This window comes from Pseudomonas citronellolis (genome assembly GCF_900112375.1).
Lineage (GTDB): Bacteria > Pseudomonadota > Gammaproteobacteria > Pseudomonadales > Pseudomonadaceae > Pseudomonas > Pseudomonas citronellolis.
On sequence record NZ_FOLS01000013.1, the window covers coordinates 1 to 113,499 of the forward strand.

General features: G+C 67.0%; 106 protein-coding genes and 1 tRNA gene (1 of these 107 only partly in view). 53 read left to right on the forward strand and 54 right to left on the reverse strand.

Annotated elements, in window-relative coordinates; all coding sequences use genetic code 11:
- Positions 1-61 precede the first annotated feature (61 nt).
- The 8 genes from BM060_RS13800 to BM060_RS13835 form a co-directional block, all read right to left on the reverse strand.
- Complete coding sequence (locus BM060_RS13800) at positions 62-1,414, reverse strand: outer membrane beta-barrel protein (protein ID WP_074980601.1); 1,353 nt, start codon at positions 1,412-1,414, stop codon at positions 62-64.
- A gap of 90 nt (positions 1,415-1,504) precedes the next feature.
- Complete coding sequence (locus BM060_RS13805) at positions 1,505-1,882, reverse strand: nuclear transport factor 2 family protein (RefSeq protein ID WP_074980602.1); 378 nt, start codon at positions 1,880-1,882, stop codon at positions 1,505-1,507.
- Positions 1,872-2,756, reverse strand: coding sequence for a fumarylacetoacetate hydrolase family protein (locus BM060_RS13810; RefSeq protein ID WP_074980603.1), 885 nt, complete (start codon positions 2,754-2,756; stop codon positions 1,872-1,874). Before BM060_RS13810 ends, BM060_RS13805 begins: the two co-directional genes overlap by 11 nt.
- 10 nt (positions 2,757-2,766) lie before the next feature.
- On the reverse strand, positions 2,767-3,345 hold the full coding sequence (locus tag BM060_RS13815; protein ID WP_074980604.1) for a VOC family protein: 579 nt from the start codon (positions 3,343-3,345) through the stop codon (positions 2,767-2,769).
- A 23-nt stretch (positions 3,346-3,368) separates the two neighbouring features.
- A complete protein-coding gene (aceF, locus tag BM060_RS13820) occupies positions 3,369-4,637 on the reverse strand; it encodes a dihydrolipoyllysine-residue acetyltransferase (protein WP_074980605.1) in 1,269 nt (422 codons plus the stop codon).
- Between the two features lie 12 nt (positions 4,638-4,649).
- Entirely contained in the window at positions 4,650-7,310 is a 2,661-nt protein-coding gene (mdeB, locus tag BM060_RS13825) for an alpha-ketoglutarate dehydrogenase (RefSeq protein ID WP_074980606.1), read from the reverse strand.
- A 100-nt stretch (positions 7,311-7,410) separates the two neighbouring features.
- Positions 7,411-7,917: a flavin reductase family protein gene (locus tag BM060_RS13830; protein WP_074980607.1), complete on the reverse strand. Its 507-nt coding sequence runs from the start codon at positions 7,915-7,917 to the stop codon at positions 7,411-7,413.
- A 16-nt stretch (positions 7,918-7,933) separates the two neighbouring features.
- Complete coding sequence (locus tag BM060_RS13835) at positions 7,934-9,148, reverse strand: acyl-CoA dehydrogenase family protein (RefSeq protein WP_245323044.1); 1,215 nt, start codon at positions 9,146-9,148, stop codon at positions 7,934-7,936.
- A gap of 481 nt (positions 9,149-9,629) precedes the next feature.
- Between BM060_RS13835 and BM060_RS13840 the strand changes: the two genes are divergently transcribed.
- Entirely contained in the window at positions 9,630-10,391 is a 762-nt protein-coding gene (locus tag BM060_RS13840; RefSeq protein WP_074980608.1) for a TetR/AcrR family transcriptional regulator, read from the forward strand.
- Here the strand turns inward: BM060_RS13840 and BM060_RS13845 are convergent.
- Positions 10,388-10,786 (reverse strand): ArsR/SmtB family transcription factor, encoded by a 399-nt coding sequence (locus BM060_RS13845; RefSeq protein ID WP_074980609.1) that lies wholly within the window; start codon positions 10,784-10,786, stop codon positions 10,388-10,390. The genes BM060_RS13840 and BM060_RS13845 overlap by 4 nt on opposite strands.
- On the reverse strand, positions 10,783-11,433 hold the full coding sequence (locus tag BM060_RS13850) for a peroxiredoxin (protein WP_245323042.1): 651 nt from the start codon (positions 11,431-11,433) through the stop codon (positions 10,783-10,785). Before BM060_RS13850 ends, BM060_RS13845 begins: the two co-directional genes overlap by 4 nt.
- A gap of 148 nt (positions 11,434-11,581) precedes the next feature.
- On the opposite strand from BM060_RS13850, the gene BM060_RS13855 reads away from it, so the two are divergent.
- The 3 genes from BM060_RS13855 (at position 11,582) to BM060_RS13865 (ending at position 15,091) form a co-directional block, all read left to right on the forward strand.
- Positions 11,582-12,520 carry an MBL fold metallo-hydrolase gene (locus BM060_RS13855; RefSeq protein WP_074980611.1) on the forward strand — a complete coding sequence of 313 codons (939 nt, stop codon included), beginning with the start codon at positions 11,582-11,584 and terminating at the stop codon, positions 12,518-12,520.
- Between the two features lie 83 nt (positions 12,521-12,603).
- Positions 12,604-14,286 (forward strand): bifunctional protein tyrosine phosphatase family protein/NAD(P)/FAD-dependent oxidoreductase, encoded by a 1,683-nt coding sequence (locus BM060_RS13860; protein WP_074980612.1) that lies wholly within the window; start codon positions 12,604-12,606, stop codon positions 14,284-14,286.
- 10 nt (positions 14,287-14,296) lie between these two features.
- On the forward strand, positions 14,297-15,091 hold the full coding sequence (locus tag BM060_RS13865) for a sulfite exporter TauE/SafE family protein (protein ID WP_074980613.1): 795 nt from the start codon (positions 14,297-14,299) through the stop codon (positions 15,089-15,091).
- Positions 15,092-15,111: 20 nt separating this feature from the next.
- Here the strand turns inward: BM060_RS13865 and BM060_RS13870 are convergent, their stop codons facing one another.
- Together BM060_RS13870 and BM060_RS13875 are read right to left on the reverse strand one after the other, a co-directional pair.
- Positions 15,112-15,345 (reverse strand): metal-sensing transcriptional repressor, encoded by a 234-nt coding sequence (locus tag BM060_RS13870; protein WP_009623131.1) that lies wholly within the window; start codon positions 15,343-15,345, stop codon positions 15,112-15,114.
- A 184-nt stretch (positions 15,346-15,529) separates the two neighbouring features.
- Complete coding sequence (locus tag BM060_RS13875; protein WP_074980614.1) at positions 15,530-15,727, reverse strand: YgaP family membrane protein; 198 nt, start codon at positions 15,725-15,727, stop codon at positions 15,530-15,532.
- A gap of 183 nt (positions 15,728-15,910) precedes the next feature.
- Here BM060_RS13875 and cydP point away from each other — a divergent pair, with 183 nt between their 5' ends.
- The 6 genes from cydP to BM060_RS32965 all read left to right on the forward strand — a co-directional run bounded on the left by cydP (position 15,911) and on the right by BM060_RS32965 (position 19,584).
- A complete protein-coding gene (gene cydP / locus BM060_RS13880) occupies positions 15,911-16,120 on the forward strand; it encodes a cytochrome oxidase putative small subunit CydP (protein WP_043272039.1) in 210 nt (69 codons plus the stop codon).
- Positions 16,120-17,694: a cytochrome ubiquinol oxidase subunit I gene (locus tag BM060_RS13885; RefSeq protein WP_074980615.1), complete on the forward strand. Its 1,575-nt coding sequence runs from the start codon at positions 16,120-16,122 to the stop codon at positions 17,692-17,694. Before cydP ends, BM060_RS13885 begins: the two co-directional genes overlap by 1 nt.
- Before the next feature lie 10 nt (positions 17,695-17,704).
- Positions 17,705-18,841: a cytochrome d ubiquinol oxidase subunit II gene (cydB, locus tag BM060_RS13890; RefSeq protein ID WP_074980616.1), complete on the forward strand. Its 1,137-nt coding sequence runs from the start codon at positions 17,705-17,707 to the stop codon at positions 18,839-18,841.
- 12 nt (positions 18,842-18,853) lie between these two features.
- Positions 18,854-18,970: a cytochrome bd-I oxidase subunit CydX gene (gene cydX, locus BM060_RS13895; RefSeq protein WP_009623142.1), complete on the forward strand. Its 117-nt coding sequence runs from the start codon at positions 18,854-18,856 to the stop codon at positions 18,968-18,970.
- Complete coding sequence (locus tag BM060_RS13900) at positions 18,951-19,250, forward strand: cyd operon YbgE family protein (RefSeq protein WP_043318342.1); 300 nt, start codon at positions 18,951-18,953, stop codon at positions 19,248-19,250. Before cydX ends, BM060_RS13900 begins: the two co-directional genes overlap by 20 nt.
- Positions 19,251-19,410: 160 nt before the next feature.
- The gene (locus tag BM060_RS32965) at positions 19,411-19,584 is read left to right on the forward strand and encodes a hypothetical protein (protein ID WP_159458817.1); all 174 of its coding nucleotides are present in this window, start codon (positions 19,411-19,413) and stop codon (positions 19,582-19,584) included.
- A gap of 766 nt (positions 19,585-20,350) precedes the next feature.
- Here the strand turns inward: BM060_RS32965 and BM060_RS13905 are convergent.
- Together BM060_RS13905 and BM060_RS13910 are read right to left on the reverse strand one after the other, a co-directional pair.
- Complete coding sequence (locus tag BM060_RS13905; RefSeq protein ID WP_074980617.1) at positions 20,351-21,628, reverse strand: putative porin; 1,278 nt, start codon at positions 21,626-21,628, stop codon at positions 20,351-20,353.
- Positions 21,629-22,025: 397 nt separating this feature from the next.
- Positions 22,026-23,657 carry a sigma-54-dependent Fis family transcriptional regulator gene (locus BM060_RS13910; protein WP_058071776.1) on the reverse strand — a complete coding sequence of 544 codons (1,632 nt, stop codon included), beginning with the start codon at positions 23,655-23,657 and terminating at the stop codon, positions 22,026-22,028.
- A 295-nt stretch (positions 23,658-23,952) separates the two neighbouring features.
- Here BM060_RS13910 and mhpA point away from each other — a divergent pair, with 295 nt between their 5' ends.
- From mhpA to BM060_RS13940, 6 genes are all read left to right on the forward strand, one after another.
- Positions 23,953-25,581 (forward strand): bifunctional 3-(3-hydroxy-phenyl)propionate/3-hydroxycinnamic acid hydroxylase MhpA, encoded by a 1,629-nt coding sequence (gene mhpA / locus BM060_RS13915; protein WP_074980708.1) that lies wholly within the window; start codon positions 23,953-23,955, stop codon positions 25,579-25,581.
- A gap of 25 nt (positions 25,582-25,606) precedes the next feature.
- Complete coding sequence (locus BM060_RS13920; RefSeq protein ID WP_074980618.1) at positions 25,607-26,662, forward strand: maleylacetate reductase; 1,056 nt, start codon at positions 25,607-25,609, stop codon at positions 26,660-26,662.
- Between the two features lie 44 nt (positions 26,663-26,706).
- Positions 26,707-27,546, forward strand: coding sequence for an intradiol ring-cleavage dioxygenase (locus tag BM060_RS13925; protein ID WP_074980619.1), 840 nt, complete (start codon positions 26,707-26,709; stop codon positions 27,544-27,546).
- A 92-nt stretch (positions 27,547-27,638) separates the two neighbouring features.
- Complete coding sequence (locus tag BM060_RS13930; protein ID WP_074980709.1) at positions 27,639-28,883, forward strand: MFS transporter; 1,245 nt, start codon at positions 27,639-27,641, stop codon at positions 28,881-28,883.
- A gap of 113 nt (positions 28,884-28,996) precedes the next feature.
- Positions 28,997-29,191 carry a 2-hydroxymuconate tautomerase gene (thmT, locus tag BM060_RS13935; protein ID WP_009623158.1) on the forward strand — a complete coding sequence of 65 codons (195 nt, stop codon included), beginning with the start codon at positions 28,997-28,999 and terminating at the stop codon, positions 29,189-29,191.
- A gap of 69 nt (positions 29,192-29,260) precedes the next feature.
- Positions 29,261-30,085, forward strand: coding sequence for a SphA family protein (locus tag BM060_RS13940; protein WP_074980620.1), 825 nt, complete (start codon positions 29,261-29,263; stop codon positions 30,083-30,085).
- A 118-nt stretch (positions 30,086-30,203) separates the two neighbouring features.
- Here the strand turns inward: BM060_RS13940 and BM060_RS13945 are convergent, their stop codons facing one another.
- From BM060_RS13945 to BM060_RS13980, 9 genes are all read right to left on the reverse strand, one after another.
- Complete coding sequence (locus BM060_RS13945) at positions 30,204-31,592, reverse strand: 4Fe-4S binding protein (protein WP_074980621.1); 1,389 nt, start codon at positions 31,590-31,592, stop codon at positions 30,204-30,206.
- Positions 31,589-32,440, reverse strand: a complete 852-nt coding sequence (locus tag BM060_RS13950; RefSeq protein ID WP_069864331.1) for an FTR1 family iron permease — start codon at positions 32,438-32,440, stop codon at positions 31,589-31,591. The genes BM060_RS13945 and BM060_RS13950 overlap by 4 nt, the downstream gene beginning before the upstream one ends.
- 13 nt (positions 32,441-32,453) lie before the next feature.
- Positions 32,454-32,780 carry a cupredoxin domain-containing protein gene (locus BM060_RS13955; RefSeq protein WP_074980622.1) on the reverse strand — a complete coding sequence of 109 codons (327 nt, stop codon included), beginning with the start codon at positions 32,778-32,780 and terminating at the stop codon, positions 32,454-32,456.
- Positions 32,781-32,840: 60 nt separating this feature from the next.
- Positions 32,841-33,371 (reverse strand): iron transporter, encoded by a 531-nt coding sequence (locus BM060_RS13960; RefSeq protein WP_074980623.1) that lies wholly within the window; start codon positions 33,369-33,371, stop codon positions 32,841-32,843.
- Positions 33,372-33,607: 236 nt separating this feature from the next.
- A complete protein-coding gene (locus BM060_RS32465) occupies positions 33,608-33,775 on the reverse strand; it encodes an OprD family porin (protein ID WP_143096590.1) in 168 nt (55 codons plus the stop codon).
- A gap of 144 nt (positions 33,776-33,919) precedes the next feature.
- Positions 33,920-35,236: an alginate export family protein gene (locus tag BM060_RS13965; protein ID WP_074980624.1), complete on the reverse strand. Its 1,317-nt coding sequence runs from the start codon at positions 35,234-35,236 to the stop codon at positions 33,920-33,922.
- Positions 35,237-35,286: 50 nt separating this feature from the next.
- Positions 35,287-35,676: a DUF4440 domain-containing protein gene (locus BM060_RS13970; RefSeq protein WP_074980625.1), complete on the reverse strand. Its 390-nt coding sequence runs from the start codon at positions 35,674-35,676 to the stop codon at positions 35,287-35,289.
- Between the two features lie 74 nt (positions 35,677-35,750).
- Positions 35,751-37,052, reverse strand: a complete 1,302-nt coding sequence (locus tag BM060_RS13975) for an NAD(P)/FAD-dependent oxidoreductase (protein ID WP_074980626.1) — start codon at positions 37,050-37,052, stop codon at positions 35,751-35,753.
- 33 nt (positions 37,053-37,085) lie between these two features.
- Positions 37,086-38,504, reverse strand: a complete 1,419-nt coding sequence (locus BM060_RS13980) for an APC family permease (protein ID WP_083426775.1) — start codon at positions 38,502-38,504, stop codon at positions 37,086-37,088.
- Positions 38,505-38,721: 217 nt separating this feature from the next.
- Here BM060_RS13980 and feaR point away from each other — a divergent pair, with 217 nt between their 5' ends.
- A complete protein-coding gene (gene feaR, locus BM060_RS13985) occupies positions 38,722-39,660 on the forward strand; it encodes a transcriptional regulator FeaR (protein ID WP_074980628.1) in 939 nt (312 codons plus the stop codon).
- Positions 39,661-39,757: 97 nt separating this feature from the next.
- Here feaR and BM060_RS13990 read toward each other — a convergent pair whose 3' ends face one another.
- The 21 genes from BM060_RS13990 to BM060_RS14090 form a co-directional block, all read right to left on the reverse strand.
- Positions 39,758-40,972 carry a multidrug effflux MFS transporter gene (locus BM060_RS13990; RefSeq protein ID WP_074980629.1) on the reverse strand — a complete coding sequence of 405 codons (1,215 nt, stop codon included), beginning with the start codon at positions 40,970-40,972 and terminating at the stop codon, positions 39,758-39,760.
- A gap of 88 nt (positions 40,973-41,060) precedes the next feature.
- Positions 41,061-41,837: an SDR family NAD(P)-dependent oxidoreductase gene (locus BM060_RS32470; RefSeq protein ID WP_074980630.1), complete on the reverse strand. Its 777-nt coding sequence runs from the start codon at positions 41,835-41,837 to the stop codon at positions 41,061-41,063.
- The gene (locus BM060_RS32475) at positions 41,838-43,082 is read right to left on the reverse strand and encodes an MFS transporter (RefSeq protein WP_074980631.1); all 1,245 of its coding nucleotides are present in this window, start codon (positions 43,080-43,082) and stop codon (positions 41,838-41,840) included.
- A 96-nt stretch (positions 43,083-43,178) separates the two neighbouring features.
- Complete coding sequence (locus tag BM060_RS14005) at positions 43,179-43,709, reverse strand: nuclear transport factor 2 family protein (protein WP_074980632.1); 531 nt, start codon at positions 43,707-43,709, stop codon at positions 43,179-43,181.
- Between the two features lie 38 nt (positions 43,710-43,747).
- Positions 43,748-44,710 (reverse strand): NAD-dependent epimerase/dehydratase family protein, encoded by a 963-nt coding sequence (locus tag BM060_RS14010; RefSeq protein ID WP_074980633.1) that lies wholly within the window; start codon positions 44,708-44,710, stop codon positions 43,748-43,750.
- Positions 44,707-45,693, reverse strand: coding sequence for a fumarylacetoacetate hydrolase family protein (locus BM060_RS14015; RefSeq protein ID WP_074980634.1), 987 nt, complete (start codon positions 45,691-45,693; stop codon positions 44,707-44,709). The genes BM060_RS14010 and BM060_RS14015 overlap by 4 nt, the downstream gene beginning before the upstream one ends.
- A complete protein-coding gene (locus BM060_RS14020; protein ID WP_245323041.1) occupies positions 45,690-46,148 on the reverse strand; it encodes a VOC family protein in 459 nt (152 codons plus the stop codon). Before BM060_RS14020 ends, BM060_RS14015 begins: the two co-directional genes overlap by 4 nt.
- A gap of 17 nt (positions 46,149-46,165) precedes the next feature.
- Positions 46,166-46,921 carry an SDR family NAD(P)-dependent oxidoreductase gene (locus tag BM060_RS14025; protein WP_074980635.1) on the reverse strand — a complete coding sequence of 252 codons (756 nt, stop codon included), beginning with the start codon at positions 46,919-46,921 and terminating at the stop codon, positions 46,166-46,168.
- A gap of 3 nt (positions 46,922-46,924) precedes the next feature.
- Positions 46,925-48,208: a histidinol dehydrogenase gene (gene hisD / locus BM060_RS14030; protein ID WP_074980636.1), complete on the reverse strand. Its 1,284-nt coding sequence runs from the start codon at positions 48,206-48,208 to the stop codon at positions 46,925-46,927.
- Between the two features lie 56 nt (positions 48,209-48,264).
- The gene (locus tag BM060_RS14035; protein WP_074980637.1) at positions 48,265-48,813 is read right to left on the reverse strand and encodes a carboxymuconolactone decarboxylase family protein; all 549 of its coding nucleotides are present in this window, start codon (positions 48,811-48,813) and stop codon (positions 48,265-48,267) included.
- A gap of 64 nt (positions 48,814-48,877) precedes the next feature.
- The gene (locus tag BM060_RS14040) at positions 48,878-51,280 is read right to left on the reverse strand and encodes an efflux RND transporter permease subunit (RefSeq protein ID WP_074980638.1); all 2,403 of its coding nucleotides are present in this window, start codon (positions 51,278-51,280) and stop codon (positions 48,878-48,880) included.
- A 15-nt stretch (positions 51,281-51,295) separates the two neighbouring features.
- Positions 51,296-52,414, reverse strand: coding sequence for a WD40/YVTN/BNR-like repeat-containing protein (locus BM060_RS14045; RefSeq protein ID WP_074980639.1), 1,119 nt, complete (start codon positions 52,412-52,414; stop codon positions 51,296-51,298).
- Positions 52,415-52,462: 48 nt separating this feature from the next.
- On the reverse strand, positions 52,463-53,206 hold the full coding sequence (locus tag BM060_RS14050) for an SDR family NAD(P)-dependent oxidoreductase (protein WP_074980640.1): 744 nt from the start codon (positions 53,204-53,206) through the stop codon (positions 52,463-52,465).
- A gap of 228 nt (positions 53,207-53,434) precedes the next feature.
- On the reverse strand, positions 53,435-54,568 hold the full coding sequence (locus tag BM060_RS14055; RefSeq protein ID WP_074980641.1) for an FAD-dependent oxidoreductase: 1,134 nt from the start codon (positions 54,566-54,568) through the stop codon (positions 53,435-53,437).
- A gap of 34 nt (positions 54,569-54,602) precedes the next feature.
- Positions 54,603-55,766 carry an alpha/beta hydrolase family protein gene (locus BM060_RS14060; RefSeq protein ID WP_074980642.1) on the reverse strand — a complete coding sequence of 388 codons (1,164 nt, stop codon included), beginning with the start codon at positions 55,764-55,766 and terminating at the stop codon, positions 54,603-54,605.
- Between the two features lie 22 nt (positions 55,767-55,788).
- Complete coding sequence (locus BM060_RS14065; protein WP_074980643.1) at positions 55,789-56,172, reverse strand: Rieske (2Fe-2S) protein; 384 nt, start codon at positions 56,170-56,172, stop codon at positions 55,789-55,791.
- A gap of 10 nt (positions 56,173-56,182) precedes the next feature.
- Positions 56,183-57,115 carry a VOC family protein gene (locus BM060_RS14070; protein ID WP_074980644.1) on the reverse strand — a complete coding sequence of 311 codons (933 nt, stop codon included), beginning with the start codon at positions 57,113-57,115 and terminating at the stop codon, positions 56,183-56,185.
- A gap of 26 nt (positions 57,116-57,141) precedes the next feature.
- The gene (locus tag BM060_RS14075) at positions 57,142-59,004 is read right to left on the reverse strand and encodes a phytoene desaturase family protein (RefSeq protein WP_074980645.1); all 1,863 of its coding nucleotides are present in this window, start codon (positions 59,002-59,004) and stop codon (positions 57,142-57,144) included.
- An 81-nt stretch (positions 59,005-59,085) separates the two neighbouring features.
- Entirely contained in the window at positions 59,086-60,456 is a 1,371-nt protein-coding gene (locus BM060_RS14080; RefSeq protein WP_074980646.1) for a DUF1329 domain-containing protein, read from the reverse strand.
- Between the two features lie 18 nt (positions 60,457-60,474).
- The gene (locus BM060_RS14085; protein WP_245323040.1) at positions 60,475-62,151 is read right to left on the reverse strand and encodes a DUF1302 domain-containing protein; all 1,677 of its coding nucleotides are present in this window, start codon (positions 62,149-62,151) and stop codon (positions 60,475-60,477) included.
- A 59-nt stretch (positions 62,152-62,210) separates the two neighbouring features.
- A complete protein-coding gene (locus tag BM060_RS14090) occupies positions 62,211-63,197 on the reverse strand; it encodes an SMP-30/gluconolactonase/LRE family protein (RefSeq protein WP_245323039.1) in 987 nt (328 codons plus the stop codon).
- Positions 63,198-63,798: 601 nt separating this feature from the next.
- Here BM060_RS14090 and BM060_RS14095 point away from each other — a divergent pair.
- The 6 genes from BM060_RS14095 to BM060_RS14120 all read left to right on the forward strand — a co-directional run bounded on the left by BM060_RS14095 (position 63,799) and on the right by BM060_RS14120 (position 71,832).
- Complete coding sequence (locus BM060_RS14095) at positions 63,799-64,704, forward strand: LysR family transcriptional regulator (RefSeq protein WP_074980648.1); 906 nt, start codon at positions 63,799-63,801, stop codon at positions 64,702-64,704.
- A 129-nt stretch (positions 64,705-64,833) separates the two neighbouring features.
- A complete protein-coding gene (locus BM060_RS14100; protein WP_074980649.1) occupies positions 64,834-66,123 on the forward strand; it encodes an HD-GYP domain-containing protein in 1,290 nt (429 codons plus the stop codon).
- A 158-nt stretch (positions 66,124-66,281) separates the two neighbouring features.
- Positions 66,282-66,767, forward strand: a complete 486-nt coding sequence (locus BM060_RS14105; RefSeq protein WP_236695232.1) for a sigma-70 family RNA polymerase sigma factor — start codon at positions 66,282-66,284, stop codon at positions 66,765-66,767.
- Between the two features lie 31 nt (positions 66,768-66,798).
- The gene (locus tag BM060_RS14110; protein WP_159458816.1) at positions 66,799-67,809 is read left to right on the forward strand and encodes a FecR family protein; all 1,011 of its coding nucleotides are present in this window, start codon (positions 66,799-66,801) and stop codon (positions 67,807-67,809) included.
- Between the two features lie 119 nt (positions 67,810-67,928).
- Positions 67,929-70,760 carry a secretin and TonB N-terminal domain-containing protein gene (locus tag BM060_RS14115; protein ID WP_169720926.1) on the forward strand — a complete coding sequence of 944 codons (2,832 nt, stop codon included), beginning with the start codon at positions 67,929-67,931 and terminating at the stop codon, positions 70,758-70,760.
- A 19-nt stretch (positions 70,761-70,779) separates the two neighbouring features.
- Positions 70,780-71,832: a cytochrome-c peroxidase gene (locus BM060_RS14120; RefSeq protein ID WP_245323038.1), complete on the forward strand. Its 1,053-nt coding sequence runs from the start codon at positions 70,780-70,782 to the stop codon at positions 71,830-71,832.
- A gap of 203 nt (positions 71,833-72,035) precedes the next feature.
- Here BM060_RS14120 and BM060_RS14125 read toward each other — a convergent pair.
- Positions 72,036-72,123 (reverse strand) — tRNA-Ser (locus BM060_RS14125).
- Between the two features lie 129 nt (positions 72,124-72,252).
- On the opposite strand from BM060_RS14125, the gene BM060_RS14130 reads away from it, so the two are divergent.
- The 7 genes from BM060_RS14130 to BM060_RS14160 all read left to right on the forward strand — a co-directional run bounded on the left by BM060_RS14130 (position 72,253) and on the right by BM060_RS14160 (position 76,499).
- Complete coding sequence (locus BM060_RS14130; protein WP_009623200.1) at positions 72,253-72,918, forward strand: Bax inhibitor-1/YccA family protein; 666 nt, start codon at positions 72,253-72,255, stop codon at positions 72,916-72,918.
- 115 nt (positions 72,919-73,033) lie between these two features.
- Positions 73,034-73,426 carry a sulfurtransferase complex subunit TusD gene (tusD, locus tag BM060_RS14135; protein ID WP_061562079.1) on the forward strand — a complete coding sequence of 131 codons (393 nt, stop codon included), beginning with the start codon at positions 73,034-73,036 and terminating at the stop codon, positions 73,424-73,426.
- Positions 73,426-73,785, forward strand: a complete 360-nt coding sequence (gene tusC, locus BM060_RS14140) for a sulfurtransferase complex subunit TusC (protein ID WP_074980650.1) — start codon at positions 73,426-73,428, stop codon at positions 73,783-73,785. Before tusD ends, tusC begins: the two co-directional genes overlap by 1 nt.
- Positions 73,785-74,084: a sulfurtransferase complex subunit TusB gene (gene tusB / locus BM060_RS14145; RefSeq protein ID WP_074980651.1), complete on the forward strand. Its 300-nt coding sequence runs from the start codon at positions 73,785-73,787 to the stop codon at positions 74,082-74,084. Before tusC ends, tusB begins: the two co-directional genes overlap by 1 nt.
- Positions 74,081-74,416, forward strand: coding sequence for a TusE/DsrC/DsvC family sulfur relay protein (locus BM060_RS14150; protein WP_009623204.1), 336 nt, complete (start codon positions 74,081-74,083; stop codon positions 74,414-74,416). Before tusB ends, BM060_RS14150 begins: the two co-directional genes overlap by 4 nt.
- Positions 74,413-75,414: a glycosyl transferase family protein gene (locus BM060_RS14155; protein WP_074980652.1), complete on the forward strand. Its 1,002-nt coding sequence runs from the start codon at positions 74,413-74,415 to the stop codon at positions 75,412-75,414. The genes BM060_RS14150 and BM060_RS14155 overlap by 4 nt, the downstream gene beginning before the upstream one ends.
- 83 nt (positions 75,415-75,497) lie before the next feature.
- Complete coding sequence (locus tag BM060_RS14160; protein WP_074980653.1) at positions 75,498-76,499, forward strand: glutathione S-transferase family protein; 1,002 nt, start codon at positions 75,498-75,500, stop codon at positions 76,497-76,499.
- Between the two features lie 325 nt (positions 76,500-76,824).
- Here the strand turns inward: BM060_RS14160 and BM060_RS14165 are convergent, their stop codons facing one another.
- The 6 genes from BM060_RS14165 to ftsK are packed head-to-tail and all read right to left on the reverse strand — an operon-like array spanning position 76,825 to position 84,320.
- Positions 76,825-77,154: a lysozyme inhibitor LprI family protein gene (locus BM060_RS14165; protein ID WP_043318304.1), complete on the reverse strand. Its 330-nt coding sequence runs from the start codon at positions 77,152-77,154 to the stop codon at positions 76,825-76,827.
- Positions 77,155-77,171: 17 nt separating this feature from the next.
- On the reverse strand, positions 77,172-78,557 hold the full coding sequence (gene cysG / locus BM060_RS14170) for a siroheme synthase CysG (RefSeq protein WP_074980654.1): 1,386 nt from the start codon (positions 78,555-78,557) through the stop codon (positions 77,172-77,174).
- Position 78,558: 1 nt separating this feature from the next.
- Positions 78,559-79,839: a serine--tRNA ligase gene (serS, locus tag BM060_RS14175; protein ID WP_074980655.1), complete on the reverse strand. Its 1,281-nt coding sequence runs from the start codon at positions 79,837-79,839 to the stop codon at positions 78,559-78,561.
- 42 nt (positions 79,840-79,881) lie between these two features.
- Positions 79,882-81,207, reverse strand: a complete 1,326-nt coding sequence (locus BM060_RS14180) for a replication-associated recombination protein A (protein ID WP_074980656.1) — start codon at positions 81,205-81,207, stop codon at positions 79,882-79,884.
- 38 nt (positions 81,208-81,245) lie between these two features.
- Positions 81,246-81,869, reverse strand: a complete 624-nt coding sequence (gene lolA / locus BM060_RS14185; protein ID WP_009623215.1) for an outer membrane lipoprotein periplasmic chaperone LolA — start codon at positions 81,867-81,869, stop codon at positions 81,246-81,248.
- Between the two features lie 12 nt (positions 81,870-81,881).
- The gene (gene ftsK, locus BM060_RS14190) at positions 81,882-84,320 is read right to left on the reverse strand and encodes a DNA translocase FtsK (protein ID WP_174672437.1); all 2,439 of its coding nucleotides are present in this window, start codon (positions 84,318-84,320) and stop codon (positions 81,882-81,884) included.
- A gap of 193 nt (positions 84,321-84,513) precedes the next feature.
- Between ftsK and trxB the strand changes: the two genes are divergently transcribed.
- The 4 genes from trxB (at position 84,514) to infA (ending at position 87,267) form a co-directional block, all read left to right on the forward strand.
- Entirely contained in the window at positions 84,514-85,467 is a 954-nt protein-coding gene (gene trxB / locus BM060_RS14195; protein ID WP_074980658.1) for a thioredoxin-disulfide reductase, read from the forward strand.
- A gap of 36 nt (positions 85,468-85,503) precedes the next feature.
- The gene (gene aat / locus BM060_RS14200) at positions 85,504-86,208 is read left to right on the forward strand and encodes a leucyl/phenylalanyl-tRNA--protein transferase (RefSeq protein ID WP_074980659.1); all 705 of its coding nucleotides are present in this window, start codon (positions 85,504-85,506) and stop codon (positions 86,206-86,208) included.
- Between the two features lie 31 nt (positions 86,209-86,239).
- Entirely contained in the window at positions 86,240-86,947 is a 708-nt protein-coding gene (locus tag BM060_RS14205) for an arginyltransferase (RefSeq protein ID WP_074980660.1), read from the forward strand.
- 101 nt (positions 86,948-87,048) lie between these two features.
- On the forward strand, positions 87,049-87,267 hold the full coding sequence (infA, locus tag BM060_RS14210) for a translation initiation factor IF-1 (protein ID WP_002553999.1): 219 nt from the start codon (positions 87,049-87,051) through the stop codon (positions 87,265-87,267).
- An 88-nt stretch (positions 87,268-87,355) separates the two neighbouring features.
- Here the strand turns inward: infA and clpA are convergent, their stop codons facing one another.
- Together clpA and clpS are read right to left on the reverse strand one after the other, a co-directional pair.
- Positions 87,356-89,629 (reverse strand): ATP-dependent Clp protease ATP-binding subunit ClpA, encoded by a 2,274-nt coding sequence (gene clpA, locus BM060_RS14215; RefSeq protein WP_043272069.1) that lies wholly within the window; start codon positions 89,627-89,629, stop codon positions 87,356-87,358.
- 27 nt (positions 89,630-89,656) lie between these two features.
- Entirely contained in the window at positions 89,657-90,019 is a 363-nt protein-coding gene (clpS, locus tag BM060_RS14220; protein ID WP_024128657.1) for an ATP-dependent Clp protease adapter ClpS, read from the reverse strand.
- 227 nt (positions 90,020-90,246) lie between these two features.
- Between clpS and cspD the strand changes: the two genes are divergently transcribed.
- Entirely contained in the window at positions 90,247-90,522 is a 276-nt protein-coding gene (gene cspD, locus BM060_RS14225) for a cold shock domain-containing protein CspD (RefSeq protein WP_058490152.1), read from the forward strand.
- A gap of 80 nt (positions 90,523-90,602) precedes the next feature.
- Here the strand turns inward: cspD and icd are convergent, their stop codons facing one another.
- Positions 90,603-91,859 carry an NADP-dependent isocitrate dehydrogenase gene (gene icd / locus BM060_RS14230; protein ID WP_074980661.1) on the reverse strand — a complete coding sequence of 419 codons (1,257 nt, stop codon included), beginning with the start codon at positions 91,857-91,859 and terminating at the stop codon, positions 90,603-90,605.
- 396 nt (positions 91,860-92,255) lie between these two features.
- Here icd and BM060_RS14235 point away from each other — a divergent pair, with 396 nt between their 5' ends.
- The 18 genes from BM060_RS14235 to nuoI form a co-directional block, all read left to right on the forward strand.
- Positions 92,256-94,478 carry an NADP-dependent isocitrate dehydrogenase gene (locus BM060_RS14235; RefSeq protein WP_074980662.1) on the forward strand — a complete coding sequence of 741 codons (2,223 nt, stop codon included), beginning with the start codon at positions 92,256-92,258 and terminating at the stop codon, positions 94,476-94,478.
- Between the two features lie 131 nt (positions 94,479-94,609).
- Entirely contained in the window at positions 94,610-95,077 is a 468-nt protein-coding gene (locus BM060_RS14240) for an NUDIX hydrolase (RefSeq protein ID WP_074980663.1), read from the forward strand.
- 40 nt (positions 95,078-95,117) lie between these two features.
- Positions 95,118-96,257: a tRNA 2-thiouridine(34) synthase MnmA gene (gene mnmA / locus BM060_RS14245; protein WP_074980664.1), complete on the forward strand. Its 1,140-nt coding sequence runs from the start codon at positions 95,118-95,120 to the stop codon at positions 96,255-96,257.
- Positions 96,254-96,880, forward strand: a complete 627-nt coding sequence (gene hflD, locus BM060_RS14250) for a high frequency lysogenization protein HflD (protein ID WP_074980665.1) — start codon at positions 96,254-96,256, stop codon at positions 96,878-96,880. The genes mnmA and hflD overlap by 4 nt, the downstream gene beginning before the upstream one ends.
- A gap of 116 nt (positions 96,881-96,996) precedes the next feature.
- On the forward strand, positions 96,997-98,367 hold the full coding sequence (gene purB, locus BM060_RS14255; protein WP_074980666.1) for an adenylosuccinate lyase: 1,371 nt from the start codon (positions 96,997-96,999) through the stop codon (positions 98,365-98,367).
- Between the two features lie 60 nt (positions 98,368-98,427).
- Positions 98,428-99,603: a ribosomal protein uL16 3-hydroxylase gene (locus BM060_RS14260; RefSeq protein ID WP_074980667.1), complete on the forward strand. Its 1,176-nt coding sequence runs from the start codon at positions 98,428-98,430 to the stop codon at positions 99,601-99,603.
- On the forward strand, positions 99,596-100,024 hold the full coding sequence (locus BM060_RS14265; RefSeq protein ID WP_009623246.1) for a GNAT family N-acetyltransferase: 429 nt from the start codon (positions 99,596-99,598) through the stop codon (positions 100,022-100,024). Before BM060_RS14260 ends, BM060_RS14265 begins: the two co-directional genes overlap by 8 nt.
- Before the next feature lie 10 nt (positions 100,025-100,034).
- Positions 100,035-100,652 (forward strand): DUF7931 domain-containing protein, encoded by a 618-nt coding sequence (locus BM060_RS14270; RefSeq protein WP_074980668.1) that lies wholly within the window; start codon positions 100,035-100,037, stop codon positions 100,650-100,652.
- Entirely contained in the window at positions 100,649-101,464 is an 816-nt protein-coding gene (locus tag BM060_RS14275) for a secretin N-terminal domain-containing protein (RefSeq protein WP_074980669.1), read from the forward strand. The genes BM060_RS14270 and BM060_RS14275 overlap by 4 nt, the downstream gene beginning before the upstream one ends.
- 490 nt (positions 101,465-101,954) lie before the next feature.
- Complete coding sequence (locus tag BM060_RS14280; RefSeq protein WP_074980670.1) at positions 101,955-103,550, forward strand: isocitrate lyase; 1,596 nt, start codon at positions 101,955-101,957, stop codon at positions 103,548-103,550.
- Positions 103,551-104,634: 1,084 nt separating this feature from the next.
- Positions 104,635-105,048, forward strand: coding sequence for an NADH-quinone oxidoreductase subunit A (locus BM060_RS14285; RefSeq protein ID WP_009623254.1), 414 nt, complete (start codon positions 104,635-104,637; stop codon positions 105,046-105,048).
- A 10-nt stretch (positions 105,049-105,058) separates the two neighbouring features.
- Positions 105,059-105,736, forward strand: coding sequence for a NuoB/complex I 20 kDa subunit family protein (locus BM060_RS14290; protein WP_009623256.1), 678 nt, complete (start codon positions 105,059-105,061; stop codon positions 105,734-105,736).
- Between the two features lie 60 nt (positions 105,737-105,796).
- Positions 105,797-107,578 (forward strand): NADH-quinone oxidoreductase subunit C/D, encoded by a 1,782-nt coding sequence (nuoC, locus tag BM060_RS14295; RefSeq protein WP_074980671.1) that lies wholly within the window; start codon positions 105,797-105,799, stop codon positions 107,576-107,578.
- Between the two features lie 2 nt (positions 107,579-107,580).
- Positions 107,581-108,075 carry an NADH-quinone oxidoreductase subunit NuoE gene (gene nuoE, locus BM060_RS14300; RefSeq protein ID WP_116424017.1) on the forward strand — a complete coding sequence of 165 codons (495 nt, stop codon included), beginning with the start codon at positions 107,581-107,583 and terminating at the stop codon, positions 108,073-108,075.
- Positions 108,072-109,421 (forward strand): NADH-quinone oxidoreductase subunit NuoF, encoded by a 1,350-nt coding sequence (gene nuoF / locus BM060_RS14305; RefSeq protein ID WP_043318276.1) that lies wholly within the window; start codon positions 108,072-108,074, stop codon positions 109,419-109,421. The genes nuoE and nuoF overlap by 4 nt, the downstream gene beginning before the upstream one ends.
- Before the next feature lie 129 nt (positions 109,422-109,550).
- Complete coding sequence (gene nuoG, locus BM060_RS14310) at positions 109,551-112,265, forward strand: NADH-quinone oxidoreductase subunit NuoG (protein ID WP_074980673.1); 2,715 nt, start codon at positions 109,551-109,553, stop codon at positions 112,263-112,265.
- 11 nt (positions 112,266-112,276) lie between these two features.
- The gene (gene nuoH, locus BM060_RS14315; RefSeq protein WP_074980715.1) at positions 112,277-113,269 is read left to right on the forward strand and encodes an NADH-quinone oxidoreductase subunit NuoH; all 993 of its coding nucleotides are present in this window, start codon (positions 112,277-112,279) and stop codon (positions 113,267-113,269) included.
- An 11-nt stretch (positions 113,270-113,280) separates the two neighbouring features.
- On the forward strand, positions 113,281-113,499 hold the 5' end (the start) of the coding sequence (gene nuoI / locus BM060_RS14320; RefSeq protein WP_074980674.1) for an NADH-quinone oxidoreductase subunit NuoI. It continues 330 nt past the right edge of the window; the window shows 219 of its 549 coding nt (coding positions 1-219); it begins with the start codon at positions 113,281-113,283; its stop codon lies off the right edge, out of view.

Genomic DNA, 113,499 nt, shown 5'->3' on the forward strand with positions numbered 1-113,499 from the left:
CCGCATGGGTTTCGCAGGCTCAACCCATCCTACGAAAAGCACTTCGAGGCAACGGAACGCGTCAGAAGTAATACAGCGCTTCGACCATCGTCCCCAGCCGCGTGCGATCACGGCCGTTGCCGTAGGGGCGGTCGTGGTCCCGCGCGTCGAACCAGTCGTAGCGCAGCTCCGGGCGCAGCACCAGGCTCCTGGTCACGTCCCAGCGCAGGCCGGTGGTGAGCGCGTTGTAGTTGCCGCGGGCGGTGCTGGTGGGGAACAGCGCGTAGCCGTCCGGGTCCTCGAAGTGTTCGCCACGCACGGACAGCGACACCTGTGGGTGGAACTGCCAGGTGACCACGGCGTTGGCGCCCCACCAGTGCGCGCCGTCGAAGCCCGGGCCGGTGACCACGTCGACGGTGCTGGCCTTGCCGTCGCCGGCCTGGTGGCCGTAGACCAGTTCGGCGCCCATGGACCATTGGTCGTTGAACTTGTGCCAGCCGTTGAGCGAGTGCTGCTGCTTGAGCTGGCCGCTGTCGGCGATCACCCGCGAGGGCGGCGCCTGGACGTCGGAATAGCCGTCGTTCTGTTCGTCGCCGACGAGGAATTCGTAGTCCACCCAGGTGTTCATGTCCGCCGTGCGCCAGCGCAACGCGCCCATCAGCGACTTGCTGTCGTTGTTGTCGCGCAGGTTGTTCCAGCCCTGCACCACGCCCAGTTCCAGGCCGAGGATGCCGCTGTCGTCGTTCTTCACCCGCACGCTGCCGAGCACGCCGGCCACGGTGCCCGGCTCGCTGACGAAGGCGTAGGTCTTGCTGGCGAAGGGGTTGCGGGCGAAGCGCACGTTGGGCGGGATCTCGTAGCCCTGGGCCGGGCCGAACACCCCGGCCATCAGGCTGATGCCGGGGCCGTAGGGCAGGTAGGCGGTGGCGGCGAAGTTGGGCAGCGCCAGGAACAGGTCCTCGTCCTTCTGCGCCTTGGCGGCGTCCTTCTGGTTCAGCTGCAGGCCCATGTCCCAGCCGTAGGTGCGGGCGAACTGGGCGTTGCGCCCGTAGTTGGCCTCGAAGGTGAAACCGAAGGAGAAGGCCTCGGGCCTGGGCCCGGACAAGGGGGTGATGCGCGGGATGAAGGTGCCCTGCAGGGCCTTGTCGACGAACAGGTGCAGGCTGCCCAGTTCCAGGCCTTCGTCGGACATGCCGGTGATGGGGAAGTTGCTCAGGCCGTCGCGGCGCTCGTCGTGGGTCGAGCGGTTGTTGCGCGAGTAGCCGATGTCGAGCAGGTTGGAGACGCTGATGCCGTAGTCGCGTTGCAGGCTGTCGCCGAACAGGCTGCGGAACAGCGTGCCTTCGGCGGGTTCGTCGGCCGGCTCGGCATGGCAGTCGATTATCGCGAAGGCGGCCAGCACCGCACCCAGCGCTTTCACCCGGATGTTGTTCATGGAAGTGGACTCTTGTTGTTGTTCTGTCAGTGGGGTGAGGCCCGGCGTCCCTGCCGGCGCGGGCCGTTGCCGGCCCGCGGATTCACGCAGTCAGAGGTGGGTGGCCTGGAACGCGCACTGCCGCCAGCCGCCCTCCCCGCGCAGCCACACCTGGGTGGCGTAGGCCTTCATCAGCCGCTCCTCGCCGCTCTCGCGCAGGACGATGGCCTGCTCCAGGCGGCCGCTGGCGATGGCGGTGTCGCCGAGCACGCGCACGCGCATGTCGCTGCGCTCGACGCGGAGGAAGTCGATGTGCCTGGCGACCATTTCCAGGTACTGCGCCTTGTCGTCCACCTTGCCGGTGGCGTGGACGTGCACCAGGGCGTCGTCCATCAGCGCCGCCAGGGTTTGCAGGTCGCGCTGCACCAGGGCGCGGCAGCGTTCGCTTTCCAGACGCAGGATTTCCTCGCGGATGGCTTCAGCGTGCATGGCCGTCTCCCACCGCGCGCTCGGCGCGGACGACGTTCTCGATGGCGCCCAGGCCGTCGATCTCCACCCGTACCCGGTCGCCCTCGCGCAGCCAGCGCGGCGGCTTGAAGCCCGCGCCGACGCCGCCGGGGGTGCCGCTGAAGATCACGTCGCCCGGCTCCAGGGTCATCACCTTGGACAGGTGCTCGACCTGCTGGTAGCAGTCGAAGATCAGCTCGCGGGTGTTGGACTCCTGGCGCTGCTCGTCGTTGACGAAGCAGCGGATACCCAGCTCGTGCGGGTTGCCCACCTCGTCCGGGGTGACCAGCCAGGGGCCGAAGGGCGCGTGGCCGTCGAACGACTTGCCGAGCACGAACTGCGAAGTGCGCAGCTGCCAGTCGCGCACGCTCACGTCGTTGCCCACGCAGTAGCCGAAGATCGCGTCCCGAGCCTGCTCGCGGCTGACGTGGCGGCAGCGCTTGCCGATCACGAAGACCATCTCGGCCTCGTAGTCCAGCTGCTCCGACACCAGCGGCAGGTCGATGGGCGCATAGGGGCCGTTGGCCGCGGTGTTCATCATGGCGAACCACAGCTGGTCGGCCGGCGTGGCCATGCCCGACTCGGCGACGTGGTCGGCGTAGTTCAGGCCGATGCCGAGGATCTTGCCCGGGCGCGGCAGCGGGGCCAGGAGGGTCACTTCGTCGAGGACGAAGTCGGCCTTCTGGATCTGCGCCAGGCGCTGCAGCGGCTCCTGCCAGAACTGCCATTCGCCGATCAGCCCGGCCATGTCGCGCGGCGCGGCGGACAGGTGGTCGGCGACGCGGATGATGCCGTCGCCGTTGACGATGCCGACGCCCACCAGGCCGCCGGGGGTCTTGAAGGTGCAGAGTTTCATGGTCGTTTCCTTATCCCAGTACGGTGCGGGTGCCGGTGGCAGCGGTGCCCAGCCGGCAGAGTTCGGCGTCGCTGGCGCCGCTGCGCCACAGCGCGACCATGGCGTCGGGGTCGAACTCCAGGCCGATGGGGTCGTTGGCGAAGGTTTCGCTGTGGAAGAAGGCCGCGGCGTCGGCGGCCTCGACGAAGTTGTCCACCTGCAGCTCGATGTCGTTGTGCTCCGGGTCGCGGAAGTACAGCGAGGTGGTCGGCCCGTGGTTGATGCACCAGTAGGGGCGGATGCCCTCCTGTTTCAGGCGCAGGTAGGTGTTGAGCAGGTCGGCGATGCTGGCGTAGCTGTAGGCGATGTGGTGCATGCCGGTGGTTTCCTCCGCCTTGGGCGGCAGGTGCGGCATGTTGAAGAAGGCCAGGCGGTGGTGCTCGTCGTCGTAGGTGATGAAGGTGAGGATGTCGTCCTCGAACACCAGCTCGGCCTGGAACAGCTTGCGGTACCAGTCGACCATGGCCTTGCGGTCGGCGCAGCGGAACACCAGGTGGGCCATTTTCATCGGCACGATGCGCTCGGCGGGCGTGGCTTGGGAAGCAGTCATATCCGTTCTCCTTGTTGTCGTACTCAGACCAGCACCCGGCGGAAGTCGCCGAGCAGGGTCGCCAGGTAGGCCAGGAAGCGCCCGGCCTCGGCGCCGTCCACCGCGCGGTGGTCCCAGGACAGCGACAGCGGCAGCTGCAGGCGCGGTTCGAAGGCGCTGCCGTTCCAGCGCGGTTGCAGCTCGGCGCGGCCGACGCCGAGGATCGCCACTTCCGGCGCGTTGATGATCGGCGTGAAGTGGCCGCCGCCGATGCCGCCCAGGGACGAGATCGAGAAGCAGCCGCCCTGCATCTGCGCCGGGCTCAGCTTGCCGTTGCGGGCCAGTTGCGAGAGCTCGGCCATCTCCTGCGCCAGCGCGGCGATGCCCTTGCGCTCGGCATCGCGGATCACCGGCACCACCAGGCCGTTGGGGGTGTCGGCGGCGAAGCCGATGTGGAAGTAGTGCTTCTGCACCACTTCGTCGCCCTCCAGGCTCACGTTGAACTGCGGGAAGCGTTGCAGCGCCGCCACGCAGGCCTTGATCAGGAAGGCCAGCAGGGTGACCTTGGCCTGCCCTTCGCGCGCCTCGTGGTTGAGCTGCACGCGCAGCGCCTCCAGCTCGGTGACGTCGGCCTGGCTGTGGTTGGTGACGTGGGGGATGCTCACCCAGTTGCGGTGCAGGTTGGCCGCCGAGATGCGCTTGATGCGCGACAGCGTGCGGCGCTCGACGTGGCCAAACTGGGCGAAGTCCACCTGCGGCCAGGGCAGCAGGTCGAGCCCGCCGCCGAGTTTGGCCGCAGCCGGTTGTTCACGCTGGGCCTTGACGTAGGCCAGCACGTCCTCGCGCAGCACCCGGCCGTTGGGGCCGCTGGCCGGCACCTGGTCGAGGTCCACGGCCAGTTCGCGGGCCAGCTTGCGCACCGCCGGGCCGGCCAGGGCCAGTTGTGGCTTGCGGATTTCTTCGGTGCTGGGTGCCGGGGCGGGGGCGACAGGCGCAGGAGCGGCGGCCACCGGCTCGGCTTTCGCCACGACGGGCGCAACCTCGGGAGCCACAGGTGCAGCGGGAGTAGCAGCACCCTCCCCGGCCGGCTCGATATGGGCGATCACGCTGCCGCGCGACACCTTGTCGCCCGGCTTGATCAGCACTTCGCGAATGGTGCAGGACAGGGTGCTGGGCACGTCCATCACCGCCTTGTCGGATTCGAGCACGATCAGCGGCTGTTCCACGGCGACCACGTCGCCGGCCTTGATCAGCACCTCGACCACCGGCAGGTCCTTGAAGTCGCCGATATCCGGAACCATCAGTTGTTGCATGGCATTCACTCCTCAACGGTTCCAGGGGGCGCCGGCGGCGCCGTCGATGGCGTAGCGCGCGCGGGCCTGGGCATGCTTGTCGCGGTCGATGCCGGCCAGCGCCGCCAGGGCGATGTGCTGGCGGTCCAGCTCGAAGAAGCGGCGCAACGCCGGGCGGGTGTCGCTGCGGCCGAAGCCGTCGGTGCCCAGGGCGGTGTATGGCGCCTGCAGGTAGGGCGCGATCAGCTGCGCATAGCCGCGCACGTAGTCGCTGGCGGCCACCACCGGCACCTCGCCCGGCAGGCAGGTTTGCAGGTGGCTGCGCGCCTCGCTGTCATCGCCGAACAGTTGCTCGCGCTCGACCTCGCGGGCCTCGCGGGCCAGTTCGGAGAAGCTGGTGACGCTCCAGATCTCGCTGGCCACGCCCCACTCTTCGGCGAGCAGTTCGGCGGCGCCGATGACCTCGCGCAGGATGGCCCCGGAGCCGAGCAGGCGGACCGCCGGCTTGCCCTCGCCACGGGTGCCGAACAGGCGCATGCCCTTGATCACGTCGGCGTGCTGCGCGGCGTCCAGCGGCGCCTGCACGTAGTTCTCGTTGGTCACCGTCAGGTAGTAGAACTCGTCGTGCTGCTCCTGGAGCATGCGCCGGCCGCCGTGATCGATGATCACCGCCGCCTCGCTGGCGAAGGCCGGGTCGTAGGCGCGGCAGTTGGGCACGGTGGAGGCGATCAGCTGGCTGGTGCCGTCCTGGTGCTGCAGGCCCTCGCCGGCCAGGGTGGTGCGCCCGGCCGTGGCGCCGATCAGGAAGCCGCGGGCGCGCTGGTCGGCGGCGGCCCAGATGAGGTCGCCGATGCGCTGGAAGCCGAACATCGAGTAGTAGATGTAGAACGGCAGCATGGCCACGCCGTTGACGCTGTAGGAGGTGGCCGCCGCGACCCAGGAGGAAATCGCCCCGGCCTCGGTGATGCCCTCTTCCAGCAGTTGGCCGTCGCGCGCCTCCTTGTAGTAGAGCATCGCCCCGGCGTCTTCCGGCTCGTAGAGCTGGCCGGCCGGCGAGTAGATGCCGATCTGCCGGAACAGGTTGGCCATGCCGAAGGTGCGCGCCTCGTCGGCGACGATCGGCACGATGCGCGGGCCCAGCTGCTTGTCCTTGAGTAGGTTGGAGAACAGCCGCACCACCGCGGTGGTGGTCGAGCTTTCGCGTTCGTCCGGTTGCAGGGCGAACTGCGCATAGCTCTCCAGCGCCGGCAGCGCCAAGGGTTCGGCCTGGCCGACGCGGCACGGCAGGTAGCCGCCCAGGGTTTCGCGGCGCTCGCGCAGGTAGCGCAGCTCGGCGCTGTCCTCGGCCGGCTTGTAGAAGCGCATTTCTTCCAGGGCGGCGTCGTCCAGCGGCAGGGCGAAGCGGTCGCGGAAGGCCTTGAGCGCGTCGATGTCGAGTTTCTTCTGCTGGTGCGAGGTGTTGCGCGACTCGCCGGCCTGGCCCATGCCGAAGCCTTTCTTGGTCTTGGCCAGGATCACTGTCGGCCGGCCGTCGTGCGCCTTGGCCGCGGCGAAGGCGGCGTGCAGCTTACGGAAGTCGTGGCCGCCGCGGCGCAGCCCGTCGATCTCCTCGGGGCTCATGTGCGAGACCAGCGCCTGCAGTTCCGGGTCGAGGTCGAAGAAGTGCGCGCGGTTGTAGTTGCCGTCGTTGGCGCCGAGGGTCTGGTACTGCCCATCGACGGTGTGGGCGAAGCGGCGCAGCAGCACGTGGTTGCGGTCGCGGGCGAACAGCGCGTCCCAGTCCGAGCCCCAGATCACCTTGATCACGTTCCAGCCGGCGCCGCTGAACAGCGCTTCCAGCTCCTGGATGATCTGCCCGTTGCCGCGCACCGGGCCGTCCAGGCGCTGCAGGTTGCAGTTGATCACGAAGGTCAGGTTGTCGAGCTTCTCGCGGGCGGCCAGGGACAGCGCGGCGAGGGATTCCGGCTCGTCCATCTCGCCGTCGCCGAACACGCCCCAGACGTGGCGCCGGGCGGTGTCGGCGATGCCGCGGTGCTCCAGGTAGCGGAGGAAGCGCGCCTGGTAGATGGCGCTGATCGGGCCGATGCCCATGGAGCCGGTGGGGAACTGCCAGAAGTCCGGCATCAGCCAGGGGTGCGGGTAGGAGCACAGGCCGCCGCCGTCCACTTCCTGGCGGTAGCGCTGCAGTTGTTCCTCGCCCAGGCGCCCTTCGAGGAAGGCGCGGGCGTAGACGCCGGGCGCCGAGTGCGGCTGGAAGTACACCAGGTCGCCCTTGCCGGCGGCGCTGTCGGCGCGGAAGAAGTGGTTGAAGCCGACCTCGAAGATTTCCGCCGCCGAGGCGTAGCTGGCGATGTGGCCGCCCAGCTCGCCATAGGCCTTGTTGGCCCGCGCCACCATGGCCAGGGCATTCCAGCGGATGATCGAGGTGATGCGTTCCTCCATGGCCAGGTCGCCGGGGAAGGCCGGCTGCCGCTCCAGGGGGATGCTGTTCTGGTACAGCGAATAGGGGTGCGCCGAGGGCCGCACGCCCAGGTGGCTGGCGTGCTCGGCCAGGCGTTGCAGGAGGAAGTCGACGCGCTCGCCGCCGGCGCTGCGCGCCACGGCCTCCAGGGCGTCGAGCCATTCGTGGGTTTCCTGGCGGTCGCTGTCCTGTTCGGCGCGCTCGCGGGATGATTCGGTGATCCTGGCTGTCATGGTTCTTCGCTCGATCAGGGTTTCGCAGACGCGAGCCGCCCTCCGGCGCCCCCTGCGGGGGCGCCGTGGCGTTCGCGCGGTCAATCGTCGGTGCGCGGGCCTACCAGCCTTCGCGGCTACCGTTCCATTCGGCGCCCGGCGAGCGGGCGTGCATCTGGTGGTAGCGGCCGCTGTAGAACAGCAGCGGCTTGCGCTGCTCGCCGATGCGCAGGTGTTCCACCTCGCCGATGTACAGCTGGTGGTCGCCGGCCGGGTGCACGTCCACCGTGCGCGCCACCAGTTGCACTAGGCTGCCGTCCAGCAGCGGGGTGTCCTGGTGCTGGCAGAACGGCAGCTCCAGCCCCTCCTCCGGGCGCCCGCCGAAGTGCGCGCTCAGCGGGCGCTGGGTCTCGGCGAGGAAGTTCACGCCGTAGCGCACGCCCTCCTTCACCCACTGGTTGAAGCGCGAGGCGTTGCGCACCGAGACGAGGATCAGCGGCGGCTCCAGCGACACCGACATGAAGGCGTTGGCGGTCATGCCGGCCGGCTCGCCGTCGGCGAGGTAGGTGATCACGGTGACGCCGGTGGCGAACTGGCCCATCACCGAACGCAGGAGTTTAGGGTCCATGGGGTTGCCCTCCCGGTCAGATCAGCGGGGTGACGGTGTTTTCCACGCCCAGCAGCGCCTTGCCGTACAGCTCCAGGCCGATGCTCGGCAGGGCCACGGCGTGCCGCGCGGCGGTGTTGGAGTCGCGCCACCAGCGCTGCATCGGGCTGGTCTCGGCGAAGCTACCGGCGCCGTGGGCGGTGAGCAGGATGTTGATGGCCTCGGTGATGTGGGTGTTGACCAGGCCGACGTCGGCGCGGATGCGCGCGCGGGTGGTGGCGTCGAGCTTGCGCCCCTCGCGCGCGGCGGCGTCGATCTCGTCGACGGCGCGGAAGGCGCGCAGCTCGGCGCTGTCGACCTTCAGCGCGGCCTCGGCGACCTGGGCCTGGAACAGCACCGAGTCGGTCTGCTTTTCGAACGAGGTGTAGGCGATGGCCCGGCGCGGCGCGTTGTCGATCACGTACTTCAGCGCGGCGCGGCCCAGGCCCAGTTGCGGGCCGTTGAGGATCAGCGCGGCGAAGGGCACGAACAGCGGGCGGTAGCTGGCCTCGTCCTTGAACTCGGTGGGGTATTCGCCCTCGATGGCCGCGCCCATGTTCAGCAGGCGGTGGTCGGGCACGAACACTTCCTCGGCGACGATGCAGTTGCTGCCCGAGGCGCGCATGCCGGTGGTGAACCAGGTGTCTTCGATGCAGAACTGCTCGCGCGGGATCAGCGCCAGGTACTGGGCCACCAGCGCGCCGTTGGCGTCGCGCTCCTCGGCGCCCACGGCGGCCCAGTCGGCGTGCAGGCTGCCGGAGGAGAAGTACCACTTGCCGGAGACGATCAGGCCACCCTCGACGCGGCGGGTGTTGGGGGATGCGTTGAACACGCCGGACACGCGGGCGTCGGGGTTGGCGCCGAACACCTCGTTCTGCGCGCGCTCGCTGAACAGGCCGGTGAACCAGGCGCAGACGTTGGTCAGCGCGGCCACCCAGGCGGTGCCGCCGCAGCCTTCGGCGAGCGCCGCGGACACTTCCAGGTGCGAGCGCAGGGTGCCTTCGTGGCCGCCGAAGCGCTTGGGCACCATCAGCCGGAACAGCCCGGCGTCGCGGATGGCCTGGATGTTCTCCTCGGCGGCGCGGCGATTCTTCTCCGAGTCCGCGGCGTTCTTGCGCAGCAGCGGCTGCAGCGCTTCGGCGCGCTTGACCAGTTCCTGCAGGGACGGACGCTGCTCGGCCAGCGGCAGCACGCTTACGTCGGACACTTTCATCGCTTCTTTCATGGCTTCGACCTTGTATGTCACAATGACTAAAATGTCATTCATTTGTTCTGGGCGAACGAATCCCGCCGGCCGTGGCGCCAGGGCGCACTGGATGGCAATGGATTCCTCGCGGGCAGGCGTCGGCGCTCAGGACCTTGATGGCCCCGAAGGCATACGGTTACCCGAGTGGCTAGGGATTCGGGGAAATATCAGGCGCGCGGGCGCTTGCGGCGCGGCGGCGGAGGAAGCGGGCGGGACAGGCGGGGCGGCAAGGCGTTACGGATCATTTTTCGTCTCCTGTTGTTTTTATGACGAAAGCGCCGGACCGACGAATACGCTACAGATAGAACATACTTGTCATTCCGACATTGAGCAGCAATGTAGGACAGACGCCCCGCTCGTACAAGGGGTGCGATCAAATAAATTTATCCACCCGACAATCGGCATAGTTTTTAACAATGACATTTTGTCACTCAAGGAGATAAAGCCCGTGCCAGACAGCGAGCAGCCCTCCCCCCGCGGACGGGCCAGCCCCGACCACCGCCCGAAGATGGCGGAGAAGAAACGCCTGCTGATGCGCACGCGCCTGCTCGACGCGGCGATGCGGGTATTCGCCGAGCCCGGCTCGGCCGCGCCGGTGATCGACGACGTGATCCGCGAGGCCAAGGTTTCGCGCGGCACCTTCTACCGCTACTTCGATTCCCTGGACCAGGTGCTGGTCGCCCTCGGCCAGGACCTGAGCAACCAGATGACCACCGACATCCTGCCGCTCTACGACATCCTCGAGGAGCCGTGGAAGCGCATCTCGGTGGGCTTCCGGGTATTCCTGGTGCGCGCCCTGCTGGACCGCAAGTGGGCCGGCTTCGTCACCCGCGTCGACGTCTGGCCGCACCACGCCCTGGTGGCCGAGTACATGGGCCGCGACCTGGAAAGCGGGCGCGCCGCCGGCGAACTCCACTTCGAACGCCTCGACGCCGCCACCGACTTCCTCATGGGCGCCTCGGCCCTGAGCATCCAGACCATCCTGCAGGGCGTGGAACAGCCCAACGAATACATCGACGCCTGCGTGCACATGGCCATGGCCAGCCTCGGCTACGACGCGGCCACCTGCCGGCGCGGCGTGGACTTCTCGCTCACCTACCTGCAGGACTGGGGCTCGGGCGCGCTGGAGCTGCCGCGCCCGGTGTGGTCGCTGAACCTCAACTCGCGCGAGGGCCGCGAGTTCCTCGCCTACCGCCGGCAGCAGGCCTAGCGCTCGATACGGGCGAAGCGCGCGCTCTCCCCGGGCGCCGGCGTCGCCCTGGCGGGGAGCCTGGCAACCTGCTGCAGCTGCGGATCGCCGCACAGCGCCTCGTGCAACGCTTCCAGCAGCACCTGCACGCGGGCGTCGGCCAGGCTGTAGTAGATCGAGCGGGATTCGCGGCGGGTCTTCACCAGCTGGTTCTGCCGCAGTTCGGCCAGTTGCTGCGACAGGCCGGGCTGGCGCAGGCCGAGGTCGCGTTCCAGTTCCGCCACGGAGCATTCGCCACGGGCGATCTGGCAGAGCAGCAGCAGGCGCGTCGGGTTGGCCAGCAGGCGCAGCAGTTCGGCGGCGTCGTTGGCGCGTTCCTTCAGGGCTTCCAGGCCCTCGTCGGCCGGCGCCTTCATGGTTTCTTCCAGCGGTAGTACCAGGTTTCGTCCGGGCCGGGCTCGACCTGCAACGCCTCATGGGCATCCAGGGCCACCGGCTCCAGCAGCGCGCCGCCGGGCTGCCAGCCCTCCGGCGTGGAAGCGGCGTGCCGGTCGGTGGCCTGCAGCGCGGCGACCAGGCGCAACAGCTCCTCCACCGAACGGCCGACGTTCATCGGGTACCAGCTCAGGGCACGGATGATGCCCTCCGGATCGATCACGTAACTGACCCGGGTGGTCGAGCTGTCCACCGCGTCGGGGCCGACCATGCCGTAGCCGCGGGCGATGGCCATGGAGGGGTCCTCGATGATCGGGAAGTCGATGGCCACGCCGAAGCGCTCGTGGATGTCGCGTATCCACGCCAGGTGCGAGTAGAGGCCGTCCACCGACAGCGCCAGCAGCTCGCAGCCCAGTGCGTCGAAGCGCGGCTTGGCGCGGGCGAAGGCGATGAACTCGCTGGTGCACACCGGGGTGAAGTCCGCCGGGTGGGAGAACAGCAGCAGCCAGCGGCCACGGTAGTCGCTCAGGGCGACGTCGCCGCGGGTGGTGCGGGCGCGGAACTCCGGCGCACGGTCGTTCTGGCGCAGCGGCGGCATGGAGGGAGCGGAACAGGCATTGGCTTCCACGGTGATCCAGATCCTCGGCTGAACAGGCCCGTCATGCTACCGCCCCGGCCCGGTAGCGTCGACGGCGACACTTCGACGTTTTCATAATTGCACTATTAAAGAAATAGTGTAAGCATGATTCAGGTCAATGTCGCAGGAGACGTCCCCCATGTCCGCCCTCCACGCCGATGCCGCCCTGGCCGCCGCCAGCGCACTGGTCGACGACGCCACCAGCGGCCGCGCCCCCGCCCCGCAGGTCACCTCGTTCTTCGACGAAGCCACCTTCACCGTCAGCCATGTGGTGCGCGATCCCACCAGCAACGCCTGCGCCATCATCGACAGCGTGCTCGACTTCGACCAGGCCAGCGGCCGTACCCACCAGGAGTCGGCCCTGGCCCTGGTGGAGTTCGTCCGGACCAACGACCTGCGGGTGTCCTGGCTGCTGGAAACCCACGCCCATGCCGACCACCTGTCCGCCGCGCCGCTGTTGCAGGAACGCCTGGGCGGGCGCCTGGCGATCGGCGAGCGGATCACTCGGGTGCAGCAGACCTTCGGCAAGATCTTCAACGCCGGCAGCGCCTTCGCCCGCGACGGCAGCCAGTTCGACCATCTTTTCGCGGATGGCGAAAGTTTCCGCATCGGCAACCTGCAGGCCATCGCCCTGCACGTGCCCGGGCATACCCCGGCCTGTATGGCCTACGTGATCGGCGATGCGGTGTTCCCCGGCGACACCCTGTTCATGCCCGACTACGGCACCGCGCGCTGCGACTTCCCCGGCGGCGACAGCGCCACGCTGTTCCGCTCCATCCGCCGGCTGCTCGGCCTGCCGCAGCCGGCGCGGGTGTTCCTCTGCCACGACTACAAGGCCCCCGGCCGCGACCACTACGCCTGGGAAACCAGCATCGGCGCGCAGCGCGCCGGCAACATCCACGTCCACGACGGCGTGAGCGAGGCCGCGTTCGTCGCCATGCGCGACGCCCGCGACGCCACCCTGCCGATGCCGCGCCTGATGCTGCCCTCGGTGCAGGTGAACATGCGCGGCGGCCACCTGCCGGAGCCGGAAGACAACGGCGTGCGCTACCTCAAGCTGCCGCTGAACCTGCTCTGAGCCGCCGACGGCGGGCCATGACGGCCGCTGTCCCGCCGCCCTCCCCTTGCCTTGCGCCGCCGAAAGAAGAAGAGGAATCCGCCATGCAACGTCTGCCCCTGGACGATGGCTTTTGCGTCGCCCCGCAACTGAACCCCGAAGACCTTTCCGCCCTGGCCGCCGCCGGCATCCGCAGCCTGGTCTGCAACCGCCCCGACGGCGAGGCCGACGACCAGCCGGGCAGCCAGGCCATGGCCGCGGCCGCCACCGCCCAGGGCCTGGAGTTCGCCTACCTGCCGGTGATCAGCGGCGCCATCGGCGACGCCGACGTCCACGCCTTCGCCGCCGCCCTGGAGCAGCTGCCCGGCCCGGTGCTCGCCTACTGCCGCACCGGCACCCGCTCGGCCACCCTCTGGGCGCTGTCCCAGGCCGGGCAACGGCCCCTGGACGACATACTCGCCCGCGCCGCCCGGGCCGGCTTCGACCTCGGCCAGCTGCGCCCGCGCCTGCAGGCCGCCGCCAGCCCCCGCCCGGGGCGTGGCGAGCCCACCTACGACGTGGTGGTGATCGGCGCCGGCGCCGCCGGCCTGGCTACCTGCGCCAGCCTGCTCAAGCGCCGCCAGAACCTGAGCATCTGCATGGTCGAGCCGGCCACGGAGCACTACTACCAGCCGGGCTGGACCATGGTCGGCGCCGGCGTCTTCACCCAGGACCGCACGGTGCGCCCGATGGCGGCGCTGATCCCCGACTGCGTGGCCTGGGAACGCTCCGCCGCGGCGGCCTTCGCGCCCCAGGACGACCGCGTGATCCTGGCCAACGGCGCCAGCCTGAAGTACCGCGTGCTGGTCCTGGCGCCCGGCCTGAAGCTGGACTGGAACGCCATCCCCGGCCTGGCCGACACCCTGGGGCGCAACGGCGTGACCTCCAACTACCGCTTCGACCTGGCGCCCTACACCTGGCAGCTGGTGCGCGGCCTGCACCGCGGCCGCGCGCTCTTCACCCAGCCGCCGATGCCGATCAAGTGCGCCGGCGCGCCGCAGAAGGCCATGTACCTGTCCGCCGACCACTGGCTGCGCGGTGGCCGCCTGGAGGGCATCGATATCCAGTTCCACACCGCCGGCGCCGCGCTGTTCGGCGTGGCGGACTACGTGCCGGCATTGATGGAGTACGTCGAGCGCTACCGCGCCCAGCTCAACTTCGGCTCGACCCTGGCGGCCGTCGACGGCCCGGCGCGCACCGCCACCTTCGCCCGCACCGATGCCGACGGCCAGCGCCACGAGGAAGTGCGCGAGTTCGACATGCTCCACGTGTGCCCGCCGCAGACCGCTCCAGACTTCATCCGCAGCAGCCCGCTGGCCGGCGACGGCGGCTGGATCGACGTCGACCCGGTGACCTTGCGCCATGCGCGCTTCGCCAACGTCTTCGCCCTCGGCGACGCCAGCGCCGCGCCCAACGCCAAGACCGCCGCGGCGGCGCGCAAGCAGGCGCCGGTGGTGGCGCACAACGCCCTCGCCTGCCTCGACGGCCAGCCCCTGACGGCGGCCTACGACGGCTACGGCTCCTGCCCGCTGACCGTGGAGCGCGGCAAGATCGTGCTCGCCGAGTTCGGCTACGGCGGCAAGCTGCTGCCCACCTTCCCGCGCTGGCTGCTCGATGGCCGCAAGCCGTCGCGCCTGGCCTGGCACCTGAAGTCCGAGGCGCTGCCGGGCATCTACTGGAACGCCATGCTCAAGGGCCGCGAGTGGCTCTGCGCGCCCGGCCGGCGCCGCGCCGAACAGTCCGCCTGAGGAAGCCGCGATGCCGACCCTCAGCCTGTTGCAGTACCTGCTCGGCGCCGCCGCCGGTTCGCTGGTGGGCTTCACCCTCGGCCTGGTCGGCGGGGGCGGCTCGATCCTCGCCGTGCCACTGATGGTCTACCTGGTCGGCGTCGACAACCCCCACGTCGCCATCGGCACCAGCGCCCTGGCGGTGGCCGCCAACGCCGCCGCCAACCTGCTCAACCATGCCCGCCGCGGCAACGTGAAGTGGCCCTGCGCCTCGGTGTTCGCGCTGGTCGGGGTGGTCGGCGCCTTCTTCGGCTCGTCCCTGGGCAAGGCCTTCGACGGCCAGAAGCTGCTGGTGCTGTTCGCCCTGCTGATGCTGGTGGTGGCGGCGCTGATGCTGCGCGGGCGCGCCAGCGAAGGCGACGCCGCGGTGGCCCTGGGCCGCGGCAACGCCCCGCGGCTGGCGGCATTCGGCGGCCTGGCCGGCGCCCTGTCGGGATTCTTCGGCATCGGCGGCGGCTTCCTCATCGTCCCCGGCCTGATGGCCGCCACGCGCATGCCGATCCTCTTCGCCGTGGGCAGCTCGCTGGTGGCAGTGACCGCCTTCGGCCTGACCACCGCGCTCAACTACGCGCGCTCGGGCCTGGTGGACTGGCCGCTGGCGGTGGTGTTCATCGGCGGCGGGGTGGCCGGCGGGCTGTGCGGCGCCTGGCTGGCGACGCGCCTGTCGCGCAGCCAGGGCACCCTGAACCTGGTGTCGGCGGCGATGATCGGCGCCACCGCGCTGTACATGCTCTACCGCAGCCTGGGGGCGCTGGGCGTCATATGAACGACAGGGCAACGCACCGCTCAGGTGTATTTCGTGAAGATCGCCCGGACCCGCTGCAGCGTCTGCGCCGCGTCCTGCTCCTGGTCCTCGAACGCCTCTTCCAGCAGGCAGGCGAGCAGCTCCTGGTAGGCCTTTTCCAGGGCCTTGCGCGCCGCGCGGAACTGCAGCGCGATGGTCTCGCACTCCTCGCCCCGGCGGATCATGGCCTGCAACCCGCGTATCTGGCCCTCGACCCGGGCCAGGCGGTTGAGCATCGCTTCCTGGGGGGTGATATCGCTTTTTCTGCTCACGTGTACCTTCCAACGCGCATCCCGAGGTGAAGGCTCCATGGGGTTCCCATCCACGGCAACCCGGCGCCCGGGCGTGAGGGTAGCGTTGTTCGGCGGGCACAGCCAGCCCGGCGGCGGGGCAGCCGCCGGGCATGGCCCGCGCCCGGCCTCAGGAGTGCTTGCAGCTCCCGCAGGTGCTGATGCCCAGCAGCGGATAAACCGGGCAGAAACGGAAGATGCCGGTGGCCAGCGGCACTACGCCGATCCACCCCCACCAGCCGATCACGCCGGCGAGGCTCAGCCCGATCAGCAGCAGCCCCACGACGATGCGCACAACGCGATCGATGGTCCCGACATTCGCTTTCATGACGATCTCCTTGGTCAGGTCCCGCGCTGGCCATCCAGCGCGGTGAACATGAGCGGCGCGGCTTGCCGGGCCGGGCGCCGGACGAGGGTCCAGGCGCCTGCTGCGTCAATCTGCCATCTCATTGGAAGGGCATTTCCAGCATACCCTATGGGGTATTACAGCAGTCGCTCCGGAGGTGCACAAGTGAGTGCGTCAATCCGCTACCCGAAGCTGGTGAAGGAACTGGCGGCCATCCTGCTGATCAAGCTGGTGCTGCTCCTGGCCATCAAGGCCATCTGGTTCGACCACCCCACCCTTCCCGCCGAGGGCGAACGGCAGGTCAGCGCGCACCTGCTGGGCACCCCCGACCCCGTATCCACCCCCACCTCATCCCCCGCCAAGGAGTCCCCGTGATGATTTCCGAAGCCGTAGTCGACCTGTCACGCCTGCAGTTCGCCATGACGGCGATGTACCACTTCCTGTTCGTGCCGCTGACCCTGGGCATGGCCTTCCTGCTGGCGATCATGGAGTCGGTCTACGTGATGACCGGCAAGCAGGTGTACAAGGACATGACGCAGTTCTGGGGCAAGCTGTTCGGCATCAACTTCGCCCTCGGCGTCACCACCGGGCTGACCATGGAGTTCCAGTTCGGCACCAACTGGGCCTACTACTCCCACTACGTCGGCGACATCTTCGGCGCGCCCCTGGCCATCGAGGGGCTGATGGCGTTCTTCCTCGAATCCACCTTCATCGGCCTGTTCTTCTTCGGCTGGGATCGCCTGTCCAAGGTCCAGCACCTGAGCGTCACCTGGCTGGTGGCGCTGGGCTCGAACCTCTCGGCGCTGTGGATCCTGATCGCCAACGGCTGGATGCAGAACCCGGTGGGCGCGGAATTCAACTTCCAGACCATGCGCATGGAGCTGACCGACTTCGGCGCGCTGCTGTTCAACCCGGTGGCCCAGGTCAAGTTCGTGCACACCGTGGCCGCCGGCTACGTCACCGGGGCGATCTTCGTCCTGGCCATCTCCAGTTATTACCTGCTCAAGGGCCGTGACCAGGGCTTCGCCCGCCGCTCCTTCGCCATCGCCTCGGCCTTCGGCCTGGCCTCGATCCTCTCGGTGATCATCCTCGGCGACGAGTCCGGCTACGAGATCGGCGACGTGCAGAAGACCAAGCTGGCCGCCATCGAGGCCGAGTGGAGCACCGAGCAGGCGCCGGCCGGCTTCACCCTGTTCGGCATCCCCGACCAGGAGCAGATGCGCACCCATTACGCGATCAAGATTCCCTACGCGCTGGGCATCATCGCCACCCGCTCGCTGGACAAGGAGGTCACCGGCATCAAGGACCTGCTGGTGCAGCACGAGGCGCGCATCCGCAACGGCATGCAGGCCTACGCGCTGCTGGAGCGGCTGCGCGGCGGCGACACGTCCGCGGCCACCCTCGCCGCCTTCGATGATGTGAAGCAGAACCTGGGCTACGGCCTGCTGCTGAAGAAGTACACCGACAAGGTGGTGGACGCCAGCGAAGAGCAGATCCGCCTGGCCACCCTGGACACCATCCCCGACGTGCTCACGCTGTTCTTCAGCTTCCGCATCATGGTCGCCTGCGGCTTCCTCATGCTCGCCCTGTTCGCCTGCGCCTTCTGGGCCTCGGCGCGCAAGAACGAGGAGCGCAAGCCCTGGCTGCTGAAGTGGGCGCTGCTGAGCCTGCCGCTGCCGTGGATCGCCGCGCAGACCGGCTGGTACGTCGCCGAGCACGGCCGCCAGCCCTGGTCCATCGGCGAGGTGCTGCCGGTGCACCTGTCCGCCTCCAGCCTGGGCACCCACGACCTGTGGGGCTCGCTGATCGCGCTGGTGGCCTTCTACAGCCTGCTGCTGGTGGTGGAGATGTACCTGATGATCAAGTTCGCCCGCCTCGGCCCGTCGAGCCTGCACACCGGCCGCTACCACTTCGAGCAGGGCGCCGCGCAGCGCCCGGCCACTGCCTGAGGAACCCGCCATGGACTACGAAACCCTGAAGATCACCTGGTGGGTGCTGATCGGCGTGCTGCTGATCGGCTTCGCCCTCACCGACGGCTTCGACATGGGCGCCATGGCGCTGCTGCCCTTCGTCGCCCGGGACGACCACGAGCGCCGCGTGGCGATCAACACCATCGCCCCGCACTGGGACGGCAACCAGGTGTGGTTCATCACCGCCGGCGGCGCGCTCTTCGCCGCCTGGCCGATGGTCTACGCCACCGCCTTCTCCGGGCTCTACTGGGCCATGCTGCTGGTGCTGTTCGCGCTGTTCTGCCGGCCGGTGGGCTTCGACTACCGCAGCAAGCTGGAGAACCCGCGCTGGCGCGCGGCCTGGGACTGGGCGCTGTTCGTCGGCGGCTGCGTCCCGGCGCTGGTGTTCGGCGTGGCCTTCGGCAACCTGTTCCTGGGCCTGCCGTTCAACCTCGACGAAATGATGCGGCCGACCTACAGCGGCTCGTTCTTCGCCCTGCTCAACCCCTTCGCCCTGCTCGCCGGGGTGGTCAGCCTGAGCATGCTCTGCCTGCACGGCGGCGCCTGGCTGATGCTGCGCACCGACGGCGAACTGGCCGAACGCTCGCGCCGCGCCGCGCAACTGTGCGCGCTGGTGTACCTGGCGGCCTTCATCGGCGCCGGGCTGTGGCTCAGCCTGGGCATGCACGGCTTCAGCCTGGCCTCGGCGGTGGACGGCAACGCCGTGCTCAACCCGCTGCACAAGCAGGTGACGCTGGACAACGCCGGCTGGCTGGCCAACTACCACAAGCAGCCGCTGACGCTGCTGGCCCCGGCGCTGGGCATCCTCGGCGGGCTGCTCGCCCTGGCCAGCGCCAGCGGCAACAGGGGCGGCCTGGCCTTCCTCGGCAGCGCCCTGGCCATCGTCGGCACCCTCTGCACCGCCGGCTTCGCGCTGTTCCCCTTCGTTTTCCCCTCCAGCGAGAACCCGGCGGCCAGCCTGACGCTGTGGGACGCGGTGTCCAGCCACAAGACCCTCGGCATCATGTTCGCCGTGGCCTGCATCTTCGTGCCGCTGATCCTCTGCTACACGCTCTGGGGCTACGTGCGCATGTGGGGCCGGCTGAACCGCGGGCACATCGACGCCAACCCCCACGGACTCTACTGAGGAGCGACAAGCATGTGGTACTTCACCTGGATTCTCGGTGTGCTGCTGGCCTGCAGCTTCGGCATCATCAACGCCCTCTGGCTGGAAACCACCCAGGACCTGGACAGCGATGACCGCCGCCAGTCCTGAACGCGCCCTGCGCCGCCGCTGGAGCCGCGCGCTGTCGCTGCTGCTGGCGGCGCCGCTGGCGCTGGTGCTGCTGATCCACCCGGCGCTGATGCTCGACGCCAACGGCGGCTACAGCCACGGCCTGCTGATGCTGGTGATGCTCGGCGTGAGCGGCGGCTTCGTCCACGGCGTGGGCTTCGACCCGCGCGGCCGGCTCTGGGCGCTGCTGTTCGGGCCGCCCGTGGCCTGGCCGCTGATGCTGCTGGGCTATGGCCTGCTGCTCTACGCGCGGACGAGTTGAGGCCGCGCGTCCCCACCCATCGGAAGAGCCACGCCCATGCATCGCCACCCCGGCGGCGGACAGCGACACCTGCACGACGGCAAGCCCTCCACGCCAGCGAGCCATCCGACGGCAGCGCAAACCACCTATTCCGCTTCAACTCACCCTGGCAGGTTCAAACATGAAAAACCTTTCCATCGTCATTCCGTTGCTCGCCCTGCTCTTCTCCACGGGCTGCGCCCAGCTGGAGAAAGCCCGGGCGAAGCGCGACGCCGATCCCGCCGCCTACGACGCCATGGACCTGAACAGGCACTACTTCTCCCAGGATCCCCGCGACTGGGTACAAGGGAGCTGATCCCGCCACGGCCTGGCGGGAATGGCCCCGCTGGCCTAGATCAGCCAGGGAGCAGGAAGCGCCGGACCTGAACGATAGGATGGTGTGCTCATTGCGCATGGAAACAGTCCGGAAGCCTTGACCCAGGTCATTCGTTTCCGGCCTCCGGCGAAAACATAGTGGAACCGAGCGCCCGAGGGGGCCAGACATGGACGCCGGCGAGTTATCCCACCCTCGGGCGCTCCCCCATCGGACCGGAGGAGGACCTTATCCGCGATTTTCGGCTGCGGGCCGGAACATCGGTGGCAGGTCCAAGAGCCCCTCTCCCTAACCCCCAAAGCCACAGGCACGCACCATTCGCAAACGCGATTCGCGGATAAGATCCGCTCCTGCGGGCTGCCCCGGCACCGTGCCCATGTAGGAGCGCGCCCTGCGCGCGAAATCGCGGGCAGGGCCCTACGGTTCCAGGAAGCACGGCTTTTCGTAGGATGGCGTTGAGCGAAGCGATACCCATCACCGCCACCGCATGGGTTTCGCAAGCTCAACCCATCCTACGAAGAGCACCTCGGCGCAAGACAGTTGCTCCTACGCAAAGCTCTCCGATCCCCCATGAAAAAGCCGCCACGACGCATGGGGTCGTCGTGGCGGCCAAGGGGAATGAATCGGACGGCCGAAGCCGGCATTCACGAACTCAAGGCGGTTTGAATGAAGTCAATGGACAACCCTCGATATATGGAGTACGCGGTATCAACTGATACTTCGAAAAATCTTTAAATCCGCAACTAACCTAGAACTTCGCCTCCAGATCCAATTGCAACGTATCGATATCCGCATCTTTACGCGAACCACTGGCGGCATCCGACCTGGCCATGAAATAAGTGGCACCCAGGGCGAAGTTCTTGTCGATGTCGTAGGCAACTTTGAACTTGTGACCACGAGATGCGGTGTAACCATTGGCGAAGTCCGAATCGGTAAATGCCCCGACCACCGCATTACGCTGCACGTCGCGATAGTTGTAGTCGAAGCTGAAGTCACCCACCTTGGTCTTCGCGCCGGTCAGCCAGGCCGTATCTTCACTGCTATCGGTCGCCTGGTTGACCACGTATTGCCCATAAAGCGAAAGCGGAACCGGCAGGTTGCCGAAGTCCAGCTGGCCGAAGCCTTCGTAGAGGCGGAAGTCCCTGGTGGTGTTGCCGTTGGCGGAAAGCTGGCACGGCGTCGTGGTGGCCGAGCCGCAGGCACTGTCGGTGTCGTTGTCGTAGGCGTAGAGGCTCGCCCCGAGGGTCGCCTTGATGCCGTCGATGGGCGCGAAGCGGGCGCCGAACTGGCCGCTGTACAGGCGCAGGTCATGCTGGAAGGCGTAGCCTTCGCCGTCGACGTTGTCCTTCAGGTTGAAGTAGCCGGCGCTGCCGAACAGCTCGGCGCTGCCGCCCAGTGGGTATTTGTAGGTGGCGGCGAAGCCTTCGGGGTTGATGTCGCCGTCCCAGATGACATCGCCTTCGCTGACCCACGGCTGGTTCATCTTGCCGCCGATCAGGTGCAGGTTCTTCAGCGCCGCGGGGTGAAAGTCGATGTAGGCCTGGTCCAGCCACAGCTGCTTCTTGTCGAAGTAGTTGTCCATGCTCTGGTTGGTCGAGCGGGCGTCGTCGCCGCTGCCGGTGGCGATGCGGATGCCGGTGTCCACCTGCGGGTTGATCTGGCTGTAGAAGCCGACCCGCGCGCGGATGCGCTGGCGGTTCTGGTCGCCCTTGCTGCCGCTGTTCTGCGCATGCACGGTTTCCTGGCGCACGCGGACGTCGCCCTTCACCTGGGTCCTGGCGGCCCAGGCGATGCTCTGCTCGAAGGCGCTCATCTGCTCCTTCTTCGCCTTGGCCTGCTCCGCGGCAGCCTGGTTCTCCTTGTCCAGCTCGGCCGTGAGTTCGGTGTACTGGGCGGCGCTGATCGAGCCATTGGCCTTGAGCATTTCCAGCAACCTGGCATCGACCCCCGCATGCGCCGGAACACTCAGGACGAGCAATGCCCCGGTACAAATCCCCATCCCGCCCAGTGCAGAAATACTACGCATCAAGAATCTCCTGAAATCCGATAAAGGCGGCAACTGCCACCCAATTAATTCGGTTCCCACAAAGTTCTCCGCCACCGGCGAAGACCTTGTCCCCAAACCGGGGCCGATTCTTGTTTTTTGAATATTGCAGAATGGTTTCAAGCGAAGGCGGAACATGAACCAGCAGAACATCAAGAGCCTCTGCAGACCTTATGGATTGCGGATTCATATACTATTTGGCGAGGGTGTTTTTACGCGCAGCGGCTATATTGCCGGGCGGGAAATACCTAGCATTCTAAAAGTGAAGAACCCTGCTGTTTTCGGTCGAATGAAAGTTCGATCGACTCTCTGAATAGAGCAACCAGAATTCAGCGATCCCGGGCCCCCTTCGGCCTCGTTGCCGAAGGGGGCCGGGCGATCAATCCGCCATACCGGCGTCGCCAGGCTGGCGCGTCTTCAGGCGGTGCTCCAACTGCCGGCGGGTGATGCCCAGCAGCCGCGCGGCGCCGGCGACATTGCCGCCGGCCCGGCCCAGGGCACGCTTCACCGAAGCCTCGATCAGCTCCTCCAGCGGGTGCTCGTCCAGCCACTGCTCGATGATCCGCTGCCGCTGCTGCGGGGCCTCGAAGGCCGGCCGGGCTTCCGCCTCCCGCGCCGGGGACAGGAACAGGTCGCTCAGGCCGATGGGCTCGTTGTCGTCGGCCAGGACCACGCCTCGCTCGATGATGTTCTCCAGCTCGCGCACGTTGCCGGGATAGTGGTATTCCAGCAGCGCCCGCACGGCCGCGCGCGAGAGGCCCTTGATGGTGCGCTGGTGCTGGGTGGAGAAGCGCTTGATGAAGTAGCGGATCAGCAAGGGGATGTCGTTGCGCCGCTCGCGCAGCGCGGGGATGTGGATGGGGACGACGTTGATGCGGTAGTACAGGTCCTCGCGGAAACGGCCCTGCTGGACGTCCTTCTCCAGGTCCGCGTTGGTGGCGGCGATGACGCGGATGTCGACGGGGCGCGGCGCATCGCCGCCCAGCCGGTCGACCTCGCGTTGCTGCAGCACGCGCAGCAGCTTCTCCTGGGCCACCGAGGTCAGGGTGCCGATCTCGTCGAGGAACAGGGTGCCGCCGTCGGCCTGCTCGAAGCGCCCCGGCCGGCTGCGGTGGGCGCCGGTGAAGGCGCCCTTCTCCACGCCGAACAGCTCCGACTCGATGAGTGTTTCCGGCAGGGCCGCGCAGTTGACGGCGACGAAGGGCTTGTCCGCGCGGTGACTGAGCTGGTGCAGCAGGCGGGCGAAGCGTTCCTTGCCCACGCCGGTCTCGCCCTGGAACAGCACGGTGACGTCGCGCGTGGCGATCTTCTCGATGCGCCGGCAGGTGGCGAGGAAGCTCGGGTCCGCGCCGATCAGGTCGGAAACCGCCAGGGCCTCGTCCAGCACGGGGTCGTTCAGCGAGGCGTTGATGTAGTCGGTGGAGCCGAACAGCTCCAGCTGATCGCCGTCGGGGCCCCACTCCTCCAGCGGCTTGCCGATGATCCGGCAGTGCGCGTGGCCCATGCCGCGGCACTCCACCTCGCGGAACAGCACCGTGCGGCCGAAGAAGGCGCTGTTGAAGCCGGAGGCGTGGCCGACCTGCATCCAGCAGACCGGCTCGGCGGAAGGCGGCAGGTGCGCCAGGTGGGCGCTGGCCTCGAAGGAGTCGTGCCAGATCTGCTCGACGTAGTGGTGGCCGGACTCCACGTCCACCTCCATGCGCAAGGTCTCCACTTGCGTCACCCCTTCCAGCGCATGCAGCAACGGCCCCGCCATGAAGGCGTGGTCGCTCTCGTCGCCACGCAACTGGCGCGCCAGCCCGGCGTCGCTGGAGCCCGTCGCATAGCCCATGCGGGCCAGCAGGCGGCGCGAATGGGCCACGCCGATCTCGGCGATCAACTCACGGCGGAAGGCGGCGAAGGCGGACAGCTGCATGAGGAATGCGCGTTGCTGGCCGATCCAGATCTGGCCCTTTTCGGGCTGCATGCGGAACTGACGGAGCAGGTCCTGGGGGAAGCTGCGGGCACCCATGGCATCTCAACATTTTTGTTATTAGTGAATTCGAAATTAACAAACACGTTAATTCCGCGGCAATCCAGCGCTGGCGCCAAAGGCGCCGAAAAGTCCTGTAAGCCTATGTTTATCCTGAAGAAAACAAAATCAACGAAGCATTGGCATGCCGCTTGCCATTGCCCTCTCAAGCGCAACGCGCTGGGGACGGACAGGACGCCGCGCCCTGCCCACCACGGAGGGCTACCCGATAACAAGATGGCGATGCCGGGCGTGGCGGCCCGGTATCCGGAGAGCGAGAACAATGACAATGAGCATGCCTGGTTTACCCGCCGACAACGCCGGCGAAGCGCGCTACGACGCGGACGTGGCCATCGTCGGGGCCGGCCCCGTCGGCACCCTGCTGGCCATTCTGCTGGGCCGCAAGGGCCACCGCGTCACCCTGGTGGAGCGCTGGCCGCAACCCTACGACCGCCCCCGCGCCGTGACCTTCGACCATGAGATCGCCAGGATACTCGCGGGCCTGGGTATCGACTCCGACAACGACCCGGCGATCAACTACCACGACGAGCTCTACTACTGGCGCAACGCCGCCGGCGAAGACCTGCAGATCGTCGACTGGAAAAGCACCTCGGCCTCCGGCTGGCGGGTGCGCTACTGGTTCAACCAGCCCGGCCTGGAAAGGCGCCTGCTGGGCATCGCCGAGGGCATCGCGAACATCCGCCTGATCCGTGGCTGGGAAGCCAACGAACTGCAGCAGGATGACCAGGGCATCTGCCTCGGCGGCATTGGCGATGCGCCGGACGCGCCCAGCCGCATCCGCGCCCGCTACGTCGTGGGCGCCGATGGCGCCAACAGCTTCGTGCGCAAGGCGCTGGGCCTGAGCCTCACCGACTGCGGCTTCTTCTACGACTGGCTGATCCTCGACATGATCCCGCACCAGGAACAGGTGCTGGACCCGGTGCACTGGCAACTGTGCGACCCCAGGCGCCCCACCACCATAGTGCCGGGCGGCCCCGGCCGCCTGCGCTGGGAGTTCATGGCGCTGCCCGGCGAGTCGGCGGAGGCACTGGCCAGCCCGGAAAACGCCTGGAGCCTGATGCAGCCCTGGGGCCTGACGGCGGCCAACGCGACGCTGGAACGCAGCGCCGTGTACCGCTTCCAGGCCTGCTGGGCGGAGTCCTGGCGCAATGGCCGCGGCCTGATCGCCGGCGATGCCGCGCACCTGATGCCGCCCTTCGCCGGCGAGGGCATGTGCGCCGGCCTGCGCGACGCCGTCGCCCTGGCCTGGCGCCTGGACGCCATCCTCGACGGCACCCTGGGCGAAGCGGTGCTGGACAGCTACACCAGCGAACGCCGCGAACATGCCAAGCACTACATCGAGTTCTCCATGGAGCTGGGGCGCATCATCTGCATCACCGACCCGCAGGAAGCCGCCGAGCGCGACCGGCGTATGAAAGCGGAACTGGAGGCCTCCGGCCGCACGCCGGTGCCCACCGACAAGGCGGCGCTGGGCCCGGGCATCTGGTGCAAGGACGCCGCCCACGCCGGCGAACTCTCGGTGCAGGGCATCGTCCGCGCGGGCGAGCGGCGCGGGCGCTTCGACGACCTCGCCGGCCGCGGCTGGCGGGTCATCGGTTTCGAGCAATCGCCCCGCCAGGCCCTGCCCTCCCACCAGTTGCAGGCGCTGGAGCACCTGGGCGCGCGCTTCGTCACCCTGGGCCGCCCGGGCAGCCATTGCGACCTGGAAGACGCCGAAGGCACCTATGCCGCCTGGCTGGAAGAACTGGGCGCCCGCTACCTGGTGATTCGCCCGGACTTCTACGTCGCCGCCAGCGCCGGTTCGGCCGAGGCGCTGCAGCGCCAGCTCGACGACTTGCTGGGGCAGCTTCACCTGACGCACCTCCAGGCCCCTTCCCACGAAGCGAGCGCCGCCTTCGCCTGACCGACACGACCGGGAGTCCATCCTGATGCACGAATTTCTCTATACCCAAAACCCCGCCCGCGTGGTCTTCGGCGCCGGCAGTTCCCTGCGCGCGGCCGCGGAGCTGGAGGCCCTGGGTTGCCGGCGCGCGCTGCTGCTCTCGACGCCCGCGCAACAGGCGGACGCCGAGCGGCTGCTCGACAGCCTTGGCGGGCTGGGCGTCGGCGTCTTCGCCCAGGCCACCATGCACACCCCCGTAGAGGTGACCGAGGCGGCGCTGGCGCGCTATGCCGAGCTGGGCGCGGACAGCGTCGTGGCCCTGGGCGGCGGCTCCACCATCGGCCTGGGCAAGGCCATCGCCTACCGCAACGACGCCCCCCAGGTGGTGATCCCGACGACCTACGCCGGCTCCGAGGTGACGCCCATCCTCGGGCAGACGGAAAACGGTGTGAAGACCACGGTGAGCGCGCCGTCGATCCTCCCCGAAGTGGTGATCTACGACCCGCAGCTGACCCTCGGGCTGCCGGTGCCCATGAGCATCACCAGCGCCCTCAACGCCATGGCCCACGCCGTGGAGGGGCTGTATGCGCGCAACCGCAACCCCATCACCTCGCTGATGGCGGTGGAAGGCATCCGGGCGCTGAAGCAGGCCCTGCCCGGCGTGGTCCGGCAGCCGGAGGACATCGCTGCGCGCAGCTCGGCCCTGTATGGCGCCTGGCTGTGCGGCACGGTGCTGGGCAGCGTCGGCATGGCCCTGCACCACAAGCTCTGCCACACCCTGGGCGGCAGCTTCAACCTGCCCCACGCCGAAACCCACGCGGTCATGCTGCCCCACACCGCCGCCTACAACCAGCAGGCCGCGGCCGAGGCCCTGCAGCCGGCGGCCGAACTGTTCGGCGGCGACCTCGGCGGCGGCCTCCACGACTTCGCCGGGCAGTTGGGCGCGCCCCTGGCGCTGAAGGACCTGGGCCTGCGCGAAAGCGACCTGGACCGCGCCGCGGACCTGGCCGTGACCAACCCGTACTGGAACCCCCGACCGGTCGAGCGCGAGGCCATCCGCGCGCTCCTGCAACGGGCCTGGGCTGGCCTGCGGCCGGAATGAGCGCGCCGCCCCGGCGGCCACACGAAAGCATCAAGGTGAACCAGATGATCGAATACTTTACCGAGGCAGCGTCGGCGAAGACCGTCAACGCACGCATGGGGGATGCCATCGACCCGCGCCTGCGTACCGTCATGGCTTCGCTGGTCGAGCACTTGCACAGCTTCGTCCGCGAGGTAGAGCTGACCGAGGCCGAATGGGAACTGGCGATCGACTTCCTGACCAGGACGGGGCAGCTCTGCTCCGACCGCCGCCAGGAATTCATCCTGCTCAGCGACACCCTGGGCGTCTCCATGCTGGTGGACGCCATCAACCACCGGCGCCCGCCCGGCGCGACCGAGAGCACGGTGTTCGGCCCCTTTCACGTGGAGAACGCGCCCCTGCGCGCCATGGGCGACACCATATCCCTGGACGAGAAAGGTGAAAGCTGCCTGTACGAAGGCCGCGTCCTCGACCTGCAGGGCCAGCCCATCGCCGGCGCCGTGCTGGACGTGTGGTCGGACAACGCCGAGGGCTACTACGACGTGCAGCAACCCGGGCTGCAACCGGAGTGGAACAACCGTGGCCGCTTCGTCACCGGCGCCGACGGGCGCTACCGCTTCCGCGGCATCAAGCCGGTGCCCTACCCGATCCCCGACGACGGCCCGGTCGGCCAGTTGCTGGCGCGCCTGGGGCGGCACCCGTGGCGCCCCGCCCACATGCATTTCATGGTCGGGGCCGAGGGCTACCAGCGCCTGGTGACGCACACCTTCGTGTCCGGCGACGCGTACCTGGCCTCCGACACGGTGTTCGGCGTTAAGCAATCCCTCATCCAGATATTCGAGGCGAACCCGGGCGGCGCCACCCGCTGGACGGCCAGGTTCGACTTCGTACTGGCCCCCGACTGACCGACGACGCAGTACCAACCCAAAGTGCCGGCCAGGCGTGCACCCCGTGGTACCGGCACGTTCCTATTACAAGAACAACAGTGGACGACAACATGAAAGATACCCTGGGCAATCGCCCCGATACCTCGTACGAGTGGAAAGCCGTCCTGCTGCTGGCGCTCGGCTTCGGCCTGGTCAGCATCGACCGCTTCATGATCATGCCGCTCTTCCCGATCATGATGAAGGACCTGGGCCTGGACTATCAGGACCTCGGCCTGATAACCGGCATCCTGGCCGTGACCTGGGGCTGCTCGTCCCTGTTCATGGGCAAGCTGTCCGACCGCCTCGGCCACCGCGCGGTGATCATCCCCGCGGTCATCCTCTTCTCCCTGCTGGCCGGCTGCAGCGGCCTGGCCACCGGCCTGGTCAGCCTGATGCTGATCCGCGCGGTCATAGGCGCGGCCGAGGGCGCCTACACGCCGGCCAGCATCGTCGCCACGCTGGAGGCCTCGAGGCCCAGCCGCCACGGCCTGAACCTGGGCATCCAGCAGGCCGCGATGCCGCTCTTCGGCCTGGCGCTCGCCCCGCTGCTGGCCACCCAGCTGCTGCACCTGTTCGACTGGCACTGGGTGTTCGCCATGGTGATGCTCCCCGGGTTGATCGTCGGCTACCTGCTGTACAAGGTGCTGCGCAACACCGACGCGGCCACGGCCGCGGAACACACCAGCACCCACGACGCCGGCCGCCATCACTGGCGCGATGCCTTCAAGAGCCGCAACGTGCCGCTGAACATCCTCGGCATGATGTGCTGGCTGACCGTCCTCGTGGTGCTGGGGGCGTTCCTGCCCAACTACCTGCTCGACTACCTGGGGCTCAGCCTGGCGCAGATGGGCTACGTGCTTTCCGCCATCGGCTTCGGCGGCGCCGTCGGCACCATCGTCCTGCCCAGCCTGTCCGACCGCATCGGCCGCAAGCCGGTGATGGTGCTGTCGGTGCTCTGCGGGGTGGCCTCGCTGTACCTGCTGATCAACACCGGCGCGGATACCTCCCGCCTGTTCCTCACCCTGTTCTTCACGGTCTTCTTCGACTTCGGGCTGATCTGCCTGACCGTGGGGCCGGCCACCACCGAATCGGTGCCGGCGACGCTCATGTCCACCGCCTCCGGCTTCGTCGTCGGCATCGGCGAAATCTTCGGCGGCGGCATCGCCCCCGGCCTGGCGGGCTACGTCGCCAACCACCACGGCATCCAGCACACGCCCCTGCTGGCGCTCGGCGCCATGGCCTGCGGGCTGCTGGTGACGCTCTGCCTCAAGGAGACAGCGCCGCTGCGCATCGGCGCCAGCCTCGAGGCGACCTGACCTCCACCTGACGCCCGAAACCACACCGGGGCCCCGCCTGCATACCGGCAGGGCCCACGGCTTCGCTCATCCGCCAGAAAGGGCGGAACCCACCCCAGAGAGGAAAAAGCCCCATGCCCATCATCAGCATCCACCTCGTCGAAGGCCGCACGGACGAGCAGAAGGAGCAACTGATCCACGAAGTCACCGAAGCCTGCCACCGCGCCCTGGCGGTCCCGCGGGACGCGGTGCGGATCATCCTCAGCGACATGGCCAGGCAGCACTACGGCGTCGGCGGCCAATCCAGGCTGAAGTCGGAAAGCCAGTGAAAGCGGCAGTCCCCCGCGAAGCAACCCGGCGTTGACCACACCCACCCTGCCGACCTACCGGAAGACACCATGAGCATTACCAAGAACAAGAACCTCGCTCCCGCAATCCTGGCCCTGCTGCTGCCCCTCTCCGCCCTGGCTGGGGGCCATTACAGCCCTGGCGTCGAAGGCATCGACGGCGCCGTCGTGCCGCCTCCCGGCGTGTACTACCGCGGCTACGCCGTGCACTACCAGGCCGACCGGCACGACGCCGTCCCCGACAGCGACGTGCGCGTCGACGCCCTGGCCAACCGCCTGGTCTGGGTCACCGGGCAGAAGGTCCTGGACGGCGACCTGACCTTCGAGACCATAGTCCCGGTGACCCACACCGACCTGCACCTGGCGTCGGGAGCCGTCGACGACTCGGCCTGGGGCGTGGGCGACATCTACGCCGGCAGCGTCATCGGCTGGCATGGCCAGCGCTGGGACGCCGTGGCGGGCGCCGGGTTCTGGTCGCCCACCGGTCAGGACGACCGGCCGGCCGACCCCGGGCTGGGCTATTCCGAACTGATGCTCACCCTGGGCGGCAACCTCTACCTGACCGAGCGCAAGGACCTCAGCCTGAGCGTCCTCAGCCGCTACGAAGCCGCGGACGACCCTGACGTGGAAGACACGTTCCTGGTCGAATGGGGCCTCGCCAAGCGCCTGGACAACGGCCTGAAACTCGGCCTCGTCGGCTACGACCAGTGGCAATTGGGCGACGGCGACGCGCAAAGGCACGCGGCCGGCCTGGAGGGCGGCTACTTCTGGCCGGCCGCGGGCGTCGGCCTGAACCTGGCGGCCTACCAGGAATACGCGGTCAACGACGACTTCAAGGGCTACCTGTTGCGGGCCGTGCTGACCAAGGCGTTCTGAACCGGGCCTCCGGGGCGGCGGGCGTTGCCGCTCCGGAGGTTTCCATCGCCATCGCCGAAGCGTGCATGTCCCCGGCAGAGGGGAAGCCCCAGCTACATCAGGATTCAGCCTCGCCGCCTCAGCTCCAACCCCAGAACATCAACCACCAGCCGCCCAGCACCGGCACGCAGGCCAGCGCCAGGCAAGCCAGCGCGGCTGGCTGGCGCAGGGGCGCGACGCCGCGGCGGCGGAGGATCCGCCAGCCCAGCCACAGCGTCCAGGCACAGGCGCCCGCCAGCAGCAGGGCCCGCGCCGGTTGCACCCAGCCGAGGGCCAGCCCCTCGTAGCGCAGCAGTTTCACCGTGGTGGCCGAAAGCCCCAGGAACAGCCCGCAGCCGCCCAGGGGAATCAGCGCCTGGGCCAGGTGCCCATGCAGCCCCTGCCCTTTCCCCGTCAGCTTGCCGGCCAGGCGCAGCAGCGCCGTCAGCCAGGTGCCCATGAGCAGCGCCCAGGCCAGCACGTAGAAGACCAGCACACCGCCGTCGAGCCAGGTGAAGAGGTCGTTGTTCTGCGGGTAATGCGTTAGCACCCACCAGGGCGCGTTGGCCTCCAGCGGCCAGAGGATGCCCCGCGCCACCAGCCACTCCGCGCTCGTCTGCTTGAGCGCGATGAACCAGGGGCTGAGCGTCCAGTTGAAGGCGCCCATGGCCAGGCCGATCACCCCGAACAGCAGCAGGCGCGCCGGCCAGGGGCTTTCCGTGCGCTGGCCGTGGACGACGATTTCCTCGTTCGGCCAGCGCGGGCTCAGGGCCACGGCGCCGCGCTGGCCGCTGCAGCGGCCGCAGGAATGGCAGTCGGCGCAGCCGCTCATGCGGCGGATGTCGATCAGCGGGGCGCAGTTGGGCGTCGGCAGGTGCGGCCCGGCATTGGCCAGCCAGCGCGCCTCGTCGACGCGGAAGTGCACCGGCGCCAGCCGCGCGAGCAGGTTGAACACGCCGCTGACCGGGCACAGGTAGCGGCACCAGACGCGCTTGCCGCGCCCATAGAGGAAGCCCACCAGCATCGCCGCCAGGGTCGAGCCGCCGAGGATCAGCAGCGCCGGCAGCGCGTAGTCGTAGACGCTGACCAGTTGCCCGTACAGGGTGGTCAGGCAGAAGGCCAGGAACGGCCAGCCGCCCCAGCGCATCCAGCGCGGCACGCCGCGCCCGCGGCCATGCCGACTCGCCCATTCGCTGAGCGCGCCCTCGGGGCAGAACAGCCCGCACCAGAGCCGCCCGAACAGCAGCATCGACAGCAGCACGAAGGGCCACCAGATGCCCCAGAACACGAACTGCGCGAACACCGCCAGGTTGTCCAGCATGCGCGCCTGGGCCGGCGGCAGGTCCAGGCAGGCCGGGACGATCAGCAGCACCGCGTAGAACAGCACCACGGCCCATTGCAGGGCGCGGATCAGCCCGGCATGCCGGCGCATGCCGTCCCCCAGCCGGGCCAACGACCGGGTCAGCAAGAGGGAAGGCGCGCCCTTCATGCCAGCCGGGCCTCGACGCGGCGCTCGCCGCGTCGGCACAGGTAGCTCGCCAGCGCCCAGTAGGCCGGCAACAGCAGCACCGCCAGCAGCGAGGGCGCGGCGCGGTAACCGGCGAAGCCGGCCAGGGCGGCACCCAGGCCGTGGCCGTCGCTGAGCCAGGCGGAGGTGTCCCAGAGCGGATCGCCGAACAGCCCGTAGCACCACTCGGGCAGGTCCAGCGCCATGACCTGCCCCGCCACGCGATCCAGCGCCGCCATCAGCAGGGCGCCGCCGAGCAGCAGCAGGAGGACTTCGCTGACGCGGAAGAAGCGCCGCCAGGTGAGTATCCGCGAGGACCACTGCAGCGCGGCGTAGGTGGCCAGCGCCAGCAGGAAGCCGAGCACGCCGCCCAGGGCGAACCAGCTCCAGTCCGCCCCCTGCTGCGCGCCGATGCCGTAGAGGAACACCACCGTCTCGCTGCCTTCGCGGGCCACCGCCAGCATCGCCAGCAGCAGCACGCCCCAGCCGCCGTCCTCGGCGATGCTGCGCTCGGCGTCCTGCTCCAGCTGGCGCTTCATGCCGCGTCCATGGCGGTGCATCCACACCACCATCTGCAGGATCAGCAGGCTGGCGCAGAGCACCATGGCGGCCTGGAACCATTCGCCGGACGGCCCCGCCAGCCACTCCCCGGCGAGCATGAACAGCGCGGCCAGCGAGCAGGCCAGCACGACGCCCAGCCCTACCCCGCTCCAGAGCATGCGCAGGCCGCGCGCGGGCTCCGGGCGATGGCAGAGCCAGGCATGCAGGATGCCGACGACCAGCAGCGCCTCGACGCTCTCGCGCCAGACGATGAACAAGGATTGCAACATGCTTGGCTCCCGGTCAGTGCGCCACGATCTCGCCTTGCGGCAGGTCCATGTGGAACTCGTCGAAGAAGGGATAGCGGCCGGGACGCAGGGGGTGGATCACCACGAACGAGGTGACGCCCGGCGAGAGCACCTTCTCCACCCGCAGCGGCGTGCTCTCGAACTCGGCCGGCCCGCTGCCGGCGTTGCGCACCACGACCTTGAAGCGCTGCCCGGCGGGCACTTCCAGTGTCTGGGGGGTGAAGTGGCCATCCGTGATGGTCAGCTCATAGGTGGGGAGCGGCGCTGCCTGCGCGGCAACGGCGAACGACAGTGCCAGCAGGCAGAAGAACGAGCGCAACATGACGGCCTCGCGACTCTCAGGGAAGGTAACGCCGCACCCGCAGCGGGTGCGGCCCGCGCATCAATAGCCGCCTTTCTTGCCGATGCCGGCGTAGGTGAAGTCGTATTCCACCTTGCAGGTCTCGAACCAGGGCGCCACGCCGGTTTCCTTGTCGACGTGGCGGCCGAACATGGAGGCCCCCGACGGCGGCAGGATGGTGTAGGTCAGGTGGTACTTGCCCGGGCCGAGCAGCTTGAGGTTGTCGCCGTAGTGCGGGCCGTCGCTGGCCACCATGCCGTGGAAGTCGCCCTTGAGGACCTGGTCGCTGCCGTCCTTGCGCAGCTCGTAGGCCACCCGCAGGTAGGGAATCCAGCTGCCCTCCTGGAAGCCGTTGGGGTTGTCGGCGGTGGCGGCGATGTCGGCCTCCAGGTGCACGTCGGACTGCGCGGCGGCGCGCATCATCCCGGGCGGGTCCATCTCGATCGGCTGCAGGTACACCGCGCCGATCTCCATCCCGCCGCAGGCCTGCGGCGCGCCGATGGGGTACTCCTTGGCCGCCGCGAACGGGGCGGCGAGCGCCAGTATCACGGGAACGGCGCGGTTGATTCGCATGGTCTTCTCCTTGGCTCGATAGATGAGGAATCGCGAGCCCGCATTTAGGAACCAAACGACGCCATTGAGAATGATTTGTATCAAGAATTCCTGAGGTAAATCCGCAAAGCCTGCGCGGCGAGGACAGGAAGACCAGGGCTGTCCACTTCCACGCTCACGGCGTTGATCGCCGATATGGCCTGCCCGGCGCAGAAGAGGGAGCGCCAGGCGGCGCTCCCCTTTCGGCCGGCCCTGCCCTACCAGAGCGGCAAGGTGTAGCTGACGATCAGCCGCGTTTCGTCCAGGTCACGGCGATGGCCCTTGTCGCCATTGATCGTCACGCTCAGGTCAACCAGCGGGGCGATGGCGGTTCTCCGCGAATTCAGGGATGAAGCCGAGAGCGAGGCGTAAGGTAGGCCAGCCACGGGCTGGCATCGGCCAGGGCGGCGACAGCCTGCGACCCGCCCGCCAGGACCGCGAGGTCGGTGTCGCGGAGCAAGGAAGCAAGGTCACTGGGCCGCCGACACGCCTTTCGACCTGACGGCAGCCAATCCGCGGCCGAGGTCACTCTAGTAGGACCAGACTGCCAATAACTGGGCATACAGGTTGGTTCTGTCATCGCCCAGTTGCGTGCCGCCTCCTGACACACTTCGCTGGGGCTTGTAAAAGCCCAGCAGAGGCAACAGCGTCCAATGCGGATCGATATTCCATTCGGCGTAGATATCGATCTCCCGTCCATCCCGATTCCCCAGCGATCGATCGAGGGTATCGAAAGAGTAGACGAGCGCCCCAAGGTTCAGGCCGTCCATGACGGAGGCCTTCAAACCCACATGGTGAACGGCCGTGTTGGTATTGAAAGGACCTGCATAGTTCGAGGCAACCTCGCCCTGGAACCAGGTGCCCAACGCCCGCCCGTTGCCGTAGAAAAGCGGGTCGTAGCCTTCCGAGAAACGGCTGTAGCGATAATTGATGCTGGGTTTTCCCGGCAACTCGGTGAATGTCCAGCCCGCCTCCAGGTACCAGGCGCTTTCGTTCCCGTCACGCTTGTCTTCCCAGGCACGTTCCGCGGCGAGGAACAGGTTGGGAACCCCCATGTTGCCCTGCCCTCGCAGGCTGGCCACCTTCATCCCCCTTCGTTCCGGGTAAAGGAGCTCGCCAAGCTCGCGGTCGGTATCCAGGACCTTGATGAGAGTCAGCCCCAGCGTCCCTTCGTCGACGACATGCTCGAGCGTGGCAACCCCGAGTTCGGGTTTGGCCTGGGCCGGGTTGTCCGACTCCAGCCACATCAGGTCGCCCCGCAGCCCACGCTCACCGCCCCAGCGAAGAATGGCCGTCTTGTCGAACGCCCTGCGGCCCGTGAGGTAGTAGGCGCCCCCTCGGCTCACCCTGCCATCCAGCAGGCCGCGCCCAAGGTTCAAGGCGTCGCCGGCGATGAGGAAGCCGTCCCCCACGACCACCGTTTGCCTTCCCGCGGAGACGTCGAGGGCGTTCTCGCCAAGCTGGGACAGGGCGTCCATGGAGCGCCAGCCCAGGTAGGCATTCTCGATCTTGGTGGTCCGCTCATCCCCCATGGTCCAGCCTGCCGCATCGCCGTCCCCGAAGGTGGCGCTGCTGACCCAGTCGAGCGCTCCGTATAGCTCGCCCGTCGCAGGTCTGCGTTGCCTGAAGTCGATTCCGTATTGCAACGTCGCCTCTTGCCAACGGCTGCTTCCTGCGTCCCTGGTACCGGCCTGGGCATAGCTCTCACGGCTGTGAAAAGCGCCAACGGCGCCTTGCAGTTTCACATCGAGTTCTGTCTCGGCATCCTGATAGAGCACTGCGGCATCCGCCCAGCCCGACAACGACAACAGCAGCGGAAGGGATGCCTTGAGTTTTTGTTTTCGCATCGGAGGTCTCTTCGAGCAAGGAAGCGGCCTCGCTACGAGGCCGTAGGAAGTCAGGCGGGAATTTCACCTTCGGCGTACATATCCGCCGCTATGCGCCAACCGCTGTCAGTGAGCACCCAAACGAAGAGGCTCTTCATCGAGAAGGCCTCGCCATCCCGGGGCAGGACGCTCCAGGTCACCCAGGTGTAGGCTGCGGCGCCGCCAAGCGAATGGATGCGGTCGATTCGGATGGCCGCGCCACGGGAGTCGTCGACGAGGCTCCTGACGAGTCCGACCAGCACGTCGGAGCCCTGGAGCAGAGGCTCGCTGCCCGGGCCGGCGATCTCGGTGGTCTGGGTATAGAGTTCATTGACGATGCCCTCGGCATCTCGACGCATCCACAACGACTGCAGTACGTCCAGGCGCTCTCGCAGGGCTGATTTCAGGGCAGCAGAAGCCATCTTCGAATCCTCTTGGTCGAATTGATTGGAGAGAAATGAGGCCTCGTCGAGGCCGGTTGGATCGGGCCGGCGTGTCAGCGCCGGCCGTTGCCGTATCCCGCGAGCTGGTGGCAGACCTTGCCCAGCGTGCAGATCAGGTTGCGCAGGCTGTCCTTGGCGTAGATGCGCGTGCGCGGGATGGAACTCATGACGTCCCAGTGGCGGGAACCCTCAGTCATGCCCTCGGCGACGACCCGGCTCACCACGTGGCTGGGCGTCACCCCGAAACCGGAGTACCCCTGCACGAAGAAGGCATTGGGGCGGCCGGGCAAGGTCCCGATCTGCGGGAACAGGTTCGCCGTGCATTCCATCGGGCCGCCCCAGGCCAGGTCGATCTTCACATGTCCGAGGTAGGGGAAAACCTTCAGCATCAGGTTGCGGTTCCAGGCCTTCAGGTCGTTGGGGATGTATTCCAGCGCGCGGGTGGCCGAACCGAAGAGCAGTCGGTTCTCGTTGGTCACGCGGTAGTACTCGATGACCGGCCGGATGTCGCTGAATGCGCCACGGATAGGGCTGATCTGCTCGATGAGCGAGTCCGGCAGCGGCTCGGTCACCAGTTGGAAGGCGTAGGTGCTGATCATGGTCCGGTGCAGTTCGGGCTCCAGGCGGTCGAGGAATGCACCGCAGGACCAGAGGATCTTCTTCGCCCGTACCGAGCCTTTCGCCGTGCGCACGTGGATCGTTTCGCCGTAGGTCACCTCCAGCACCGGCGTGTTCTCGAAGATGCGCCCGCCCAGGCCCACCAATGCCTTTGCCGAGCCCAGCAGCATGTTCAGCGAATGGATGTGGCCATTGCCCATGTGCTTGAGGGCGCAGCTGTAGATGTCGGAGCCGACGATGTCCTTGACCGCGCTGCCTTCCAGGTAGGCGATCTCCTGGTCGGGGTTGAGCTGGCGGAACTCCTTTTCCCAGGCCTGCAGCAGCTTTCCCTGGCGCGCATTGAAACCGAGGTATCCATAGCCATGGCGAAAGTCGGCATCGATTCCATACTTCTCGATCCGCGACTTGATGATGGACGAACCCAGGTCGCTGATCTCGAAGATCGCCTGCAGCCCCGATTCGCCGACGCTGCGGCGAATCTTCTCCAGGTCATGGCCTATGCCGGCCATCACGTGTCCGCCGTTGCGCCCCGAACCGCCGAAGCCCAGGTAGCGCGCCTCCAGCAGGACGATGTCCGTCACCCCTCGCTCGATCAGCTCCAGGGCGGTGTTGACGCCGGAAAAACCACCGCCGATGACCACCACCTCGGCCTCCAGGTCCTGTTCCAGGTCGGCAAACCTGAGGTCGTACTTGCGGGTAGCGGTGTAGTAGGTAGTGGGTGTTTCGACAGACAGCATGGGATCACCTTGTTCTTGTGGTTTCGGTTCGGGTCAACGGGGCAGCGCCGTTCGGGAAGGCAGCCGGTCCTGCCATCTGCGCAGGGCGAAGAGCACCAGCGACAACAGCAGGATGCCGATGCCGGTGACCACCTCGCGCAGGCCGCCGTAGCCCGCCAGTTCCGCCGAAGCAGCGCCGACCACCACGACCAGGCCGGTGAAGATGCTCAGGAGCCAGGCCACGGGCATCCAACCGCGGCCTAGGCGCACGGGCCGTGGCACGGTGGAGGCGTCCTTGCGCAGGAGGATGAACCCGGACAGGGCGAAGAAGATGGCCACGAGGTAGCCGATATTCGCGGTGACCAGCATCGCCAGGGGCGAAGACAGCAGGAAGATCATGCCCAGGTTGAGCACGACCGCGACGGTCATGCAGCGCCCCGGCACCTGGTGCTTGTTGAGGACGCCCAGCTGGCGGATGGTGAGCCCTTCGAGCGCCATGCCGTACAGTGCGCGGGAACCGTCCGCCAGGGCCGCGTTGAGGCCCATGAAGAGCCCCACCAGCAAAGTGGCCACGAAGAAGCCGCTGAAGCCGCTGCCAAGCACCGCATTGAACGCCTGGATGTAGAAACCGCTCGGGTTGGCCATGGCCTCTTCGCGGCCAACCATCCCTCCCAGCCCGAAAGCCACGGCGGCGAAGACAGCCACCGTATAGCCGCCGGAGGTCAGCAGCGCCAGGCGCATGTCCCGCTGGCTACGGTATTCCGGACCGAAGGCCGCGCACATCTCGGTGCCATAGGCGCTCCAGCTGACCAGGAACAGCCAGACCAGAGCGGTGCGCAAGGTCCCCCAGCTCCACACGACAGGTTGCGCCAGCTCCTCCCGGAAGCGCTCGAGGCTCCATCCGTCGCCGAACAACGGGGACACGGCGAGAACCAGAATCGGCACCAGCAGCAGCGCGCCCATGTACTTGGAGACGACGGCGGCCATATGCACGCCAAGGCGGTTGAATTGCCAGAAGAGCAGCAGCAGGCCGGCGCCGACGCACTGTGCGAAACCTATGTTCAGCGGCCCCAGCGCCAGCGTCCAGTCCTGCCCGGCGAACCACTGGGCCTGGATCAGGGCGCCGGCGCTGACGCTGACGATGGACAGAACGGCCGACCAGCCGAGCCAGTAGCCGAAAGACGCCAGGGGCCCGACCAGGACGCAGCGGCGGCGCCAGCCTTCGGTGGCGATCATGGCGATGCCGCCCGGCTTGTCCGGGAACATCGCGCAGACCTCGAGGAAGATCCAGTTCTGGCACGCCCCGATGGCCGCGGAGCCGACCCACAGCAGTAGCGCGCCGACGGGCCCGAGGACGCCCAGGGCGAACCCGAAGGAGGCGAATATGGAGCCGGACACCGCCATCGACAGCGCGAAGGCATCCGTCCAGCGGAGGGTTTTCTGCAAGTGCTGATTATTGTTGTTGTCGTTCACGGAAGGGCTCCGCGCAGGTTGTAAAGGAGCCTCTATTTAACGCGCCCGCGCAGAGCGGCGACATTGCTCAGAGCGCACACCGCATGGCCTGGCGTGCCAAGCCGTAATTGCCTTGAAACAACCATTAACATGTTAGTAAATTAACCCAGCCTCCGGCCGCTCCGGCAGGGCGGGCATAACAAGAAGTCCGGTGCAATCCGGTAGCGGAGGTGAAGCGATGAATCATCCTCTCGACCACGCCAGCGTGTTCCAGGGCCGCCAAGGGTTCGAAGCCTGGCATGGCGACCTCTCCTCCAACTGCGGCACCTTCCACGTCGAGCCTCCAGCCGATGCTGGCATCGCCTCCTTCCGGGGCGCGGTAACCGCCGTCACGCCGGACCTCAGCTCGCTCCAGGGTGCGCGCATCACCAGCAACTGCCGGCATGTCCACCGCTCCCGGCGGGACATTCGCCAGGATGACAAGGACTTCTTCTACCTGGTCATGCAGGTAGGAGGCGAAGCGCTCATGTGCCAGTCCGACTCGCAGACCCGGCTGGGCAGCGGAGACCTGGTGCTGCTCGATATCACGCAACCCTGCGATTTCTACTTCGAGGGGCTGAGCGACCAGTTCTCGGTGATCCTCCCGCGCAACCAGGTGCTTCAGCGCTTCAGGGAGGGGCAGATACTGCTCAACCGACGCATCGGCTCCGCCTCCCCCCTGGGGGCGATGGGCGGCATGCTCGTAGGTCAGCTCTTCTCCAACCCCCTGCTCCGCATCGATGAAGCGACGGCCATGCGGGAGGCGATACTCGCGCTACTTCGCCCGGCCCTCGACCATGGCGGACTAGGCGCACAGGCCGACGGCCCGTTGCTGCTCAAGGCCAAGACCTTCATCGAGAGGCACCTTGCCGACGAGGCCTTGTGCCCCGAGCAGATCGCCGGCTCGATAGGGACGTCGCTGCGCAACCTGCATCGGCTTTTCGCCCAGATGGAAACGACGGTCGGACGCTACATCCTGGATCGCCGCCTGCAATCGTGCGCAACGGCCATACGCGAGAGCGAGCAGAAAATCAGCAGCATCGCCTTTGCCCGGGGCTTCAAGGACTTCAGCCACTTTTCCCGTTCGTTCAAGAACCACTTCGGTGTTTCTCCCCGCGGGTACCGAACGAGCAAATGAACGCCCCGGCCCCGCTGGATTTCCGGTCGTACAGCCGGGGCGCCAGTGGATGGGCCGGACATTGCCCGGGGAAGGACGGCCAGGCTCCAGAAGCAGATCAGCGCCTTGCCCGGCACAGCCGATAACGCTGTGCCATGAACCACAACCCGCTTGCCAGCAAGCCGGATAAGGCCATGGCGATCGACATGGGGTACGCCGTGCCATCCTGCAAGGCGGCGACCAGGCTGCTGACGAGAAAGGCGAAGAGGAACTGCAGGATGCCTATGAGCGCCGAGCCCATCCCTGCCAGGCTGCCGCTGGCGCCCATGGCGAGGGCGGCGGCGTTGCCGGCGATCAGCCCGAGCGAGGCGATGCACAGCCACAATGGCAGCAGCAGTAGCGCCAGTTGGCCCAGGCCAGCCACTGCGACCAGCGCCAGCCCGGCGGCCAGGTTCAGGCCGAGCGCCAGCCCCAGCAGGCGTTCCATCGAGTGGCGGCGCAGCAGTTGCCGATTGACCTGGGCGCCGACGATCAGGCCCAGCGCATTGAGGCCGAACAGCCATCCATAGGCCTGCTCGCTGACGGCGAAGGTCCCCATGAATACGCTGGGCGAGCCGGTGATGAAGGCGAACATGCAGGCCTGCGCCAGGCCGCCGACCACGGCGGGTATCAGGAAGGCCGGGGTCCGACACAGCGCCAGGTAGCCACGCCCCACGGCCAGCGGATGAATCGACTTGCGTCGCTGCGGCCCCAGGGTTTCCGGCACGTATCGCCACACCAGCCCCAGGCACAGAGCGGCGAACGACAGCAGGAACACGAAGATCGCCTGCCAGCCGGCGAACAGCAGGATCCACCCGCCAAGCAGCGGCGCGACTATGGGCGCAAAGGCCATCAGCGACATCAACAGCGACAGCACCCGGGCGCTTTCCAGCGGGCCGAACAGGTCGCTGACGATTGCCCGGCCAATGACCATGCCGGCGCAGCCGCCCAGCGCCTGGGCGAAACGCATGCCGCTGAACACCTCCAGGCTCGGCGCCAGCAGGCAGCCGAGGCTGGCGCCGAGGAACAGGACCACGCCCAGCAACAATGGCAGGCGGCGGCCGTAGCGGTCTATCAGCGGGCCATAGAAGAACTGCCCGACCGCCAAGCCGAGGAAGAACAGCGACAAGGTCGACTCCATGCCGCCATGGCTGGAGCCGAAATGCGCAGCCAGTTGTGCGAAGGCGGGCAAATACATGTCGGTGGCGAAGGGCGCGAAGGCGGCGAGCATCGCCAATACGACGATCAGGCGCCTGACGGCGTTGGGTGAACGGATATCTGCCGATGCCCGCATGCAGCGTTTTCCTTGTAGCGGAGCCGATGGAGATTGGAGCGGCCTACGGGAACGAGGCGAGGCGCCGGCCGGCACCCCGCCCCTGGGGTCATCCGGCGGTGGCGCCGCCGTCCACCTTCAGGTCGCTGCCGGTGACCCAGGCGGACTCGTCGCTGGCCAGGTACAGCGCGGCCCAGGCGACGTCCTCCGGCTGCCCGATGCGCTGGCGCAGCATCTGCTTGTCGAGCGCGGCCTGGAGGAACGCGGGGTCGCGCGCCAGGTGCTCGCGGGTGGCATTGGTCTCGATCAGCCCGGGCGAGATGCTGTTGGCGCGGATCCGGTGTGGCCCACCCTCCAGGGCCAGTTGCCGGGTCATCGCCAGTACGCCGCCCTTGCCGGCGCAGTGGGCCAGTGCCGGCGAACCTTCCAGGGCCATCCAGGCATTGGCCGAGGCGAAGTTGACGATGGAGCCGCCGCGCCGCTTCAGATGAGGCCAGGCAGCCTGGCAGAGCAGGAAGACGAGGTCCAGCTCCCCGCTCAGCGTCCGCCGCCACTGGCTCTGGTAGTCCATGTCCTCGATCCAGGCGAAGGCACCGAACGCCGCCGCGTTGACCAGGACATCGATGCCGCCGTGGCTGGCGACGGCGAACTCCACCAGGCGCCTGGCGTCCTGCGGCTCGGTCAGGTCGCAGGGGTGCAGGCTGAGCAGCTCCAGCCCCTGTTCGCGGGCCATCGCCAGCGTCCGCTCGGCGGCCGCGGCATCTATGTCGCACCCCACCACCCGCGCCCCTTCCCGGGCGAACAGCAGGGCGCAGCCCTGGCCGATGCCGCTGCCGATACCGGTGACGATGGCGACCTTGCCGGCCAGACGTTGTCCCTTGGTCATTCAGGCGTCCTCCAGGTTGCGGGCCACCACGCGGACGATGCATCTCTTGCGCTTGTATCGGCACAGGCAGGCGACGAAGGCGGCCAGGACGACAGGCACCAGGGCCCAGCCCAGCCACCCCACGGTGACCGGCAACGCGCCGCTGGCGCGGCTCAGGGCAACCACCAGGATCGGGCTGAGGAACATGCCGAGGCAGTAGCTGCCGTACCACATGCCGGTTCCCAGGCCACGGCGGAACCAGGGCAGCTCGCGCATGTTCCAGATGGCCAGCGTCGGTAGCAGCAGGCCGCAGCCCAGGCCGTTGACCAGGGCGACCTCGAGCATCCCGCGGCTGTCGTGGACGCCAGGAATCAGCAGGAAGCTCGCGGCGATCAGGCCGAAGGCCAGGGTCAGGCAATGCGGCGTGCGCAGCCCCAGGCGCACCAGCAGGTGCACCGAGAGGGTGCCCAGGACGATCATCACGCTGCACGCCGAGGCGATCAGGCCGGCGCTGCGTGGCGAGTGCTCGCCGATGCCAGCCAGCAGGTAGGCCATCTGGATCTGCAGGACCATGAAGGCGACCGCGCCGACGAAGGTGATCAGGCAGATCCCCAGCAGCAGGTAGGGCCGGAAGACCTGCGGGCCGCCACGGCTTTCCTCCTCAGCCCGGGCCAGCTCCGCCGGCAGGGGCTCCCACAGCAGCAACTGGCAGAACAGCGCCAGCAGCAATGGCAACGAATAGACCACGTACGGCACGCGCCAGCCCAACTCGCCCAGGGCGCCGCCGATCATGAAGAAGAGGATCGCCGAGGTCGAGGCGAAGGTCGTCTGCAGGGCCAGGTACTTCTGGCGCTGGGCACCGCTGTAGTAGTCGCCGATCAGCATGGTGCTGACGGTCACTATCACCGCCTCCACGCAGCCCAGCGCGACGCGGCTGGCGATGATCGCATGCAACGATTGCAGGAACATCGGCAGGGTGCCGAGCACGCCGTAGCCGACGATTGCCCAGATCAGCAGGCGCTTGCGCCCGAAACGGTCGGCGAGCACGCCCACCAGCGGGCTGAGCAGCGCGACCAGCAGGCCGGGAATGGTCAATGCGACCGGAACCAGGAACTCGACGTGGGGCACGTCGGCGAAATGCGCCTGCATCTGGGGCAGGCTCGGTGCTATGACGATAGCCGCCATGGGGGACAGGCAGTTGACCAGCAGCAGCAGGTAGGTCGCCAGCGCCGCCTTCGGCGAACGGGCCAGGCTGGATGAGCTCATCGGACTCTCCGGTTTGTTCTTGTATCAGATCGAGTCGACAGGGGCGGCGGCCCTCGCCCGGGAAGCCGGGACGAAGACGCGCCGCAACCGCAGGCGCTAGTGCGGCATCCCCATGGAATGGGTGACGCCATCGGTGGTACGGCTGAAGCTGTAGTAGCCGACCTTGATGTCGGTGAACTTACCTTCGTCGTTGAGCTTGTAGAAGATCGGCCCATGGAACTGGAAGCGTTCGCCCTTGCGCAGCGGGCCGAACGGCGTATTCGCCGCATCCCTTGGCACGTCGAAGGTCACGAGCAGTTGCACGGCGAGGGTCTTGCCATCGAAGAGGAACTCCTCGAGGTTGACCTTCTCGTCCATCGCCCCCCAGATCTTGCGGTAGTGCGCCTCCACCTCCGGGATGCTGTTGAACACCAGCCCGCCGTTGGACATGCGCACGTTGGGCGCGTAGTACTTCTCGAACGCAGCCGGGTTCTTCTGGTTGAACAACGCCAGGTAGTGCTCGAAGCTCTGCCGGTCAACCACGTGTCCCTCGTCCGGCGCGCTGGCATCGGCGGCGTAGGCGCCGGCGATTGCGCCCAGGGCCATGGCGGTGACGGCGAGTACGGCGGCGAACTTGTTCAGCTTCATGGTCTTGCCTCTCTCTTTGTTGTTGTACGAGGAAAAATTCAGACCGGCTCGCGCCAGGCCATGGCGTTGTCCACCAGCGACTGCACGCTGCCGTCGTGGCGGAAACCGATCGCTTGCGCGGCGCGGGCATCCAGCGGCGGGAGACAACCGAAGGCGGCCTCCAGCTGTGCATCGGGCTGGTAGTCGACCAGCGCCCGGCGTTCTTCTCCGAAGCGTGCGGCCAGCCCCTCCACCACTTCCGCCACGCTCAGGCGCAGCACCGGCAGGGTATAGACGCGTCGCGCAGCGACCTGCTCGGGCAGCAGCCGGGCCGCATGCAGCAGGTTCCCGGCACAGCAGCCGACCGACATCCACCAGGCCACCGCGCCGGCGGACACCGGGCAACGGAAGGGCTCGCCGGCGGCCAGCTTCCAGAACAGGTCGCTCATGAAAGCCGAAAGCAGCCCCGAGGGTTCCGGCGGCCTGGCGACTATGCCGGGCAGGCGCAGGATACGGCCATCCAGCAGGCCGCGGCGGCTGTAGTCCTCCAGGAGGATTTCGCCAACCAGCTTGTGCGCCCCGTAGGACAACCCCGGGCGCAACGGCGAAGCATCGTCCACCAGCGCGGGCAACGGCGAGCCATAGACCGCGATGGTGCTGGTGAAGACCACCCGCGGGCACCTGCCCTGCCGGGCGAGCCGCTGGAACAGCGCCAGGGTCGCGTGGAGGTTGACCTGCAGGCCCAGCTCGAAATTGCGCTCGGCGGCCCCGCCGGGAACGCTCGCCAGGTGGAACACCAGGTCCGGCGCCACCTCCAGCGCGGCATCCAGCACCGCCGGATCGGCGATGCTGCCACTGACCAGATGCAGCCGCGGGTCGGCCGGCAGGTGCTCGCCGCCCATGTCCACCACGGTCAGGCGCCGCAGCGGGGCCCCTTCCGGCAATGGCGAAGCAGCCGCCAACAGGCACTTGACCAGCTCGCGGCCGACGAAGCCGTTGCCGCCGGTTACCAGTACGTTCATGCCCTGCCCTCCGTGGACACCAGGCGCTGCTCGATGGCGCCGAACAGCGACTGGCCGTCGAGGCCGAGCATCTCGAAGCGCAGCACCTCGCCGAAGCGCATGAAGCCGGTGCGCGGCTCACCCTGTTCGAGCTTCTCGATCGCCCGGCGCTCGGCCAGGCAGGCCGAGCCGACCTCGCGGTAGCCACGGTTGGAGAAGGTCCCCGAGGCCAGCACGGTGCCGGCGCGCAGGTTCCGGTTGTAGGCCAGGTGGGCGATCAGCTCGCCGAAGGAGAAGTCCATCTCCGCGCCATTGGGGTTGCCGAACCATTCCCCGTTGCGGCTCACCTGCAGGTCCAGGTGCACCCGCCCGTCGCGCCAGGCCTCGCCCAGCTCGTCCGGCGTCACCGCCACCGGGGCGAATACGGTGGCGGGCTTGGCGTTGATGAAGCCGAAGCCCATCGACAACTCGCGGAACAGGTGCGCGCGCATGGACACGTCGTTGAGCAGCAGGAACAGCTTGATGTGCGCCTGGGCCTCCTGCGCCGTCACGCCCATGGGCACGTCATCCAGCAGCACAGCCACTTCTCCTTCGAAGTCGCAGTTGTCCTGCTCGCTCGGGAAGGGATAGTCGTCGCGGGGGCCGCGGAAGTCGTCGCCCTGGCGCTGGACCAGGATGGGCACGCCGCTTTCCTTCTTCACGTCGAGGTCATAGGCGCGCTCCATGATCTCGCCGTGGTTGAGGAAGGCCGAAGCGTCGACGAACTGGTAGGCGCGCGGCAACGGCGCCATGACCTGCGTCGGCTCGAAAACGAAGGCATCCGTCGCCGTGCCGGCGTTCAGCGCGGCGTATTCGGCCTGCAGCGCGGGCTCCAGCTCATCCCAGCGCTCGATGGCCGCCTGTAGCGTGGGCGCGGCCTGGGCAAGGCACGCACGGGCGAGATCGCGTGACACCACCAGCAGCCGGCCATCGCGGCTGCCGTCCCTCAGGGTCGCCAGTTTCATTGAGTGTTCTCCTTGCAATCGCTTGTGGATGACGCCCACAGCTCGGGGCACTGGATCAGCTCCAGCAGGTTTCCCGAGTTGTCGCGGATGAACGCCATGGGCGTGCCCTGCACCACCTTCTCGAAGACGATGTCGGCGCCCTTCTCCCGCAGCCCGGCGACCGTCGCCGGGACATCCCGCACGGCCAGGCACAGGTGCTTGTTGCCATGGGTGCGCACGTCCTGGTTGGGTTCGCGGCGCTCGGCCGGCAGCGGCGCGGCGCCCTCGACCTGGAACAGCTCCAGGCGGAAGTCGCCGCGGCGGACGAAGGCCACGTCCGCCGGGATGATGTCGATGAAGGCGCGCATCTCCAGCTCGAAGCCGAGCATGCGCTGGTACCAGCCGATGGCGGCGTCGATGTCCGGCACGCTGATGCCGACGTGATGCGGGCGTATCTCCGGCAGGGTCGAATTCATCGCTGCGCTCCTGTCGCTCAGCTCAGGGGGCGACCGCCATCCACAGGGATGACGGCGCCGGTGGTGAAGGTCAGATGGGTGGCCGCAGCCAGCACGGCATCGGCCACCTCCCGTGGTTCGGCCAGGCGCCGCAGCGGCGTGCGCTCGGCCTGCTCGTCGCGCCAGGCGCGGTCCATGCGCTGGACGAACTCGGTGTCGGCCAGCCCCGGCGACACCGACACCACGCGGATCGCCGGCGCCAGCGCGCGGGCCAGCGAGCGGGTCATGTTGTCCAGCGCCGCCTTGGACGCGCAGTAGGCGACATTGCTGCCCATGGCGCTCACCGCGGCGATGGAGGAGATGTTCACCACCAGCGCGGCGTCGCTGCGCTGCAGCAGAGGACGCAGTGCCCGCAACGTGGCGAAGGGGCCGCGCACATTGGTGGCGAGTATCCGCTCGAACAGCTCGTCGTCGAGGCCATCGAGGTCGTCGTGGGGGACGTAGCGCGTGGTGCCGGCACAGTTCACCAGCAGGTCGCAACGGCCATAACGCCGTTCCACTTCCGCCGCCAGCCCGGCAAGCGCCACGCTGTCGGTCACCGGGACCGGCAACGCGCAATGCGCGCCGCCGGTTTCCGCCAGTTCCTCGACCAGACGCAGCGCGGGCTCGCGGGAGCTGTTGTAGCCCACCACCAGGTTCGCCCCGGCCGCCGCCAGCGTCCGGCAGATCGCCGCGCCTATGCCGCCGGCGCCACCGCTGACAACGGCCACCCGGCCCTGCAGGGATACGCCCATGGCTCAGGCCGTCTTCTTCAGGCGGCGCACGCGGATGTCCGCCTGCTCCTTGTGCCCGGCGAAGTGTTCGAGGGCGCACAGGCGTGAGCAGTATTCGCCGATCAGTACCGAGGCCTCGTCGGTCAGCACGCGCTGGTAGGTGTGCGTCTTGATGAACTTGCCCACCCACAGGCCACCGGTGTAGCGGCCCGCGCCCATGGTCGGCAGGGTGTGGTTGGTGCCGATGACCTTGTCGCCGTACGACACGTTGGTACGGTGGCCGAGGAACAGCGCGCCGTAGCGGGTCATGCGCTGGAGGAACCAGTCGGTGTCGCGGGTCATCACCTGCACGTGCTCGGAGCAGATGCGCTCGGACTCCTGGAGCATTTCCTCGTCGCTGTCGCAGAGGATGATCTCGCCGTAGTCGCGCCAGGCGACGCTGGCCACCGCCGCGGTGTCCAGGCGTTCGAGCACCTTCTCGATGGCCGCCGGCAGCTCCTCGGCGATCTTGCGGCTGGTGGTCAGGCAGAAGGCCGGGGAAGTCGGTCCGTGCTCGGCTTGGCCGAGCAGGTCGACGGCGACCAGTTCGGCGTCCACGCTGTCGTCGCAGATCACCATGGTCTCGGTGGGCCCGGCGAACAGGTCGATCCCCACGCGCCCGTAGAGTTGGCGCTTGGCCTCGGCGACGTAGGCGTTGCCCGGGCCGACGATCATGTCCACCGGCGCGATGCTCTCGGTGCCCAGGGCCATAGCGGCAACGCCCTGCACGCCGCCCATCACGTAGATTTCGTCGGCGCCGGCCAGGGCCATGGCGGCGATGATCTCGGCCGAGGGCTTGCCGTCGAACGGCGGCGCGCAGGCGATCACGCGCTTGACCCCGGCGACCTTGGCGGTCAGCACGCTCATGTGCGCCGAGGCCAGCAGCGGGTACTTGCCGCCGGGGATGTAGCAGCCCACCGAGTTGACCGGGATATTGCGGTGGCCGAGCACCACGCCGGGCAGGGTCTCCACTTCGACGTCGCGCAGCGACATCAGCTGCACCTGGGCGAAGCGGCGGATCTGCGCCTGGGCGAACCGGATGTCCTCCAGCGCCTGCGGGCTCAGCGAGTCGATGCAGGCCTGGATCTCTTCCTGGCTCAGGCGCAGCGATGGCGGGTTCCACTTGTCGAACTTCTCGGAGTACTCGCGCACCGCCGCCTCGCCGCGTGCCTCGATGTCGCGGATGATCTGCTCGACGGTGGCGCGCACCTGGGTGTTGAGCTCGGCCTTGACCTCGGCCGGTTTGCCTTTCTTCAGATACTGGATCATTGCTGGTTTCTCCGTTTTCGGTTGCCCCTCGCCAGGGGCGAGGGCTTGCTTGCTCATCAGGCCCTGGCCGCCACGCTTTCCACCTCGACGCCGAGGGTGACGACGAAGCGGGCGACCATGTTGTAGGTGGCGATCACGCCGACCAGCTCCACCAGGCGGGTATCGCCCAGTTCGCCGCGCAGCTGCGCCAGCAGCCCCGCCGGCGCGCGGCCCTGGCGGGTCATGTCCAGCGCCAGGCGCAGCACGGCCCGCTCCAGCGGGGTGAACAGCGCCTCGTGGCCGATGGCGCTCTTCAGGTCGCGCAGGGCGTTGAACTGCGCGGGCGTGCCGCCGGCCTTGAGGAACAGCGGGCCGTGGTGGTGCATCTCGTATTCGGCGCCGCACAGCCCGCACACCGCGCACAGCGCCAGCTCGCGCAGCTTCTCCGGCAGCCCCAGCTCGTTGCGCACCTTGCCCAGCAGCGCGCCCCAGCCTTGGGTGAAGGGCACGCTGTGCAGCAGCATGCGGTCGATGTTGAGCAGCGTGCCGCCACGGCGTTCGAGGATGGGGGCCAATACGTCCGGCGGGCCGGCAGCGTCCGAGGGCTTGTAGGGAATGCCCGGCATAGTCGATCTCCAGCGATCAGTCGGAGGGGGTATGGGCGGCCGGCACGGCCGCCGTTCAGTTGGATCAGGCGGTGCTCGGCTGCAGGGCCTCGGCCTGTGCGGGCCGGGGCCTGGGCAGGAGGAAACAGGCCAGCGCCGGCAGCAGGACCATGGCGCCGAGCATGTTCCAGAGGAACATGAAGGCCAGCAGCACGCCCATGTCGGCCTGGAACTTGATGGCCGAGAAGGCCCAGGTGGCGACGCCCACCGCCAGGGTCAGGCCGGTCAGCAGGACCACCTTGCCGGTGAAGGTCAGCGCCGCGTAGTAAGCGTCCGAGAGGCTGTCGCCGGCGCGCATGCGCGCCAGGGTCACCGAGAGGATGTAGAGCGCGTAGTCCACGCCGATCCCCACGCCCAGGGCGATCACCGGCAAGGTGGCGACCTTCACGCCCATGCCCAGGGCCACCATCAGCGCCTCGGCCAGCAGGGAGGTGAGCATCAGCGGCAGGACCGCCACCAGCACGGCGCGCCAGGAACGGAAGGTGACGAAGCACAGCAGGATCACCGCGCCGTAGACCAGGAACAGCATCTGCCGCCAGGCCTGCTTGACCACGATATTGGTCGCCGCGTCTATGCCGGCGCTGCCCCCGGCCAGCCTGAAGTGAATGCCGTCCCCGTCGTTGGCGGCGGCGAAAGCCTCCACCGCGCCGACCACGCGCGACAAGGTGTCGGCCTTGTGATCCTTCAGGTACACGTAGAGGGTCAGCAGGTCGCAGGCGTCGTTGTACAGGCCGCGCGGCGCCCCGGCGGTGATGAAGTTGAGCATCGACTGGTTCTTGATCAGCTCGAACCATTTCGGGTTGCCTTCGTTGAGGCCGACGAGCACCTGGCGGTTCAGCCGCGCCAGCGAGTTGGTCGACTCCACGCCCGGCAGCTGGCGCAGCTGCCACTCCAGCGCGTCGACCCGCTTGAGCACCTCGTAGCCGGCACAGCTGCCGTTGCCGTCGGTTTCCACCATCACGGCGAAGAGGTCGCTGCTGGCGCCGAAACGCTGGTTCATGAAGACCACGTCGCGGTTGTAGCGCGAATCGTCACGCAGTTCCGGGGCCCCCGGGTCGAGGTCGCCGATCTTCAGCTGGTGGCTGCCCAGCGCCCCCAGTCCGGCCAGCAGCACGGCGACGGCCAGCGCCAGCACGGCGCCCCGGCGGCGGGTGAAGCGGTCGAGCAGGCGCCACAGCGGATGGCGCGCGCCGGCCTGCTCGGCGCGCAGGCTGCGCGCGGCGGCACCGGCGCTGACGCCGCTGAACGAGAGCAGGATCGGCAACAGGATCAGGTTGGTGAAGATCAGCACGGCCACGCCCAGGCTGGCGGCGACGGCCAGTTCCTGGATCACCCGGATGTCGATCACCAGGAGCACGGCGAAGCCCACCGCGTCGGCCAGCAAGGCGGTGAGCCCGGCGAGGAACAGGCGGCGGAAGGTGAAGCGCGCGGCAACGTACTTGTGGGTGCCGCGGCCGATGTCCTGCATGATGCCGTTCATCTTCTGCGCGCCGTGGCTCATGCCGATGGCGAAGACCAGGAAAGGCACCAGCATCGAGTACGGGTCCAGGTCGTAGCCCAGGGTTCTGATCAGCCCCAGTTGCCAGATCACCGCGATCAGCGAGCTGGCGACGACCAGGGCGGTACTGCGCACGCAGCGGGTGTACCAGAACACCATGGCGGTCACGATGACCACGGCGATGGCGAAGAAGGTCAGCACCTCGCGCAGGCCGTCGATGAGGTCCCCGACGATCTTGGCGAAGCCGGTGATGTGCAGCTCGATATCGCCCTGCTGGTAATGCGTGCGCAGGTCCTCCAGGCGTGCGGACAACTGCGCATAGTCCAGCTTGCTGCCGTCGGGCAGGCGGCTGAGCAGAGGCACGTAGATTACGCTGGCGCTGCCGTCCGCGGCCACCAGCTGGCCGATTTCGCCGGAGCGGTCGACGTTGGCGCGCAGCTGGCGCAGGCTGGCCGGCGAGCCATCGTAGCCATCGGGGATCACCGGGCCGCCTTCCATGCCCTCCTCGGTCACGCCGGTCCAGCGGGTGTTCGGCGTCCACAGCGACTTCATGCCGGCACGGTCCACGCCTGGAATCAGGAACACCTCGTCGTTGAGCTTGCGCAGGGCCTCCAGGTAAGCCGCGCCATAGATGCTTCCGGAACGGCTGACCACGCCGATGCGTATGGCGTTGCCCAGCCCGCGCAGGTCGTCCTGGTGGCGCAGGTAGTTGGCGATGTACGGATGGTTGGCCGGGATGGTCTTCTCGAAGCTGGCATTGAGCTGCAGCCCCAGGGCTTTCCACCCCAGCAGCAGGGTTGCCAGCAGGCACAGCGCGATGACCGCGAGGCGATGGTTGAACAGGAGGCGCTCGACCAGGCTGCCGGACTGCCGATCGAAATCGGCCAGGCTGGCGACGATGGGGAAGCTGCTGGATGCGGGCTGTTGCATGACGACCTCGGCTCTTCAGTGCTGCGCCGGCATGGCCGGCTGGGCGATACCTTGCAGGCTGCTGACCAGCAGCTCGCCGGCGGCGTTGCGGAGCATTGCCGTGGGTGCCGGCAGCGCCGTGCGCGCCAGCGGCTCCAGGCGCGTGCCGGACGAGCCGCCCTGCCATAGCTGGCCGGCCTGGTCGAGGAGCAGCACACTACCATCGCGCTGCAGCTGGCTGGCCACCACCGACACCGGTTGTGGCAGCGCCAGCCGGCTCCAGCTCTGGCCGTGGTCGTCGGAACGGAAGGCATTGCCGCGCAGGCCGGCGACCACCAGGCTGTCGCCGTGGGCGCTGACGGTGAAGTAGCTGCCCTGGTAGGGCGTGTTCAGGCGGGTGAAGCTGGCGCCATGGTCGGCGGAGCGGAACACCCTGCCCTCCTCGCCGACGATATAGAGGTAGGCTCCCGCCCCGGCAATCGCATACAGATGCCGTGAGCCCGGGTTGTCGAGGCGGGTGGAAAGCGACTGCCAGCTGCGGCCGCCATCGTCGGTTCGCAGGATCAGGTTGTAGGCGCCGATGACGAAGCCGTGCTTCTCGTCGGCGAAGTGCAGGTCGAGGAAGGGCTTGTCCGGGCCGTCCTCGACCAGGCGCTGGGCGTTGCTCACGGCACTGGACTGGCTATCGGCCCCGTCGCGCGCCTGGGCCTCGTCCAGCACGAGCTGGGCTGCCTGGCCGCCGCGCAGCTGGACACTCCAGCTCAGGCCGCCGTCGTCGCTGTGCAGCACGGTGCCGAAATGCCCCACGGCCCAGCCCTGCTCGGGCGTGGGGAAGCGCACGGCGGTGAGGGTCACGCTGACCGGCACGCGTGCCTGGCGCCAATGCCTGCCGCCATCCTCGGACAGCAGGATCAGGCCGCGCTCGCCCACCGCCACCAGGCGCCTGCCGGTGTCCTGCAGGGCGAGGATGGCCGCCTGTTCGAAAGACTCCGCGTGCAGCGCAGGACGGCTATCGGCATCGGCCAGCGGCAGGGCAGCCGGCGCACCGGCACCGAACGCACCGCTGACCAGAACCAGGGAAACGGCAAGGATCGATGAACACCATGGACGCGTGGCAACGCGGCGGCGCGAGCCGCTGGGCAAGGCAATCTGCATGACGCTGACTCTTGTAATTGTTATGGCGGTGACGGCGCTGCGGCGTGATCAGAACACCGTGCCGCCGTCGGCGTTGAGCACCTGGCCGGTGATGAAACCCGCCTCTTCCGAGGTGATGAAGGCGAGCAGCCCGCACAGGTCTTCCGGCACGCCGTTGCGCTTGATCAACTGCTGTTCGCACACCGCGGCGAACAGCGCCGGCGGCAGGTTCTTCTCCGACGCCGCGGTGCGCGTGAGCCCTGGGGAAATCGCATTGACGGTGATGCCCTGCGGGCCAAGCTCGGCGGCCAGGGCGCGGACCAGGCCGATACCGGCCATCTTGGTGGTGATGTAGGCGGCGAAGTTGGGCATCGGATTGCCCACGGTGCTGGAGGCGATCTGCACGATACGGCCGTATCCACGGCTGGCCATGTCCGGGGCGAAGCACTGGGCCAGCAGCAGCGAGGCCTCGACGTTCACCGCCTCGAAGCGCCGGAAGCATTCCAGGGTCAGTTCGGCGAAAGGAACCAGCGGCATGTAGGCGGCATTGTTGACCAGGATGTCGCAGCGCCCGAAGCGCTCCAGCACCTTGCCCGCGAAGCGTCGCAGGGCCTCGGCGTCGGCCAGGTCGAAGGCCTCGGCATAGACTTCGGCGCCCAGTTCGCGCACCGCGGCGACGGCTTCTTCGGGGAGGCTCAGGTCGGCCATGGCCAGGTGGCATCCCTGGCGGGCCAGGTGGCAGGCGAAGTGGTGGCCCAGGGCGCCAGCGGCGCCGGTGATGACCGCGACGCGGCCTTGGTGAGTACTCTGCACGATGAGTCTCCTGGTTGTTGTTCTTGTTATCGGGGCGCCCGCTTGGCCGCCCGGCTCTATGGCAACGACCTTATCGCCCGCCTATTCATTCGGGAAATCGTTTGTCGGAATCCAAGGTATCCATGGAACAAATGAGTCAACGCTCCCCGCCCAAAAGCGAATGCCCGTGCCTACCACCTCCCTGGCAAGGGATGGGCGGGCACGGGCATTCGGAGCGGCCGGGGCCTCTCAGATGGGTGCGCGCAGGGCCTCCTGGGCCGTGATCATCACCCGGGTGTGCTCTTCCAGCGAGCCGCCTTCCTGCTCGATCTGCCCCAGCCGCCCGGAGGCGCGCACTACCAGGCTGGCGCGGTCGAAGTGGCGCCCGGCGTAGGCCGTCAGCGCGCCTTCCAGCGAGTGCCGCCGGCCCAGCTCCTCGGCCAGGACGATGGCGCCCTCGATGGCGATGCCCGCGCCGGACGCCAGGTGCGGCGTGGTGGCATGCACGGTGTCGCCCAGCAATACGATGCGCCCCTTGTGCCAGGGCGCCCCTATCATGTGCCCGGCCAGCGGCCGGTACAGCAGACGGTGGTTGCGCAGCGAGCCATCGAGGATGCCCTCGCGGATCTCGGCGACCTGGCCACCGAACTCCCCCAGCAACTCGGCCAGCTTGCCCGGCCACTCCTCCGGCGGAATGAAGTCCATGCCCTCGCGCTTGTCGAGGACGAACAGGTAGCATTCGCTGTCGCTGATGGGGTTCACCCCGGCCTTGGTGGTACGCCCCATGTAGACCGTGGAATTCTCCCTCTGCCGCGGCACCACGGCACGCCACGAACCCTGCCCGGTGAAGCGCGGGCCGGGGAAATCAGGCAATACGAGCTTGCGCACTGCCGAGTTGACCCCGTCGGCGCCTATCACCAGGTCGTAGCGTTCGCCAGTGCCGTCGCTGAACAGCACGTCCACCCCTGCCTCGTCCTGGCGCATGTCCCGGAAGCTCTGCCCCAGGCGTACGCGCACTCCTGCCCGCTCGGTCGCCCGGGCCAAGATGCGGGCCAGCACCGGCCGCAGAATGCCGGCCGCCCCCGGCAGGTCCTCGGCGCCTGGAATGGCGGCTATCGGCACCGTGCGGGTGACGTTGCCGTTGGCGTCACAGATGTCGATGGCCCGCCAGGAGCCACCTTCGTGCAACACCTCGTCGACCACGCCGATCTGCCGCAGGGCACGCAGCGTCGGCCCGCTGATGGTGATGCCGGCACCGTCAGGCGCCCAGTTCGGGTTGATCTCCACCAGCTCGACGGCGATGCCCTGCTTGCTCAGTTCGATGGCGGCGCACATGCCGCCGATCCCCCCACCGACAACGAGCGCACGCTGAATCAGTGCCATGGTCTTTCTCCTGGATGCATCTGTGCCTGTAGGCTCATTCGGTGGTTCCGCCCAGTCGTTCCGCCAGCCAGTCGGCGATCAGGGCTCCGGCATTGCCGGGGTTGTCCAGCGAGCTGTGTTCGACGCCGCCTTCGCGGTCGGTGAAGACGATCAGCTCCTTGTCCGGGCTGTTGACCAGTTGCTCGAAGGTGAGATGGGCATAGCGCAGGGGGATCTGGCGGTCATTCTCGCCGTGGGTGACGAGGAAGGGCACGCGGATGCGCTCGAGCACCCCGTCCAGGTGCATGTGCTCGGCCCTGGCGAAGAAGTCGTCGAGGTCGCGGGCGCCGAACACCCATTGCACGTGCTTCCAGTAGTGCGGAACGGGATTTTCGCCCTCGCGCTTCAGGCGTGCCTGTTGCACGGCCCGCCAGTCGTGGTTGGCGCCCCAGACCGCGCCGCAGGCGAAGCGCGGCTCGAAGGCCACGGCGCGCGGACAGTAGTAGCCGCCCAGGGAAACCCCGAGCGCGCCGATGCGACGAGGGTCCACCTCGGGGTGTGTCTCCAGCCAGTCGACCACCCGGCTCGCCCACACCTCGGTGTCATGCACCGCCGGCATGCCATGCAGGCGCAAGGCTTCGCCGGTTCCCGGCTGGTCGATGAACAGTGCCGACAGGCCGCGCTCGGCGAACTGGCTGCCCATGACACTCTTCTGCAGCATCTCCTTGGTGCTGTCGAGGCCGTTCATGATCACCACGATGGGCGCTCGGGCTCCGGGGGCAAGGCCCTCGGCGCGAACGTAGAGGCCGCTGATGCAGGCCTCGCCATAGGGAATCTCGACCCGCTGGCAGTTCTCGTGGCGCAGCTGGCGGCTCTGCTCGAAGAGTTCGAGCGAACGCTTGTACAGCGCCAGGCGGTGCTCGTAGCCGTGCGCCTGCATGCGCTCGGCGATGGTGTAGTACAGGGCGGCGCGCCCCAGCTTGTCACCCGCGGAACGCTTGCGCCCACGCGCCAGGTCCGCGTCGGCCAGTTCGACCAGCTTGTCGCCGCCGCCCTTCCAGGCCTGGAAAAAAGCCTCGGTGCCGGGGTCATCCCCTGCCCTGGCGACGTCCAGCAGGGGGGCGCACATCGCATCCACCTCCCCGATGTTGCCGCCGTGGGTCAGGGCGATCATCGTCGAGAGGCTCCAGACATAGTTGGTGGGAAAGTACTGAAACATGGGTTCGACCTTTAGCTTGAAATCAGGGATGCCTGGCCACGCGCCGCTGCGGCGCCGGCGCGGCCGGGAGTTGCCGGGGAATCCACACGCCGCCGTCGGCCGCCACGCGCGCCTGCACTGGCGTCAGGCGCTGGCCGACGCAGGGTCCGGCGAAGCAGTGTCCGGCGCGGATGTCGAAGTGCGCGGAATGGGCGAAGCAGACGATGTGCTGGCCATCGCCGGAGAGAAACATGTCCTGCCGGTAGTCCAGCGGGCGATGGTTGTGCGGGCAGTCGTTGAGCCAGACGAACACCTCCTCGCCCTGGCGCACCGCGAATACCCGGTCGTCCCGCCCCTCGCGCAACAGGCCCCGGGCGCCGCCGTCGGGAATGTCCCGGAGCAGGCAGAGCAGTTGTTCATCCGGCATGGCCGCTTCCTCACTCACCCGGCGCCCATTTGTCGATGGCGTCGAAGAGGAAGATCTGCGAGTTGTCCGAGCCGGGGTCCATCGCCCGTGCCGCCCACAGTTCGTCGTGCTGGTCCATGTCGGCGTCCATTTCCATCACGGCGCCAAAGGGGCTGTTGAAGTACCAGAAGTAGTTGCTGCCCATGATGTGCCGCCCCGGCCCCCAGAAGCTGCGATAGCCCTTCTTGACGAAGCGCCAGCCCTGCTGCAGGACCTCGCCGGCCGAGCCCAGGTGGAAGGTGAAGTGGTTGCAGCCGACCATGTGCTCGTTCTGGCTCTGGATCATGAACAGCGTGTGGTGATCCAGGGTGCCGGCCGGGCGCATGAACGGGCCGAGGTGGTTGAAGCGGTCGGTGACCACGAAGCCCAGGCGCCGGTAGAAGGCCTCGGCCTTGTCCACGTCGGAGACGAAATACACCACGTGCGACAGCGAGCGCGGTTCGATATGGGCATCGGGGTCCGCGGCGCAGTCGTTGGGGGCCCGCCCCGGCGCCTGGCCCGGCACGTTGAAGCCCAGGTAGCGCGCCTGGATCGGCTGCCGGCGGGTGACCATGAAAGCCACGCCGAAGCCGCCGTCGTCCAGGCAGTGCAGGCTGCCATCGGCGTCGATGCGCAGCTCCCGGTCACGCCCGAGCTCGTCGCGGATCGCCGCCAGCGTGGCCTCGTCGGCCACGCCATAGACGGTCTCGCGCAGTGAAGGCGAAACCGCCCCCGGCGGCAGCGGTGGCAGGCCGGGCGCATCGCTGCGCCGCACGATGAGGCCGGTGCCATCGAGGGCGACGTAGACGCCGCCGCCCGCCGGGTCGTAGTCCTGCACGCGCAGGCCATAGTCAACCAGGTACTGGTGGGCGCCCTGGAGGTCTTCGACGCCGAAGACCAGGTATTCAAGACCGACGATATTCATGGTGCTTTGCTCCTGTCCCGGATCGCTCAGGACTGCTTGGCTTTGCGGAACGGCAGGCTGGCGAGAAACGCCATGTCCTTGAGGCTCAGCATCTTCAGGCCGGCCCGCGTGGCGGCGCCGTCCAGCCGTGCCTCCATGGGCAAGGTGCCGAAGCTCTTGCCCTTGATCACCAGCTCGTCGCCGACCCGGCAGATCGACTCGACGTGCATCAGCTCCTCGTCCGCCGGCCCGCGCAGCACCATGCCCTCGCGGGCGGCTGCGGCCTGGCCGGCCGGTGGCGGCAGGTCCTCGCGCACGCCGGAGGAGACCGCGCCGAAGTCCATGCCCAGTTGCTCGAACATCTTGATCGCGGTGGCCCGGCCGGCGCCGTAGACACCGCCGCCGGGATGCTGGAACGGACCGGCGAGGTACAGCCGCTCCACGCCGGGCACGGTGAACTGGCCGAGGTCCGGCGTCGGACGGTGGCCGGCGCTCTGATAGAAGTAAGGCGCCACGCCATGCAGGTCGCCGCGCATCATGCTGTTGGGGCTGGAGCGCTCCAGGTCGACCGGGCTGACGATGCTGCGGGCGATGATGTTGTCGCCGGTCAGGTTGCTCACGAACTTGCGGTAGTGCTCCAGCGACAGGTCGCCGATCTCTTCCTTGAAGTCGTCCCAGTGGCGGTCCTTCCAGCGCGGGTCGTTGACCTTGTAGGGCGCGAAGGTGATGCCATGGAACATGCCGGCCCCGGCGGGGACGCGGGTCTTGTCGCCGATGCTTTCATCACCGCCGGCGCACAGGCGGCGCTGGCTGATGTAGCCGCGCTTGAGTTCGTCGAAATCGGCCAGCATCTCGTCCAGCGAGTCGGTGGCCATGAACTCCAGCATGGTGGCGTACCCCACCTCCTCGCCCGCGTGGTACTTGCAGTTCTCCTTCAGGTCGTAGTGGCTGACCATGATCGAGAACGGCGCCAGGGTCGCGCGTTCCGCCCGCGCCAGCACCGGCTCGGGCACACCCTCGACGAACTTGCGCACGACGTGGGGGTGGATGGCGCCGATCACCGCGTCACGGGCCTGGATGGTCTCGCCGCTGCTCAGGCGCACGCCGCTGGCGCGGCCGCCGCTGGTGAGGATCTGCGCCACCTCGGCGTTGCAGCGCACCTCGCCGCCGTGGGACTCGATGCAGCGCACCAGCGACTCGGTCAGCTTGCCGCTGCCGCCGATGGGTTGTGAAACGCCGTAGGTGTGGATGATCCCGGGCATCAGCAGCACGCCCATGCCGGTGCCCAGTTCGTTGGGCGCCTGCAGGTTCTCGCTGACCAGGCGCAGCAGGTGGATCTTGATCTTGTCGCTCTCGTAGAGCTGGTTGACCAGGTCCAGGCAGTCGCGATTCATGTAGTCCAGCATCAAGCGGCCTTCATCGCTGCGGTCGAGCATCGCCACCAGTTCGCCCAGCGGCGGCGGCGGCGCGTACAGGCCGGGCATGAACATCTGCAGGATGTTCTGGCTGAGCTTCACGAAGTTGCGATAGGTCTCGGCATCCTTCGGCGAGACCTTGGCGAAGCATTCGCAGGTCTTGTCGACGTCCCTGTAGGTGAACAGCGCCGACTGGTCCGGGAAGATGGTGGCGTGCGGCACCGGCGAGTAGTGGTACTTCAGCCCGTGCTGGCTGAGCAGGCCCAGTTCATCCTGGCGCAGCATCGGGTTGCCCTGGATCATGATGTGCACGCTGGAATGCTCGTCGTGCCAATAGCCGGGGGTATTGAGCTGGCGCGTGGTGACGCCGCCGCCGGGATAGCCCTTGCGCTCCAGCACCAGGACCTTCTTGCCCGCCTTGGCCAGGTAGGCCGCAGCCACCAGGCCGTTGTGCCCGGCGCCCATGGCGACGATGTCGTAGGGGGTATTGCTCATCTTCAACTCCTTGCTGAATCGGGAGGGAACGGCCGCTGGCGACCGTTCCCGGCCCCCTCGCGGGGGCGGGACCTCAGGTACTCAACGAACCCCTTCGCCGGCCATCGCTTCCGGGGTGAAGGTGGTTTCCGGATAGGTCGGCACGATCTTGTACTGCTCCTTGGAGTCGTTGAGCATGCCGTCGAAGTACCAGCTGCCGGAGATCAGGTCGTAGAACCCGAAGCTCTGCGGCGACGCGGTGGCGGGAATATCGGGCATCACTATCGGATCGGCGAAGCCCATCTGCCAGAGCTGGCCATTGGCGTCCCAGTGGTCGGCCAGCACGGCGATCCAGGTGTCCTCGTCGACGTAGTAGCGCCGCTTGGGCGCCAGGTGGCGCTTGCCGGGGGCGACCGTGGCCTCGACCACCCAGACGCGGTGCAGTTCGAAGCGCATGTCCTGCGGGTTGATGTGGTGGTCCAGCAGCACTTCCTTGGAAGTGCGCTGCAACAGGCGGTTGGTGTTGTAGGGGATGTACATCTCCTTCTTGCCGACGATCTTCCAGTTGAAGCGGTCCAGGCGGCCGGTGAAGACGTCGGTCTGGTCGAACATGGAGATGCCCGCGCTGGCCGGCGTCGGTGTGTCGCAGCAGGCGTTGGGCAGCTTGCGCACGCGGCGCTGGCCGGTCAGGTAGACCCACGACTGGGTGCTGTCCGGATCAAGGTTCTCGTGCCCGGTGATGGCCTCGCCGGCACGGATCGGCGGTCCGTAGTTGAGCATGCGGATCATCCAGTAGTTGTTGCCGTAGCGGCTCTTCAGCTGTTCCGGCGAGCCTTCCTTGAGGTAGTACGGCATCTCGAACGACCCCGAGGCCAGCACGCTGGGCACGTGGTTGCCGTTGGCGGTGGTCTGCACGCCGCGCACGTCGACGTGCCAGGACGAACCACGCCAGCGCAGCAAGTGGTTCCACATGATCTCCTCGGCACTTTGCGGGATCGGGAAAGGAATGCCGCCATAGGCACCTTCCAGCTTGCCGTTGTCGAGCCTGGCGCTGGAGGCGTTCTTCAGGGTGTTGTCATACACCCACTGAGGGGCCGCGGCGGTGCGGTGGCTCGGGTAGACGTCGATGCGGAAGCTGTCCGGGTACTTCTGCATCATCGCCTTGACGCCTTCGGAGAGCTTGTCGGCGTACTGGCTCATGTTGCCCGCATTGATGCTCAGCAGCGGTTTCTCGCTGGCGAAGGGATCGGGGCGGCGGCCGCCGTTGACGAAACCGGGAATCGGCTGGGTGTAGCCGCCGGTCCAGGCCGGGATGCTGCCGTCGGCATTGCCGGCCTTCTCTCCTCCCAGGGGAGTCAGGTCCTTGTTCAGGCGCTCGGCCTCCTGGGGCGAGACGGCGGCCAGCGCCAGGGAACCGAAGGTCAGCAGTGCGCCTAGGATGGCCGTGCGCAGCGGCAGGGAGTGGGCGTTCATGTCAGTTCTCCAGCAGGATCAGAAGGTGCGACGCAGGGTCACCGCGACGAAATCGCGGTCCGCCAGGTTTTGCTTGTAGGAACCGTGGCCATCGGCATCGATGGCGTTGTCCACGGGGCCGAAGTAGTGGGTGTAGGAAACACCGAAGCGCCAGACGTCCAGGTAGGTGGCGTTCAGCCCCACGTTGAGGTCGCCGACATGCTCGCCGAGGAACGAGCCCACCACCGCCGAGTTGCCGTCCAGGCCGTAGCCCACCCCCATCGGCACCGAAAGGTCGAGGCCCGGGTAGACCTGGCGGTATTTCGGCTCGTAGACCATGCGGATGTTGGTGGCGTCGCGGTCGGCATTGGGGTTCAGCGCGCTGCGGTTCTTGGTCACGCTGCTCAGGCGGTTCCAGGCGATCTCGCCCAGCAGGTCGGCCTCGTTGGAGATGAAGTTGGGCCCCAGGCTGGCCATCCAGTTGACCTGTGCGTGCACCGAGTTGCCCACCGCGTAGAGGACATTGCCGTCGCCATCGGCGGTACCGGTGGAATCCACCTGGGCATCGCTGCTGAGCGGGGTGTTGCGGCGGATGGAAATCTCCCCGGCGACGTTCACCTCGCCGAAGGTACGCGAAGCGCTGGCGCCGAAGGAGCGGACGTCTTCCGGGTAGACCCAGCGATAGCTGCCGGCGCGGTAGCCCGAGTCGGTAGCGCCGGCGCCGACGCCCGGCAGGATGTAGATCTGCGGGGTCTTCTCGTTGTAGCGCACCGCGTACAGGCCATAGTCCACCTCGCCGACACGGAAGCGCAGTTGCACGCCGCCCTGCCCCGAGTCCTTGGCCTTGATATCGCTGATGCGGCGGAAGTAGCTGCTGCCGTCGCTGGCCAGCAGCATTCGTTCCGCACCGTTGCTGAGGAAGTCGACACCGGAGAAATAGCTGCCGGCGCCCGGCAACAGACTCTTCTCCCACTCCAGCTGGTAATAGGCGCCAATGGCGACGTCCGGGGTGAGCTGCAACTGGCCGGACAGCTGGTTGACCGGGCGCATCAGTTCCTTGAACTGCGTGTTGGGTACCGACTGCGCCTTCACCACATCGATCGGCGCCTGGGCGTTGGCGATGCCGTTGCCGCCGAAGAACAGGCTTTCGCCCCACAAGGTGGTATGCCGTCCGAGGCGGCCGGTCAGCGGCATGGAGCCCAGGTCGAAACGGCCGAACACGAAGGCGTCTAGCACCTCCGCGTTGCCGCCGTGCAACTTGCGCGTGCCGGAGGTGAACTCGTCATGGTCCACCGAGATGGCGTTGGCGGTGGCCGGCGAGTCGTTGTCGTTATGGCCGTGGTACTCGGTGTCGTACCAGCCGGCGCCGCTCACGCGGAAGCCGTAGCGCTGCTGGTAGGTCAGGTCGAATTCGGTGAGCACGTCCAGGCGATTGGAGATCAGCCCCTTGTCGAAGTTGCGGTCGCCGTCGTCGGTGTTGGGCCAGTTCGCCTGGGGCTCGCGAGTCAGGCGCGAGTCCTGGCCCTTGACGCGGAACGCAGTGGAGTACTTGGCCGTGGTATCCCAGAGCACCTTCAGGTCCGGGTTCTCGGTGTCGAGCATGAAGGCTTCGCTGGAGGCGCTGCCGAAGGCGGCGATCACCGCCAGGGCCAGGGTCTGGCCGCGCACGCCCGGGCACAACCGGGACTGGTACTTCGTGTGTCGCATGGGTTTCATCGTCTGATCCTTATTCTTGTTTTGGGACAATGTCGGCGCTCGGCGCCCCGGGGCTGCGCCTAGCGCCAGTGAATCAGCGCCTGGCCGGCCACCGGGGCGCGGAACCAGGGGATGCGGGTGCCTTGCAGGCTGCCCAGGTAAACCGTCTTCAGGTCGGAACCGCCAAAGGTCAGGCTGGCCATCCAGGGCGCGAGGGTGCCGCGGGCCGCGGCCATGATCTCGGGGGTCAGGGTCTTGTCGGCGTAGTGCCGGTTGAGCCGCGCGGTGGCCTGCGGATCGCCGTCGTCGAGCAGCGTCAGCACCTCGCCGTCGGGCGTGATGGCGATCAGCTTGTCGCTCATCACCAGCGTCACCCAGAGGTTGCCGTAGCTGTCGAAGGCGAAGCCGTCGGGGAAGCCCTCCAGTTCGCTGGGCCCATAGATTTCCCGCTCGCCCAGGGAGCCGTCGGGACGCAGGCGCAAGCGCGAGATGCGCCGCACGTTGCTCTCGACCACGTAGAGCCATTGCTCGTTGTCGTCGAAACGAATCTCGTTGGTGCCGCCGAAACCCTCGGCGACGATGCGGATGCCCTTCTCGTCGATCACCCCGATGTAGCCATCGAGCACACCGGAATTGATCGAGTCGGTCCATGGCTGCATGGTCGTGGTCACGGTGAACCAGATGCGCCCCCTGGAATCGAGCAGGGGGAAGTTGGTCTTGCCCAGCGGGCGACCGTGCAGGTGGTCGTGCAGTACCTGCAGGTGGCCCTGGCGGTCCAGGCGCTCGATGCGATCCAGGCCCCAGTTGCAGATGATGAAGTCGCCCTCGGCGGTCAGCGCCAGGCCGTTGGGCAGCGAGGCGCCCTGGGACTGCACGTAGCGCTGCTCGAAGGACACCTCGGCAACCGCCGCCTGCTGCGGCGCCAGCAGCGCCTGGCTGCCGTCGGCGCCGATGCGCATCACGCCTCCGCGGGCATCGGCGGCCCAGAGCGTGCCGTCGGGCTGCGCGACTATGCACTCCGGACGTTGCAAGTCATGCCCGATGAACTGGATGGCTTGCCGCTCCACTTGCCATCCCTTGAGAGGATTGTGTCCACCCATCATGCGATACCTCCGTGCTGGACTGCTGGCGCCGGCCGTGCAGCCGCCATCGACGGCGCAGCCGGACCTCGCCGGGCCTTTCGGCCGGCACCAGGTGAGTCGGGTAATGGAACCTGTGCCCGCGCTGCGCCCGGACGAGGCGTCAGATCGACGGGTACGCGGGGGTCATGCCCAGGCGGCGTCCCGGCGCGGTCGCGCGCATTCGGGAGGCCCGGGCGGATTCAGGAAGGAGTCGGTGAATGCCGGGCCAGAACTGGCCGGCAGCGAAGCGCAAGGGGCAAGGTCCTGCCCGGACGTACCTGAGGCGTGGCAGCGCATGGTCATCTCCGGTTTTCGTTCTTGTTCTGTACGCCGCGGCAATCGGCCTGGCGTCTTCCCCTGTCGGTTCTGCGACGGGGCAGTGACGAAATTACGCAACCCTGAACCATTCGGGAAATTTTTAATTGACATACAAACCATAACTGCGATGGATTGTAAAAAGCCCCGCTCCCCAGCCGGGTAAAACAACAACAATCATCTCGGCGCCCGCCATCGGCAGGCATCCGACGTGCCGACAAGAGCGAATCCGATGCGTTTCTACGGTCTGGACCTCAACCTGCTGGTCGTCCTCGACGTCCTGCTCACCGAACAGAACATCACCCGTGCGGGCGAGCGCCTGCACCTCAGCCAGCCGGCCACCAGCGCCGCCCTCGCCCGCCTGCGCGACTACTTCCAGGACGACCTGCTGGTGCAGATCGGGCGCCGGATGGTGCGCACGCCGGTGGGTGACGGCCTGGCGCTGCCGATCCGCGAGTTGCTGATCCAGATGCGTGCCACCCTGGAAAACCGCGCATTGTTCAAACCTGCGGAATCCAGCCGGAAATTCAGCCTCATCGTCTCCGACTACGTCGGTACCGTGCTGATGCCGGAGGTGAGCCGGCGGATCAACCACTCCGCGCCCCTGTGCTCGATAGAGATGTTCCCGCCGCACAACGCGCCCACCGAACAGATCGAGCGTGGCGAGATCGACCTGCTGCTCCTGCCGGACCTGCAGATCACCACCGAACACCCGTCGCAAGCCCTGTTCCAGGATGAATTCGTCTGCGTGATGTGCCGCGACAACCCGCTGACCGAGGCGACCCTGAGCTTCGAGCAGTACAAGCAGATGAAGCACGTGCTGGTGCGCTGGGGCGAAAAGCGGGTTCCCACCGTGGACGAGTGGTTCCTGCACAAGTTCGACATCGAGCGCCGCTTCGACGTGATCACGAACACCTTCAACAGCGTGCCGTCCTACCTGATAGGCACCGAACGGCTGGCCACGATGCACCGCCTGCTGGCGGAGCGCTGGGTCACCTACCTGCCCCTCAAGATCCTGCCGTTGCCCTGGACCGCCCCACGCCTGACCATCGCCATGCAGTGGAACAAGTACCAGCAGCACGACCCTGGGCTGACCTGGCTGCGCAGCCTGATCGTAGAGGTTGCTGCATCCATCTAGATGTCGACGTTTCTGGAAGCAAACCGACATGCAGCTTTATCGAACACCGGCCTCTACCCCTGCCGCAAGAGTCAGAAAAAATCCTTGAAGCGCCCCGCATAAACAGAAAACAAGAAAACCATTCCACTGATGCAGATCAATGAAACCGATAAAAATGATGTCATATTGACATTATTCGTAAAGAAAACTGCACAGAGAAAACAACGATTGCGTGGCAAAGACAGGGTAAGGATCGATGTTTGCGAATTGACCGTCGGGATGTATGTGCTGGAACTCGACGAGTCCTGGGAGAACACCCCGTTTCTGTTCCGTGGCTTCCAGATCAGGACCCTCAAGGAACTGGAGCGGATCAGGCAGGTAGCCAAGCATGCCTGGGTCGAGGCCCGGTCCCTGCCCGACGGCGTCCCCGGGGATACCCACGCGGAGCTTGTGCCACTCATTGGCAAGGTGGATTTCCGGCAGGAGATAGAGCAGGCGCAGCAGACCTGGGGCGAAGCGCTGGAGGTTTCCCGGGGCCTGCTGGACGCGGTGCGTCTCGGCCAGGCCCTGGACATCCCCGGGGTCAAGCGCACCATCGAGAAGTGCGTCGACAGTATTCTGCGCAACCCCGCGGCAATGCTCTGGCTCACCCAGATCAGGAACAAGGACGACTACACCGCCGAGCACTCGCTGAGAACGGCCATCTATGCGATTTCCCTGGGCCGCAGGCTCGACATGCTGCCACGGGAACTGGTCGATATCGGCATGTGCGGCATGCTCCACGACCTCGGGAAGATCAAGGTTCCGCTACCGATACTGACCAAGAACGGCAGGCTGTCGGCGGACGAATACCTGATCATGCAGACCCACGCCGACAGCGGCCGCAAGCTGCTCATGAGCACCAGCGACGTCCCGCCGGCGGCCGTCGATGCCGCCTACTGCCACCATGAACGCCTGGACGGCAGCGGCTATCCCCGGGGCCTGCGGCACGACAAAATCCCACAAGTGGCGAAGCTGGTAGCGATAGTCGACGCCTATGACGCCATCACCAGCGACAGGGTCTACAGCAAGGGGCGCTCCAGCCTGGAAGCGCTGCGGATAATATTTGATGCAGCCGGCACGCACTTCGACGAGGAGATGGTCGCGCACTTCGTCAAGCTCATCGGCATCTATCCGCCGGGCGAGATCGCCGAGCTGAGCAATGGCGAAGTCGGCATCATCATCGGCTGCCCGCCCGGCAACAAGCTCAAACCCAAGCTGCTGAGAGTGCTGGACGCCGACAAGCAGCCCTGCCGGGAACGGGTCATCGACCTGGCCACGAACCCGAAGGACGACCAGGGAAAACCCTATTACCTCTACCTGGTCCACCCCAGCGGCGCCTTCGGCATCGACATCGAGCACTACCGCAGGAAGGGCCTGCTCGTTCCCGAGAATCTTTAGCCGAGGCCAGGTGCCGGCCTGCCGATCGCGCCCCGGCCTATCTGGCGCTTGCCGCCGTTTACTGAGATGATAATGATTCCCATGTTCGATTAAGCCTCCTCCCCCGCGACCTCAGACTCCCCGGCACCGTGACAGACCCAGGCCAACACAAGCTGCAGTTGTTCCTTACCCACCGTACCGCGCTGGTCACCTACGCCACGCCCATCGTCGGTTGCAGGGCACACGCCGAAGACGTCGTCCAGGAAGCCTGGCTGCGCTTCGCCAGCGCCGAACTGAGCGTCGCCCAACTGCATCAGCCCAGCGCCTACCTGTACCGCATCGTGCGCAACCTGGCGCTGGACTTCGTGCGTCGTCCGCTGCATGGGGAACGGCAGGCGGCGGACGACGATTTCTTCGACTTCCTCAGCGACCCGCGTCCCTCGCCGGAGCAGATCGCCCTGCAGCGCGAGGAGCTGCAGCGCGTGCACCGCGCGCTCGACGAACTGCCCGAGCGCACGCGGCGCGTCTTCGAGCTGTACCGCCTGGAGGGGCTGACCCTGCAGGCCATCGCCGACCAGTTGGAGCTTTCCGTGGGGATGGTCCACAACCTGGTGCGCCAGGCCCTTGGCCACTGCGCGCGGAGCCTGACCGACGATGGACAATGAAGCCTGGCGCCGCGGGCGCAAGCGCCCGACAATGTCCCCCTCCGCCCCCATGGATGAGCAGGACCGCGTGAGCGAGACCGACGAGCGAGACACACCCCTGGACGACGATCCGGTCTGGCAGCAGGCCATGGACTGGCTGATGCGCCTGCGCGACGCGCCGGATTCGATGGAACTGCGCCGGGCCTGCCGCGCCTGGGCCGAGGCCGACCCGCGCCACGCCCAGGCGCTGCGCCAGGTCGGGCGGGCCTGGCAGCTCAGCGGCATGCCTGCCGGAAGCGCGCAGACGCCGAGGCCAGCGCCCGAGGCCGCGCCTGCGGCTCCACGGCCTCGACAGCGTAGGCGCTGGCCATTGGCGCTGGCCGCCTCGCTGCTGCTGGGCGTGCTCGCCTGGGCCCTGCAGCCGGACGATCCCGACCGCTTCAGCGCCCGCGCCAACCGCGAACTGCGCCTGCCCGACGGCAGCCAGGTCTCCCTGGCCGCCGGCAGCCGCCTGGAACTGGCGTTCAGCGGCGACCGGCGGCAGGTCCGTCTGGTGCAGGGAGAGGCCTTCTTCGACGTCGCCCACGATGCCGCGCGGCCCTTCAGCGTCGAGGCCGGCGATGGCGAGGTGACGGTGACCGGCACCGCCTTCGACGTCCGCGCCGAGGGCAAAGCCTGGGAAGTGGCGGTGGCGCGCGGCTCGGTACGCGTCCAGCCGCCGCTGGACCTGCCGCCGCGCCAGTTGGGCCCCGGTGACCGGCTGCGGGTCGAGCTTCCGGGTGGGCAGGCGCGCCAGGAGAAGGTTCCCGCCGAACAGATCGGCGCCTGGCGCCAAGGCCAGTTGCTGGCCAACGACACGCCCCTGCCCGACCTGCTGGCGCAACTGCGGCGCAATTACCCGGGCGTGCTGCTGGTGGACGAAAAGGCCTTCGCCGGCAAGCGCGCCACCGGTATCTACGACCTGCGCGACCCACGCCGCGCGCTGCAGGCCATGGTCCGGCCATTCGGTGGCGAAGTCGGTGGCTGGGGCCCGTTGTGGCTGTCGGTAAATCCTAGGAGATAAGAAATTTCATGCGGCGATTGAAAAAATCGCCGTAGGTTACGTCATTGAGCGCTGAACACGACTGAGAGTCGTTATCAACTGCAACTGGCGCCTCGCGCGCCTTTCGGAGACAGCGCTCCATGAATCTCAACGGGAAGTCCGTAGCCCGCGGCTACGGCCGTTTCTACCTGCCCCTGCGCCGACTCGGCGGCATCGGCCTGCTCTGCCTCACCCCGCTCGCTCCCCTGCCCGCCTGGGCCGCTACCCCGCCCCAGGACGACGAGGCGCCGCTGGAGCACCAGCGGCACTTCGAGATTCCCGCACAATCCCTGGCCTCCGCCCTGCTCGTCTTCGGCCAGCAGAGCGGTCTGCAGGTCAGCGCCGACAGCGAGCTGCTGGAAGGCCTGCGCAGCCCGGCGGTTGCCGGGCGGATGAGCGCCTGGGACGCCCTCGACCGGCTGCTGCAGGGCAGCGGCCTGCACTGGCGCTACGGCGAGCCCAACCTGGTCTCGCTGTTCCGCGTCGACCTGAGCAATGCCGTCTCCGCCGGCGACATGTGGGTGCGTGCCCCGCGGATCCGGAACTTCCAGGGCGAGATGGACTTCGACCGCGAGATCATCGAGCGCATGCCGGCCGGCAACGGCGACATCACCAGCCTGCTGAAGATGAACCCCAACGTGCAGTTCGACGACGCCCAGCTCAGCAGCAAGACGCCCGGGGAGATCGACCCGGCCAACGTCAGCATCAACGGCGCCAAGTACTGGCAGAACCTGTTCCTGGTCGACGGCGTGGGCATGAACAACGACCTCGACCCGGCAGCGGACGCCAGCAGCGCCGTCTCCATGACCGACGTGCCCGGGCGCAGCCAGGGCCTGGCCCTGGACACCGACCTGCTGGAGTCGGTGAAGGTGCTCGACAGCAACGTCCCGGCCTCCTATGGCGGCTTCAATGGCGGGGTGATCGAGGCCAACACGCGGCAGCCGAGCCGCGAGCTGCACGGCAAGGTCTCGGCGCAGATGAGCCGCTCGGAGTGGACGCGCTACCACATCGACCAACGCGACCAGCAGAACTTCGAGGACTCCACCAGCTACGCCAACCAGCCGGAGTTCGACAGGCTGGTGCTGCGCAGCACCCTCGAAGGCCACGTGACCGACGACTTCGGGCTGCTGCTCAACTATTCCTCCAAGCGTTCCACCATTCCACTGAAGGGCTACAACGCGAACACCTACGATGCCCCGGCCGAGGGCATGGACAAGGACCAGACCCGGCGCATCGACAACTACTACCTCAAGGGCGTCTGGCAAGCCCGCGAGGACCTGAGCTTCGAGGGGGCGCTGACCTATGCCCCGCAGGACAACCGCTACTTCATCGTCAACGGCCGCGACTCCATGCTGGACATCAAGTCCGGCGGCTACCAGGCCAACCTGCGGGCGATCTGGGACGCCTCCCTGGCCGAGGTCACCCAGACCGTCGCCTGGTCGCGCATGGACAACTCCCGCGACAGCGAGAAGGACTACTTCAAGGGCTGGCGCTGGTCGCCGGAGAAGAACTGGGGCGCCCCCGGCGCCAGCAGCGCCACGGTGCTCAGCTCCGAGGGCAACTACGGCGACATCGAGCAGCGCCAGACCACCTGGAGCTACAAGCTCAACGCCGACTGGCATCCCTGGCAGGTGCTGGGCAGCCAGCACAAGGTGCAGACCGGTCTGGAGCTGACCCGGCAGAACGCCTACTACGATCGCCTGGAGGAATTCCGGTACGGCTCGCTGCTCAAGGCCACCAGCACCTGCAGCGAAAGCGACTGGTGCTCGCTGAGCCCGACGCCCTACTTCGCCGGCAAGGGCCAGGCCTTCACCCAGCTGAACGTCTACGAAGCCGGCAAGATCGAGTTCGACACCACTGCCTGGGCGCTCTACGCCCAGGACGAGATCGCCATCGGCCGCCTCACCCTGCGCCCCGGCCTGCGCCTGGATGGCGACGACTACATGGACAAGAAGACCCTGGCCCCGCGCTTCGCCGCCGAATACGACCTGTTCGGCGACGGCCGCACGCGCTTCACCGGCGGCGCCAACCGCTACTACGGACGCAACATGTTCGCCTATCGCCTGTACGACGGCCGCAGCGCCCTGCAGTACAAGCTGACGCGGGCCAGCGGCGGCGCCGACTGGGGCTCGCCGGTGCGCACCCTGAACAACACGCGCTTCAACCAGTTGGACATCCCCTACGACGACGAATGGACCCTGGGCATCAGCCAGATGCTCTGGAGCACCGAGTTCGCGCTGAAGTACGTGCACCGCGACGGCCACGACCAGATCATCCGCACCCAGGGCCGCTACCTCGGGCAGCCGGCCAGCGACGACCTGAGCACCAGCTACTACACCTACACCAACGGCGGCAGCAGCGAGAGCGACATCCTCAGCCTGACCATCACCCCACAGCGCCGCTTCGAGCTCGCCGGCACCAGCAGCCTGCTGCAACTGGCCCTGGACTGGACCGACGTGACCAGTTCCAACGTCGACTACGCCACCGCCGTCAGCGAAACCGACCTCGCCGACCCGATCATCCAGTACGACGGCAAGTTCATGCGCTACTCCGAACGCCCGGCGGACAACTTCAACCGGCCCTGGACCGCGCGCCTGACCACCATCACCGAAATCCCCCGGGCCAACCTCACCTGGAGCAACTTCCTGCGCTACCGCGCCGGCTACCGGCAGATTCTCGATACCGGCAAGAAGGTGGACTACCAGGGCTCACCGGTGGAAGTGTGGGAGGAAGAAGACCAGTCCGCCGCCCTCACCTGGGACCTGCGCCTGGCCTGGGAGCAGCCCACCGCCAAGGACCAGGCGCTGTTCGTCAACCTCGACGTGTTCAACGTGCTCGACAAGGTTTCCGTCAGCAGCGTGAACAACAGCAGCGGCATCCCCACCTACGAGGTCGGCCGGCAGTTCTGGGTGGAGGTGGGTTATCGCTTCTAGGACGCTGCTGGCCGCCGGCTTGCTGCTGGCCGGGCTGGCCCGGGCCGACGACTGCGCCACGCACCTGGACGCGCAGCCGGTGGACTACGCCTGCCTGCGCCAGGTCTACAGCCAGCCTTCGGCGAATTGGCCGGCCCCGGACATCAGCCCGGGGCTGGCCTGGCGCGAGCTGGCACCGCTGCCTTCGCCGCCGGCCCTGGACGAGCGCCAGGTCGAACTGGGCCGGCGGCTGTTCTTCGATCCGCTGCTGTCGCGCTCCGGGCAGATCGCCTGCGCCTCCTGCCACGAACCGGACCTGGCCTTCGCCGACGGCCGCCGCGTGTCCTTCGGCCACGACCGCCAGGCCGGAACCCGCAACGCCCCCAGCGTAGCCATGGCCAGCCACTTCACCAACCTGTTCTGGGACGGCCGCGCCGGCAGCCTGGAACAGCAGGCGCTGATGCCAATCGTCGATCCCGTCGAGATGGCCTTCACCCTCGACCCGCTGCTCCAGCGCCTGCGCACGCACCGCGACTATCCACGGGCCTTCGCCGAGGCCTTCGGCCACACGCCGATCGACGCGGCTCAACTGGGCCGGGCACTGGCCACCTACCAGCGCACCCTCGCGCCCCGGCGCAACGCCCTCGACCGCTTCCTGCTGGGCGACGGCAAGGCCCTGAGCGATACCCAGCTGCACGGCCTGCACCTGTTCCGCGGCAAGGCCCGCTGCCTGAACTGCCACCAGGGCGAAGCCTTGAGCGACGACAGCTTCCACAACCTCGGCCTGACCTACTACGGCCGCCGCTACGAGGACCTCGGCCGCTACCGGGTGACCGGCCGCGCCGAAGACGTCGGCGCCTTCCGCACGCCCTCGCTGCGCCAGGTCGCGCGCACCGGCCCCTGGATGCACAACGGCCTGTTCGGCGACCTACGCGGCATCCTCAACATGTACAACGCCGGGATGTTCCACCCGTTGCCGACGGCGCAGCAGAAGAACGACCCGCTGTTCCCGAAGACTTCGCCGCTGCTCGAACCGTTGCGGCTGAATGCGCAGGAGTTGCAGGCCTTACTGGACTTTCTCCAGGCACTGTAGGAAACAAGGCTTAGGCGTCATGCGGGATGTCAGCCCAATCCTCCACGCGGGCACCCAGTGTGGTGATCGAACAAACCAAGTGGCGCTGCGATACGGAAGTGGCGTTAAGCATGCGGAAATGATCCGGCAGCATAATCCCCTGCATTCGGAACCGGCCAGAAACGCAAAAGCCCCGCAGTGCGGGGCTTTCAGCTTGGGCAAGATGGCGGAAGCGCAGAGATTCGAACTCTGGGGGCTGTTACACCCGGCGGTTTTCAAGACCGCTGCCTTAAACCACTCGGCCACACTTCCTTTCGGGGGCGCATAGTACCGGATCGCAACACACTGTCAAACTCTGATCCTACGTCTGACAGGCGGCTTTGATATCATCACTGCAACTATGGTCACGGAATCCCATTCCGCTTACAGGAGTGTCTAGCCATGCAAGAACGGCAATATCTCAACCCCGCCGCGGCGGAACAACGGGAAGTCAGCGGAGTCCTGCGCAACACCTACGGCCTGCTGGCCATGACCCTGGCCTTCAGCGGCCTGGTCGCCTACGTCTCGCAACAGCTGCACCTGCCCCACCCGGGCCTGCTGCTGACCCTGGTCGGCTTCTACGGCCTGTTCTTCGCCACCCTCAAGCTGCGCGACAGCGGCTGGGGCCTGGTCACCACCTTCGCCCTCACCGGTTTCATGGGCTACACCCTCGGCCCGATCCTGAACCTGTACCTGGGCATGGCCAACGGCGCCAGCATCATTTCCTCGGCGTTCTTCATGACCGCCCTGGTGTTCTTCGGCCTGTCCGCCTACGTGCTGACCACCCGCAAGGACATGAGCTTCCTGTCCGGCTTCATCACCGCCGGCTTCTTCGTCCTGCTGGGCGCCATGCTGGTCTCGCTGTTCTTCCAGATCAGCGGCCTGCAACTGGCGATCAGCGCCGGCTTCGTGCTGTTCTCCTCGGCGGCCATCCTGTTCCAGACCAGCGCCATCATCCACGGTGGCGAGCGCAACTACATCATGGCCACCATCAGCCTGTACGTGTCGATCTACAACATGTTCCTCAGCCTGCTGCAGATCTTCGGCATCATGGGCAGCGACGACTGACGCTTCCCGGCAACACCGGAAAAGCCCGCCTTGGCGGGCTTTTTCCTTTTCCGGCGCAGCAAAATCCCCGCGCTGGCCTTATCATCGCGCTGTAATCCGCCGACCGGCCCATGCCATGAAATTCGCCATCGCCCTCTTCGCCCCGCCCCACTCGCCCGCCGCCCGGCGCGCCCTGCGCTTCGCCGAGGCGGTGCTCGCCGGCGGCCACGAGATCGTCCGCCTGTTCTTCTACCAGGACGGCGTGCACAGCGCTTCGAGCAACCCAGTGAGCGGCCAGGACGAACTGGATGTGGCAGCGGCCTGGACGCGCTTCGTCGGCGAGCACCGCCTCGATGCCGTGGTGTGCATCGCCGCCGCCCTGCGCCGCGGCGTGCTCAACGCCGAGGAAGCCGCCCGCTACCAGCGCCCGGCGGCCAACCTGCAGGCGCCCTGGGAGCTATCCGGCCTCGGCCAGCTGCATGAAGCGACGCAGATGGCGGACCGCCTGGTCTGCTTCGGAGGCGACTGATGGCCAAGTCCCTGCTGATCGTCAGCCGCCAGGCCCCGTGGAGCGGCCCCGGCGCCCGCGAGGCGCTGGACATCGCCCTGGCCGGCGGCGCCTTCGACCTGCCCATCGCCTTCCTTTTCCTCGATGACGGGGTGTTCCAGTTGGCTCCGGGCCAGCAACCCACCAGCCTCGAACAGAAGGATTTGCAGGCCAACCTGCAGGCCCTGCCGCTGTTCGGTGTCGAAAGGCTCTACGCCGCCAAGCGCAGCCTCGCCGAGCGTGGCCTGGCCGACACCGGTCTGAGCCTGCCGGTGGAGGTGCTGGACGACCTCGCATTGCGCCAGCTGACCCAGCAATACGACCAGGTGATCACCCTCTGATGAGCACGCTGCATCTGCTTTCCCATTCCCCGTTCGGCGACGACCGCTTCGACAGCTGCCTGCTGTTGCTGTCCCACGACGACGGCCTGCTGCTCAGCGGCGATGCCGTCTACGCCCTCACCGCCGGCAGTGCACCGCGCCAACGCCTGGAGCACCTACCCAACGCCTGCTTCGCTCTCGCCGAGGACCTGCAGGCGCGCGGCCTGCAGGAACATCTGCCAGCCAACCTGAAGGCCGTGGACTACCCCGCCTTCGTCGACCTCTGCACCCGCTACGACAAGGTCAACGCCTGGCTATGACTACCCTCACGGTGGAAGGGCGCGCCATCGCCCTGGACAAGGACGGCTACCTGCAATACCTGGACGACTGGTCGGTAGCCGCCGCCGAAGCCCTGGCCCGCCAGGAAGGCCTGCACCTCACGCCGGAACACTGGGAAATCCTCCACCTGCTGCGCGAGTTCTATGCGCAGTTCCAGCTGTCGCCGGCCAACCGCCCGCTGATCAAGTACGTGGCCCAGCGCCTGGGCGCGGAAAAGGGCAGCAGCCTGCACCTCAACCTCCTGTTCAAGGGCACCCCGGCCAAGCTTGCCGCCAAGCTCGCCGGCCTGCCGAAGCCGACCAATTGCCTATGACCGCCACGCCTCTCGTCCTGCAGACACCCGCCGAGCATCCTTTCGCGCAGTTCGTGCGCATCCTCGGCAAGGGCAAGCGCGGCGCGCGCAGCCTGACCCGCGAGGAAGCCCGCGAGGCCCTGGGCATGATCCTCGACGGCCAGGTCGAAGAGGCGCAGCTGGGTGCCTTCCTGATGCTGCTGCGGCACAAGGAGGAAAGCGCCGATGAGCTGGCCGGCTTCACCGAGGCCGTGCGCGCGCGCCTGGACGCGCCGCGGATCGCCGTCGACCTCGACTGGCCCAGCTATGCCGGCAAGAAGCGCCACCTGCCCTGGTACCTGCTCGTCGCCAAGTGCCTGGCCGGCAGCGGCACGCGCATCCTCCTGCACGGCGGCGGCGCGCACACCGCCGGGCGCCTGTACACCGAGCAGTTGCTGCAGACGCTGGACATCCCGCTGTGCCGCGACTGGAACGCCGTGGGCGAAGCGCTCGACCAGGGCGGCCTGGCCTTCGCCCCGCTGGTGGACTGGATGCCGCTGCTGCAGCGGATGATCGACCTGCGCAACACCCTCGGCCTGCGCTCGCCCATCCACTCACTGGTGCGCCTGCTCAACCCGCTGGGCGCGCACTGCATCCTGCAGAGCATCTTCCACCCCGGCTACCAGGAAACCCACCGCGAAGGCAGCCGCCTGCTCGGCGACCGCGCCATCGTGATCAAGGGCGAAGGCGGCGAGATCGAGATCAACCCGGACAGCCCGGCGCATCTCTACGGCACCGAAGCGGGCCAGAGCTGGGACGAGGAATGGCCGGCCCTCTCGGCGCTGCGCCACGTCAAGCCGGAGCGCCTGGAGCCGCAGGTGCTGGTCGAATTCTGGCGTGGCGAGCGGGAGGACGCCTACGGCGAACTGGCGGTGGTCGCCACCATCGCCCTGGGCCTGCGCGGGTTGGGCCGCGACCGCGAGGCGGCCTTCGCCGAGGCCCGGCAACGCTGGGCCGCCCGGGACAGATCGATCGGGTAGATAGCTTCTACCCTGTTTTTGCAGCGATCCATCGATAGCAAGGGCGTAGACTGGTTCCCATTCCCTTTCCTGAGGAGCCAGTCATGGGACAGCTCATCGATGGCCGCTGGCAAGACCAGTGGTACGACACCAGCAAGGATGGCCGCTTCCAGCGCGAGAACGCGCAACGCCGCAACTGGGTCTCCGCCGACGGCCAGCCCGGCCCCAGCGGCGAAGGCGGCTTCCGCGCCGAGGCCGGGCGCTACCACCTGTACGTCTCCCTCGCCTGCCCCTGGGCGCACCGCACGCTGATCTACCGCCAGCTCAAGGGCCTGGCCGGGCTGATCGACGTTTCGGTGGTCAGTTGGCTGATGCGGGAGAACGGCTGGACCTTCGACCGCAGCCTGGGCTCCACCGGCGACGCCCTGGACGGCCTGGAGTTCCTGCACCAGCGCTACACCCGCGACGATCCGCACTACACCGGCCGCGTCACCGTGCCGGTGCTGTGGGACAAGCAGCGCAAGCGGATCGTCAGCAATGAGTCGGCGGAAATCATCCGCATGTTCAACTCGGCCTTCGACGGCCTGACCGGCAACGATCTGGACCTCTATCCCACAGCCTTGCAGGGCGAGATCGACGCGCTGAACGAGCGCATCTACCCGGCGGTGAACAACGGCGTGTACCGTGCCGGCTTCGCTACCAGCCAGGAAGCCTATGAGGAAGCGTTCGTCACTCTGTTCGAGGAACTGGACTGCCTGGAGAAGCGCCTGGGCGAACGGCGCTACCTGACCGGCGAATACCTGACCGAGGCCGATATCCGCCTGTTCACCACGCTGATCCGCTTCGACGCCGTGTACCACGGGCACTTCAAGTGCAACCTGTGGCGCCTGGCCGACTACCCGAACCTGTCCGGCTGGCTGCGCGAGCTGTACCAGTTGCCGGGGGTGGCGGGCACGGTGAACTTCCAGCACATCAAGAATCACTATTACGGCAGCCACCACACCATCAACCCAACCGGCATAGTGCCGCTGGGGCCTCAGCAGGATTTCAGCGGGCCGCACGGGCGCGAGCATCTGCCGGGCAAGGGGATTGCGCGCAAGGGCTGAGACCCGGGCTATTCGTAGGATCGAGGGGGACGCCTAGTCCTTGCTCGCGAAGGGGTTTGCCGGGGGAGTAGGTGCTGGGTTTAGAGCACCCTCTCCCCAACCCTCTCCCTGAAGGGAGAGGGGGCTGTCCTGAGTGGACAGTGAGTTCGGAGTAATCCTGAAAGTCCTATCTATCCCCGCCCTTCCCGCGAGCACGAAAACGTAGGGCGTATAACCGTTCGCGGTTATACGCCGTCGGCCCGAGCACTGAAGCCAAGGACAGCAGCGCATTCGCCCCCGTAGGAGCGGGCCCTTGCCCGCGATTCGCGGGTGAACAAAGCGGGGCTCAGAGCGGCTTGTCGATGCCGTCGTAGATCTTCTGCAGGGCGTCCAGGCGTTCCTGGTAGCGCTGCTTCAGGCAGGCCTTGTCGCGGCCGCAGGCGCGGCGCTGGTCCAGCCAGGCGAGTTGGGCATCGCCCATGTTGCCGCGCATGCCCATGGCGAACAGGCCGCTGAGCAGGCGGTAGGTGGTGGCCATCTGCACGTCCAGTTCGGACAGCTGGCGGTCGGCGCAGATGGCTTTTTCGTCGGCGTGGCGGGCCTTCTTGCAGTCGAAGCTGGCGGCGCCGGCCGGCAAGGCGGCGGCAGCCAGGGCGCAAGCCGCACCCCAGGCCATCGCCGCATGCCAGACCTTCATGGCTGGCCTTCGAACCAGGCTAGCTTGTCGCGCAGGGTGACCACTTCGCCGACGATGACCAACGTCGGCGCGTGCACTTCGTGCTCGGCGACCAGTTGCGGCAGGTTGGCCAGGGTGCCGGTGAACACGCGCTGATGTTCGGTGGTGCCCTGCTGGATCAGCGCTGCGGGGGTGTCGGCGGAGCGGCCGTGGCGCACCAGTTCCTCGCAGATTACCGGCAGGCCCACCAGGCCCATGTAGAACACCAGGGTCTGGCCCGGCGCCACCAGGTCGTTCCACGGCAGGTCGGTGCTGCCGTCCTTCAGGTGGCCGGTGACGAAGCGCACCGACTGCGCATAGTCACGGTGGGTCAGCGGAATGCCGGCGTAGGCCGCGCAGCCGCTGGCCGCGGTGATGCCCGGCACCACCTGGAAGGGAATGCCGTTGGCCGCCAGTTCGTCGATTTCCTCGCCGCCACGGCCGAAGATGAACGGATCGCCGCCCTTCAGGCGCAGCACGCGCTTGCCCTGTTTGGCCAGCTCGACCAGCTTGCGGTTGATCTCGTCCTGCGGCACGGCGTGGTCGGCGCGACGCTTGCCGACGTACAGGCGGTCGGCGTCGCGGCGGCACAGTTCGAGGATGGCCGGGGCCACCAGGCGGTCGTAGAGCACCACGTCGGCCTGCTGCATCAGGCGCAGGGCGCGGAAGGTCAGCAGGTCCGGGTCGCCCGGGCCGGCGCCGACCAGGTAGACCTCGCCGCGGGCCTCGGCCTGGCCGTTTTCCAGCTTGTCGGCCAACAGGCGCTCGGCTTCCGCCGGCTGCCCGGCGAGCATGCGTTCGGCCACCGGGCCCTGGAACACTTCCTCCCAGAACTGGCGGCGCTGCTGCAGGTCCGGCAGGCGCTGCTTGACCGCTTCGCGGAAGCGGCTGGCCAGCCCGGCCAGTTGGCCGTAGGTGGCGGGAATCCAGGTTTCCAGCTTGGCCCGCAGCAGGCGCGCCAGCACCGGCGCGTCGCCGCCGCTGGAGACCGCCAGCAGCAAGGGCGAGCGATCGACGATGGCGGGGAAGATCACACTGCACAGCGCCGGCGCATCCACTACGTTGACCGGCACACCGCGGGCGTGGGCATCGCGGGACACCTGGGCGTTCAGCGGCTCGTCGTCGGTGGCGGCGATGACCAGCACGCAGTCGCCGAGGTCAGCCTCGGCGTAGCGGCGTTCCAGCAGTTCGCCACCGCCCTGCTCCACCAGCTCGCGCAACTCGCTGTGGACCTGCGGCGCGACCACGCGCAGCACGGCGCCGGCACTGTCGAGCAGGCGCGCCTTGCGCAGGGCGACTTCACCGCCGCCGACCAGAAGTGCGCGACGCCCGCGCAGGACGTGGAACAGCGGCAGCGCATCCATCTCAGCCGATCACCTCGATGCCGCCCATGTAGGGCTTGAGCACCTCGGGTACGCGGATGCTGCCGTCGGCCTGCTGGTAGTTTTCCAGCACGGCGACCAGGGTGCGGCCCACCGCCAGGCCGGAGCCGTTGAGGGTGTGCAGCAGTTCCGGCTTGCCGGTTTCCGGGTTGCGGAAGCGCGCCTGCATGCGGCGGGCCTGGAAGTCGCCGCAGTTGGAGCAGGAGGAAATCTCGCGGTACTTGTCCTGGCTCGGCACCCAGACTTCCAGGTCGTAGGTCTTGGCCGCGCTGAAGCCCATGTCGCCGGTGCACAGGGCCAGCACGCGGTACGGCAGCTCCAGGGCCTGCAGCACCTTCTCGGCGTTGCCGACCAGGCTTTCCAGGGCTTCCCAGGACTTCGTCGGCTCGACGATCTGCACCATCTCGACCTTGTCGAACTGGTGCTGGCGGATCATCCCGCGGGTGTCGCGGCCCGAGGCGCCGGCTTCGCTGCGGAAGCATGGGGTGTGGGCGACGAACTTCAGCGGCAGCTCCTTGGCGTCGAGGATCTGCCCGGCGACGATGTTGGTCAGCGAAACCTCGGCGGTGGGAATCAGGTACAGGTCGGCTTCGCCGTCGCGGCCGATCTTGAACAGGTCTTCCTCGAACTTCGGCAGCTGGCCGGTGCCCTGCAGGGCCGGGGCCTGCACCAGGTACGGGGTGTAGGCCTCCTCGTAGCCGTGCTCGCGGGTGTGCAGGTCGATCATGAACTGCGCCAGGGCGCGGTGCAGGCGGGCGATCGGGCCGCGCATCAGGGCGAAGCGGGCGCCGGACAGCCGTGCGGCGGTCTCGAAGTCCAGCCAGCCGTGCTGCTCGCCGAGGGCGACGTGGTCCTTGATCGCGAAGTCGAAGCTGCCCGGGGTGCCCCAGCGGCGCACTTCCAGGTTGTCTTCCTCGTCCGCGCCGACCGGCACCGACTCATGGGGCAGGTTGGGGATGGTCAGCAGCTGGGCGTCCAACTCGGCCTGGATCGCATCCAGCTCGCGCTTGCCGGCTTCCAGCTCGTCGGCCATGCGGTTGACCTCGGCCTTGAGCGGCTCGACGTCCTCGCCACGCTTCATGGCCTGGCCGATCGCCTTGGAGCGCGTGTTGCGCTCGGCCTGCAGGGTTTCGGTGCGGGTCTGCACGGCCTTGCGCTGGTTCTCCAGCGCTTCGATGCGCGCCACGTCCAGGGTGAAGCCGCGGGCGGCGAGGCGGTCGGCCACTTCCTGCGGCTGGGTGCGTACCAGTTTGGAATCGAGCATGGTCTGTTCTCGTGTCTAGTGTCGGCGGCGTGCGGGCGCCGCTCAGGATTTTCTGCGTTTTCTCGGGCTGGCCCGGTCCAGGGCCGCCAGGTGCTTGAGCTTCTCGCCGATCTTCAGTTCCAGGCCGCGGGGCACGGGCTGGTAATACTGGCGCGGTTCGAGCTGTTCAGGGAAGTAGTCTTCCCCGGCGGCATAGGCGTCGGGCTCGTCATGGGCATAACGATACTCCTCGCCGTAGCCGAGATTCTTCATCAGTTTGGTCGGTGCGTTGCGCAGGTGCAGCGGCACTTCCAGCGAGCCGTTCTCGGCCACATCGCGGCGCGCTGTGTTGTAGGCGTTGTAGACGGCGTTGCTCTTCGGCGCGCAGGCCAGGTAGACGATGGCCTGGGCGATGGCCAGCTCGCCTTCGGGGCTGCCCAGGCGCTCCTGCACGTCCCAGGCGTGCAGGCACAGGGTCAGCGCGCGGGGGTCGGCGTTGCCGATGTCCTCGCTGGCCATGCGCACCACGCGGCGGGCGATGTAGAGCGGGTCGCAGCCGCCGTCGAGCATGCGTGCGTACCAGTAGAGCGCGCCATCGGGACTGGAGCCGCGCACCGACTTGTGCAGCGCGCTGATCTGGTCGTAGAAGGCCTCGCCGCCCTTGTCGAAGCGCCGGCGGCTGTCGCCCAGCAGGTTCTGCAGCAGTTCGGCGCTGATCTCGCCGCCGTCCTCGGCCAGGTCGGAGGCGTTCTCCAGCAGGTTGAGCAGGCGCCGGCCGTCACCGTCGGCGGCGGCCATGAGGATGGCGAAGCTCTCCTCCGGCAGGCTCAGGTGGCGCTTGCCCAGGCCCTTGTCCTCGCTCAGGGCGCGCTGCACCAGCTTGCGCAGGGCGGCTTCGTCCAGGCTTTTCAGCACGTAGACGCGGGCCCGCGAGAGCAGCGCGTTGTTCAGCTCGAACGAGGGGTTCTCGGTGGTAGCACCGATGAAGATCAGGGTGCCGTCTTCGACGTAGGGCAGGAAGGCGTCCTGCTGGCTCTTGTTGAAGCGGTGCACCTCGTCGACGAAGAGGATGGTGCGGCGACCGTACTGCGCGGCCTGCTGCTTGGCCATCTCCACCGACTGGCGGATTTCCTTCACCCCCGAGAGCACCGCGGAGATGGTCTCGAAGTGGGCGTCGGAGACCTGCGCCAGCAGCTTGGCCAGGGTGGTCTTGCCCACGCCCGGCGGGCCCCAGAAGATCATCGAGTGCAGCGCGCCCTGCTCCAGCGCCTCGCGCAGCGGCTTGCCGCGGGCGAGCAGGTGCTCCTGGCCGACGTATTCGTCCAGGCTGGCGGCGCGCAGGCGCGCGGCCAGGGGCTGGGCTACGGGTTCGGAACGGAACAGGTCCACGCTGCTACCTCATGGGCGCCGCGCCAGGCGGCGGCCCTTCACTCCTGAATGACGTCGACGCCCTTGGGCGCCTCGAACACGAACTGCTTGGCGTCCACCGGCTGGTTCATCTTCACGTCGAAGAACAGGATGTTGGTGCGCTGGCCGACGCTGTCGATCAGTTGCATGTCGTTGACCACCCCGTTGCGGAAGGAAATCCGCAGGTTGTCGAACAGGGTGTCCTTGTCCTTCGGCTTGAGGATGAAGTCGACCACGTTGCCGCCGTCCTTGCTGGTGATGTCGAAGCTCTCGTGGATCTTCGAGATGTCGCCGGAAAGCAGCAGTGCCGGGGTCTGGGTCAGGCGCTGGTCGAGCTTCTGGATGGTCACCTGCTGCAGGTCCGGGTCGTACAGCCAGATCTTCTCGCCGTTGGAGATCAGCAGTTGCTCCTGGGGCGCGTCGGTGTGCCAGCGGAACAGGCCCGGGCGCTTGAGCGCCAGGTTGCCGGCGGTTTCCTGCAGGCGGGTGCCGCTGCCGTCCAGGGTCAGCTGGGAGAAGCGCGCGCTCAGGGTCTGGGCCTTGCTCAGCATGGCGCTCAGGCGCTGGGTGGCGGCGTCGTCGGCGTGGGCCTGGACGCCGGCGACGGCCAGCGCTGCAAGCACGAGCATGCGGATCAGTCGCATGGAAATCCTCGATCAGTCGCGGATGGGAGCCGGCGCGACCACTTCGCGCGAGCCGTTGGAATTCATCGGGGTGACCACACCGGCCATTTCCATCGCCTCGATCATGCGCGCGGCACGGTTGTAGCCGATCTTCAGCTTGCGCTGCACCGCGGAGATGGAGGCGCGGCGGCTCTCGGTGACGAAGCGCACGGCCTCGTCGTACAGCGGGTCGTCCTCGCTGCCCTCGCCGCCTTCGCCACCACCGCCGCCGCCACCGTCGAAGCCGCCGCCACCGCCTTCATCGGCGCCGGCGAGGATGTCTTCGATGTAGTCGGGCGCGCCGCGCAGCTTCCAGGCCTCGACCACGCGGTGCACTTCCTCGTCAGAAACGAAGGCGCCGTGGACGCGGATCGGCAGGCCGGTGCCCGGCGGCAGGTAGAGCATGTCGCCGTGGCCGAGCAGCTGTTCGGCGCCGCCCTGGTCGAGGATGGTCCGCGAGTCGATCTTGCTCGACACCTGGAAGGCGATACGCGTCGGGATGTTGGCCTTGATCAGGCCGGTGATCACGTCCACCGAGGGGCGCTGGGTGGCGAGGATCAGGTGGATGCCCGCGGCCCGCGCCTTCTGCGCGATACGGGCGATAAGCTCTTCGACCTTCTTGCCGACGATCATCATCATGTCGGCGAATTCGTCGACCACCACGACGATGGTCGGCAGCGTCTGCAGCAGCGGCGCCTCGTCTTCCATGCTCTCGCGGCGGTACAGCGGGTCGGTCAGCGGCGTGCCGGCCTCCTCGGCGTCCTTCACCTTGCGGTTGAAGCCGGCCAGGTTGCGCACGCCCATGGCGGCCATCAGCTTGTAGCGCCGCTCCATCTCGGCGACGCTCCAGCGCAGGGCGTTGGCCGCCTCCTTCATGTCGGTGACCACCGGGCAGAGCAGGTGCGGGATGCCTTCGTAGATCGACAGTTCGAGCATCTTCGGGTCGATCATGATCAGCCGCGCGTCCGCCGGCGTGGACTTGAACAGGATCGACAGGAGCATGGCGTTCACCCCCACCGACTTACCGGAGCCGGTGGTACCGGCCACCAGCAGGTGCGGCATGCGCGCCAGGTCGGTGATGACCGGGTTGCCGCCAATGTCGTGGCCCAGGGCCAGCGGCACGGTGGACTTGTGCTCGTCGTATTCCGGCGACATCAGCACTTCGGAGAAGCGCACCATCTGCCGGTCTTCGTTGGGGATCTCGATGCCCACGGTGGTCTTGCCGGGGATCACCTCGACCACCCGCACGCTGATCACCGCCAGCGAGCGCGCCAGGTCCTTGGCCAGGTTGGAGATGCGGCTGACCTTCACGCCGGCCGCCGGCTGGATCTCGAAGCGGGTGATCACCGGGCCCGGATGGACCGACTCGACCACCACCTCGACGCCGAACTCCTTGAGCTTGATCTCCAGCAGGCGCGACATGGCCTCCAGGGATTCGGGGGAGTAGCTGCGCTTCTTCTCGCCGGCCGGGTCGAGGATCGACAGCGGCGGCAAAGTGCCCTCGACAGCGGTATCGACGAACAGCGGAGCCTGTTTTTCCTTGAGCACGCGCTTGCTGGGCTCGACCGGCTTGGGCGGCGGCGGCGCGTCGATCTTCGGCGCCGGGCGCTTCTCGCGCTCCTGCACGCTCTTGACCAGGGCCTCCTCGCGCTCGATCAGGCGTTCCTTGACCTTGGCCTGCTCGCGGCGGTCGGGCACCACGGGCGCGGCCACCTCGGCGACGCGCTCGTCCACCTCGCGCAGTTGCGCGACCAGTTGCTTGCGCTCGCTGCGCGCGCTCAACCAGCGGTTGAAGGCGTTCTGGATCAGTTCGAAGAGATCGAGGGTGATCTTCCCGGTGACGTCCATCACCTGGAACCAGGACAGGTCGGCGAACACCGTCAGGCCGAACAGGAACAGGGCGATGAACAGCAGGGTGCTGCCCTGCACGTTGAGGGCGTTCAACGCCAGCTGGCCGAGGCTTTCGCCCACGGCGCCACCGGCGGAGGCCGGCAGGTGGCCGCCGCCGATGTGGAAATGGATGTAGGCCAGCGCCGAACCGGAGAGGATCAGGAACACCAGGCCGATCAGCCGCCAGGAGAACAGCCAGCCGCTGAACTCCCAGGCCATGTGGCGCTTGCGGAAGATCTGCCAGGTCTTGACCCCCAGCAGCAGCGGGAACAGGTAGGCGAAGTACCCCAGCGCGACGAAGAGGATGTCGGCGCTCAGGGCCCCCAGGCGACCAGCGGCATTCTGCACCTGCTCGACGTGGCTGGAATGGCTCCAGCCCGGATCGGACGAATCGTAGGTGAGCAGCGCCATCCACAGGTAAAGGCAGAGCGCGCCGAGCGCGATCAGGGCCCCTTCCTTCAGGCGAATGTGCAATTGCTGACGCCAGGCTGCGGCGTGGCTAGCGGTGGTCGAGTCCTTCAAAACGCGTCTATTCCTGCGCACTGGGCGCGTCCGAGAGTCATCTGGCGACAAAACGGGCCTATTGTACGGCTTTGGCCGCTCGATGCCACAGGGCCCGCCGCGGCGCCTTTTGCCGCCTTTTCCAGGTTCGGTGTAGCATAGCCCACCAAGGTTTCACGGCTGCTCAATTGGAGCATGCATTCTCTTACGTGACAAAGGCTTATGGAGTCTTTTTATGAGTGAAGTCAAGCATTCGCGCCTGATCGTCCTGGGCTCCGGCCCGGCGGGTTACACCGCTGCCGTGTACGCCGCGCGGGCCAACCTCAAGCCTGTTGTCATCACCGGCATCCAGCCCGGCGGCCAGCTCACCACCACCACCGAGGTCGACAACTGGCCGGGCGACGTCGAGGGCCTGACCGGTCCCGCCCTGATGGAGCGCATGGAGCAGCACGCCAAGCGTTTCGATACCGAGATCGTCTACGACCACATCCACACCGCCGAGTTGCAGCAGAAGCCGTTCATCCTCAAGGGTGACAGCGGCACCTACAGCTGCGACGCGCTGATCATCGCCACTGGCGCCTCCGCACAATACCTGGGCATGAGCTCGGAAGAGGCCTTCATGGGCAAGGGCGTTTCCGCCTGCGCCACCTGCGACGGCTTCTTCTACCGCAACCAGGTGGTCTGCGTGGTCGGCGGCGGCAACACCGCGGTCGAGGAAGCGCTGTACCTGGCCAACATCGCCAAGGAAGTGCACCTGATCCACCGCCGCGACAAGCTGCGCTCAGAGAAGATCCTCCAGGACAAGCTGTTCGAGAAGGCCAGGAACGGCAACGTGCGCCTGCACTGGAACACCACCCTGGACGAGGTCCTGGGCGACGACATGGGCGTGATCGGCGTGCGCCTGAAGGACGTGGACAGCGGCGAGACCCGCCAGTTGGACCTGGCCGGCGTGTTCATCGCCATCGGCCACAAGCCCAACACCGACCTGTTCACCGGCCAGCTGGAAATGCGTGACGGCTACCTGGTGGTCAAGGGCGGCGGCGAAGGCAATGCCACCGCCACCAGCATCCCCGGCGTGTTCGCCGCGGGCGACGTGGCCGACCACGTCTACCGCCAGGCCATCACCTCGGCCGGCGCCGGCTGCATGGCCGCGCTGGACGCCGAGAAATACCTCGACGACAGTCACTGACAGGCCCGGGGAGGGCCCGCCCTCCCCTACCCCGCCATGCTCAGTTGGCTCTCCCGCAGCAATTTCGACTTCCCGCCCCTCGACCAGGCCCTGCACGAGCCCAACGGCCTGCTCGCGGCCGGCGGCGACCTCGACCCGCGCCGCCTGGTGGCCGCCTACCGCCACGGCTGCTTCCCCTGGTACCAGGACGACCAGCCGATCCTCTGGTGGTCGCCGGACCCGCGCACCGTGCTCTTCCCCGACGAACTGCACGTTTCCCGCAGCCTGGCCAAGTGCCTGCGCCAGGGCCGCTACCGGGTGACCTTCGACACGGCCTTCGACCAGGTCATCGCCGCCTGCGCCGCGCCGCGCGACTATGCCGACGGCACCTGGATCACCCAGCCGATGCAGGACGCCTACCGCCAACTGCACCGCATGGGCATCGCCCACTCGGTGGAAAGCTGGGACGGCGACGAATTGGTCGGCGGCCTCTACGGCCTGGCCATGGGCCGGCTGTTCTTCGGCGAATCCATGTTCAGCCGCACCGACAACGCCTCCAAGGTGGCATTCGTCACCCTGGCGCAACATCTGCGCGCCGCCGGGTTCGTATTGATCGACTGCCAGATGCCCACCCAGCACCTGCACAGCTTCGGCGCCCACGCCATCAGCCGTGCCGATTTCGCCAGCCACCTGCGCCGTCATCTCGACGAAACGCCGCTCTGCGACTGGCGTTCGCAAGCGGACTCGCGCGGACTGGCATAAACTTGCCAGAGGGTTATCGCGGGGGTTGACCATGACCGAACTGGCCCGACTGAAGTTCTACGCGACACAGCCGCATCCATGCAGCTATCTGCCCGAGGAGCAGGCCACCACCCTGTTCCTCGATCCCAGCCAGCCCATGGACGCGCAGCTGTACGCCTCGTTGTCGGAAGTCGGTTTCCGTCGCAGCGGCGAGCACCTCTATCGCCCGCACTGCCAGCACTGCACCGCCTGCATCCCGGCGCGCATCCCCGCCGCGGGCTTCCAGCCCAATCGCCAGCAGAAGCGCATCATCAAGCGCAACACCGATCTCAAGGTGCTCAAGCGCCGCCCGGCCTTCACCGAGGAGTACTACGCGCTGTACATGCGCTACATCGAGCAGCGCCACGCCGACGGCGACATGTATCCACCCAGCCGCGACCAGTTCAGCACCTTCCTGGTGCGCGATCTGCCGTTCAGCTGCTTCTACGAGTTCCGCCTGCAGGGCCGCCTGCTCGCCGTGGCGGTCACCGACGTGCTGCCCAACGGCCTGTCGGCGGTCTACACCTTCTACGACCCCGACGAGGAACGCCGCAGCCTGGGGCGCTACGCGATCCTCTGGCAGATCGCCGAAACCGAGCGCCTGGGCCTGTACGCGGTGTACCTCGGCTACTGGATCAAGAACTGCCGGAAGATGAACTACAAGACCCAGTACCGGCCGATCGAACTCTTCGTCAACCAGCGCTGGGTGGCGCTCAGCTGAAGCAAGCGCTCCGCTTCTGGCGTACGACATGGATTTCAGGCACAATACTCGCCTTTTTTCAGGCCACCCAGGCCATTCATAGACACCGAGGGCTCTACTGCATGTCGAAAGAAGACAGCTTCGAAATGGAAGGCACTGTCGTCGACACCCTGCCCAACACCATGTTCCGCGTGGAGTTGGAGAACGGGCACGTCGTTACCGCGCACATCTCCGGCAAGATGCGCAAGAACTACATCCGCATCCTGACCGGCGACAAGGTTCGCGTCGAACTGACTCCCTACGACCTGAGCAAGGGTCGCATCACCTACCGCGCACGTTGAGCGCAAGGTGAATCCGGGCCACGGCCCGGACGAATAGCAAAACGCCCGGCATTGCCGGGCGTTTGCATTTGGGCCGCAAGGCCGACCGTCAGGCCGGCTCCGCGGTGACCACCTCGTACTCGAAGACCAGCTCGCCGTCCTTCAGGTCGATGTGCGCCACGCCACCGTGCTCGGCCAGTTCGCCGAACAGGATCTGCTCGGCCAGGGGCCGCTTGATCTTGTCCTGAATCAGCCGCGCCATCGGGCGCGCGCCCATCTGCGGGTCGTAGCCCTTCTCCGCCAGCCAGTTGCGTGCCACGTCGCTGACCTCGAGCTGGACGCGCTTGTCCTCCAGCTGCGCCTGCAGCTCGGTGAGGAACTTGTCGACCACGCTCTTGATCGTCTCGTGGCTGAGCCGGCCGAACTGGATGATGGTGTCCAGGCGGTTGCGGAACTCCGGCGTGAAGCTCTTCTTGATCACTTCCATGGCATCGCTGGCGTGGTCCTGCTGGCTGAAGCCGATGGAGGCCCGCGCCGCGGTTTCCGCGCCGGCGTTGGTGGTCATGATGACGATGACATTGCGGAAGTCCGCCTTGCGCCCGTTGTTGTCGGTCAGGGTGCCATGGTCCATCACCTGCAGCAGCAGGTTGAAGACTTCCGGGTGGGCCTTCTCGATCTCGTCCAGCAGCAGCACGCAGTGCGGCGTCTTGGTGATGGCCTCGGTGAGCAGGCCGCCCTGGTCGAAGCCGACGTAACCCGGAGGGGCGCCGATCAGCCGCGACACGGTATGCCGCTCCATGTACTCGGACATGTCGAAGCGCACCAGCTCCACACCCATCGCCTTGGCCAACTGGCGGGCGACCTCGGTCTTGCCCACCCCGGTGGGGCCGGCGAAGAGGAAGGAGCCGACCGGCTTGTCCGGCGACTTCAGGCCCGCGCGGGACAGCTTGATGGCGGTGGACAGCGACTCGATGGCCGCATCCTGACCGAACACCGTCAGCTTGAGGTCGCGCTCGAGGTTGCGCAGCAGTTCCTTGTCCGAGCTGGTGACGTGCTTCGGCGGAATCCGCGCGATCTTCGCCACTATGTCCTCGACCTGGGCCACCTCGATGCGCTTCACGCGCTTCTCTTCCGGCTGCAGGCGCTGGTAGGCGCCGGCTTCGTCGATGACGTCGATGGCCTTGTCCGGCATGTGCCGGTCATTGATGTAGCGCGCGGCCAGTTCGGCGGCGGCGCGCAGGGCCTCGTCGCTGTACTCGATGTGGTGGTGCTGCTCGAAGCGCGGCTTCAGGCCCTTGAGGATGCCCACGGTGTCTTCCACCGACGGCTCGGTGACGTCGACCTTCTGGAAGCGCCGCGCCAGGGCCCGATCCTTCTCGAAGATGCCGCGGAATTCCTGGAAGGTGGTCGAGCCGATGCAGCGGATTTCCCCGGAGGACAGCAACGGCTTGAGCAGGTTGGACGCGTCCATCACCCCGCCGGACGCCGCGCCGGCGCCGATGATGGTGTGGATTTCGTCGATGAACAGCACCGCGTGCGGGCGCTTGCGCAGCTCGTTGAGCAGCGCCTTGAAGCGCTTCTCGAAGTCGCCGCGGTACTTGGTGCCGGCCAGCAGCGCGCCCAGGTCCAGGGAGTAGACCACGCTGTCGGCCAGCAGGTCCGGCACCTGGCCGTCGACGATGCGCTTGGCCAGGCCTTCGGCGATGGCGGTCTTGCCGACGCCGGCCTCACCCACCAGCAGCGGGTTGTTCTTGCGCCGCCGGGCGAGGATCTGCGCCACGCGCTCCACCTCGGCCTCGCGACCGACCAGCGGGTCGATGCGACCCTGGCGCGCCAGGTCGTTGAGGTTGCTGGCGTAGGCGTCCAGCGGGTGGCTGGAGGTGGAGGACTCGCCGCCCTCCTCGTCCTGCATTTCCTGGTCGCTTTCCGGGTGCTCGGCATGGCCCGGCACCTTGGAGATGCCGTGGGCGATGTAGTTCACCACGTCTATGCGGGCGACGCTCTGCTGCTTGAGCAGGAACACCGCCTGGCTCTCCTGCTCGCTGAAGATGGCCACCAGCACGTTGGCGCCGGTCACTTCGCGCTTGCCGGAACTCTGCACGTGGAACACCGCGCGCTGCAGCACGCGCTGGAAGCCCAGGGTCGGCTGGGTCTCGCGGTCCTCGTCGTGCTGCGGGATCAGCGGCGTGGTGGAATCGATGAATTCCTGCAGATCACGACGCAGTTTGTCCAGGTTCGCCCCGCAGGCGCGCAGCACTGTGGCCGCCGCCTCGTTGTCCAGGAGCGCCAGCAGCAGGTGCTCGACGGTCATGAACTCATGCCGTTTTGCCCGCGCTTCCTTGAAGGCGAGATTGAGGGTGACTTCGAGCTCTCGATTCAACATGGCTTCACCTCGCTCCAAACATCCGCATCAGCTTTCTTTCTCAATCTCACACAACAGTGGATGCTGGCTCTCCCTCGCATACTGATTGACCTGCATGGCCTTGGTCTCGGCGATGTCACGGGTGAACGTGCCGCAGACCGCCTTACCTTGAGTATGTACGGTCAACATGACCTTGGTCGCCTGCTCCCGGTTCATGTTGAAGTACAGCTCCAGTACCTCTACCACGAAATCCATCGGCGTGTAGTCATCGTTGAACATGATGACCCTGTACATCGGCGGAGGTTTCAGGGCCGGCTTGGATTCTTCGACCGCGAGCCCGGCCCCCTCTTCCTCGAGGGGATCGGGACGGTCCTGATTGAATGTTAGTCGAATCTGGCTACTTGCATGCATGCTGGAATAAATGGGTTCGCAACGTGGGAATTAAAGGCCTGAGTGGAGTTTGACCTGAATCTCAGGCGCGGACGAGAGCGCCTTGACTAACCCCAAAACGGTGTTACAAACAAAGGATACCCCACAGCGGGTATCAGGCGTTCTGCGGCCCTGGAACCTCTAGGGTTGGAGCGGAATCGTAGTGGATGATACTCCAGCGATGGAGTCCTTTGCAGAGGGATATCAGCATGCTCAGCGGTAAGGTCAAGTGGTTCAACAACGCCAAGGGCTATGGATTCATCCTGGCCGACGGCCGAGATGAGGACCTGTTCGCTCATTACTCGGCAATCCAGATGGATGGCTACAAGACGCTCAAGGCCGGCCAGCCGGTCAGCTTCGAGATCCTGCAAGGTCCGAAGGGTCTGCATGCGGTGAACATCCAGCCGATCGGCGCCAGCGCGCCGGCCAGCGCCGCCCAGGCCAGCCCCAGCAGCGAGGTGCAGAGCGTCACCGCAGAAGCCTGATTCCCCCTGCCCCGCCATTTCCGGCGAAGCGATGAAGAAAGGCCGGTGGAAACCGGCCTTTTTTCGTTGTCTCACGCCTGTTACATCCTGGCGATCATGGCCTCGCCGAACTCCGAGCAGGACGCCAGCTTGGCGCCGTCCATCAGCCGCTCGAAATCGTAGGTCACGGTCTTGGCCGCGATGGCGCCGTTCATCCCCTTGATGATCAGGTCGGCCGCCTCGGTCCAGCCCATGTGGCGCAGCATCATCTCGGCGGAGAGGATCAGCGAGCCCGGGTTGACCTTGTCCTGCCCGGCGTACTTGGGCGCGGTGCCGTGGGTCGCCTCGAACATGGCTACCGAATCCGACAGGTTGGCCCCCGGCGCGATGCCGATGCCGCCCACTTCCGCCGCCAGGGCGTCGGAGAGGTAGTCGCCGTTCAGGTTCAGGGTGGCGATCACGTCGTACTCGGCCGGGCGCAGCAGGATCTGCTGCAGCATGGCGTCGGCGATCACGTCCTTGACCACGATGTTCTTGCCGGTCACCGGGTTCTTGAACTGCATCCAGGGGCCGCCGTCCAGCAGCTCGGCGCCGAACTCCTCGCGGGCCAGCTCGTAGCCCCAGTCCTTGAAGGCGCCCTCGGTGAATTTCATGATGTTGCCCTTGTGCACCAGGGTGACCGAGCTGCGGTCGTTGTCCACGGCGTACTGCAGGGCCTTGCGCACCAGGCGCCGGGTACCTTCCCGGGAAACCGGCTTGATGCCGATGCCGCAATCCTCGGTGAAGCGGATCTTCTTGACGCCCATCTCCTCGGTGAGGAACTTGATGACCTTCTCGGCTTCGGGCGAACCGGCCTTCCACTCGACGCCGGCGTAGATGTCCTCGGAGTTCTCGCGGAAGATCACCATGTCCACGTCGCCGGGCTTCTTCACCGGGCTGGGCACGCCCTCGAACCAGCGCACCGGGCGCAGGCAGACGTAGAGGTCGAGCTGCTGGCGCAGGGCCACGTTGAGGGAGCGGATGCCGCCGCCGACGGGGGTGGTCAGCGGGCCCTTGATGGACACCACGTAGTCACGCACGGCTTCCAGGGTCTCTTCGGGCAGCCAGGTGTCCTGGTCGTAGACCTGGGTGGCCTTCTCGCCGGCATAGACCTCCATCCAGGCGATCTTGCGCTGTCCGCTGTAGGCCTTTTCCACTGCCGCATCGACGACGTCGATCATGACCGGACTGATGTCCACGCCGATGCCGTCGCCTTCGATGTAGGGAATGATCGGGTTGTTCGGTACCTTCAGGGAATTGTCGGCATTGACGGTGATGCGCTCACCTGCGGCCGGCACCTGGATCTTCTGGTATCCCATGCTGAACTCCGTGCTGTGGTTGAACCTCAGGGACCAGCCCCGCTTCGTCGCGGCGTGACGGGAACAGGCCCGGGTTCCTGAGGGTAGCCCAGTTGCCGGCCCCTAACCACAATCTTATGCCTTAGTCTAAAAGCCGCGGGTGCGTCACCCCGCCGCGAGAGTGGTATACTGCGCGCCGTGACTTCACAGTCATCGAGGTCCGAGCCGTCTGGGACCAGACCCCTCCCCTCGCAACGGCCACGTCGCCACCCTGACGCGGTCGTACAACGCTCTACTGGCGCCCCTATATCCCCGCGGCAATTCTCGAATGCCGGCACCTTGCCGTGTCGGACGAAAGCGCCCACCAAGGCGTATCGAGACTCTGTGCGCGCCCAGCAAAGAAGAGAGTCATAGTAGATGTCCAACCGCTCGAAGATCACCTACACCTTCACCGACGAAGCACCCGCCCTCGCCACCTACTCGCTCCTCCCGATCGTCAAGGCCTTCGCCGCCTCCGCCGACATTGACGTCGAAACCCGCGACATCTCTCTTGCAGGACGCATCCTCGCCGCCTTCACCGACAAGCTCGGCGACAAGGCCATCGAAGACGACCTGGCCTACCTCGCCAAGCTGGCCACCGCACCCGACGCCAACATCATCAAGCTGCCGAACATCAGCGCCTCGGTCCCCCAGCTCAAGGGCGCCATCGCCGAGCTGCAGGCCCTGGGCTACGCCGTCCCGGACTTCCCGGAAGACCCGCAGACCGACGCAGAGAAAGACACCCGCGCCCGCTACGCCAAGGTCCTGGGCAGCGCCGTGAACCCGGTCCTGCGCGAAGGCAACTCCGACCGCCGCGCCCCCGCCGCGGTCAAGGCCTACGCCCGCAAGCACCCGCACAGCATGGGCAAGTGGAGCATGGCCTCGCGCTCCCACGCTGACTACATGCGTGGCGGCGACTTCTTCTCCAGCGAGCAGTCGGTCACCATCCCCAAGGCCGGTGAAGTCCGCCTCGAGTTCGTCGGCAAGGACGGCAAGGTCGAGCTGAAGAAAACCCTGAAGATGCAGGAAGGCGAAGTCCTCGACAGCATGTTCATGAGCTGCAACAAACTGCGCGCCTTCTTCGAGAAGACTCTGCAGGACTGCAAGGAAACCGGCGTCATGTGGTCCCTGCACGTCAAGGCGACCATGATGAAGATCTCCCACCCGATCGTCTTCGGCCACGCCGTCACCGTCTACTACAAGGACGTGTTCGACAAGTGGGGCCAACTGTTCGACGAACTGGGCGTGAACCCGAACAACGGCATCTCCAGCGTCTATGACAAGATCAAGTCGCTGCCGGCCTCGCAGCAGGAAGAGATCCTCCACGACATCCACGAGGTGTACAGCCACCGTCCGGAAATGGCGATGGTCGACTCGGTCAAGGGCATCACCAACCTGCACATCCCCAGCGACGTGATCGTCGACGCCTCGATGCCGGCGATGATCCGCAACTCGGGTCAGATGTGGGGCAAGGACGGCAAGCAGAAGGACACCAAGGCGGTGATGCCGGAGAGCACCTACGCCCGCATCTACCAGGAGATGATCAACTTCTGCAAGACCAACGGCGCCTTCGACCCGACCACCATGGGCAGCGTGCCGAACGTCGGCCTGATGGCGCAGAAGGCCGAGGAATACGGCTCCCACGACAAGACCTTCGAGATGGAAGCCGACGGCACCATGCGCGTGGTCGACGAAGACGGCAAGGTGCTGATGCAGCACGAAGTCGAAGCCGGCGACATCTGGCGCGCCTGCCAGACCAAGGACGCCCCGATCCGCGACTGGGTCAAGCTGGCCGTCACCCGCGCCCGCCAGTCCAACACTCCGGCCATCTTCTGGCTGGACCCGGAGCGCGCCCACGACAACGAGCTGCGCAAGAAGGTCGAGCTGTACCTGAAGGACCACGACCTGACCGGCCTGGACATCAGCATCAAGGGCTACAACGAAGCCATCCGCACCAGCATGGAGCGCATGATCCGCGGCCAGGACACCATCTCGGTGACCGGCAACGTCCTGCGCGACTACCTGACCGACCTGTTCCCGATCATGGAGCTGGGCACCTCGGCCAAGATGCTGTCCATCGTTCCGCTGATGGCCGGTGGCGGCATGTACGAGACCGGCGCCGGCGGTTCGGCTCCGAAGCACGTGCAGCAGTTGGTGGAAGAGAACTACCTGCGCTGGGATTCCCTGGGTGAGTTCCTGGCCCTGGCCGTGTCCCTGGAAGAAGAAGGCATCAAGACCGGCAATGCCAAGGCCAAGGTCCTGGGCAAGACCCTCGACGAAGCCACCGGCAAGCTGCTGGACAACAACAAGTCCCCGGCGCGCAAGGTCGGCGAGATCGACAACCGCGGCAGCCACTTCTACCTGGCGCTGTACTGGGCCCAGGCCCTGGCCGCGCAGAACGAAGACGCCGAGCTGAAAGCCCACTTCACCCCGCTCGCCAAGACCCTGACCGAACAGGAAGCGGCCATCATCGCCGAACTGAACGGCGCCCAGGGCAAGGCCGTGGACATCGGTGGCTACTACCGCTCCAACCCGGAGAAAACCAGCCAGGTGATGCGCCCCAGCGCCACCTTCAACGCCGCCATCGACTCGCTGAACTGAATCGAAGGCTAGCGTGACCGACGAAAACCCCGGCCTGGTGCCGGGGTTTTTGCTTTTCGGGGCTGCGCCTCCACCCAACACCGTCCCCACCTTCCAGGGTTATCATGCCCATTTCCCCCGGAGGACCACCCATGCGCTGGCAACCGCATATCACAGTCGCAACCATCGTCGAAGACCAGGGCCGCTTCCTGCTGGTGGAGGAAACCTCCCACGGCAAGACCGTGCTGAACCAGCCCGCCGGCCACTTGGAGGCCGACGAGAGCCTGCTGCAGGCAGCCGTACGCGAAACCCTCGAAGAAACCGGCTGGGAAGTCGAACTGACCGCGGTCACCGGCATCTACCTCTACACCGCACCCAGCAACGGCGTGACCTACCAGCGCGTGTGCTTCGCCGCCCGCCCGCTGCGGCACCGCCCGGAGCTGCCGCTGGACGACGGCATCATCGGCCCGCGCTGGCTGACCCGCGAGGAGCTGGAAGCCTGCCGGGACAACTGGCGCAGCCATCTGGTAGCGCGCTGCATCGACGACTACCTGGCCGGCGGACGCTTCCCCCTGGCGCTGATCCGCGACGCCGAACTGCCCGTGCCGAACCCGGCCTGATAGAATCCCGCTTTTGCACCGACGCCTGCGATAGCCCGCCATGTCCGATTCCAGCACTACCTCCCCCGTCCAGCCCGGCAAGGGCCGCGTCATCGTCGGCATGTCCGGCGGCGTGGATTCCTCGGTTTCCGCCCTCCTGCTCAAGGAGCAGGGCTATGAGGTGGAAGGCCTGTTCATGAAGAACTGGGAAGAGGACGACGGCACCGAATACTGCACCGCCATGACCGACCTGGCCGATGCCCAGGCCGTCTGCGACCGCATCGGCATCAAGTTGCACACCGCCAACTTCGCCGCCGAGTACTGGGACAACGTCTTCGAGTACTTCCTCGCCGAATACAAGGCCGGGCGCACGCCGAACCCGGACATCCTGTGCAACCGCGAGATCAAGTTCAAAGCCTTCCTCGACTACGCCCTGGCCCTGGGCGCCGACCTGATCGCCACCGGCCACTATGTGCGCCGCCGCGACATCGACGGCCGCACCGAACTGCTCAAGGGCCTGGACCCGAACAAGGACCAGAGCTACTTCCTCCACGCCGTGGGCGGCGAGCAGATCGCCAGGACGCTGTTCCCGGTCGGCGAGCTGGAGAAGCCGGAAGTGCGCGCCATCGCCGAGAAATACGGCCTGGCCACGGCGAAGAAGAAGGACTCCACCGGCATCTGCTTCATTGGCGAGCGCCGCTTCAGCGACTTCCTCAAGCAGTACCTGCCGGCCCAGCCGGGCGACATCGAGACCACCGACGGCACCGTCATCGGCCGCCACGCCGGGCTCATGTACCACACCATCGGCCAGCGCCAGGGCCTGGGCATCGGCGGCATGAAGAACGCTGACGACAGCCCCTGGTACGTGCTGGAGAAGGACCTGGCGCGCAACGTGCTGATCGTTGGCCAGGGCAACGACCACCCCTGGCTGTTCTCCCGCGCCCTGCACGCCTCGAACATCTTCTGGGTGAACCCGCTGGAGTTGCCCGAACCGCGCGCCCTGCGCGCCAAGGTGCGCTACCGCCAGGCCGACCAGGACTGCGTCCTGGAGCGCACCGCCGCCGGCTACCGCGCAGTGTTCGACCAGCCGCAGCGCGCCGTCACCCCGGGCCAGTCCGTGGTGTTCTACGACGGCGAGGTGTGCCTGGGCGGTGGTGTGATCGAATCGGCCGAACCGGCCTACGCGAAGGAGCGTGCATGAGCGAGTTGCGCGACCAACTGATCGCCCTCGCCGGCGTCTTCGAAGCTGCCGCCCTGGTGGACCGCCTGGCCCGCACCGGGCAGATTCCCGAAGCCCCGCTGGGCTGCATGCTCGGCAGCCTGCTGGTGCGCGAGCCGAAGACCACCCTGGACGTGTTCGGCGGCGACATCCACAACCTGCGCGAGGGCTTCCGCGCCCTAGCCAGCGCCCTGGAGCGCGATCCCAACAGCCTGCAGCGCGAACCGCTGCGCTATGCGCTGTCGCTGATCGGCCTGGAGCGCCAGTTGGCCAAGCGCGACGACATGCTCGACCTGATCGGCTCGCGCCTGGACCAAGTGCAGCAGCAGGTGCAGCACTTCGGCCTGGTCCACGAGAACGTCATCGCCTCCTGCGCCGGCCTCTACCAGGACACCCTGAGCACCTTCCGCCAGCGCATCCAGGTGCACGGCGACATGCGCTACCTGCAGATCAACGCCAACGCCGCGCGCATCCGCGCCCTGCTGCTGGCCGGCATCCGCTCGGCGCGCCTGTGGCGGCAACTGGGCGGCAACCGCTGGCAAATGGTGTTCGGCCGGCGCAAGCTGCTCAACGAGTTGCGCCCGATCCTGCGCGGCGCCGACTGACCGGCCCGGGGCGCCCGCCCGGGCGCCTTCCACATGGCAGCAAGTACGGGCGACGGCGCGCCCTTTCGTGTATGATGTGCGCCCTTTTCGTTGACCGACAGCCACGAGAACGCCCCATGCAGCTTTCCTCCCTTACCGCGGTTTCCCCCGTCGACGGCCGTTACGGCAGCAAGACCAGCGCCCTGCGTCCGATCTTCAGCGAGTACGGCCTGATCCGTTTCCGCGTCCTGGTAGAGGTCCGCTGGCTGCAGCGCCTCGCGGCGCACGCCGGCATCCCCGAGGTGGCGCCCTTCTCCGGCGAAGCCAACGCCCTGCTCGACAAGCTGGCCGAGGACTTCCAGCTGGAGCACGCGCAGCGCATCAAGGAAATCGAACGCACCACCAACCACGACGTGAAAGCCGTGGAGTACCTGCTCAAGGAGCAGGCGGCCAAGCTGCCGGAGCTGGCCAAGGTCAGCGAATTCATCCACTTCGCCTGCACCAGCGAGGACATCAACAACCTGTCCCACGCCCTGATGCTGCGCGAAGGCCGCGACCAGGTGCTGCTGCCGCTGATGCGCCAGATCGCCGAGTCGATCCGCGAGTTGGCGGTGCAGTTCGCCGACGTGCCCATGCTCTCGCGCACCCACGGCCAGCCGGCCTCGCCGACCACCCTGGGCAAGGAACTGGCCAACGTGGTCTACCGCCTGGAGCGGCAGATCAAGCAGGTCGCCGAAGTCGAGCTGCTGGGCAAGATCAACGGCGCCGTGGGCAACTACAACGCCCACCTGTCGGCCTACCCGCAGGTGGACTGGGAAGCCAACGCCCGCGAGTTCATCGTCCACGACCTGGGCCTGGCCTGGAACCCCTACACCACCCAGATCGAGCCGCACGACTACATCGCCGAGCTGTTCGACGCCATCGCCCGCTTCAACACCATCCTCATCGACTTCGACCGCGACGTCTGGGGCTACATCTCCCTGGGCTACTTCAAGCAGAAGACCGTGGCCGGCGAGATCGGCTCCTCGACCATGCCGCACAAGGTCAACCCGATCGACTTCGAGAACTCCGAAGGCAACCTGGGCATCGCCAACGCGATCTTCCAGCACCTGGCCAGCAAGCTGCCGATCTCCCGCTGGCAGCGCGACCTGACCGACTCCACCGTGCTGCGCAACCTCGGCGTCGGTTTCGCCCACAGCGTCATCGCCTACGAAGCCAGCCTCAAGGGCATCGGCAAGCTGGAGCTGAACGCCGCGCGCATCGCCGACGACCTGGACGCCTGCTGGGAAGTCCTGGCCGAGCCGGTACAGACCGTGATGCGCCGCTACGGCATCGAGAACCCCTACGAGAAGCTCAAGGAGCTGACCCGCGGCAAAGGCATCAGCGCCGAGGCCCTGCAGGTGTTCATCGAAGGCCTCGACATGCCCGCCGAAGCCAAGGCCGAGCTGAAGAAGCTGACTCCGGCGAACTACATCGGCAACGCCGCCGCCCAGGCCAAGCGCATCTGACATGCGCTGAACATTTGCACGCCCGGCTGTGCCGGGCGTTTTTGTTTCAAGGACTTACATATGAATCCTGCTATTCCTCTTCAGCTCCTGGGCGGCATCAGCGCCGATGAATTCCTCCGCGACTACTGGCAGAAGAAACCCCTGCTGGTGCGCCAGGCCATCCCCGGTTTCGAAAGCCCGCTGGAGGCCGACGAGCTGGCCGGCCTGTCCCTGGAGGACAGCGTCGAGTCGCGCATCGTCCTCGAACACGGCAACACCCCCTGGGAAATGCGCCGCGGCCCCTTCAGCGAGGACACCTACAAGGAACTGCCCGAGCGCGACTGGACCCTGCTGGTGCAGGCCGTCGACCAGTTCGTGCCGGAAGTCGCCGGCCTGCTGGAGCACTTCAAGTTCCTGCCCAGCTGGCGCATCGACGACGTGATGATCAGCTACGCCGCTCCCGGCGGCGGTGTCGGCCCGCACTTCGACAACTACGACGTGTTCCTGCTGCAGGGCCACGGCCGCCGCCGCTGGAAAGTCGGCCAGCTGTGCGACGCCGACAGCCCGATGCTGCAGCACGCCGACCTGCGCATCCTCGCCGACTTCCAGCAGAGCGACGAGTGGGTGCTGGAACCCGGCGACATGCTCTACCTGCCGCCGCGCCTGGCCCACTACGGCATCGCCGAGGACGAGTGCATGACCTACTCGGTCGGCTTCCGCGCCCCCAGCGCCGCCGAGGTGCTGACCCACTTCACCGACTTCCTCGCCCAGTTCCTCTCCGACGAGGAGCGCTACAGCGATGCCGGCATGGCCGCCGTGCAGAGCGGCGAGGACCAGCACAAGATCCAGCGCGACGCCCTCGACCGCCTGAAGAACCTGCTGCAGGAGCACATGAGCGACGAGCGCCTGCTGCTCACCTGGTTCGGCCAGTTCATGACCGAGCCGCGCTACCCGGAACTGGTGGCCGGCGAGGAGATCGACGACACAGACCTGCGGCAGGCCCTGGAAGACGGCGCCGTGCTGGTGCGCAACCCCAGCGCGCGCCTGGCCTGGAGCGAAGTGGACGTCGGCCTGCTGCTGTTCTCCAGCGGCCAGAGCGTGGTGCTGCCCAAGGCCATGGAGCCGCTGCTCAAGCTGGTGTGCTCGGCGGACGCCCTGCACAGCGACAACCTCGGCCAATGGCTGGGCGACGAGGATGGGCGTAAGCTGTTGGCAGAATTGGTCAAACAGGGCAGTTTGGAGTTTGCCGATGAGTAACAAGATCAGGGTTCGCCTGGCCGATTGGCAGAAGGACAATGCCGACCTGCGACGCATCCGCGAGGCGGTCTTCATCGCCGAGCAATCGGTGCCGCCGGAACTGGAGTGGGATGCCGAGGACGCGGAAGCCGTGCACTTCCTCGCCTTCGAGGGGGACTACGCAATCGGCACGGCGCGCCTGCTGCCCGACGGCCACATCGGCCGCGTCTCGGTACTCAAGGACTGGCGCGGACTGAAGGTCGGCGACCAGTTGATGCGCGCCGCCATCGAGGAAGCCGAGCGCCGCCAGCTCAAGCGCCAGCTGCTCACCGCCCAGGTCTATGCCATCCCCTTCTACGAGCGGCTAGGCTTCAAGGTGGCCAGCGGCGAATTCCTCGAAGCCGGCCTGCCCCACGTCGACATGGTGCGCGAAAGCGCCTGAGGAAGCCGCGATGAAAGACGCCCCGGACCACGAAGGCCAACTCCCGGCCATCGACTTCCAGTCCCCGGGGCGTTTCAGCGTGCACAACCCGGTGCCAGAACTGCCGGCCTCCCAGCCCTGGGAACCGGCGCCCTTCCGCCTCGGCGAGGCCAGCGGCCTGCAACGCTTCGGCGAACCAGAGGCCGCCCGCTCCCATGCCCTGGCGCTGATGCAGCAGGCCAGCCGCAGCCTGTGCCTGTACAGCCCCGACCTGGAAGCCTGGCTGTACAACCACAGCAGCATCCAGGAAGCCTGCACCCGCCTGCTGCTGCGCCATCCGCAGAACCGCCTGCGCATCCTCCTGCGCGACAGCACCCGCCCGGTCAGGGAAGGCCACCGCCTGCTCAACCTCAGCCGGCGCCTGTCGAGCAACCTGCACATCCGCCTGCTCAACCCGGACTACCCCAGCCCGGAACAGGCCTTCCTGCTCGCCGACCAACTCGGCCTGCTGCTGCGAACCGAACCAGCGCTGCCCGCCGGCCATGCCCACTACAACGACCCCGGCCGCGTGCGCCAGCTCCAGGCGCAGTTCGACCAGGCCTGGGACACCAGCCTCGCCGACCCTAACCTGCGGAGCTTCCTGCTGTGAGCCATCGCCGAACCGCCCTGCTCCTCGCCTGCGCCATCAGCCTGGCCGTCCAGGCCGCGCCGCGCACCGAGATCCTGCCGTTGAGCTACCGCACCGCCGACGAAATCCTCCCGGTGGTGCAGCAGGTCCTCGGCAACGAAGGCCGGGTAACCGCCTACGGCAACCAACTGGTGGTCAACGCCGAGCCAGCGAAGATTCGCGAGCTGCAGCAGGTGCTGGAGCAACTGGACACCCGCCCCCATCGCCTGCTGATCAGCGTCGACACCAGCGATTCCAGCCAGCGCAGCCGCAGCGGCTATTCGGTGAACGGCTCGGCCAGCGTCGGCAACGTCGAGATCCAGAGCGGCCGCGGCGAGGTCCACGGCCGCGACCAGGTGCGCATCATCGACAGCTCCACCGCCAGCCGCAGCGGCGGCGTGCAGCAGATCCAGACCACCGAGGGCTCGCCGGCGCTGATCCAGGTCGGCCAGAGCCAGCCGGTATATAACGTCGGCGTCGGCCCCTACGGCCAGGTCTACAGCCAGACCGAGTACCGCGACGCCAACCGCGGCATGTACGTGACCGCCACCTTGAGCGGCAACATCGTCCACATCGACCTGGACACCCGCAACGACCGCTTCAACAACAGCGCCCCCGGCGCCATGGACACCGCCGGCGCCAGCACCCGCCTGAGCGGCCGCCTCGGCGAGTGGATCGAGGTGGGCGGCGTCAGCGAAAACAGCCAGGGCAGCCAGGGCGGCCTGACGCGCAATTACAGCACCCAGGGCCGCAGCGACAGCAGCCTGCGGGTGAAGGTCGAAGTGCTCGACTAAGCCTTCCGAAGGTGACCGGAGAGTCCTCCTTAGACCTTCGTGTAGTAGTCCAAAAAAAACACTACAAAACGTTTGACGAACGTTTGTTCGAAAGGCATGATGGCCTCGCTCCCGCTAACCAGGGGCCCTGAACCGGGCCTCCGGATCGAGCCCGCAGCCCACTCGCTGTGCCGGTCCGTGTTGTTACAGCCCACAAGGCGAAATGACGAGGTTGCGACTGGCAAGAAGTTGTCCTGAGGGACGGGGAAGCAAACAACGTATCAGCAAGATGGTCGAATGCAGCCATTCGCCCTCGCCCAACGGCAGCCACGAGCCGGCAAGCGATCCCGAATGCCATCGCTGCGATCATCTACCTGTTCGCCCGCGCCACCCCCTCCCCCTCTGCGTCAATCCTTCCAGTCGTCATTTCGCCATCTGCGGCGAGCGATCCCACGGGTCCTGCGTGGGAAGTCGGTGCTCAACCAACACATTTTTTGAAGGATTGTTGACCATGTCCGCATATCAGAACGACATCAAGGCCGTTGCCGCCCTGAAAGAGAAGTTCGGCAGCAGCTGGAGCGCTATCAACCCCGAGTCCGTCGCCCGTATGCGCGCCCAGAACCGCTTCAAGACTGGCCTGGATATCGCCAAGTACACCGCGGCCATCATGCGCAAGGACATGGCCGAATACGACGCCGACTCCTCCGTCTACACCCAGTCCCTGGGCTGCTGGCACGGCTTCATCGGTCAACAGAAACTGATCTCCATCAAGAAGCACCTGAAGACCACCAACAAGCGCTACCTCTACCTGTCCGGCTGGATGGTCGCCGCGCTGCGCTCGGACTTCGGCCCGCTGCCCGACCAGTCCATGCACGAGAAGACCGCGGTTTCCGGCCTGATCGAAGAGCTGTACACCTTCCTGCGCCAGGCTGACGCCCGCGAACTGGACCTGCTGTTCACCGCCCTGGACGCCGCCCGCGAAGCCGGCGACAAGGTCAAGCAGGACGAGATCCAGGCCCAGATCGACGGCTACGAAACCCACGTCGTACCGATCATCGCCGACATCGACGCCGGCTTCGGCAACCCTGAAGCCACCTACCTGCTGGCCAAGAAGATGATCGAAGCCGGTGCCTGCTGCATCCAGATCGAGAACCAGGTTTCCGACGAGAAGCAGTGCGGCCACCAGGACGGCAAAGTGACCGTTCCGCACGAAGACTTCCTCGCCAAGATCAACGCCGTTCGCTACGCCTTCCTCGAGCTGGGCGTTGACGATGGCGTGATCGTCGCCCGTACCGACTCCCTGGGCGCCGGCCTGACCAAGCAGATCGCCGTGACCAAGCAACCGGGCGACCTGGGCGACCAGTACAACTCCTTCCTGGACTGCGACGAGATCAGCGCGGCCGACCTGCAGAACGGCGACGTGGTGATCAACCGCGGCGGCAAGCTGCTGCGTCCCAAGCGCCTGCCCTCCAACCTGTTCCAGTTCCGCAAGGGCACCGGCGAAGACCGCTGCGTCCTGGACTGCATCACCTCGCTGCAGAACGGCGCCGACCTGCTGTGGATCGAAACCGAGAAGCCGCACGTTGGTCAGATCAAGGGCATGGTTGACCGCATCCGCGAAGTCATCCCGAACGCCAAGCTGGTCTACAACAACAGCCCGTCGTTCAACTGGACCCTGAACTTCCGCCAGCAGGTGTTCGATGCGTTCGTCGCCGAAGGCAAGGACGTTTCCGCCTACGACCGCGCCAAGCTGATGAGTGTCGAGTACGACGAGACCGAGCTGGCCCAGGTTGCCGACGAGAAGATCCGCACCTTCCAGCGCGACGGCTCGGCCCACGCCGGCATCTTCCACCACCTGATCACCCTGCCGACCTACCACACCGCCGCACTGTCGACCGACAACCTGGCCAAGGGCTACTTCGCCGACCAGGGCATGCTGGCCTACGTGAAAGGTGTTCAGCGTCAGGAACTGCGTCAGGGCATCGCCTGCGTCAAGCACCAGAACATGGCTGGCTCGGACATCGGCGACAACCACAAAGAGTACTTCGCCGGCGAAGCCGCGCTGAAGGCCTCGGGCAAAGACAACACCATGAACCAGTTCCACTAAGAACCGGTTCGCCCGCCCCCTCGGGGCCGGGAAGCGGCCCAGCCGCAAAGGTGTAGCGCCAATGAAAACGCCGTTTCCCTTGGGAAACGGCGTTTTTTCATGTCCGGCGCCGAGATGCGGCGGATAACCGCGGGCGGTTATCCGCCCTACGAACTCGCCGACTGACGCCGAACTATCCGCCCACTCCGAACGGCCCCCTCTCCCGCTTGCGGGAGAGGGGGCTCTTCTGCGAGTACGCGGAGTGAACAACTGGCTTGCCGGCTACGCCGAGATGCTCTTCGTAGGAGCGAGCTTGCTCGCGAATGAGCCCCGCAGCGGAGTTTGTTCGCGAGCAAGCTCGCTCCTACGAGAAGCCTGCGGACCTTGTCCGCGATATCCGGAGGTTCCCGCGCGATTCGCGGATAAGATCCGCTCCTACACTGCCCCACCCACGTCATTCCATGTAGAAGCGCGCCCTGCGCGCGAATCGCGGGCAGGGCCCGCTCCTACAGTTCTCCGGGAGGCGCTGCGCTCCGGGCTGACACCCACCTGTAGGAGCGGATTCATCCGCGATCCGGCCGGCAGGCCGGCCTATGCCGACGCTCACACCTCCCTGGAACCGTTATCCGCCCTACGCAGCGGCCTCCGACGCACACCCCAACGCCCCCAAAACAGCTCATTGGGAAATTCCCGACGCCAATTGACGCCCATAAACCCTTAAAACGGCCGACAATAAAAAGTACGACGCCTATATGTAGTAAAGTTACGGATAAACGACACCACGAATGATAATATTTATCATTTAAAGAGCGCTAGAAACACTTTCTTCATATCCGTAAAAGTGCCATTCGACCAAAGCCTGATCCGCGCCAGCCCAGGCGTAGAGCGGCCTGCAGCCGGGGCCCGGACAAAAATGCAAAAGCCTTTTGCCCGATTTGGAAGCATCTGTTTGTGTTAGAAAAATTTACTTGCCCGAGGCTTTGGGCATAAAATTGGAAAGATCACTGGAACCCTTAGCTCGCTATCTTGAGCCCGAGGTTCATGCAGCCGGGCGAAGGCCCGGAATCCAAGACCACCGCTAATTTTTGTAGGAAGGAGTATCGGCATGCCCAACCCAGCTGAACTTGCAGCTCAACACTGGGGACTCGCCGCCTTCCTTCTAGGCGTGGTCGGCCTGCTGGCCTTCATGCTAGGGGTTTCCTCGCTGCTGGGCAGCAAGGCATTTGGTCGCAGCAAGAACGAGCCCTTCGAATCCGGCATCGTTCCCACCGGCAGCGCACGCCTGCGCCTGTCGGCAAAATTCTATCTGGTCGCGATGCTCTTCGTGATCTTCGACGTCGAAGCCCTCTTCCTCTTCGCCTGGTCCGTGTCCGTCCGTGAAAGCGGTTGGGCCGGTCTGGTCGAGGCCACCATTTTCATTGCAATTCTGTTGGCAGGTCTTGTCTACCTCTGGCGGGTCGGCGCGCTCGATTGGGCGCCGGCGGCACGTCGCGAGCGGCAGGCGAAGCTAAAACAATGAGGCTTTGGCGATGCAATACAAACTTACCCGGATCGACCCCGATGCGGCCAACGATCAGTACCCGATCGGCCAGCGCGAAACGGTAGACGACCCTCTAGTAGAGGGGCAGGTCAGCAAGAACATCTTCATGGGCAAGCTCGAGGATGTTCTCAACGGCGCCGTCAACTGGGGTCGCAAGAACTCGCTGTGGCCCTATAACTTCGGCCTGTCCTGCTGCTACGTGGAGATGACCACGGCGTTCACCGCGCCGCACGACATCGCCCGCTTCGGCGCCGAAGTGATTCGTGCCTCGCCGCGCCAGGCGGACTTCATGGTCATCGCTGGCACCTGCTTCATCAAGATGGCCCCGGTCATCCAGCGCCTGTACGAACAGATGCTGGAACCCAAGTGGGTGATCTCCATGGGCTCGTGCGCCAATTCCGGCGGCATGTACGACATCTACTCGGTGGTCCAGGGGGTCGACAAGTTCCTCCCCGTGGACGTCTACATCCCCGGCTGCCCGCCCCGCCCCGAGGCATTCCTGCAAGGCCTGATGCTGCTGCAGGAATCCATCGGCCAGGAGCGTCGCCCGTTGTCCTGGGTGGTTGGCGATCAAGGCATCTACCGTGCCGAAATGCCTGCCCAGAAGGACCTCAAGCGCGAACAGCGCATTGCGGTCACCAACCTGCGCAGCCCCGACGAAGTGTGAAGCCGACCTCCACGAGAGGCCCTTACTTCACTCCACCGTTGACCGATAGCGACCGAGACCATGACCGCAGACTCCGCTCTGTACATCCCGCCCTATAAGGCGGACGACCAAGACATAGTCGTCGAACTGAATTCCCGCTTTGGCGCCGAGACCTTCACCGTCCAGGCCACCCGCACCGGCATGCCGGTCCTCTGGGTGAGCCGCGAGAAGCTGATCGACGTCCTCACCTTCCTGCGCAACGTACCCAAGCCCTACGTGATGCTCTACGACCTCCACGGGGTCGACGAGCGCCTGCGCACCCACCGTCGCGGCCTGCCGGGCGCCGACTTCAGCGTGTTCTACCACCTGATGTCGCTCGAGCGTAACAGCGACGTGATGATCAAGGTGGCCTTGTCCGAAGGCGACCTCAACCTGCCCACCGCCACCCGTATCTGGCCGAACGCCAACTGGTACGAGCGTGAGGTCTGGGACATGTACGGCATCCACTTCAACGGCCACCCACATCTGGCCCGCATGCTGATGCCGCCGACCTGGCAGGGCCACCCGCTGCGCAAGGACTACCCGGCGCGCGCCACCGAGTTCGATCCCTACTCCCTCTCCGTGGCCAAGCAGGAGCTGGAGCAGGAAGCCCTGCGCTTCAAGCCCGAGGACTGGGGCATGAAGCGCCACGGCGAGAACGAGGACTTCATGTTCCTCAACCTCGGCCCGAACCACCCCTCCGCCCACGGTGCCTTCCGCATCATCCTGCAGCTCGACGGCGAGGAGATCCTCGACTGCGTGCCGGAGATCGGCTACCACCACCGCGGCGCCGAGAAGATGGCCGAGCGCCAGTCCTGGCACAGCTTCATCCCCTACACCGACCGCATCGACTACCTCGGCGGGGTGATGAACAACCTGCCGTACGTGCTCTCGGTGGAGAAGCTCGCCGGCATCAAGGTGCCGCAGCGCGTCGACGTCATCCGCATCATGATGTCGGAGTTCTTCCGCATCCTGAACCACCTGCTGTACCTGGGCACCTACATCCAGGACGTGGGCGCCATGACCCCGGTGTTCTTCACCTTCACCGACCGCCAGCGCGCCTACAAGGTGGTCGAGGCCATCACCGGCTTCCGCCTGCACCCGGCCTGGTACCGCATCGGCGGCGTCGCCCACGACCTGCCGCGCGGCTGGGACAAGCTGGTCCGCGAATTCCTCGACTGGATGCCCAAGCGCCTGGACGAGTATGAAAAGGCGGCGCTGCAGAACAGCATCCTGCGCGGCCGGACCATCGGCGTGGCGCAGTACAACACCAAGGAAGCCCTGGAGTGGGGCACCACCGGCGCCGGCCTGCGCGCCACCGGTTGCGACTTCGACCTGCGCAAGGCCCGCCCCTACTCCGGCTACGAGAACTTCGAGTTCGAAGTGCCGCTGGCCCACAACGGCGACGCCTACGACCGCTGCATGGTGAAGATGGGCGAGATGCGCCAGAGCCTGCGCATCATCGAGCAGTGCCTGAAGAACATGCCCGAAGGCCCGTACAAGGCCGACCACCCGCTGACCACGCCGCCGCCCAAAGAGCGCACGCTGCAGCACATCGAGACGCTGATCACCCACTTCCTGCAGGTTTCCTGGGGCCCGGTCATGCCGGCCAACGAAGCCTTCCAGATGGTCGAGGCGACCAAGGGTATCAACAGCTACTACCTGACGAGCGATGGCAGCACCATGAGCTACCGGACGCGCATCCGTACGCCCAGCTTCGCGCACCTGCAACAGATTCCGTCGGTCATCAACGGCAGCATGATCGCCGACCTGATCGCCTATCTGGGCAGCATCGACTTCGTTATGGCTGACGTGGACCGCTGATCATGAGCACCATCATCCAGACTGACCGTTTCGCCCTGAGCGAAACCGAGCGCTCGGCCATCGAGCACGAACTGCACCACTACGAGGACTCCCGCGCGGCGTCCATCGAAGCCCTGAAGATCGTCCAGAAGGAGCGCGGCTGGGTGCCGGACGGCGCCATCCCGGCGATCGCCGAGATCCTCGGCATCCCCGACAGCGACGTCGAAGGCGTGGCCACCTTCTATAGCCAGATCTTCCGCCAGCCGGTCGGCCGCCACATCATCCGCGTGTGCGACAGCATGGTCTGCTACATCGGCGGCCACGAGTCGGTGGTCGGCGAGATCCAGAAGCAACTGGGCATCGGCCTCGGCCAGACCACCGCCGACGGCCGCTTCACCCTGCTGCCGGTGTGCTGCCTGGGCAACTGCGACAAGGCCCCGGCGCTGATGATCGACGACGATACCCACGGCAATCTCGAGCCGTCGGCGGTCGCCAAACTGCTGGAGGCCTACGCATGACGCTCCTCACCTCCTACGGCACCCCCAACCGCACCGCGCGCGCCGCGGAAACCCACCCGCTGACCTGGCGCCTGCGTGACGACGGCGCCCCGGTCTGGCTGGAGGAATACCAGGCGAAGAACGGCTACGCCGCCGCGCGCAAGGCGCTGGCCGAAATGGCTGCCGACGACATCGTCCAGACCGTCAAGGACTCCGGCCTCAAGGGCCGCGGCGGTGCGGGCTTCCCCACCGGCGTGAAGTGGGGCCTGATGCCCAAGGACGAATCCCTCGACATCCGCTACCTGCTGTGCAACGCGGACGAGATGGAGCCCAACACCTGGAAGGACCGCATGCTCATGGAGCAGCTGCCGCACCTGCTGGTGGAAGGCATGCTGATCTCCGCGCGGGCGCTGAAGGCCTACCGCGGCTACATCTTCCTGCGCGGCGAATACGTCGACGCGGCGCGCAACCTCAACCGCGCCATCGACGAAGCCAAGGCCGCCGGCCTGCTGGGCAAGAACATCCTCGGCAGCGGCTTCGACTTCGAGCTGTTCGTCCACACCGGCGCCGGCCGCTACATCTGCGGTGAAGAAACCGCGCTGATCAACTCGCTGGAAGGCCGCCGCGCCAACCCGCGCTCCAAGCCGCCCTTCCCCGCCGCTGTCGGCGTCTGGGGCAAGCCGACCTGCGTCAACAACGTCGAGACCCTGTGCAACGTGCCTGCGATCGTCGAGAACGGCGTCGACTGGTACAAGGGCCTGGCGCGCCCGGGCAGCGAAGACATGGGCACCAAGCTCATGGGCTTCTCCGGCAAGGTGCAGAACCCCGGCATCTGGGAACTGCCCTTCGGCATCCCGGTGCGCGAGGTCTTCGAGGACTACGCCGGCGGCATGCGCGAGGGCTACAAGCTCAAGGCCTGGCAGCCCGGCGGCGCCGGCACCGGCTTCCTGCTCCCCGAGCACATGGACGCCCTGTTCTACGCCGGCGGCATCGCCAAGGTCGGCACCCGCATGGGCACCGGCCTGGCCATGGCGGTGGACGACAGCATCAACATGGTCTCGCTGCTGCGCAACATGGAAGAGTTCTTCGCCCGCGAGTCGTGCGGCTGGTGCACCCCGTGCCGCGACGGCCTGCCGTGGAGCGTGAAGCTCCTGCGCGCGCTGGAGCGTGGCGAAGGCCAGCCCGGCGACCTCGAGACCCTCGAGCAGTTGGTCAACTTCCTCGGCCCAGGCAAGACCTTCTGCGCCCACGCACCGGGCGCCGTCGAACCGCTGGGCAGTGCCTTGAAATATTTCCGTCCCGAGTTCGAAGCGGGCGTCTCCCGCCAGGCTCAGGCCGCGCCGCAACCGCAACGCGTCGGCGCGTAAAGCTTTGGATGCCGGGCCCGCGGGCCCGGCGATGTTCCGTCGTAGCGCCGCGGCATGCCGCCGGCCCGACGGAGCCGTGATTTCCCTTAGCCAAGCCCGCTGACAACGGGCCAACGAAGAACTTGAACCATGGCCACTATCCACGTAGACGGCAAGACGTTAGAAGTCGATGGGGCGGACAACCTGTTGCAGGCCTGCCTGTCCCTCGGACTCGACATCCCCTACTTCTGCTGGCACCCGGCGCTCGGTAGCGTCGGCGCCTGCCGGCAGTGCGCGGTCAAGCAGTACACCGACGAGAACGACAAGCGTGGTCGTCTCGTCATGTCCTGCATGACCCCCGCCACCGACAACACCTGGATCTCCATCGAGGACGAAGAGGCCAAGGCCTTCCGCGAGAGCGTCGTCGAATGGCTGATGACCAACCACCCGCACGACTGCCCGGTGTGCGAGGAAGGCGGTCACTGCCACCTGCAGGACATGACGGTGATGACCGGCCACAACAAGCGCCGGTACCGCTTCACCAAGCGCACCCACCAGAACCAGGAGCTCGGCCCGTTCATCGCCCACGAGATGAACCGCTGCATCGCCTGCTACCGCTGCGTGCGCTACTACAAGGACTACGCCGGCGGCACCGATCTGGGCGTCTATGGCGCGCACGACAACGTGTACTTCGGCCGCATCGAGGACGGCGTGCTGGAGAGCGAGTTCTCCGGCAACCTGACCGAGGTCTGCCCGACCGGCGTGTTCACCGACAAGACCCACTCCGAGCGCTACAACCGCAAGTGGGACATGCAGTTCGCCCCGAGCATCTGCCATGGCTGCTCCAGCGGCTGCAACATCAGCCCCGGCGAGCGCTACGGCGAGATCCGCCGCATCGAGAACCGCTACAACGGCTCGGTGAACCACTACTTCCTCTGCGACCGCGGCCGCTTCGGCTACGGCTACGTCAACCGCGAGGACCGTCCGCGCCAGCCGATGCTGATGCTCAGCAAACAGAAGCTGAGCCTGGACGGCGCCCTTGACCAGGCCGCAGCTCTGCTCAAGGGCCGCAAGGTGATCGGCATCGGTTCGCCGCGCGCCAGCCTGGAAAGCAACTACGCGCTGTCCGAACTGGTCGGCGCCGGCAACTTCTACAGCGGCATCGCCGCCGACGAGCTGCAGCGCCTGCGCCTGGTGCTCAAGGTGATGCAGGAAGGCCCGCTGCCCTCCCCCACCATCCGCGACATGGAAGACCATGACGCGGTCTTCGTGCTCGGCGAAGACCTCACCCAGACCGCCGCCCGCATCGCCCTGGCCCTGCGCCAGTCGGTGAAGGGCAAGGGCGAGGACATGGCCGCCGCGATGAAGATCCAGCCGTGGCTCGACGCCGCGGTGAAGACCATCGCCCAGCACGAGAAGAACCCGCTGTTCATCGCCAGCCTGGCCGAGACGCGCCTGGACGACGTCGCCGCCGAGTGCGTGCACGCCGCCCCCGAGGACCTGGCCCGCCTGGGCTTCGCCGTGGCCCACGCGATCGACCCGAGCGCCCCGGCCGTGGCCGGTCTGGAACCGGAAGCGCAAGCCCTCGCCCAGCGCATCGCCGACGCCCTGGTCGCCGCCAAGCGCCCGCTGGTGGTCTCCGGCGTATCGCTGCGCAGCAACGCCCTGATCGAAGCCGCGGCGAACATCGCCAGCGCGCTGAAGCAGCGCGAGAAGAACGGCTCGCTGAGCCTGGTGGTGCCGGAAGCCAACAGCCTGGGCCTCACCCTGTTCGGCGGTGAATCCGTCGAAGCCGCGCTGGAGCAACTGACCTCCGGCGCCGCCGACGCCGTGGTGGTGCTGGAGAACGACCTGTACCGCCGCGCCGAAGCCGCCCAGGTCGACGCCGCCCTGGCCGCCGCCAAGCTGGTGATCGTCGCCGACCACCAGAGCACCGCGACCAGCGCCAAGGCGCACATCGTCCTGCCGGCCGCCAGCTTCGCCGAAGGCGACGGCACCCTGGTCAGCCAGGAAGGCCGCGCCCAGCGCTTCTTCCAGGTCTTCGACCCGACCTACTACAACGCCGACAACCTGGTCCGCGAAGGCTGGCGCTGGCTGCACGCCCTGCACAGCACCCTCGAGGGCAAGCGCGTCGACTGGACGCAGCTGGACCACGTGATCGACGCCGTGGTCGCCGCCAAGCCGCACCTGGCCGGCATCCGCGACGCCGCGCCGAACGCCGCGTTCCGCATCAAGGGCCTGAAGCTGGCGCGTGAACCGCACCGCTATTCCGGCCGCACCGCCATGCGCGCCAACATCAACGTCAGCGAGCCCCGCGCCCCGCAGGACATCGACAGCGCCTTCGCCTTCTCCATGGAAGGCTATTCCGGCAGCGCCGAGCCGCGTCAGCAGATTCCCTTCGCCTGGTCCCCGGGCTGGAACTCGCCGCAGGCCTGGAACAAGTTCCAGGACGAGGTCGGCGGCCACCTGCGCGCCGGCGACCCGGGCGTGCGCCTGATCGAGGCCAAGGGCGAGGCCCTGTGGTTCAGCGACGTACCGGCGCCGTTCCACACCCCGGCCAGCCAGTTCAAGGTGGTGCCCTTCTATCACCTGTTCGGCAGCGAGGAGAACAGCTCCCGCGCCAAGCCGGTGCAGGAGCGCATCCCGGAAACCTACGTGGCCCTGGGCCGCGAGGAAGCCGAGCGCCTGGGCCTGGCCGAAGGCAAGCTGCTGCGCCTGAGCGTCAAGGGCCACGAGCTGCGCCTGCCGCTGCGTATCAGCGAAGAGCTGGGCGCGGGCCTGGTCGCCCTGCCGGCCGGCCTGGCCGGTATCCCCGCCGGTGTGTTCGGCGGTGTCGCTGAAGGTCTGCAGGAGGCTGCGCAATGAGCTTGATGAGCATGAGCTGGCTGACACCCGCCATCGTCGACATCATCATCGAGGTCATCAAGGCCATCGTCATCCTGCTCGCCGTGGTCGTCTGCGGCGCGCTGCTGAGCTGGGTCGAGCGGCGCCTGCTGGGTCTCTGGCAGGACCGCTACGGTCCCAACCGGGTCGGCCCGTTCGGCGCCTTCCAGCTCGGCGCGGACATGATCAAGATGTTCTTCAAGGAAGACTGGACGCCGCCGTTCGCCGACAAGATGATCTTCACCCTCGCCCCGGTCATCGCCATGGGCGCGCTGTTGATCGCCTTCGTCATCATCCCGATCAGCCCCAGCTGGGGCGTGGCGGACCTGAACATCGGCATCCTGTTCTTCTTCGCCATGGCCGGCCTGACCGTGTACGCGGTGCTCTTCGCCGGCTGGTCGAGCAACAACAAGTTCGCCCTGCTCGGCAGCCTGCGCGCCTCGGCCCAGACCATCTCCTACGAGGTGTTCCTGGCCCTGTCGCTGATGGGCATCGTCGCCCAGGTCGGCTCGTTCAACATGCGCGACATCGTCGACTACCAGGCCCAGCACCTGTGGTTCATCATTCCGCAGTTCTTCGGCTTCTGCACCTTCATCATCGCCGGCGTCGCCGTGACCCACCGTCACCCGTTCGACCAGCCCGAAGCTGAGCAGGAACTGGCCGACGGCTACCACATCGAGTACGCCGGGATGAAATGGGGCATGTTCTTCGTCGGCGAATACATCGGCATCGTGCTGATCTCGGCGCTGCTGGTGACGCTGTTCTTCGGTGGCTGGCACGGCCCGTTCGGCCTGCTGCCGCAGATCCCGTTCATCTGGTTCGCCCTGAAGACCAGCTTCTTCATCATGCTGTTCATCCTGATCCGCGCCTCGCTGCCGCGTCCGCGCTATGACCAGGTGATGGCCTTCAGCTGGAAGTTCTGCCTTCCGCTGACCCTGATCAACCTGCTGGTGACCGGCGCCTGTGTGCTGGCCGCGGCCCAGTAAGGAGAACCACCATGATCAAAGAAATCCTGCACATCGTGCATGGCACCTACACCCAGCTGCGCAGCCTGGTGATGATCTTCGGCCATGCCTTCCGCAAGCGCGACACCCTGCAGTACCCGGAAGAGCAGGTCTACCTGCCGCCGCGCTACCGCGGCCGCATCGTCCTCACCCGCGACCCCGACGGCGAGGAACGCTGCGTAGCCTGCAACCTGTGCGCCGTGGCCTGCCCG

Excerpts from the sequence above, each read along its gene's own strand:
- BM060_RS14265 (WP_009623246.1), top strand. The coding sequence starts at position 99,596 with ATGAGTAACAAGATCAGGGTTCGCCTGGCCGATTGGCAGAAGGACAAT.
- BM060_RS13875 (WP_074980614.1), bottom strand. The coding sequence starts at position 15,727 with ATGAAAGCGAATGTCGGGACCATCGATCGCGTTGTGCGCATCGTCGTG.
- BM060_RS14205 (WP_074980660.1), top strand. The coding sequence starts at position 86,240 with ATGACCGAACTGGCCCGACTGAAGTTCTACGCGACACAGCCGCATCCA.
- BM060_RS13870 (WP_009623131.1), bottom strand. The coding sequence starts at position 15,345 with ATGCTCAACCGCCTGGCCCGGGTCGAGGGCCAGATACGCGGGTTGCAG.
- aceF (WP_074980605.1), bottom strand. The coding sequence starts at position 4,637 with ATGCAACAACTGATGGTTCCGGATATCGGCGACTTCAAGGACCTGCCG.
- purB (WP_074980666.1), top strand. The coding sequence starts at position 96,997 with ATGCAGCTTTCCTCCCTTACCGCGGTTTCCCCCGTCGACGGCCGTTAC.
- BM060_RS14290 (WP_009623256.1), top strand. The coding sequence starts at position 105,059 with ATGCAATACAAACTTACCCGGATCGACCCCGATGCGGCCAACGATCAG.
- nuoG (WP_074980673.1), top strand. The coding sequence starts at position 109,551 with ATGGCCACTATCCACGTAGACGGCAAGACGTTAGAAGTCGATGGGGCG.
- BM060_RS13970 (WP_074980625.1), bottom strand. The coding sequence starts at position 35,676 with ATGGCTTCTGCTGCCCTGAAATCAGCCCTGCGAGAGCGCCTGGACGTA.
- mhpA (WP_074980708.1), top strand. The coding sequence starts at position 23,953 with ATGCCTGGTTTACCCGCCGACAACGCCGGCGAAGCGCGCTACGACGCG.
- serS (WP_074980655.1), bottom strand. The coding sequence starts at position 79,839 with ATGCTCGATTCCAAACTGGTACGCACCCAGCCGCAGGAAGTGGCCGAC.
- BM060_RS13925 (WP_074980619.1), top strand. The coding sequence starts at position 26,707 with ATGATCGAATACTTTACCGAGGCAGCGTCGGCGAAGACCGTCAACGCA.
- BM060_RS14150 (WP_009623204.1), top strand. The coding sequence starts at position 74,081 with ATGACTACCCTCACGGTGGAAGGGCGCGCCATCGCCCTGGACAAGGAC.
- BM060_RS14075 (WP_074980645.1), bottom strand. The coding sequence starts at position 59,004 with ATGAGCAATACCCCCTACGACATCGTCGCCATGGGCGCCGGGCACAAC.
- cydB (WP_074980616.1), top strand. The coding sequence starts at position 17,705 with ATGGACTACGAAACCCTGAAGATCACCTGGTGGGTGCTGATCGGCGTG.
- BM060_RS14005 (WP_074980632.1), bottom strand. The coding sequence starts at position 43,709 with ATGAAGCTGAACAAGTTCGCCGCCGTACTCGCCGTCACCGCCATGGCC.
- BM060_RS13975 (WP_074980626.1), bottom strand. The coding sequence starts at position 37,052 with ATGCTGTCTGTCGAAACACCCACTACCTACTACACCGCTACCCGCAAG.
- BM060_RS14060 (WP_074980642.1), bottom strand. The coding sequence starts at position 55,766 with ATGTTTCAGTACTTTCCCACCAACTATGTCTGGAGCCTCTCGACGATG.
- BM060_RS14080 (WP_074980646.1), bottom strand. The coding sequence starts at position 60,456 with ATGAACGCCCACTCCCTGCCGCTGCGCACGGCCATCCTAGGCGCACTG.
- BM060_RS32965 (WP_159458817.1), top strand. The coding sequence starts at position 19,411 with ATGAAAAACCTTTCCATCGTCATTCCGTTGCTCGCCCTGCTCTTCTCC.
- BM060_RS13855 (WP_074980611.1), top strand. The coding sequence starts at position 11,582 with ATGTCCGCCCTCCACGCCGATGCCGCCCTGGCCGCCGCCAGCGCACTG.
- BM060_RS13920 (WP_074980618.1), top strand. The coding sequence starts at position 25,607 with ATGCACGAATTTCTCTATACCCAAAACCCCGCCCGCGTGGTCTTCGGC.
- BM060_RS13990 (WP_074980629.1), bottom strand. The coding sequence starts at position 40,972 with ATGCGGGCATCGGCAGATATCCGTTCACCCAACGCCGTCAGGCGCCTG.
- BM060_RS14270 (WP_074980668.1), top strand. The coding sequence starts at position 100,035 with ATGAAAGACGCCCCGGACCACGAAGGCCAACTCCCGGCCATCGACTTC.
- BM060_RS13965 (WP_074980624.1), bottom strand. The coding sequence starts at position 35,236 with ATGCGAAAACAAAAACTCAAGGCATCCCTTCCGCTGCTGTTGTCGTTG.
- BM060_RS13845 (WP_074980609.1), bottom strand. The coding sequence starts at position 10,786 with ATGAAGGCGCCGGCCGACGAGGGCCTGGAAGCCCTGAAGGAACGCGCC.
- tusD (WP_061562079.1), top strand. The coding sequence starts at position 73,034 with ATGAAATTCGCCATCGCCCTCTTCGCCCCGCCCCACTCGCCCGCCGCC.
- BM060_RS13865 (WP_074980613.1), top strand. The coding sequence starts at position 14,297 with ATGCCGACCCTCAGCCTGTTGCAGTACCTGCTCGGCGCCGCCGCCGGT.
- BM060_RS14020 (WP_245323041.1), bottom strand. The coding sequence starts at position 46,148 with ATGAATTCGACCCTGCCGGAGATACGCCCGCATCACGTCGGCATCAGC.
- BM060_RS13910 (WP_058071776.1), bottom strand. The coding sequence starts at position 23,657 with ATGGGTGCCCGCAGCTTCCCCCAGGACCTGCTCCGTCAGTTCCGCATG.
- nuoH (WP_074980715.1), top strand. The coding sequence starts at position 112,277 with ATGAGCTGGCTGACACCCGCCATCGTCGACATCATCATCGAGGTCATC.
- mnmA (WP_074980664.1), top strand. The coding sequence starts at position 95,118 with ATGTCCGATTCCAGCACTACCTCCCCCGTCCAGCCCGGCAAGGGCCGC.
- thmT (WP_009623158.1), top strand. The coding sequence starts at position 28,997 with ATGCCCATCATCAGCATCCACCTCGTCGAAGGCCGCACGGACGAGCAG.
- BM060_RS14070 (WP_074980644.1), bottom strand. The coding sequence starts at position 57,115 with ATGAATATCGTCGGTCTTGAATACCTGGTCTTCGGCGTCGAAGACCTC.
- BM060_RS14100 (WP_074980649.1), top strand. The coding sequence starts at position 64,834 with ATGCAGATCAATGAAACCGATAAAAATGATGTCATATTGACATTATTC.
- nuoF (WP_043318276.1), top strand. The coding sequence starts at position 108,072 with ATGACGCTCCTCACCTCCTACGGCACCCCCAACCGCACCGCGCGCGCC.
- nuoE (WP_116424017.1), top strand. The coding sequence starts at position 107,581 with ATGAGCACCATCATCCAGACTGACCGTTTCGCCCTGAGCGAAACCGAG.
- BM060_RS14115 (WP_169720926.1), top strand. The coding sequence starts at position 67,929 with ATGAATCTCAACGGGAAGTCCGTAGCCCGCGGCTACGGCCGTTTCTAC.
- aat (WP_074980659.1), top strand. The coding sequence starts at position 85,504 with ATGCTCAGTTGGCTCTCCCGCAGCAATTTCGACTTCCCGCCCCTCGAC.
- BM060_RS32475 (WP_074980631.1), bottom strand. The coding sequence starts at position 43,082 with ATGAGCTCATCCAGCCTGGCCCGTTCGCCGAAGGCGGCGCTGGCGACC.
- BM060_RS14045 (WP_074980639.1), bottom strand. The coding sequence starts at position 52,414 with ATGCAGATTGCCTTGCCCAGCGGCTCGCGCCGCCGCGTTGCCACGCGT.
- BM060_RS14240 (WP_074980663.1), top strand. The coding sequence starts at position 94,610 with ATGCGCTGGCAACCGCATATCACAGTCGCAACCATCGTCGAAGACCAG.
- BM060_RS14010 (WP_074980633.1), bottom strand. The coding sequence starts at position 44,710 with ATGAACGTACTGGTAACCGGCGGCAACGGCTTCGTCGGCCGCGAGCTG.
- mdeB (WP_074980606.1), bottom strand. The coding sequence starts at position 7,310 with ATGACAGCCAGGATCACCGAATCATCCCGCGAGCGCGCCGAACAGGAC.
- BM060_RS13930 (WP_074980709.1), top strand. The coding sequence starts at position 27,639 with ATGAAAGATACCCTGGGCAATCGCCCCGATACCTCGTACGAGTGGAAA.
- BM060_RS14155 (WP_074980652.1), top strand. The coding sequence starts at position 74,413 with ATGACCGCCACGCCTCTCGTCCTGCAGACACCCGCCGAGCATCCTTTC.
- BM060_RS14095 (WP_074980648.1), top strand. The coding sequence starts at position 63,799 with ATGCGTTTCTACGGTCTGGACCTCAACCTGCTGGTCGTCCTCGACGTC.
- BM060_RS13815 (WP_074980604.1), bottom strand. The coding sequence starts at position 3,345 with ATGACTGCTTCCCAAGCCACGCCCGCCGAGCGCATCGTGCCGATGAAA.
- BM060_RS13885 (WP_074980615.1), top strand. The coding sequence starts at position 16,120 with ATGATTTCCGAAGCCGTAGTCGACCTGTCACGCCTGCAGTTCGCCATG.
- cspD (WP_058490152.1), top strand. The coding sequence starts at position 90,247 with ATGCTCAGCGGTAAGGTCAAGTGGTTCAACAACGCCAAGGGCTATGGA.
- BM060_RS13905 (WP_074980617.1), bottom strand. The coding sequence starts at position 21,628 with ATGCGTAGTATTTCTGCACTGGGCGGGATGGGGATTTGTACCGGGGCA.
- BM060_RS14035 (WP_074980637.1), bottom strand. The coding sequence starts at position 48,813 with ATGCCGGGCATTCCCTACAAGCCCTCGGACGCTGCCGGCCCGCCGGAC.
- BM060_RS14285 (WP_009623254.1), top strand. The coding sequence starts at position 104,635 with ATGCCCAACCCAGCTGAACTTGCAGCTCAACACTGGGGACTCGCCGCC.
- cysG (WP_074980654.1), bottom strand. The coding sequence starts at position 78,557 with ATGGATGCGCTGCCGCTGTTCCACGTCCTGCGCGGGCGTCGCGCACTT.
- BM060_RS13805 (WP_074980602.1), bottom strand. The coding sequence starts at position 1,882 with ATGCACGCTGAAGCCATCCGCGAGGAAATCCTGCGTCTGGAAAGCGAA.
- BM060_RS32470 (WP_074980630.1), bottom strand. The coding sequence starts at position 41,837 with ATGACCAAGGGACAACGTCTGGCCGGCAAGGTCGCCATCGTCACCGGT.
- BM060_RS14040 (WP_074980638.1), bottom strand. The coding sequence starts at position 51,280 with ATGCAACAGCCCGCATCCAGCAGCTTCCCCATCGTCGCCAGCCTGGCC.
- BM060_RS14110 (WP_159458816.1), top strand. The coding sequence starts at position 66,799 with ATGTCCCCCTCCGCCCCCATGGATGAGCAGGACCGCGTGAGCGAGACC.
- BM060_RS13945 (WP_074980621.1), bottom strand. The coding sequence starts at position 31,592 with ATGAAGGGCGCGCCTTCCCTCTTGCTGACCCGGTCGTTGGCCCGGCTG.
- clpS (WP_024128657.1), bottom strand. The coding sequence starts at position 90,019 with ATGCATGCAAGTAGCCAGATTCGACTAACATTCAATCAGGACCGTCCC.
- nuoC (WP_074980671.1), top strand. The coding sequence starts at position 105,797 with ATGACCGCAGACTCCGCTCTGTACATCCCGCCCTATAAGGCGGACGAC.
- tusC (WP_074980650.1), top strand. The coding sequence starts at position 73,426 with ATGGCCAAGTCCCTGCTGATCGTCAGCCGCCAGGCCCCGTGGAGCGGC.
- infA (WP_002553999.1), top strand. The coding sequence starts at position 87,049 with ATGTCGAAAGAAGACAGCTTCGAAATGGAAGGCACTGTCGTCGACACC.
- hflD (WP_074980665.1), top strand. The coding sequence starts at position 96,254 with ATGAGCGAGTTGCGCGACCAACTGATCGCCCTCGCCGGCGTCTTCGAA.
- BM060_RS13810 (WP_074980603.1), bottom strand. The coding sequence starts at position 2,756 with ATGAAACTCTGCACCTTCAAGACCCCCGGCGGCCTGGTGGGCGTCGGC.
- BM060_RS13800 (WP_074980601.1), bottom strand. The coding sequence starts at position 1,414 with ATGAACAACATCCGGGTGAAAGCGCTGGGTGCGGTGCTGGCCGCCTTC.
- hisD (WP_074980636.1), bottom strand. The coding sequence starts at position 48,208 with ATGATCCAGTATCTGAAGAAAGGCAAACCGGCCGAGGTCAAGGCCGAG.
- BM060_RS14025 (WP_074980635.1), bottom strand. The coding sequence starts at position 46,921 with ATGGGCGTATCCCTGCAGGGCCGGGTGGCCGTTGTCAGCGGTGGCGCC.
- BM060_RS13940 (WP_074980620.1), top strand. The coding sequence starts at position 29,261 with ATGAGCATTACCAAGAACAAGAACCTCGCTCCCGCAATCCTGGCCCTG.
- lolA (WP_009623215.1), bottom strand. The coding sequence starts at position 81,869 with ATGCGACTGATCCGCATGCTCGTGCTTGCAGCGCTGGCCGTCGCCGGC.
- BM060_RS14235 (WP_074980662.1), top strand. The coding sequence starts at position 92,256 with ATGTCCAACCGCTCGAAGATCACCTACACCTTCACCGACGAAGCACCC.
- BM060_RS14065 (WP_074980643.1), bottom strand. The coding sequence starts at position 56,172 with ATGCCGGATGAACAACTGCTCTGCCTGCTCCGGGACATTCCCGACGGC.
- BM060_RS13955 (WP_074980622.1), bottom strand. The coding sequence starts at position 32,780 with ATGTTGCGCTCGTTCTTCTGCCTGCTGGCACTGTCGTTCGCCGTTGCC.
- BM060_RS14165 (WP_043318304.1), bottom strand. The coding sequence starts at position 77,154 with ATGGCCTGGGGTGCGGCTTGCGCCCTGGCTGCCGCCGCCTTGCCGGCC.
- BM060_RS14085 (WP_245323040.1), bottom strand. The coding sequence starts at position 62,151 with ATGAAACCCATGCGACACACGAAGTACCAGTCCCGGTTGTGCCCGGGC.
- trxB (WP_074980658.1), top strand. The coding sequence starts at position 84,514 with ATGAGTGAAGTCAAGCATTCGCGCCTGATCGTCCTGGGCTCCGGCCCG.
- cydX (WP_009623142.1), top strand. The coding sequence starts at position 18,854 with ATGTGGTACTTCACCTGGATTCTCGGTGTGCTGCTGGCCTGCAGCTTC.
- BM060_RS13960 (WP_074980623.1), bottom strand. The coding sequence starts at position 33,371 with ATGCGAATCAACCGCGCCGTTCCCGTGATACTGGCGCTCGCCGCCCCG.
- BM060_RS13950 (WP_069864331.1), bottom strand. The coding sequence starts at position 32,440 with ATGTTGCAATCCTTGTTCATCGTCTGGCGCGAGAGCGTCGAGGCGCTG.
- BM060_RS14160 (WP_074980653.1), top strand. The coding sequence starts at position 75,498 with ATGGGACAGCTCATCGATGGCCGCTGGCAAGACCAGTGGTACGACACC.
- tusB (WP_074980651.1), top strand. The coding sequence starts at position 73,785 with ATGAGCACGCTGCATCTGCTTTCCCATTCCCCGTTCGGCGACGACCGC.
- BM060_RS14055 (WP_074980641.1), bottom strand. The coding sequence starts at position 54,568 with ATGGCACTGATTCAGCGTGCGCTCGTTGTCGGTGGGGGGATCGGCGGC.
- BM060_RS14280 (WP_074980670.1), top strand. The coding sequence starts at position 101,955 with ATGTCCGCATATCAGAACGACATCAAGGCCGTTGCCGCCCTGAAAGAG.
- clpA (WP_043272069.1), bottom strand. The coding sequence starts at position 89,629 with ATGTTGAATCGAGAGCTCGAAGTCACCCTCAATCTCGCCTTCAAGGAA.
- BM060_RS13860 (WP_074980612.1), top strand. The coding sequence starts at position 12,604 with ATGCAACGTCTGCCCCTGGACGATGGCTTTTGCGTCGCCCCGCAACTG.
- BM060_RS13835 (WP_245323044.1), bottom strand. The coding sequence starts at position 9,148 with ATGAAAGTGTCCGACGTAAGCGTGCTGCCGCTGGCCGAGCAGCGTCCG.
- BM060_RS13830 (WP_074980607.1), bottom strand. The coding sequence starts at position 7,917 with ATGGACCCTAAACTCCTGCGTTCGGTGATGGGCCAGTTCGCCACCGGC.
- feaR (WP_074980628.1), top strand. The coding sequence starts at position 38,722 with ATGAATCATCCTCTCGACCACGCCAGCGTGTTCCAGGGCCGCCAAGGG.
- BM060_RS14015 (WP_074980634.1), bottom strand. The coding sequence starts at position 45,693 with ATGAAACTGGCGACCCTGAGGGACGGCAGCCGCGATGGCCGGCTGCTG.
- BM060_RS13900 (WP_043318342.1), top strand. The coding sequence starts at position 18,951 with ATGACCGCCGCCAGTCCTGAACGCGCCCTGCGCCGCCGCTGGAGCCGC.
- BM060_RS14260 (WP_074980667.1), top strand. The coding sequence starts at position 98,428 with ATGAATCCTGCTATTCCTCTTCAGCTCCTGGGCGGCATCAGCGCCGAT.
- BM060_RS14130 (WP_009623200.1), top strand. The coding sequence starts at position 72,253 with ATGCAAGAACGGCAATATCTCAACCCCGCCGCGGCGGAACAACGGGAA.
- icd (WP_074980661.1), bottom strand. The coding sequence starts at position 91,859 with ATGGGATACCAGAAGATCCAGGTGCCGGCCGCAGGTGAGCGCATCACC.